This is a genomic window from Frankia casuarinae (assembly GCF_000013345.1).
GTDB classification, from domain to species: Bacteria; Actinomycetota; Actinomycetes; order Frankiales; family Frankiaceae; genus Frankia; species Frankia casuarinae.
Genome location: NC_007777.1, coordinates 3,898,777 through 4,014,119 on the forward strand (window position 1 = coordinate 3,898,777; position 115,343 = coordinate 4,014,119).

Consider the following 115,343-nt stretch of genomic DNA (forward strand, 5'->3'; position numbering starts at 1 on the left):
GCCGCATCCACCGACGCGGGGATGCGGACGCCGGAGTCGCGATCATCTCGCCCGGCCTTGTGGGGGGCGAGGTTCCAGACCCGGAGGAACATCGCGCCCTGGCTGGCGAGGCCTCCGGCGATGGGATCACAATGGTATCGTTTTCCCATGGAAGCCGTTGTCGATCAGGCGGGCCGGATCGTGTTGCCCAAGCTCCTCCGCGAGGCGCTGGGCCTGTTCCCGGGAACGAAGGTGGACATCTCGCCCTATGGCGCCGGTGTCCAGATCGTGCCTGCCGGCAGGACCGCGCGCCTCGTCGAGGAGGATGGTGTGCTCGTGTCAGCCGGCGATACGCCCGTCGACGACGACATCCTGTTCGGCCTCATTGACGCAGGCCGCAGGTGACCATTGCGGTCGACACGAGTGTCGCGGTTCCGCTCCTGGTACGTTCGCACACGCACCACGCGGATGTGGTGCAATGGTGGGGCGGGCGGGAGCTTGCGCTGAGTGGGTATGCGCTGGTGGAGACCTATTCGGTACTCACCAGAATGCCCGGCGACGCGAGACTGTCCGGGCCGGACGCCGCGCGTCTGCTCGACGTGCGCTTCACTGCACCGTTAACGTTGAGCGGACCGCATGCGCGGAAGGTTCACGCGACGTTGAGTCGCGTCGGTATTGTTGGGGGCGCCGTCTACGATGGGCTGGTGGCTTTGGCTGCCAAGGAGCACGGCCTGGCCCTCGCGACGAGGGATGCTCGCGCACGCGGGACCTATGACGCGCTTGGAGTCAAGGTCATTGTTGTCGCTTGAGGTGGCTCGCGACTCCGAGTACGTTTCACTTCCCGATCCTCGCGGACGCGCCGCGTAATCAATTGATGGATCCGACTTTCCGGTAGTTCCGCGACGTCGTCTACTATTCGATCTTGGAAGCTACGATCGGCCGTCCATACACCCTCTACGCCCATGGCGACAGCGACACGACCGGAGCGGTCCGCGGGGTCAGCAGGGACGCCGCCCAGATGGGTCCTGAAATCATCATTCGCCCGTCGGGACCCGGGCGCCGACCAGCGGCGGTGCCCGATGACCGCCCAGCCGGCACCATCCGTATCCGAGTCGAACGTGCGTTCCGCAAACCTGGTGGTTCCGGCGGCTCCGGTCCGCCTCGTCACCATGATCGTGGGGATCGTGGTGATCGAGGCGCGGCCGGTTACGCGGATTCGAGCGCGTCCTCGACGGCGAGGCGCTCGCAACGTCGTTTCCCCCATTCGCCTAGCGGGCGGAGGGCCTCGTTGAGTGAGATGCCATGCTCGGTGAGGGAGTACTCGACCCGGGGCGGGACCTGGCGATACACCTCGCGATGGACCAGGGCGTCCTCCTCCATCTCGCGCAGGTGCTGGATGAGCATCTTCTCGCTGACGCCGGGAAGGCCGCGCCGCAGCTCTCCGAACCGCCGGGTTCCGTGGTTGTTCAGCTCCCAGAGGATCAGCGACTTCCACTTCCCTGACACCACGTCCATACCGGCGTCTATGCCGCAGACGTAGGGACCGCGCCTCGCGCTCGTCGCCATCAGACCCTCAACCTCGCCTCAGCTGGCCACTTACTTCCTGGTAAGTATTGAACAAAATTGTAGGTACTTGCCGGTGGGGAAGGTTCGGGCGGAGAGTCGGGACGGCACGCCAGTCAGACCACCGAGCGGAGCGAGGGCAATCCATGACGACCTGTACGACCTTCCTGGGCTTGGGCGCGATGGGCAGCGCGCTCGCCGCCGCGACTCTCGACGCCGGCCGACCAACCGTGGTGTGGAACCACACTCCAGGCAGAGCACGGGCTCTCGGCGATCGTGGCGCCACCGTCGCCGAGACCGTCGAGGAGGCGATCATCGGCGGCGGGGTGGTCGTCGCCTGCCTGCTTGACCATCGGTCGGTGCACTCTGTGGTCGAGTTCACCGAAGCCGCGCTGGAATCGCTGGTGACGGCCAGCCTGGACCAGGGCGTCAATGTCGAGGTGCTGCGGCCCGTCCACGACATCGTGCGCCGGCAGATTACCGCCGGATACGGCCAGCAGGGCACCGCCCGCATCTTCGAAGAGCTCAGGAGCTCCCGATGAGCGGCGAGGGCGGTCTGTCTCCTGGGACGGTCGTCGGCCTTGGCCCGATGGGTCGGGCAATGGCCGCGTCCCTGTTGCGGTCCGGCCATCCGGTGACAGTGTGGAACCGCACCGAGGGGCGCGCCGACGACCTCATCGTCAGGGGCGCCACGCTGGCACCCACAGCGACAGCCGCGGTCGCCGCCAGCGAGCTGACCATCCTCAGCCTCACCGACTACCAGGCGATGTACGACATCCTCGACCCGGTCGCCGAAAGTTCGCGACCCTCCGCTGTCCTTGCCGGCAAGGTCCTGGTCAACCTCAGTTCGGACACCCCCGATGCCTCCCGGGATGCGGCGGGATGGGCGGCCAGACACGGAGCGAGCTTCGTGACAGGAGGCGTCATGGTGCCCGCTCCCGCCGTCGGCGGTCCAGGGGCACATGTGTTCTACAGCGGGCCCCGCGCGGTATTCGACATACACGAACCGACGCTCAGACTGATCGGCGAGCCCCGGTACCTCGGGGAGGACCCAGGCCTGGCCCAGCTCTTTTACCAGGCGCACCTCGACGTCTTCCTCACCGCCCTGTCAAGCCTGCTCCACGCCACCGCGCTCGTCACCGCCGCCGGTGTCCCGGCCGCCGACTTCCTACCCGGCGCGCTGAACACCCTCACCGACATCCCGACGATGATCGGAGACGGATGGGACCTGGCCCGGCGCCTGGAGGCCGGCGAACACCCCGGCGACCTCAGCACGGCACGGATGATGGGCGCCACAGCGAACCACATCGTGTGGACGAGTGAGAAGGCCGGCATCGACACACAGCTGCCCAAAGCCGTCAAGGCGCACTACGACCAGGCCGTCACCGCGGGCCGCGGCACCGAGAACTGGACCGTTCTCTACGAGATGCTCAAAGGCTGCGACTGAGGAACGACCAGAACCACGGTCCTACCACCGGGCCACGCAAGCTGCGTACCTGGCACAGGGTAGCTGTTCACGTCGGTTGCGCGGCGGCCTTGTAGATCTTGTTTGGTGATCGTGTGGCGTTCGCGGGCCGGTGGGTGATGATCGGATAGCGTCACGAGTCGTGGAGTCAACCGGCCGCCCGACGTACCCGGATCATCCGCAATCCGGCAAGGGGCGTGCGGCTCCCACCGGCCCGGATCCCGGACAAGCTCTTCCTCGTCTACGCCGGGCGGTTCCGCCCGTTTCCAGGCCGCCCGTTTCCAGACCGCCCGATGATCGTGACCGCTGGGCGTCGTGGTCGCGTCGACCTTCCTGCGATCGAGGGGAGGGCGGCCGGTCGGTACCCCTCGCAGCCAGTGTCGACCGTCCCGCCGTCGATCTTCCATGTTCTCCGATCTTGGGGCGCGAGCCACAACCGCCAAATGTAACCGCCACACGCCAAATGTAACTCCGTCGTGGTTACATTTGGGTGTGCCACGTGACGTGAGCCAGACGATCGCCTTCCTGCGCGCGGCGGGAGGCGACACCACCGAGGTGGAGGTCAAGTCTGCCGCCGGCGGGTTACCCGCCTCGTTGACCTCTACGCTGAGCGCGCTGGCGAATCAGCCCGGGGGCGGGACCATCATCCTGGGACTCGACGAGCGGGCCGGGTTCCGCCCCGTCGAGCTCAGCGACCCGCAGGTACTCAAGCAGGGCCTGGCTGCCAGGGCCCGGGCATTCACACCGCCGGTCCGTCTCACGATCGAAGACGGGGAGGTTGACGGGGCCGCGGTCGTGGTTGCGCAGGTCCAGGAGTGCGACCGGTCGACCAAGCCCTGTCGCGTCACCGCGACCGGCAGGGCGTACCTACGTGGCTACGACGGCGACTACGCCCTGTCTGACGTGGAGGAACAGGGGTTCCTGGCCGCTCGCCAGCCACCGCTGTTCGACCGTTCACCTGTCGAGGACGCCACCATCGACGAGCTGGACACCGAACTCGTCGATGCTTTTCTACTCGCTGTCCGCGAACGCGACCCGGCCGGGCTCGGCCGTTTTCCCGACGACACCGAGCTCCTACGCCGGGCTGGGGTCACGATGGATGGCGGGCAGCCAACTGTCGCGGGACTGCTCGCTCTCGGGGTCCATCCCCAACAGTGGTTCCCTCGCTACGTCATCCAAGCCGCCGCGCAGCCCTTGCCCACCGGCTCCGCCGCAACGCGGGCCCGCAACCAGGTCACCATCAGCGGACCGGTCCCGCGGATGCTCGACGCGGCGCTGCTCTGGGCCCGACATACCTTCGACACCGCCATCGTCGCCGAGATGGACGGCAGCGTTCGTGACCGTCCGATCTACCCACTCGTCGCCTTCCGTGAGCTGGTCGCCAACGCGCTGATCCACCGCGACCTCGATCACTGGTCCGCCGGGCTGGCCGTCGAAGTGCGGCTTCTGCGGGACCGCCTGGTAGTGACCAATCCCGGCGGCCTGTACGGCATCACCGTCGACCGGCTCGGACGCGACGCGGTGACCTCCGCCCGCAACGCCAGCCTGGTCGCGATCTGCCAGCACGTCCGCTCTGCGCAGACCGGAGCTCGGGTTATCGAAGCCCTCGCCAGCGGGATTCCCACCGTCACCGAGGCTCTCGCCGACTGTGGCCTGCCGTCAGCCCACTACGTGGACAGCGGCATCCGGTTCACCGTCATCCTCCACCAGTTCGCGACCGCCACGCCCGTGGCAACCGCCGAGCCCCCGCTGGGCGCCACGGAGCGTCGCGTCTACCAGGCCCTGACCCGTCAGGGACGAACAGTCAGCGACCTCGCCGAAGAGCTCGGGCTGTCCGCTCCGAACATCCGCAAGGCCCTGCGAAACCTGCGCGGCCGCGGGCTGATCCTTCAACTCGGCGGCAGAGGCAGGGCCACCACCTACCAGCGGACGGACTCATAGCCGATCGATCCTTACCCGCCAACCACTACACGCCCTGGACCATGCCTGGCCCATCCCCATGTTCCACCCGGCCAGATGACGCCGAGTCCACCGCGCGAGCCAGATGAATCACGTCACCGCCGCTGGTCACGGTGAGAAGCATCGGCGCCCCATGCGTGGTCCTTTGATGTGCCCCGAAAGCCACGCATGGGGCGAAACGGCCTGCACTCCGCGTGGTGTGGCCGCGCGATCAGTCGAGCCACAGCGACGGAACTCGTGGACGCCGATGTACACGCAGAGTCATCAGAGGATGAGTGGGTTCATGGCCTGCCGCAGGCATCTGACGACCCTGCACGGGCACGCTCCGTGATCCCCGCGCCGACCTTGGACGGCGGGTGACCTTGACGGAGGGATCCACTTCCCGGTCTCGAGTGCGGGCGCGGCGGCGCGGGATGACCTTGCTCGACAGAAGCCCCGGCGGCCCTAGATCTGGGCATCTACCTGCGGGTTTGGTCGTCCAGGCGGGGCTCGGACCACCTGTCGAGGTCCTGACCAGGATCGTTCCACAGCCCTGGATCTCAAAGGGATAGATCGTAAACCGCATCCACCCAGGTCGGAGGAATGATCAAAAAATTGGTGGGGCTCGAACCCACGACCGGAGGATTATGAGTCCCACGTAGTGGGAGCAGACTCGTGGCAGCGCAGCCTGTCCCATGCCGTTCCAGCAGCTCACCGGTCCGTACAGTGCTGCCTCCGCCAGTCGATACCGGCCAGTGCCGGTCAGTTTGGCATCGCCTCGGCATCACCAGCGCGACACCAGGCCAACGATTTTCGTAACAGAAAGTGCTCATACCGCGTTACCGCTGGAACAGGTACGGCAATGAGTACGGACGTCCAGCCCTGCCACTCATAGATGAAGATCACCTTGGCCTCCGTAGAATTGAGAACCTCGTCGCCAGGCGCGAACCCCTCACTGCCCGCTGGCTGGCGGTAGCCGACTGGACACCGCACCCTTGGGAACCTCGCCGGGCGCGGGCGCCCGGCGCTGCTTCTGGGTCGCGATATGGTGCCTTATCGTGACTCAGTTGTGATCCTCGGCGCTGCCCTCGCGGCAGATCCAGCCCAGTTCGCGCATCTTCGCGTTGCGATCCTCGCCGAGGGCGGTCCCTCGGCGCTGCTGGTGGGCGAGGTGGGCCTGCGCCAGCGTCAGGTTGTTGTGATCCTCGCCGAGGGCGGTCCCTCGGCGCTGCGACGACCTGGTGCTGATCTGCACCAACGGCACCGCCGTTGTGATCCTCGCCGAGGGCGATCCCTCGGCGCTGCCGTCCGCCGCGACAGCAAAGACCTACACGCCACCCACCGTTGTGATCCTCGCCGAGGGCGATCCCTCGGCGCTGCGTGTCCGCCTCCCGTGAGCTGCTCGTCCGCTGGTTGTTGTGATCCTCGCCGAGGGCGATCCCTCGGCGCTGCCTGGGACACGGCCCGGATCCTCGCCGAGCGCAACGCCGTTGTGATCCTCGCCGAGGGCGATCCCTCGGCGCTGCGATGGTGACGACCTGGTGCTGATCTGCACCAACGGTTGTGATCCTCGCCGAGGGCGATCCCTCGGCGCTGCTCGATGGTGCCGTCGGGCTGGTCAACGCCTTGGATGTTGTGATCCTCGCCGAGGGCGATCCCTCGGCGCTGCAAGTGCTCGAACATGTCGTCGACTGCATCCGGGTGTTGTGATCCTCGCCGAGGGCGATCCCTCGGCGCTGCCCCCGGCCGGCGCTCACCGTCGCCGCCTGGTCCTATGTTGTGATCCTCGCCGAGGGCGATCCCTCGGCGCTGCTCGCGAACACCAGCTGGTTGGAGCCACGCGGGTAGTTGTGATCCTCGCCGAGGGCGATCCCTCGGCGCTGCTGCGCCCCCGCTATCTGGTCCCGCTTTTCCTCGGGAGTTGTGATCCTCGCCGAGGGCGATCCCTCGGCGCTGCGACCGCTGCTTGAGCCGACCGGTCACAATGACCCGTTGTGATCCTCGCCGAGGGCGATCCCTCGGCGCTGCCCGCTCCGGCCTGGATCGCCAGATGTCCGCCCTTGCGGTTGTGATCCTCGCCGAGGGCGATCCCTCGGCGCTGCCTGTAGGGGCACGTTGTAATGCTTTCCGGCCCGGAGGTTGTGATCCTCGCCGAGGGCGATCCCTCGGCGCTGCCCTGCTTGTACAGGAAGAATAGCCACAGGGTTGATCGAATGGCAGCGTCTTGTCCCCGTCTCCGCCCGATTTGCGGTGATTTCGAGTTCGGAAGGTCCCGGTCGGCCAGCAGGTGCTTGGGGTTCCGAACCATGCAAAAGGCGGTTCCATCAGCCCGGGTGGCGTGCGTTCGTGGTCCAGCATCACGGTTTGACGGTCGAGGGTTTCGGTGTGGCGCTATCCGCTGTCCGGAGCGGTGGATCAATGATCCCGGGAAGGGGCCAGCGCGGATCCGTCCGGAGGCGAGCCCGACGTGTGGGAGGTCAGAAGTCAAGGTCGGATGCCTCGGTAGCCTGGAGGTGGGGCAGGTTTGCGGAGGCCACCGGTGGCTGGCTGGTGAGGGTGGGTAGGGCCGCCTGGCTGGGAGGATCGGCGGGTTCGCTGGCGGCGGGGGTTCTCAGCGCTCCGGGGGTATGGGCGGCGACGAGGGCTGCCAGGGTGACGAGGGTTTCGGTGCCGTCGAGGTCGATCCAGGGGTGGTCGGCAAGGATGCCGCGCAGCGTCTGGGGGGATCGGGTGACCGCGGTGGACAGGGTGGTGTTGTCGATCTGGAGGGTGCCGTGGCGGGAGTCGTGGAGCCGGAGGGTTCCGTCGGGTTCCTCGTCGAGGACGGGGACGTGCCAGCCGGGCCGGGGGGTTTCCTGGGTGGCGGGGTGGGCGTCGCGTAGGCCGAGAAGGTCGTGGTCGCCTTCGGGTGCGTAGCGCTGGACGAGGTAGAGGGCACGGGCGCGCTGCGGATGGATGCCGGGGAGGCGGAGCAGGTGGGTGATGGTGGATCCGCCGTGGCCGGTGGCGGTGCGGTAGGCGTCGACGATCCAGGTCTGTTCGTTCCTGCCGATCGTCTGGTGTCCGGTTGGTGTGGCGGGGCCGAGGAGGGCCTGGTGGGTGAGGAGGACCTCGACGGCGAGGCCGCTGCGTTCGGCGATCTCGGGGAGGACGAGGGTCGTGCGGCGCATCACGTCGAGGACGCGGGCGAGGTCCCGGCGGCCGGGGTTCTTTCCGGTTCGGGTGTTCGCGACGAGGTAACGGCCGGTGTCGATGACCAGGCCGGGGGCCTCGTGGCCGTCGATGCCACGCGAGGCGGTCTGTTGCAGGAAGGTGCGGATGGCATGCCAGGATCGGGCGGTGTTCTCGGCCTGCTCGCAAGCGATGTCCAGGCGGGCGCGTTCGGGTCCGCGGACCAGGGTGGCGGCCTGCCGGGTCAGGCGGTGTGTCCGCTCGCTGATCGCCAGTGCGAGGGTGGCGAAGGCGAGCAGGGCCTGCTGGCTGATGAGCGCATCGGGTTGGCTGAGCTGGTGCAGCGTCCGTCGGACGTGGTGGATGGCGCGGTCGAGGGGTGGCGCTGCGGGATCGCCGAGCAGCGGGCCGACCGGGTCGAGGGCGTGGTCTCCGGTCGGGTGGAGGCGTTCCCGGGACATGCGGATCGGGCCGGTCAGGGCGCCGAGTCGGGTGAGGACCTGGGCGGCGGGGATGACCGAGGGGGCGTTCGTCTGGAAGGGCGCGATCAGCGGCGGGAGGGCTCGTGCGGTGAGCGCGGCGGGGAGGGTGATGTCGGTGAGCCGGGTCATCGCGCCGCGGACGGCGAGAGGGTCACCGAGCACCACGGCGTCGAGGCTGCGCTGCTGTCCGGCGCGGTCGACGTGGGAGGCGAGGAGGTCGTGGGCGGCGCCGAGCTTGTCGGCGGCACGATGCCACAGGGTGCGTCCGGGGGTGGGCTGGTCGTAGAGCTGGTCGGCGACCAGCGCGGCGGTGACGAGGCGGTTGACGAAGGTGGTGGACCGGCCGGGGCCGCCGAACGGGGCGTCGAGGAGTTTGGCGTGGCGTCCGGCGGTGGCGAACAGCCGGCCGATGCCGGCGGCGTGGTCGAGGATCTCACCGAGGCGGGCGCCGGGCCGTGGCGGGTTGGTGGCGGCCGCGGCGGCGATGCGGGCGGCCTCGTCGGCGAGGCTGCCGTAGGTGAGGGGTTCACGCATCGCCCGGCACGGTGTGAATGGGCCGCGGTGTCGCCGCTGCCGCGGAGACAGGCCGCCCGGTAAGCGGTACCTGAGTATCGCTGCGCCGGCCTGGGCGGGGCCCGGTCCCTGGGGTGCCGGGCCTTGGGGGTGCGGTCCTGACCGGTGTGGCGGCTGGTGCCGGCAGGCCGCGAGGTTCACCGGTCACGGCGACCGTGGGGCGTACCCGGCCGTCCTGCTCGTCCCGGGCGGTCAGGCCGAGAGCCTGCAGGAGATCGACGGTGCGGACGCGGTAGAGGCGGCCGTAGCGCCGCACCGGGCAGGGAAACTCGTCGGCGCGGGCCAGTTCGTAGGCGAGGGTCCGGCCGATCCCGAACAGACGTGCGGCGCTGGGCAGGTCGATGACGGGTGGCAGCCGGCGGAGTCTTTCGATCTGCCGTTCCGGCCAGCCGTTCCCGTCCTGACCGAGGGCTTGTAGGAGATCCATGGTGCGGACGCGGTAGAGGCGGCCGTAGCGCCGCACCGGGCAGGGAAACTCGTCGGCGCGGGCCAGTTCGTAGGCGAGGGTCCGGCCGATCCCGAACAGACGTGCCGCGGTAGGCAGGTCGACGATGAGAGGTAGACGGCGGAGGTTGTCGTGCGATGCAGGTGGCGGCATGGCGGGGCTTCCCTGGGATCGGTCCGGTGAGAACGCAGGCGGGGTGGGGCGCGGACGCACGGTCACAGGCCGGGAATCGGCGGGCCCGGCCAGGCGGGTAACTCGGCGGGCGGAAGCTGTGGCTCCCCTGCGGGCCGGCCCGGCGCGGGATCGGTGTCCGGGCCGGCCCGGGTGGCCGGTGGCCCGCCGCCGGATTCCACCGGTCCGGGCGGTCCGGGTCGCGGATCTCCTCGGCCGTCTCCGAGGTGCGCTGGTGTGGCCGCCGATTCGGCGTGCGGCGCTGTCGATGTCGATGTCCTCGGCCCGGCCCCCGGTTTGAGCGACGCGGTCTTCTGACCGGCGACGACCGCGGGTGGTGTGGCGAGTATGTGCAGCCGCTGCGGGTCGAGGGTGAGGGCGCGACGGAGGCTGCGTTCGGGGAAGCGGGCGAGGAAGGCGACGGCGCGACTGGGGTGGGGGGTGATGTGCCAGTCGGCGAAGCGGGCGTGTGCCTCGCGGGACGCTTCGGCGAGCAGTTGGCGGACCTGGACGGCATCGTCGGCGGCGGGATCCCACCGCCAGGTCCGGGCGTCGAGGTCACTGTCGGTGGGTGCGGCCTGGTGCAGCGCGGCGGCGAGGGCGGTGGTGTCCCCACGGGCGAGCCGGGCGCGGATCTCGTCGGTGACCGTGGTGGGCAGGACGCGTTCGACGAGTTCGCGGTGGTGACGTTCGTCGGGGGTGCCCAGCAGCCAGCCGTTACGGTCGCAGACCGCTTTCAGCGCGGTGTCCGTGAGGTCGACCAGATGGACGGGGAGTGGGAGCCGCTGGGCGAGGGTGCGCAGGTCGGCGAGGCGGAGCACACCGGGTCCGCGCAGGGCGAGTTCCGCGGCGATGGTCGGATGCGAGGCGTGCAGCACCCCGAGGGCGAGCAGGACGGCGTCGCTGCCGCCGCGGGCGGGTCCGGCGCGGGCGAGCCAGCGGCGACCCTCGGTGGCGGTGCGGACCGCGGCGTCGAGGTCACCGAGGGCGTTGCGGATGCCGAGCCAGCCGACGAGGTCGGTCCGGCGGGGGTGCAGGGCGGCGTCGGGGCCGCGCCCGGTGGCGGGCACGGTCAGGATCACCTGGGCGGGAATGCCGTGGGTGAGCGCGTTCGCGGTCATCCACAGCCGGGGCAGATCGGGGTCGGAGAACGCCGCGTTCTCCCGCAGGTGGGCGCGGGCGAGGTAGGTGTCGAGCGCCAGCGGAAGGTTCGCGTCGTGCAACGCGTTCAGGCTGGGTTTGCCATCGCCGAGACGGCCAGTCGGGCCGTCTCGGCGGCCGTTTCGCGCACCGGGTGGGTTCCCGGGGGTGGCGCGGGCGATGAGGGTGCCCACGCCGAAGGCGACGCCGAGGAGCATGTCGGGGTCGAGCCGATGGTCCGCGGCGATACGCCGGACGGCGGCGAGCTGCCGGCGGGCCGGCCGACGGTGGGCGTTCCTGGCGATCGTGTGCAGCGCGGTGAGCAGCAGGGTGGGCGTCGCGGTCGGCAGGACGGGTGCCGGCCGGGGCAGGCGGCGCAGGTCGTTGACGATCCCGGCGGCGCGGCGGCGGCGGTCCTGCCGGGTGAGGGGGGTGGCCGGTGGGGTGTGCTCCGGCCACATGCTGGGTGTTCGGGTCAGGCCGAGGGTTCGGTCGTGGGCCGCGGCGGCGCCGACCCGCCGGGGCCGGGTGCCGGTCCACGGAGTACGAGCATGGGCAAGGTCCCGTTGCCCGCGGGGGCTGTGCTGGTCGTCGAAGAAACCGTGATCCCGCCGGCCGAGAGCGGCACTGTCGGCGTCCAGCGGAAGATCCCGGCCGGGCGGGCGGTCGTCGGCGCGGCTCACGGCAACCCGTCCGGCAGGGTGGCTGCGGCGTCGGCGCGTTCACGGGCCAGGCGGTGGGCGCGGATCCATGCGGCGGCGGCAAGCTCGGCGGGTTCGGGGTCACCCCAGCTGCGGACGAGTAGCCAGCCGTCGCGTTGTTCCCGGATCTCGAAGACGGTGCTGATCGTCCGCAGCGCCACGACACCGCTGTGCGCGAGCTGGCCGATGATCCTGGAGGCGGTGGGAGCGCCGGCGAGGTGACGTTCCAGGGCCACGGCTGCGAGCGCGAGCAGCGGGTCGGGGTCGTCACCGATCCGGGTGGGGACCTCGATGACGACGGGTCGGCCGAGAACCCGGATGTCCCAGGCGGGTTGGGGTGCGGTCATGACGGTCCGTCCAGGTCAGGGCCAGTCGACGCCGGCGGTTCCGGGGTGGATGGTTCCGGCGCCGGCGGTTCCGGGGTGGATGGTCCCGGGGGCGGTGTGGGCGCGTGGATGTTCGGCAGGTCGGGCAGGTGGAGGGCTGCCAGGGCGGCGAGGGTGACCGGTGGCTCGGTGCCGTCGATCCCGCGGATGAGGGGTTGCAGGGCACGGACGAGCTCGTCGGAGCGGCGGGTCAGCGCGGCCGCGAGGTCGTCGGCGGGGACGTGCAGCCAGCCGAAGCGGGGATCGCTGACGGTGGCGGTGTCGCCGTGCCAGGTCAGCGACACCGCGGCGGGGGGTTGCGCCGGTTCCCGCCACGCTCGCTCCCGGGAGGGGTGGACGCCCAGGCTGCCGGCCGGGCCGCCGCGGGGTGTGGTGCCGGCTGGTTCACCGGCCCAGACCTGAGCTGCGAGGGCGTGCTGCGCGGCGGCGTAGGCGGCGGGCAGGCTGGGATGCGGGCCGTGCAGGACCAGCGCGCCGCGTTCGACGGCGTGCAGATAGCCCCACCATTCGACGACGTTCGCCGCGGGCGGTGGTTGCGGCACACCCGAGCGGACAGCCGGCGGCGGGACGTTGCCGAGCTGGGGTCGGGTGACGGCCCGGAACCCGACGACGTCACCGAGGTCGGCGATCTGCGGGAGTTGCACGCCGCGGTGGTGCGGCCCGCGTTGCCACTGGGCGAACGACCATCCACTCGGCGCGGCCGGTTCAGGCCAGAAGGTGGCCACATAGACGGCGGATCCCGGTGGCGGGGCGAACGGGAAGTCCAGCAGCAGCCCGCTGGGATGCAGCCGGGCGACCTTGAGCCGCGGGCCGGCGAGATCGGTCATCCACGACCTGGCCATGCTCGGCTCACCACCCGCCGGTGGTGACGAACCACCGGGAGTGCCGGACGGTTCACGCCCGAACGGCGCGGAGGCCGAGGGTGGCGTTGACGCGGGCTCCGGGGGCGGCGCGGTCACAGGTCCATGCCCATCGGTCCGATTCCCGGGTCTGGTGGTTCCGAGGGTGGTTCCGGAAACCGTGGGGGCGGCGGGCCGTCCGGGTCCACGGCATCCGAGAGGGTGAAGACGTCCGGAAGGCTCGAGACACCTGGGAGGCCGGACGGGTCGGGGTAGGCGGCCGAGATCGGGTCGGGTGTGTCGGGGTCTAGGACCCGGTCCGGTGAGAGCAACCCGTGGCGGACGAGGGCGTTCGCCACGGGTGGGTCGACGGCGGGCATCACGGCGATTTCCCGGACGGTGACCAGGATCTCGCCGGCGATCAGTGGCACGTGCGCCGCGTCGCGGGCCTGGAGCAGACGGTCGACGGTCGGCCAGGCGGTGCCGGTCAGCGGGATCACGTCGTCGGCGTGCAGCCGGTGGCAGGCGCGCAGGTCGTCGTCCGGTTGGATGTCGTAGGCGAGCCGGCCCTCCTCGTCGAGGGCACGCAGGACCTTGCCGCGGGCGAAGCGGGGGTCGTCAACGGCCGCTACGGTCGCCCCGAAGGCGATGATCATCGGACCGTCCGGTCCGTCGACCGCGGTGTCCTTTCCCTCCAACGTGGCCCGCACCTGCGCGGCGTCGGCGCGCAGCAGGTAGCCGGGGTGTCCATGACCGGGATGCCCGGGCAGGTCGGCGACGTCCGGGCGCCACAGGTAGCCGGTCGTCCGACCGCCGCGCACGACCGGCCGGCGGATGGTTCCGGTCGCGGTCATCCCGCCCGGGCTGTCGACCCGAACCCGGGTGCCCGCCGGGTAGGGCGGAGGCAGGCCGACGGATTCGAGCGCGAGGCATTCCCGGTGCACGTCCAGGAAGCTCTGCTGCGCGAACGACAGCTCGCGGCGGTCCCACTGCTGGTAGATCACCTGGCCGATCACTTCGCGGACGGCGTCGTCCGACCGGGGATCCCACCCCGCCGGAATCATGACGTCGTCGCCGGCGAAGACGACGTCCCCGCCCAGCCAGACCCGGTAGGTCAGGTTGTGCCGGCTGCCGTCGTGCCGGCTGCCGTAGACGCCGTCGTCCGTGCCGGCGCCGACGACGTCGACCTGGTAGAGGTCGCGCTGCCAGGTCCGCAACGGCGGGTCGGTGTGCAGCAGCCGGCCGTAGGTGGCCGGTTCGCGGCCGGTGAGGTCGACGCGGCTGGCCCGCCACGGCCGTTCGTCCTGGTCGAGGCCGACGTCGAGGAGCAACTGTCCGTGCGCGACCTGCCAGCCTCCGGACGGGCCGGGGAAAACCAGCGCGTCCCGCCGCGGTGAGGCGGCGAATGTCGTGTGGACGGCCCGGGGAAACGGAAAGCGGAGGGTCTGCTCCAGCTCCCAGAGACTCAACCGGGCCACGGTGACGATCACGGCGGGTGTGCTGGTCTCGCCGGGCCAGCGCACCAGCTGGGCGGTGACGTCACGGGCACCGTCAGCCCCCGTGGTCGGCAGAAGCCGCCACCAGCCGGTGGGCACGGTGATACGAACCGGCGCCGGGTCGGTGAAGTACGAGTAGGAGGAACGCGGATCCTCGGGCATGGGACCTGTCATCAGCCGGCGGCCGGATCGGGCAGAAGGGTGGCCCGCACGGCCGGGGCGGGGCTGACGATCCCGCCGCGCAGCAGCCCGTGCGGGCCGAAAAAACCACCGGGCAGTGACGCCTGGTCCGGGTTCCACTGGTAGGATCGCACATCCTGATCGGCGCCCCGGGTTGCCGCGGTGACCGTGCCGGTTAGCATCCGCCCGTCGGGCAGAGCGACCTCGACACGCTCACCGGGGCGCAACGGCCCGGGCTTCTCCGCGACCAGGCTCATCAGCTCATCGCGGCGCCGGAGAACATCACGTTGCCCGGCGGTCAGCGCCAGCTCCGGGTCGGGACTGGTCAGCATCACCATCAGGCCGCGGACGGTGTCGCTGCTGCGCACCACGATGCCACCGGGAACCTCGATGTCGTTCCCGGCGACCATCACCCGGTCGTTCACCGACAGCCGGTAGGTGAGCTCCCGCCGCCCCTCGCGGATGTCCCGGCTGAGCGCGAGGACGTCCAGCCGGTAGACGTCGGACAGGTCCTCGAGACCCCTCGCCTCCCAGCGCAGCAGCACCCGGGAGCATGCCAGGGACTCGGCGTAGGTGACCGGTCCGCGACCGGGAACCCGCACCAGATCCGATGCCCGGGAAACCCGGGCTTCATCCGGGCCAGGCGAGTCCGCGCCGCGCGCCGCGACGGTGACACCCTCGGCCTCGGCATCCAGACGCACGGTGACCGCCGCCAGGCGCAGGGCCTCGTGTACCTCGTCGCCGAGAGCCATCCCGATCTGCGGTTCCAGCTCCCAGCTCGACGCGGCGGTCACCGTGCGCGCCGGGACGGTGAACAGCACCCCCGCGTCCGGCGCGGCCGGCCGGTAGGCGGCGACGCACAGCCGGGTCCGCGGGTCGACCCCGACCAGCCACGCTCCCGACGGCGTCTCGACCACGGCCGGCCGTTCGCGCCGCCGCGCGACGGACACGGCTCGCGGGGTTCCCTGACGCGGACCCGCGGTGGCGATCATCGGCCGGTTCCGTTCGACCGGTGTCGGCGGTTCCACAGCCCGCGCACGCGCACCACCCGAACCGCCCGCACCACCCGACCAAACCCCTCACGGGGCGCGGCCGGCCGCACGCCCTGCGCCGCGGGCCGGGCCGGGGGCGGCTCCCCGGCGGCGAGGGCGAGCAGCGCCGGGTCCCGAAACCAGTAGCGTCCATGCAGGTGCACGGGCGGGAGCGTGTTGTGCAGCAGCAACGCCTGCCCCGGCGCCACCTGGCGCAGCAGATGCGCCGGGAGGAGTTCCAGCCTGGTCGGCGCGTCGTTGATACCCTGCCGTCCGCCACCCGGCGCGATATCACTGGACAGGCTGCGCGCGGCGACATGCTCCTGCCCGAGCAGCGAGGCGGCGTAGTCCAGGGTCGACTTGTCCGACAGCCCGGAGAAGAAGACCTTCGTGACCGCGTTGGACACGATGACGTCGGCTTTGCTGCCGTAGGCCGCGTCGATCTGCGCCTTGCTCTGGTAGACGAGCATCAGCTGGATGCCCATGCCCGCGCAGGTGGAGATCCGGCCGGGCAGATTCTTCATCGGCCAGTTCCCCGCCTCGTCGATGACGACGAGCAGTGGCGGGTCCAACGGCTTACCTGTCACCCCGACCCGGGTATACACCGAGCGGATCAGATCATCGACCAGGCCCCCGAGCACCGGCGCCAACCGTTCGGCCCCGTCGAGATCCGCACACAGATAGACGCTGTTCGACCGCCGCCGCGGCCCGTCCCCCGGCTGCCCGGCGTCACCGAAATCCTCCGTGAACGGATCGCCGTCGGTGAACGGGTTGTTGTCGGTGAACGGGTCGAGGGCGGTGTCGGGCTCGTCGTCGGGCTCGTCACCGAGCAGCCAGTCCAGGCCGATCTCCGACCCGGCCGCGGAATACTGCACCGACGGTTCCTGCCACGGCCGGATCATCTGCCGGGCCACGAGGAACACCGACGAGACCTGCTTGGGATCCGTCTTCCACACCGCGCTCAGACCGGCCAGCACCTGCTCGCCGTCCACCCGGATCGCCGGGTCATCGTGACGGGCGAAGGCCTGGGCGAAACGCATCACCCCGTCGCGGTCCATGCTCGTCGTCCAACCGACCACCGCGTCCATCCCCAGCCCGGCGGTGGCGGCGACCCAGAACAGCAGGCCGAGAAGGTCCTCACCGGCGGTAGTCCAGAAACTCATGTCCGATCCGGAGGAGGTCCAGTCGGTGCTGTTCGCGATCGACCGGGCGGCCAGCCGCGCCCCGGCCAGCCCGGTGGACTCCGCCAGCGGCGACCAGGTCGCCGACAGTTCCCCGGTGACACCGGTAGGGTCGAAGACCCGCACCTGCCCGAGCGCCCGACGCCGGCGCACGGTCGCGCCCAGCAGGTCCGTCTTCACCGACAGGGCGATCAGCGGGCCGTCCCACTCCAGGATCGCCGGCACCGCCAACGCCGCGGTCTTCCCGCAGCGGGACGGACCGACGACCAGCACCGCCCCCCGGTCACCCCGGCGGCGGGCAACCCGCCGGTGCAGCAGCCGCGGCACCGCGTCATCCACCGGCAGGGACGCGTCCTCGGTCGCAAGCAACCGGGTAACGATCCCGCTCCGGGCCCGACCGAGGATCATCCGGCCCCGGACCGGCCGGCGGACCCACATCGGGGCGATCTCCCACAGCCGGGCGAACCGCGCCTCCGGATCCAGGCCCATCCGCCGCCGACGAGCCACCCCGACCCGGCCCTGCAGCAGGAAGAACAGCACCCCGCCGCACAGCACCGCGACCGCCATCGGCACGACGCTTCCGGCCCAGTAGCCCACCGGCCCCGGCAGCAGGACCGCGGCCTCCGCCGGCCAGGCCCGCGCCGGATCACCCGGACGCAGGACGAGACGCGGCACCGCCACCACCGCCGCGCCCAACCCGACCGGCAGCGGTTCATGCGCCCCGAACAGCAACGCGGCGGTCTGCGCGCCCGCCCACACCCCGCCCACGCCCGCCAGCACCGCGACACCGACGAGCAGCAGCGCAGGATCGGGCATCACCCCCGCGCCCGGTTCGCCCCGCGGGCTCACGCCGCCACCCCCGCCGACCCGCCCGGTACCGGAACGGCGACGCTCTCCCCCGGGGCGCTGCCAGCGGCGGGCAGGACGGCGGCCCGCACGGCGCGCACCGCCGCATCCCGACGCAGCCGCACCCCCCGATCGGTGATCCCGACCCGGGCGGCGACCTGCGCCTGGCTGCGCCCGGTGAGCGTCAACTCGGCCAGCAGCCGCAGATGCGCCGGCTCCACCCCACCGTCACGGCCCTCGACCAGCACATCCAGCAGCTCCGCGGACGCCCCACCCCGACCACGTCCCGCGACCGGCCGCCCGTCCAACCCGGCCGGTACCTCCGGCAGCAGATCAAGGTAGACCGTGCACCGATCCATCCGCGGCCGGTACCCGAACACCCGGTAGACGGCGTCCCGCACCACATTCGCGGCGATCTTCCGCGGCCGCCGGTCCAACGGAAACGTGCAGATCACCAGCCAGGCCGCGCCGACCAGCTCCACCAGCACCTCACCGAACGCCGAACCACCCCCCGCACCGGTCATCGCGGCCGGGTCGGCATGGCCGGCCCGCTCGGCGGCCCGCACCGTCAACGCCGGCATCACCCGCTCCAACACCACCCGCGCCGCCGCCCGGTCCCCCGCCCGGGCATGACCGATCAGCGCCGCCAGCCGCCGATCCGCCACCGCCACCGCCACCGCCCGGTCCCGCCCGCACGCCGCGAGCAGCCCGACCGCCGACCCGCAGTGCGCGGCGAGAACGGGATCGAGCGACCAGCGGCGCAACCCCTCGGTCACCTCGACACCGGCCGACCAGCGTTCCCAGTCCCGCTGCCAGCGACGCAGCCCTGCCGTACGGGGCACGAACCGCCTGCGCTCACCATCCGAATCCGAATACGTGTCGTTCGACATGGGACCCGACGATCCGAACCGGCAGCATCCACCACGTCATCGCCACCGTCATCACCCAGGTCATCGCGGCAACCACCCGCATCGAAAACGTCATCACCACCGTCATCACCCAGGTCATCGCCACCGTCATCGCCACCTCATCGCGGCGCCCGGCCACACCCGAACCGATCCCCCACCGGCCGCCGGCTCCCGCCGCGTCTCACCAGGTCACCCGACGGCGAAAGCCCCTCGCCCCACGCCGGATACCGGAGGCGGTGAGCCGCCGCCATCCACGCGGACCGCGGCCGGCACGGAAGCAGGACTTACTCCAGGAAATCCGAGAGGAACTTCGAGGAACGTTCCCTCTCCGCCTTCCGGAACCGTCACGCTTATTCACACAACACAAGCGAGCCCATCCGCACCGGAAAAGGGGCTGCCGCGGATGCCGACAATCGACCGCGACGCCGTCCTCGACGCCACCGACCTCACCGCGCTGGCCACCGAAATCTGCGGCGAACCACAAGGCCGGGGCCGCGCCGCCCGCTGGCACTGCCCGAACCCCGCCCACCCCGACGAACACCCCTCCATGGGCATCTACCAGGGACACCACGGCCGGTGGCGATGGAAATGCCACGCCTGCGGCGACGGCGGCACCGCCATCGACCTGCTCATGACCGGCACCGGCATGACCGTCCGCGAGGCCCTCCTCGACCTCGCCGACCGGGCCGGCATCACCCCCGCCCAGCACCACACCCCCCACCGCCCCCGTTCAACCGCCCACCCCACCCCCACACCACCCGCCGAACAGCTCACCCCGGTAGACCCGGCGATCGGCACCCTCGTCACCGCCGCCGCCGACCTGCTCTGGCGACCCATCGGCAGCGGAGCACGCCGCTACCTACACAACCGCGGCCTCACCGACCGGCTCCTCGCCGCCAACCGCGTCGGCTTCGACCCCGGACCCCGCCACCTCCCCCGCCCCGACGGACTCCCCCGCGCAGGCCCCGGCATCGTCTTCCCCGTCCTGCACCCCACCGACCGCCGGCCCGTCTACTACCAGCTGCGCTACCTCAATCCCGAACTCCGACGCCGCTACGACCAGCCCGCCCACGACCTCGCCCCCAACCCCAAACTCGCCCACCTGACCACCGACAGGCCCGCCCACCCCAACCTCACCGTCGTCTGCGAAGGCTTCCCGGACGCCCTGACCGCGGCCCACAGCGGGCTCGCCGCCGTCGCGCTCCTCGGCACCGCCCACGCCAGCCCCGCGAGCGCACCCACCCTCGCCCGCCGCCTCACCGAGGAACGCCCCGGCTCCGCGTTCATCATCTGCTTCGACGACGACACCGCCCACGACCCCGGCAAACTCCCCGCCGGCCAGAACGCCGCCGCCCGTCTCGCCGACGAACTCGCCCAGCACCAACGACTCGTCCTCAACATCCAGACCCCGGCCGGGATCAAGGACCTCAACGCCTGGTGGCAGCAAGACCCCGGCGCCGTCCACACCGTCTTCCGCGACCTCGCCACACTGCTCGAGCTCCCACACCCGGCCATCGGGCCACCAACCGACAGCCCTCGTCCTACCGGCCCTGCGCTGCCCGAGGGCCCCTGACCACCCCGATCTTGGCCACGTACACGGCACCGTCGCCCTGCCGGACCTCGGAGTCAACGCGCCAGCCCTCGTAGTTCTGGGTCTCCAGGTAGCACCGCCTGGTGATGACCTCCGATCAGGCGCAGGCGGACGCAGGATCTCCCGGTCCGGATTCGAGGGCTCGTCTGGAGGTTTGTACTATCTCGCCGAGGTCACGGACCGTGGGGAGCTCGGGCCATTTACCGTCCATCTGTCTCCACATCTGGCCTGCCTGCTGGATAACTGTCCGATTGGGTCGTCCGTCCACCGTGAGGAGTGCGTGACGCGCGGCGTCTGCGGCGGCTTCCGGATCCGGTTCGGGGCGGCGGAGGTAGGCGCGGCAGAGGGCGTTGTGTTTCCCGCCGATCTGCACATAATGGTCGGGGTTGGCCGCGATCTCCAGATCCAGGCCGACACGGGCATGCTGCTCGGCTTGAACACCGTCGCCGACGTGGGCGAGCGCGACGGCGAGGAAGCCGTGTATGAACGCGGCGTCCCCCGGGTTCGGGCCGGGCATGACTGCGCCGTCCCAAAGATGCTCTTGCATGTCGGCCAAGGCGGCGCGGGCGTCGTCGGGTCGGTGCGCGAGCGCCGCGGCCCGTGCCTCGCAGCCGGCGAGGATCGGCAGGGCGAACGGATGGGCGCCTTCCCGTGCCTGGGCGGCGATGTCGGCGGCTTCGCTGTACGCGCGGTTGAAGTAGGCGACGCTGGAACGGATCGCTGCGACGGATCCGTCGAGCAACAGGACGTCGGATCGGCGTGGAGAGCGGGCAGGCAGGAGTTGTTTCGTCTCGTCGGCGTGTTGGCTGGCGACCCGGAGAAGACTGCGTGCGGTGTCGTCGTCGCCGAGATCGAAGGCGAGCGTACCGAGGTAGAAGGCGTACTGTCCGGCGATCAACGTGAGGCGAGCGCGCACCGGCGGCGAGACACGGCGGTCGAGGATGCGTTCGATGTTCTGCCATTCCGGGCCGAGGGCGTCCATGAGTTCGCCATGGGGAGTGACGCGGTAGGCGGCGGCGATGCGGTGGATATGCGCTTCGGCTAGGTCGACACTGAGGGGGTCCGGGTCGGCCCCGGCGATGCTGCGGGAGAGGTCCGCCGCGACCGGGCCGAGTGCCGCGGTCCCCAGCGCCATGGCGCGTAGGGCGTCGCGTCTGTCCGTGGCTCTCGCCTCCCTTGGGTCACCTACGCCTATGGGCCCGTTGCTTGGTCCTCGTCCAGGCAGCGGGCTCGGTGTGATGGGTAGCGTGGCCTGTAGCCCTAACTCCTGCCCTTCCTTCGGGACGCTGCTTTGCGGGGACGGCTGCGCCTTGTCCCGTCGGGGCGGTTCGGCGCCGAGACGTCGCGCCCGCTTCTCTCTGTGTGCCTCATCCCGAAGGTGACGAATCCTCCCGTTGCAACCGAACACGACGTCGAATGCGTCGGCGAGGTCCGGCGATGGTACCTCACGGCCGTTGACTGCCCGGGAAACTTGCTGGCGAGGGAATCCTGTCCGCTCGGCCAGCCGCGTCCTGTTGGTACCAGATTTCTTGATCAATTGTTGGAGTAGGGCCACCAGCTCGTCCAAGGTGTCGTTTCGCTGCCGCTCAGCCTCCAACACCGTCTCTTCCTCCCGCCGCCGGTTCACGGGTGCAACAGACCGGTGCACCCCCTGAACCGGCCCGATGCGATCTGGCCCTGATCTGGTGCGCAGTGTGTCATGTCCTTACCGGCGGATGTGCCGACCGGCACCCGGAGGCCAGGGAGGATCCATGCCGACTACGGACTCTCCCTGCGGGTCGCCGGTGGCCGCCGCCGATGGTGGCCGTCTTGTCTGCGCCGGATCGCCGGGCGGGCAGAGGACGGCCGCATATACCGGGAGGGGGAACGGGCCCCACCGCTCGCAGGTGCCCTCCCCCTCCCGGACCCTGCCGACGCCCCGCCCCGGCCTGGACTGGATTCCCGTGCGGGACGGGGCACCGGCGAACTATTCGATCTCCGTGCTCGACGGCGAGGGAAATCCGGTCGAAACCTTGATCGGCTGGTCGACCCCCCAGCTCGCCGACGAGTACGCCCGCACCCTGACCGGTATCGCCGGCTACCGGGTGGTGCCCTGCCGTCGGGCCGGCGGCCCCTGAGACCGGGGGCGCCCCTTCCCCGAGGCGGCCCCCACCTGATCCCTCCCCGCCCGCGGCGACCGATGCCACCGGTGCGCTTCCGTGAGCGCATGCCGCGGGCGGGGAGGCTCCATCACACACGAGGAGACAAACGCATGGGCGGGCGAAACCCCGGCACCCCGGTGAGCGCACCGTTGAACTGGCGCCGGGCAACCTGCGCCCCCTCGGCCCAGTTCGCCCGGGACGGCGCAGAGGTCGTCATCCGCTACCGGTATGCCGGCGAGGTCCACGAGCTACGGTTTCCCGGCGTCGTCTGGTTCGCGCTCGTTCAAGAGGCCCATGCGGCCACGTTCACTACGCTCACCTCCGCGTGGACGGCATGGGCGGTCGCTGGCGGCTTGGTCCGCCATGTGGACGGTCATGTGGATCTGCGCTACGGATATCTGGGGCTTCGGGAGATTCGTTTGCCGGCCACGATCTGGGGTCAGATCCTCGCCGCGATCCGGGCGCGAGCCATAGATGATCTCTAAGGATGACGACCCGCGGACGTCCGCAGGCCACGTTCCGCGGCTGCCCATACTGCGTCAGCACCGGGCGCGCCGCATTCGGTCCGCCGGTGCTCCTGGGTCGGCGGTCTGGAGAACCTGCCCCACCCTTCCAGCAACATCATCGAGGAATGTGCAAACATGCTTGGCCTTCTTGCTCTCCGTGCGACCGTCGTCCCGACCGATGGTCTGATCACCCTGGAACGTGACCACCACCGGGAGATCGGGCTGACCAGGGCCCAGGTGGAGAAGCTGACAGACTCGAGTCTCGACTTCACCGAGGCCGGATCCATGATTTTTGCCGCGTTGGCGTCTACGACCGGCGAGCTCGAGAGGACATTGCGGCCGGGACGGCAGCTCACCGACGATGACCTGGCTGAACTGAACACCCTCGGCGACGCGTACAAGACCCAGACCATTCTTCTCGTACAGCTGTACGTCGACTCGGTCATCCGAGGAAACGCGCTGCTGCGTGAGGAGCAGCTCCCTCTCTGTCAGACTTGAGCATTCCTGGCGGCGTGGCCGCCACCTGATCGGATGCGACGATGTTCACCCACCTGCTTCCCGTCCGTCTAGTACGTCGAGGGCCTGAACCAGCACGGTCGTGGCGGTCTGGACTGATGCGAGCAGGTCGTCCCGGCTTGCTCCAGGAATCGACCCTGCGTCCAAGCCGGCTCGCGCGACGTACGCCGAGAGCTCGCCGGTCTGGGTCGATGTCATCCGCGCCCGGCAGACCGGGTTGCCCAGTAGTTCCCGGGCGACGAAGGCGTCCGCGGAATGCTCGGCCATGTCGATCAGCTCAGCGCACTGGAGATCGATCCCCTCGTTGACTGCCGCAGATGAGGCGAGGTCGACTGCGGTCAGGCCAAGTCGGAGATGGAACATCGTTGTTGGCCGGTCGCAGGAGAAACGAGCGGACCGGACCGCACCGAGCAGGGCTTCGAGGTCTATGTTGTCCCGCCGAGCGGCCCCGATGTTGATGTAAGCGCGAAGGCATGCCGCTACGGCGGTTTCCCAGGGCTGGCTCACCACGCTGCTGTCAATAAGGGCTAGTGCCGGATCGGTGTGCCCGCTGCGGACGTGGGCGATGATGCGTGCCTGGCGGGATTCTCGGAGCATTTCCTGGGCATCGTCGTATCGTGCTGCGTGCGCTGCTGCTTCTTCCCAGCGGCCGGCGGCCACCAGGTTTCGGGTGCCATCGTCGAGCATAACGACACGCATCCATTGAGCGGCTTTTGGGTACTCGCTATCCGCCGTGATGAATCCGCGGAAGGAGATGCGCTCGCCGTGGATCAGGGCGTCGCTGCCTGTGCGGGCTGCCCGTTCGATCTCGTTCAGCTCGTGGTGGGCACCGCCGGGATTTCCGGCCCGGCGGGTAAGACGGGTCAGGTTCACCAGCGGCTGTAGTGCGGCTATGATCGCGCTGCCAGATAGCGGCAGTGCGGCCTGGAATATGAGGAACTGGCGTCGGCACAGGTCAACTGCGAGGTCGGGAACACCGCAGTCGGCCGCAATCAACGCCGACAGGTTCCACACCGTGCAAGCGAGATTGATTCGGTCGTGGGGGTCGGTCGGCTCGTGGCAGGACTCCGCGCACTCGCGTACGCTGCGCACCCGAGCTTCGAGGTCTGTGCAACGAAATCGGTGCTGCTCGACAAGAGGAAAACGGGCCACGGCGCGTTCCGCGTCGCCATCGACCGTCAATGTCGGCCGCCCCCGCTGCATCGTTGTCCCGATACGTCGCATCGCTGGCAGGGGCTTGGTCGCTCCGGTGGGCGGGCCCAGGATGGCGGCACGCGCCGCCCAGGCCAGCGTGCTCTGTGTTCGGCTTGGCAATCCGAGGCGGTTCCAGTGAAAGATCGTCAGGTAGCTTGCCACGTCTCGGAGGCCCCGCTCCAGCGTGCCCGTGCGAGCTGCGCTGCCGAGGCTCTGCCCGGCTTGCCGGAAGGCGTCGGCCCAGCCCGCCGCATAGGCGAGAGGACCGTCTGCGTGCAGCAGCGGCCCGTCCGGAGTCGTGTCGACGAGCATCAACCGTTTGAGGTCGCTGATCATCGCCGTCAGCTTCGAGGTGGGGACGTCGGCGGGCAGGGGTCGTTCCAGAGTGACCCGGTGCCAGACGTCGCCTTGTTCGTACCATTCCAAGCCCGCTGCGCGCAGCAAACAGGTGCTCAGGAGCAGCGACAGTTCACGTCGGCCGAGCTCGGCGTCGGGATTACGGCTCAAATTCATGATGGAGTTGCTGTCAGCGCAGAACAGCCTGTGGGCGATGTCGATGCCGACCCCGCCGCCGAAAGCCGCTGTCTCTGCCTCGTATGTTCCTGTCCACCATCGGGCGATCCTGCCCTCGGTGACGAGCTCATCGAGGGCGGCCGCGGTGCTTGCCTTCATCACAGTTCCGGTTGGTCCTGGTCGGAGGCGAATCCTCCAGCAGGGATATTTCCGCATGAACCACCATGCAGCGACGATGCCGCAGTTTCCGGCACGATGGAGTAGTGGCGCGATGTAACGGGCAGCGGCCTGTTCGGCGGCGTGCCAGTCGGTGAACTCGATGTAGATCTGCCACCAGTCGGAGGCGACCTGTTGGTGAAGGGCCTGTCGTCCGGACCGCTGGTAGATGGCGGCGGCCTCAGCCAGTTCCGCTGGCTTCATGCGCTCGTCTCCGGCGGCCTCGTTCAGCGGTATCCCGGTCAACAGCTTCAGAACGGCGCGCTCGACATCCCTGTCGACGAGCGAGGCGCCTTCGGTTCCGCTTTCTTCTTCCGTTGCTCCGGGTGTCAGTCGATCAGTAGACACGCATCCCATCCAGAGCGCGGCGCGACAGTATGCGCGGCAGTGTGCAGGGTGAGGGCCGTGCCGGCTGTCCCGTTCAGGAGCCCGGGGCCGGCAACCAGGGTGACCCGCAAAGTCATTGATGCAGGTCAGCGGGGTTGTCGAGAGTGAGGATGGCCAGGAGCAGGGCGTTGTCGTGTCGGATTCTGCGGATGGTCGGGGCGATGCGGTTATGGCCAGCGAGGCGAATCAGCCCGATGATCAGGTTACGGAGTGTGGTCATGATGCGGGGCAGTGGGCCGGTCCGAACCCGCGAGGCATCCTCACGGAACGTCACATCGCGCACCCAGTGGACCTTGTTCTCGATCGTCCAATGCCCTCGGGCGTAGCCCGCGAGATCAGCGGGTGTGACCGCGTCGAGGGTGAGGCTCGTCAGGACGTGGACCGTGACAGTGCTCGGGATCGTCCGGGTGACCCGGGCCCGGCCCGTGCCGGTGGTCACGGTCCGCCGGACATGACGGCGGATCCGCGCCACGGTGCGGGCGTGGGGATAGCGGGCACGGATCGCCTCGCTGGCCTGGGCCAGCTGGATGGTGCGTCGTTCGAACCGTCCATGGGCCCTGCCCTCGGCGCTGTGCCCGATCGGGATCTTCGTCCAGTCGGTCGCCTGGTGGCAGTCGACCGACAACGCCGGGGTGTTCGCCTTCACCGTGAACACGAAGTGCGCTCCCAGCTCGGTGACGATCAGGTCGGCGTGGGCGCGGGTCGTGTGCAACGCATCAGCGGTCACCACCACCCCATCCAGCGGATCATGGGAATGCAGTTCGCGGAGCAGCGGTGCGAACGCGGTGACCTCGTTCGTCTTCGCGCCGACCTCATGCTCGGCGAGCACCACACCCGTGCCGTGTTCGGCGACCGCGAGCAGGTGCGGTGCCCGCCCCTCAGGCCCAGCCGCGCCACGCAGGGTCTTCCCGTCGACCGCGACCACCCGCCGCCCACCACCACGGGCCTGGCGGGCGCGGGCCGCGGCGAACATCCCGACCGCCCTCGCCAGCGCCGAGCTGTCCACCGCGGACAGGACCCGGATCATCGTGTCCACCGACGGTGCCTGCGGCTGCCCGGTCACCGGATGGACCCGCGCCCCGAGAGCGGTCAGGACCTGCGTCGGGGCGTGCGCAGCCCAGGCCGCGATCTCCTCCACCGACTTCTCCCCCGCGGCGACCGCTGCGGCGGACAGTCCCAGGATCACCGGGAGCCGGTGACGTATCCCTCGCGGGTCCCGCGGGTCAGGCACCCCGGCGAGTACGTCGGCGAGCCCCTGCACCTCACCGCCGTGCGCCCCCAGGACCCGCAGCGACCGCCGCATCCGGACCAGCTGCCCCGACCCGGCCTGTCCGAGATCGGTGGGAGTGACGGGCATGCGAGACTGGACCGGCAACGGGGCTCCCTACGGCTGGTGATCTAGGCAATCCCCGTCCTACCGGGACCCCGTTGCCTCACCGCAGCCACCCTCACCGTGGTGGCCCGCCGTTGTTCCCCCGGACCCCACGGCCCCACCGCCCCACCCACCCCACCGGCTGTCACAGAACGTCATCGGTGGCGTTTCCGCCGGCGCCGGAACCCACCCTCACACGCGCTACTCACAGCGACGAAACAGCAGCCGGGCCCGGATCCTCACACCACCACCGGCCCCAGCCCCCCGCACCCCGTCTCACACCGTCTACCTGCACAAACAGACTTTGCGGGTCACCCTGGGCCGGCAACGGGCTCGAAGTCAGCGAATCGAACCAGGTTGTCAGCCAAGCACTGCAATTGGTCGGCAAGTACCGGTGTTATGGCATCGTGAGCTGCGCGCCAGACTGTCTGATACACACCGGCCCAACCGTGGCACAGTCCACCATCTTTGATCCGCCCCAGCTGAACGGGATCGTTGAGACACTGGAAAAGCGCCTGTTCATACTTCTGCTGGCGGCGACCGTCACCGAGAGCGAGCGCCGCGAGCTGGCCCGCGCGGGCAAGCCCGGGAGTGCCGTAACACCAACTGGGACGCGCCGGGCCGGGCTGGCTTGTTCTGCCCTGACGCAGGTCGGGCAGAGTGATCCATTCCGGCCACCAGGGTCCGGCTTCGCCGTCCTGCTGCCAGGCGTCGAGCCAGGCGCAGACGTTTATGATCGTATCGTGCTGTCCGTCGACGACGACACCACGCCGCATCGCCCGACTGAGCAAGGACAGCGGCCCGGCTATCCCGTGAGCGAGGCCCAAGTTACTGTGCCCACCGGGGTAGGCAGGGGAGGCGCGGCGGTGCGGATCGTGGTTGACCCACCAGCCCGGCAGCGTCTGCCCGTCGATCCGATGCGGCTTAGACAAGGCGACGAGGTAGGCGAGAACCCGCTCCATTGCGCTGCCCTGGGGAGCGCGACGCAGTAGCAGCGCGCCGATCCCGGTCAGACCGAAAAACACGTCGTACTCGCGGAACCCTGGCAGTCTCCCGGCCGCGATGCGCTCCATGGCTGCGTCGGCTCGGTGGTGGGCGATCGCGGCGACGTGCCCGTCGATGGCGGCGAGGGCGCCGCGGTAGCGGCTCGGGTCGCTTCCTGCCGCGGCGTCCAGCATGAAGGTGATCGCTGGGGCGCCGAGGTACAGGCCGGTGTTGTCTGTGATGTTGGCCGGCGCGGCGACCGCGCTGCGGATCCAGCGGTCGGCCTGCTGCCACGTGCCGAGCCCGGCGTGGGCGCGTTCGATGTGGAGCAGGGCGATGCCCGCGCTGCCTTTCGTGAGGGACTGCGGTGCCCAGGGTTCGCTCTCGGGCGGGGGCTCGGGCAGAGCTAGCCGCTCGGCGTAAAGATCAACGGTCTGCGCGATTCCCGGAGGGGTGCTCGTTGAGGTCGCCACTCATGTCTCCGTGCGGTGGGCGGTGTGGCGCAGCGCGCAGGCCCGTGCGAGCCGGCCGGTGGCTCGTTCGACAGCCGGGTCGACACCGACAGCGCGATTGTGGTGCAGGTGCAGGAGCGATCGCAGGACCGGCATCGGGTCGCGTTGGTCAGCGAGGGCATCTCGGTACGCCGCCAGCGCACTGGCGCGGGTGCCCCAGGCAGCCAGGACATCGCGTCCGCCGGGCAGGGATTGCAGCCGCGTCCAACTGCCGTGCGGGTCGGCTAGTTCGAGTGTCTGTTGCCGTAGCGCGGGGTCCAGCCTTCCGTGTTCTTGGCGGAGTTCGCGGATCAGCCAGTCCAGCCCGTCTTGTGGGGACCCGGCGTAGCTCACTGCCAGGTCGACCAGGCTGGCAGCGGCCAGGGCCTGGGGATGCACGCCTGCGCGGATGGATGCGCTGATCTGGGCGATGGCGCAGGCCGAGTCGGCGGCGAAGACGTCCTGGACGTGGTCCAGGGCTGGGCTGTGTCCGTAACGTCCCGACTGGGGGTCATAGGTGGTGAGCGAGACGTGCGCGAGCAGGTGTTGTCGGCGCAGATCGTCGGCCCACCGGGCAAGGCATGCGGCGGCAGGGCCGTATGCGGAGGGCTCCGATAGCCAGAGGTATACGGCGAGGTACTGGTCGATCTCTGGTCTGCGCATTTCGCGGTTCCGCCGAAACCACCAGCGCGGCCTGTGGACGCCGAAGGCGTCGATCATGTGGGGAAGGTGTTGCGTCAGGAGTTCCTCGACGCGCGCCGGATGCCCGTACAGGTGCGCGGACACGACCGTGGACTCGCCGGGGAGATGCCCGGCGTCGACGGCCACGACTCGCCGTGTGCTGATGCCTGGCCCGGGATCTGTGGCGGGCTGCGGGTCCAAGACCATGGGGATCAGCACCTCGTGGGCACGCCCCAGCCAGGCCACGTCTTCCAGGGTCGACGTCTCGCGCAGTTCCAGGCGGTCAGCGCGTTCCAGCCGGGTGCGCAGCAGGAGACGGTGAAGCGGGTGGCCGAGGTCTACCGGCTGCCGCCGGTCGTGCTCCACCATCGCGACATGGCCGGGAACCCACCACCGGCTGCACCAGTCTTCCAGCGCGGCGTCCCACTCGGCCGTCGAGGCGCCGCGGCCGGGAAGTTCACCGGCCGCTAGCAGCCACCGTGCCGGAGACAGCACGGTGCGCCGGTATCGAACGCGTGGAAGGTAGGGAAGCTGTGCCGCCGCGCCGAAGTGGAATGCCTTGTACACGGCGGCTCGGGCGGTGGTGATCTCAGCGAGGAACCTCGCGAGCGGCGGGGTGTGCACGCCGGCCTCCAGGGCGTGGGCGACCCGCGGTTCGACGTACCGGCCGGTGGAGATCTGGGCGAGGTAGAAGCGGCGGTCGTCCACGCTGACCGCGAGGTCCGTCAGGGGGATCAGGCGTTCGTCGCCGTCGCGGTATTCGGCCACGGGGATCACATGTGTCAGGAGCTGCTGCGTGCGCGCGACGTTCTCGTTGCGCCGCTTACGCGGGGCGAAGGAGAGCTGCGCGGGGATCGCGTCGGTGCCGGCCGCAGCGAAGGTGCCCGCGATCAGGTCGCGGCCGTCCGCTGGCAGCAGGTGGGCGTAGCGGCCAGCCATGCTGCTGCCGGGCCGTGGCGTGCCGGTCACCGCCACCGTGAACCGGCCGCGGGCCAGCGCCTCAACGGACATGGAGCGGATCTCCACGGCCACCTCGACCCGAGCAGGCAGGTGCACGTCGGCCGGATCGCTGACCGCAAGCTCCTCGATCATCTGATCAGTCAGGACGATTTCGCCGCCGCCGGACAGCGTGGCCCGTTGGATCAGCGCCAGTAGTTTCTCGTCACGTTCACTCACCTGCCGAGCGGCACGCCTGCGCGCCGAGCCCAGATAGTCGGCCGGAACTCCCAGGCCACTGTCGGAGATCAGGTCCATGACCGGCACGAAGGCGCCCGTCCCGTAGCGGGTCCGGAACCGGGAGTGGTAGTCCCGCCAGGCGGGATAACCCAACGGATACGGTGAGAGTCGATAGAGGACCTGGACGGCGTTGCGGGCTTCCTGGGCGACCTGGTCCGGTATGTGAACGTCGCACTCCAGGATCGTGTCGACGATCATGGGTACCTCGGCGGCCTCGCTCAGCGCGTGCATCTGCTCGGTCACGGCCGACCTTGACCCGAGAACCTGGCTGGTGGCCGACACCTCCTTGTGGATCTCGAACATCGAACGGACAAGATCGCTAACCTCCGGAATGCTGTGGGCGTCAACGGCCTCCAGCTGAGCGCACGCATGACCGAGTGCATCCAGGCAGGTCATCGGCGCTGACAGATTGCTCAGCAGGATTCCTTGGTCGAGCAGACCCGTGAGCATCTCGTCGATCCGCTGCGCGGGGGCACTGGGGAAGCGCTCCATGAGCAGTGTTCGTAGCTCGCTGAACGTGACCGGTTTCCGCGTGGCCTCCAGCGCGGCGCAGACCGGTCGACTGTGGCGCACGGACACCTCGATCGGCGCCAACTCGTCCGCTATGCCATCCGGCGTCGGCGCGGGCGCTCCGAAGCGGTCACCGCGCACCAACCCGGCGCCATTGGCGACCAGCGACAGCCGCTCCCGCAGCGTCGGACACCGTTGCAGGCGCGCGAGGACATCACCGAGCCAGCCCGCGTCAACCCGGGCCTCGACCCGGTGATCGCGACCCCACCGCACCTTCGCCCCAGCATCGATCCGGGCCAGCGCGACTCCGGCGAACAGCCCAAAGGGAGTGGGACGGCGCTGCCACCGAAGCAGATAGGACGCTACGGAAAGCACGGTCCGGCGAACCACTCGCACGTCATGACCACTGGAGGTCAGAACGGTGTCAACCTGCTGAATCAGCGCGGGACTCGCCTGAGCGATCGCCGCGCGAATTTCCTCGCGCCGCCACATCGCCGACAGCCACGCCGACCCTTCTTCCGCGGCGTCGGCACCGAACAGGTCCAGGTCCGCTGGCAAGTCCAATCCGCCCGGATCGGTGCTCGCACGTAGTAGTGCTGCACCGGCCCACTGGTACATCGCTGGAGATCTCACCGCCATGCCGCCTCCCGGGGCACTGCTGCTGTGCGGGGGCCGTGGGTCGGGGAATGCACCGACGACCCCCGTACAGGTCAGGACGGGTCGTCGGCGAACGAGTTGCAGGAGCTGTCGTTGCCCGAGCAGGTGTTGCCGCATCCGTCATCGGTGGGGCAGTCCCCCATGATCGGGCCGTACGCCACGAGCACCCGTACATCCAGCGTGTACTCGTCGTCCTCGCCAGGCCGTTCAGCCAACGCCGTGGCGCTTCCAGACAGCGAAACCTCTGACATATGGATCATCCTCCTGCTCGGCGGGATGCTGCGCCCCGGCCGGCCGCGACGCTCGCCGCTCCCGGCCAGGAGATCGTGATCCGGCTGTGCTTCTTGTCGATGACGCGGCCAGCCGGCAGCTGGTCATCGGCGGTGCCTGCGGGGTCAACGCGGAACTGTGGCGAGCTGTGGCGGTGTTCCCGCCCCCAGACCTGGAGCTGCTCGGCGACCTGTTCGGCCAGCTCGGACGCGCCCGGACCGAAGGCATGCACACCTAACTCGACGTCCACCGAGTCCGCCGCACCGCGCGTCGTGACATAGGCGAGGGTGTCGTCGTCGACGACGGCCACCGCGGCGGAGTGACTGCCCGGTGGGGAGAGCAGACCCGTGTCCAGCTTTCTGTCCAGCACAACGCGACAGAAGCCCGGCAGCACGGTGGCGAGCCACATCTGCGTACCGGCCCACGGTTCGAAACGGCCGATCGTGACCCCGCTCCAGACCTCCACCCGCGGCGCGTCGAATACGCCTTCCAGCAGGCCCGGATCGGTCGGGGGCCCCTCCTCGAAGCGCAAGGTGATCTCACCCTCGCGTAGGACCAGCAACGTGGTCTGGTGCGCTCCGGCGCCCTGGATAGGCACGAAGCCGAACAACCGGGACGCCCGACTGAGCAAGTACTCGTTGGCTCGCTCGAAGGTGATCACACGCGACAGGCCCCGCAGCTGCAACGGCACCGCCAGACGACCGCCCTCGGCCAGCTGAGCCACCCAAGCCGGCGGAACGTCCCACGCACCGACCGTGACCAAAATACGGTCATAAGGGGCGTGCTCAGGCACACCGAACTCGGCGTCGGCGAGCACAACGTTCACCTGAGGGTAGCCGACCTGCGCGAGAAGATGGCGCGCCCGGTCGATGACGTCCTTGTCGATGTCGACCGTGGTGACCTGACCTGCCGGACCGACGAGCTCGGCGATCAAGGCAGCGTTGTACCCCCCAGAGCCGATCTCCAAGATCCTCATGCCGGGGGTGATCGCAGCCTGCTCCAGCATGTACGCCTGGACCTGCGGAGCGGAAACCGAGCTCACAGAACTTCCAGCGTCGTCGCGCTTCGTAACTACTCCGTTGTAAAGCTGGTAAGCCTCCTCCAGCTCCACCCCCGGTGCGAAGGCTTCCCGACGGACCTTGCGCATCGCGGCCTCGACCGGCCGCGAGGTGATCGTGCCCTCGGCAAGAAGATCGTCAACCATCTTCCTGCGCAGCTGCGCTGCGCGATCGAGGCCGGAGACGTCGCTGTTCGGCTCTACGGGTGAAGACACGTCGGTCACACGATCTTCCTTGTCGTCGGCGGGTGCGGTGGCGAGCCGTATGGCCGTCAGCGGCTCGTTGGCTCGTCCGGTTAAGAATGCCGGCCACGATCACGATCGACCAGGCCAGCAGCTACCCGTGTCGATGGTCATCGACCGACTATCTGGACATATCCTGGACGCTGTGGTGGTCATCCCTTCACTGTCCGTCGATGAGGTTAAAGAGAGTCTGAAGCGCCTCCGCCAAGGACATGGCCTGGCTCGCCCCACCGCGCTTCCTACCGTGCTGCCTGAGCTGCTCCGGGCCCGCCTGGCAGACGGCAGGGTGAGCGAGCCTGCATCGGCGCAGGAGGTCACGCTGCTCGTGACCGCGTTCCGGCAAGCCGTCGAGGGGCTGGCCGACGACGAGCGCCTGTGCGTCGAGGTCGACTTCAACCTGAGCGCCGAGCATCGGTACCCAACGCTCACCGAGCGACAAGAGTCGCTCGCGCGCCAGCAGAGGTGCGCGGCGAAGACCGTTCGTCGCCGCGCCGACCGAGCGCTGGACACCCTCGCCTACATGCTGTTGACGAACGGGCCATCGACCGTCACGTCGACGGTCAGAAGCCCGGCAACGATCTCGTCCCCTGAACAGGATCGGTCGCCGGTCGATCACGGCGAGCCCTGGGGCGAGGACCTGAGAGCGTTCTGGCGACTCTCCCACGGGGCACGCATCGATATCGTCTGCTCGGAGATCCCCGAGGATGAGCGCCCAGAGTACGCCTCGCCAGCCGACCGTAACTACCTCCGTTATGCGAAGTTCGCGGATCTTGACACGTTGATCTACCTGCGGACCCGATTCGCCCGGTTAGCCCCGACCGTGACGATTCGAGACTTCGCCCCCTCGGAGTACTTCGACACCCAGGCCGATGTCCTCGTGGTCGTCGGCGGACCGCCGTGGAACGCCAAGTACCGCGAGTTTCTCCCGCGGCTGCCGTTCTTCTTCGAGCCCCATCCGCTGGGCGCGGACGATCCCCTGGTGGTACCCGGCATGAACGGGCTGGTTCTCGGTCCACGCTGGACCGAGCGCAACGAACTGCTGGAAGATCTCGCCGTCTTCACCCGGCTCACGCTCGCCCAGGGCACCACCGTCTTCCTGCTCGGAGGCTGCCTCACCCTCGGGGTACTCGGTGCCGCCCGTTGCCTACTGGAGGCCGAGCGCGGTGCACGCAGTTCCCGCTACATCACCGAGCATGTCAACGACGCAGACTTCGTCCTGGTCACCGAAGCCCGGCGGATCGGCGGCCTCACCGATGTAGCCGACCTGACCCGGGTCCCTCCGCTGCTCCTGCTCGCCCGCAGCAACAACGAACCCTTCGCCGTGCACGTCGACAACTCCGACCGCTACCTTCAAGATCAGTCCGGAACGGAGGTCCACCACATTGATCACTCCTGCTGATCTTCGTACCTATGTGATCAACCTGCTTCGGCGACCTGACCGGCGGGCACGGATGACGCACGTGCTTCCGCCGGAGCTCAAGGCGACGTTCACCTCGGACTGGCGCGGCCTCTTCGACGGCCTGAACCTCACCCGAAGCCAGCTCGACGCTGCCGGCTACACCCTCTTTCCCTGGCAGATCGAGTCCGACAATCCCTGGTGGGCCAGACCCCTGAAGTACGGCGAGATCGGCTGCACACTGGCGCACCTGGCCTGCTGGCGCCATGCCGCTCAAACCGGTGACGAACCATTCATCGTCTTCCTCGAAGACGACCTCGTCATCCCGGACGCCTTCCTCGACCAGCTCCTCGCCGGCCTGCACCAGTTGACCCGCCACGGCCCCTTCGACCTGCTCTACCTCGGCCGCTTCCCCCTCGAACCCGACCACGACCAGCCGGTCCTGGATGGATTCGTCTCGCCTGGTTACAGCCACTGCACCTTCGGCTACCTGCTCACCAGGCCCGGTCTCGGCCTGGTGCTTGCCGCCCACATCGAAGAGGCCGTCGTGCCGGTCGACGAGTTCCTGCCCGCGCTCTACATCGACCATCCGCGCCCTGATCTACGCGCCCGGTTCCGCCGACGGCTGACCGCCCTCGCGTTCGAACCACCACTGGTCTCCCAGCGCCCCAAGGATGAGGCCGGAAGCGACACCGAACGTTCGGCTTTCGTCGAGCCCAGAGACCGGCAGCCAGAACAGGGGGCGGCGAACCCTCGCCGTTAGCGGGGCGGTCGCCCAGCGGCCACATCCGGCCGACCGTGGGCAGCAGAGGACAAGGGTCGCTCCGCCTCGCCCCCTTCGCCTGAGATGACCTACGTCACAGCCTGTCTGTCTTCGCCAGAGCCTGCCAGTGGCGGATCAAGCCTTGCAGCCGGCGTCCTCGCCACCGCTCGGCCGGAACGTGGACGTTGATGCCCGTAACCACATGATCCGGTGCAACGTCCCGGGTTACCACGGCGCCCGCGGCAACGTAGCTGCGTGGGCCGATACGGACGCCGCCCACCACCCTCGCGCCGTAGCCGACCACGGAGTCAGCTTCGATCATCGGAGGCTCCTCGTCGACCTCCCACCAGCCTTCGTGGGGACGGGCGTACTCGTGCACGAGATCGCCCATCATTGTGGAGCGATCGCCGATGGTCGTGCCGTCACAGACGAATCCCGCCACGCAGGCGTCCACGCCGATCGCGACACGATCACACACATACGCTCCATAGGCGACACGGGTTCGTTCGCCGACCACGCAGTTGTAGCCGATCCGCACGCGGTCCTCGATGACGCAGTTCGCGCCGATCCAGACCCCTTCGTGGACCACGACCTGATTACCGATCACGCAGTGCGCCCCCACCACCACCGGTTCCCCGGACGAGGTCGAGCCGGACCCCTTCTGCTGGGCCCGCAGGCGCGCCTCTTTCGGGTAGCCGAAAACGCAGTGCTCGCCCACCACGGTGCTCTCCTCAATGTGCACCGGTGCATACAGAGAGGCGATGTTCATGCTCGGCCCTTGTCGCCAACGAGCCACCTCACTGTGACTGCGACTGCCTCGTCCTCTCGTTCTCGGGTGTCGAAGCCGTGATCCGAACCTTCGACGGTGTGAAACTCGGTGTGGGGTCTGGCGCAGGCTGCCTGCCACGCGATCTCGTACGAGACCGCGGTGTCCCGATCGCCGTGTACCACGAGCGCCGGTGCAGCGGTCGCCATCAGGGAGTCCAGCGGCCGATAGTGATCAAACTCGTCGAACAGCACCCGGCCGACCTCGAACTCCCCGTCGAGCACCAGGAACCCCTGACCTGACAGCAGCTTCTGCTGATCGGGGCCGAAGTTCTCTCGTCCCCACGGCAGTTCCGGTGTCAGGAATGTCCGCCGGAGGTCGAGTACCGGATTCCACAGGACGAGCCTGTTCAGGCGGTCGGCCAACCAGGGCAGCGAGAGCGAGGCCGATACCGCTCCGAAGCTCGACGCCACGATCGACAGGCGACCTGGCAACTGCTCCTCCGCGTACTCGACCGCGGCCTGGAGGTCGAGCAGCTCGCCGGCGATCGTCACGCCACGCTGGGTCCCTCCGCTTCCCCCGTGGCCGCGGAAGGAGAACCGCAAAACATGAAAGCCGGCGTGTGCAAGTCGATCAGCGAGTCGGACGAACATGCCGCCCTCGGTCATGTTTGCGTTGATTCCATGTAGCTGGATGACCACCCCCCGGTGCTGTCCTCCGACGGCTGCATGCACCGCGCCCTCCAGCCGTACTCCATCGATCGACGTCAGCTCCACCCGCTGCATCTTCCGCTGCTCCCTGTCATATTTCCGGCCACCGGCAACCGAGCCAGCGCTCCTCCTACGACCAGGATGACCGCACCGTCGCGCCCGACGTTCCACCTTTCGATGTCTGCCGTTGGCGGGCGCCCACCCAGCCGGCCTGCGCTAGCAGGTGGGAGCAGCGCACGATCTTCGGCGACGCGCCGCTGCCGGCGGATTAGAGTGTGTCTCACGTGGCCGCTCCGGGTACATGTCTGATCATGGATGTGATGGGGAGCAGCCTTGCTCCGCGGCTGGTCCCGGACGATCTGTGGAAGCTGGTCGAACCGCTGCTACCCCGGTTCGAGACACGCCCGCAGGGCGGTGGGACCGCCCCGGTCGAGGACCGGGCGGTGTTCACCGCGGTGGTGTACATGCTGACCGCTTCGCCTAGGGAAGCAACCACGTGTGCGGAACACAATAGTCAGGCCGCCTGACAGGCCAGCCGTTGCGACGGCTCGGAAGCCTCGTGGGCAGAGCCTTCCCGCGCGTGGGGATCATCGGAATGGAGACGGAGGCGCGTCCCACCTTGACCTAGATCAATACGCCGCCCGCTCAGGGGACTGTCCCGCTCGTCGGCATGAGCGAACGCGGGTCTGTGGTATCGGCTGACAGCAGCCCTTCTATCGGTCGCGCCGTTCCGCCAAGCGGTTCGGGTCAAGGGCGCCTGTGTGCATGGCGGTGTTGGTGTCGGCGAGGGTCCATTCGTCGGTGGTGAGGAGGTGGTCGACGAGGGCGGTGTGGGTGCCGACGTGCCAGAGAGCGGTGAGGGGTGGGAGGTCGCCGAGCAGGGTGGCTTCGGTGGTAGTCAGCCCCATGTCGGTGAGCAGATGGCCGACCTGTTCGGGGTTCTGGTGGAGGAAGACGCGGACGGAGGTGGTGTTGAGGAGTCCTTCGGCGATGCGGGCGGTGGCGCTGCCGGTGTCGACCTGGGAGTGCAGGTCGGCGAGGGCGTGGGTGATGAGGATGTTCGCGGCGCCCCATTGGCGTCCGAGTCGCCACTGGTCCTGGAGGAACTTGACGATGGCGAGGTCGTCGAGGGCGATCCACGCCTCATCCAGAATGGTGATCTTGTGCTGGTGGGTCTGTCCGTACATGACGGTCTGCAGCCAGCCGGCGGCGGCGGTGAGGACGAGGCGCAGCGCGCGGCGGTGGGTGAGCAGCGCGGACAGGTCGAGGATCAGGCCGGGGGCATGATCCCAGAGGCCGGGGGTGGTGGGGCCGTCGCAGATGCCGCGCAGGTCCTGTTCGAGGATGGTGGCGCAAGCGTCGAGGAGGGGGCGGCGGCGGTCAAGGAGTTCGGTGGGGGTGGTGTCGAGGTCGGCGGCGAGGGTGTGGTCGGGGTGGGCGAGTAGCCGGCGGACGTCGACCAGGGTCGGGGTGGTCTGGTGGGTGGCCAGGTGGCGGGCGACGGCGGTGAGCAGCCGCTGCTGGCTGACCGGGAGTTCGGCTTGGCCGAGGGCGACGGCGAGCAGTGCCGTGAGCACCGCGGCGCGGCGGGCCACCTGGTCGTCGAGGCCCGTCCGGGCGGAGACGGCGCCGGTGCCGGTGCCGACGCCGGGGCCGGTGCCGATGTCGAGGGGGTTGACGCGCAGGTGGCCGCCGGGGCGGAGGCGCAGGGTGGCGTATCCGAGGCGGTCGCCGAGGGGGGTCCATTCGCCTTTGGGGTCGATGACGGCGGTGAAGCGGGGCCGGCCGTGCAGGGCGGCGAGCGCGGCGGCGCGGTGCACGTACGATTTGATGATCGCGGATTTGCCGTAGGCGCCGGCGCCGGAGACAACCATGTTCGGTCCCTGGATGAGGCCGGTCTGGTAGGCGTCGATGATGTCGAAGTGGAAGGCGCCGCCGGCGAGCCGGTTGGCGCCGAGGAACACGCCGTGATCCCCGAGGCCGGCTTCGATCGACCAGGGGGTCACCACGCACAGGTGTGCGGTGGTAGCGACGTTCCACGGCAGGGCGAGCCGGGCGCCTTTCGGCCCCCACCGGCCCCATCCGCGTTCTCGCCCGGGTCCGCGTTCGTGTCGGCGTTCGTGTTCTCGGCCGTTCCGGGTGAGAGGGTTGGGCATCAGGGTGCTCCGGTGACGGTCGGCCGGGGTGCGAGGCCGAGGGGGAGGGTGGCGGCCCAGGCGGTGTGATGCCGGCCGTGCAGGGGGCGCAGGTCGACGATGCCGCAGCGGGCGGCCAGGTCGACGATCGCGGCGGACGCGTCGTCGAGGTCGTGCCGGCTGGGGGCGGTGACGTCGAGGAGGCCGAGGTAGGCGTATTCGGGGTAGCCGGCGGTGAGTTCGGCGTCGCGGCGGTCGATGTCGTCGTGGGCCTGGGTGAGGTGGACGGGGACGCGGAAGGCATGCCGGTCGCGGAGGTGGACGGCGGTGTCGACGGAGACGGTGTCGCTGTTGATGCGCCGGCGGGAGACCCGCCACGGCACCGGGGTCATTGTGAGCGCGAGGGTGCGGACACAGGGAACGTCATGGAGCAGGGGGTCGAGCCAGCCCGGGCGCAGTCCGCCGGTGGGCCAGCCTGCGATCCAGAACACCCGGTGCCAGCTGTCGCCGATCCGGGCCGCGTCCCACCACGCCCGCAGCGTGAGGCTGTCCGGCTGGAGGCGCTGCGGCGGTCGCGGTGTGCCGGCTCCCGGGAGATGGGCGCGGGCCGCCAGGCCCGGAGTCGATGCGCTGTCCGGCTCCGCCGCACGACTGGGGGCTTCGAGGGCCTTCGAGGCTTCGGGAGGCGGCGGGTCGGCGTGGTCGAGCACGGTCTTGGTGAGCTCGGCGGTGGACAGCAGGCCGCGGACGTGCAGGCCGGCGCTGGCGCATCGGTCGGCCAGGGTTTCGGCGGCGGCCAGCGCGGTGGCCCGGCCGTCGGCGTGGCGGCCTCCGCGTGTCGGGCGGACGGTCAGCCATAGCCGCAGGTCGTGGCGGATCAGGGCGGGCTGTGCCTCGGCGAGGAGCCGCCGGTAGGCCAGCAGCTCCCCCGCCGGCGGGCGCGCCGGCTGCCGCGACCGGGCCGCCGCCGCGGATTCCGGCTGGCGGCGGGGTTCGACGGGGAGGTCCAGGGCGGTCGCCGGTCCGGAGCGGACCGTCCAGCCGAGCCGGGCCACCGGGGTTTCCCGGGCGAACTGGGTCAGCACCCGGGCCCATCCGGCGGTCTGGCGGTCCTTCCCGGCGCCGTCGAGCAGTCCGAACGGGCCACCGCGCACGTCGAGGACCACGGTGATCGTCCCGGTGCGCCGGTCACGAACCAGACCGGCCGGTTGCCCGTCTGCGGTTGGTACCCGGCAACCGGTCGCCGCCGCTACCACCTCGACCGACCGCGGCACCGCGGGAAGATCCACCCGTTCGGACCGGCGGCCGGCGGATCCCCACCCGGCCGCCCCCGCCCCGATGCCCGTCGGCCGAGCGGAGGAGGGGACGGCGCACGGCCGGCATCCGCCGCAGGTGTGCAGGAGGCGGGTGTGCAGCAGGCGGGTGTGCAGCAGGCGGGTGTGCAGCAGGCGGGTGTGCAGCAGGCGGGTGTGCAGCAGGTAGCCGGCGACGACCGGCAGGAGATGGACCAGGGGTTCCCCGCCGACCCGGACGAACGCGAACAGCAGGCAGGCCACCGCCACACCAACCCCGGCCGTCGTGCCGGAACCGCCGCCGAGCAGCCTCGGGCCCGCCGCGAGCCCGCCGACACCGAGGCCAATCAGGATGACCTGCGGGACGCTGGCGCCGAACAGCGCGGTCCCGGCTCGGCGCGGGGCGAGATGGTAGACCGGTCCGCTCATGATCCGGGCCGGTCCTCGGGTGGGGTCGCGGCCCCACCCGGACGGGCGGAGGAACCGGTGCGGGGTCGACGCCGCCAGCCCGGCGGTGCCCCTGCCGGTCCCGGCCGGAAAGACCCGCCACCGCCAGCCGGAGGGGTAGGCGGCGGGCCTCCGGGTCCCCCCAGGCCGGTCGGCCCCGTAGACCCTGACGATCCCGCGGGTCCTGGAGGACCCGACGGGCCTGGAGGTCCTGACGGACCCGGGGGTCCGGGTCTGCGTTCCCGTTCCACGCTCCCGCCGGGCGAGGCACTCGACGGGCGTCGCCGCAGGCTGACCTGCCCCGGCCGCCCACCAGACGCAGCGGTACCGGGCCCGCCACGCCGGTCGCCGACCGGTTCCCGGCCCCCGGGGTCACCCTCCCCGCCTACAGAGGTGTCCCCGGCCGGTCGGGGTCGCGGCTGCGATCGGGGCTGCCGGTGCGGCCCAGGCTGGGACTGTCCCCGCCGGCGACGCCCCGGATCGGGCAGGCTCCGTGGTTCCCCGAGCCCACCCGGCTCCCCCGATCCGGATCCACCGGAACCATCCCCCGACGGCCGCCCACCACCACCCGGCCCACCACGGCGGCCACCACCACCGGGGCCACCACCGCGGCCGCCGCGGAGCGCCTGCGCCCAGTAGGCGGTCTGCACCGCCTGCAACGCGGCCCGGAACGGCGCCCGGGACACCCCCTGCGCGAGCACATACGCCTCGGCGACCGGAATCAGCCGCCACACCAGGAACGGCATGAACGCGGCGATCCCGATCACCGCCATGCCCGTCAGATAGCGGCCCCACCCACCCGGTGTGGCCCGGTCCCCGTCCGCGGCGATCAGATCCGCGCCGACCCGCAACGCGATGAAAACCGCCGGTTTCGCGAACGCGACCGCCACCGTTATCTTCACCAGCTGGCCCGCCGCCTGCCGCGCCGACGGCATCGTCATCCCCGCGAACGACAACGGCGCCAACACGGCGACGATCATCGCCAGCGCGTTACGGACCACGAGTTCCAGAAAGACCATCACCGTCGCCAGGAACACCATCACGGAGACCAGCAGTCCGGGAATGTCCCGCGACGGCGGCAACGACACGATCGTCAGCAGCTCCTGCTGGCCCCCGTTACCGGAAAGCACCGCGACGGCGATGACATCGGTCAGGGACAGCAGCCGATCAACGAGCCAGGGAAACCCCAGGATCGCGAGCACCGCCAGCGGAATATCCCGCGCCAGCCGCGCGAACGCCCGCCCCGGCTCCCCCGACACCACGGCCGCCGCCACCCCCAGCACAGTCGACCCGACCAGCAGCAGACAGGAGACCGACGCCACCGTCTGATACGCCCCGCCCTTGCCCACGAAGAACGCCGCGGTCACCTCCGGCCGCGTCGACGTCGAGACAAAATCACCGAGCAACGCCCGGGTCTGCTCCCCCAGAGAATCGACGAACCAGCCGATCATCACCTTGGCGGCCTTCTCCACCACCGCGGTGGAACCCTCACGCAGATAATCCAGAACGATCATCTTGTTGTCCCCGCGCAGACCCCCGCCGAGACACCTGCGACACCCGAGACACCTGGGACCACCGGTGGCCCTGGCCGCGGCGCAGACCGGGGAACCCGGCTGGCGGGGCAGGGAGAGGGGCGACTCACTGGGCCAGCCAGGAAATCAGATCCGGGGCGTACACGATGACGATCGCGCCGCCACCCCCACCGAGCAGCATCCCCATCCCCCGGACCCCGCCCGGCCCGGACCCGGACACCCGCCCGATCCCGAGCGCCGCTCCCCCGATGATCGCCACGGCGATGCAGCACGCCAACGCGACCTGCGACGCCGTATCAAGAAGATCCATGATCCGATCCCGGCCCGGCAGGTCATGCCAGTCCGGCGTCACCTCGATCGGATCCGGCATCCGCCGAGTGCCCGACGGCGACGGCACCCCACCCGACGGCGAGGGTGAGCGGGTGCCCAGCGCGAGTACCGGCCCGGCCGACCGAACCGGCCCGACCGCCGCCGACGCCGGAGCCGCACTGGCGCCCAAGAGCGTACCGAGACCGCACAGCACCACCACCCACCACCGCCAGCCACACGACCACCGTCGTCGACAACGCCGTCCCCGCCGGGGACGACGCGACGAACCACGCCGAATGATCATCGACACCTCCGGGAGCGCTCGAACCCCTCACATCCCAGCTGTGTGAACCGCCACCCCCGAACCGGAAGCCGCCACGGGCAATCGGTCGGATCTCCACCGTCCAACCCCCTGCTGACTCCACGCTGGCGTCGCTACGACCATTTGACCCCGCCGGGATTCTTGTCAAGCACGCAGAGACCTACGGCAAAAGGATGAATGAGGCGTGGCCGATGCTCCACACGGACGGCACCTTTGCTATGAGTAAGAGCCGGACTGAGCGGAGGAGAAAGCGATAGCATCGCCTGTCAACGAGGACAGATCGTGACCACCGTCAATTCGGTGGTCACTTCGTGAAGCATCCGCTATTACCGCGGGTCGCGCATCCGATCGGGTCCGCGGCGCGGGGCGTTGGCGGGTCAGCGGGGGTGTGACTGGCAGGCATGATCCGGGTCTGCCGGTTGCCATGCACTCAGGTCGGGCAGGACATCGACGACGCGACGGGGCGGGCGGTCGGAAGAACGCCGCCGGCGCGGCCGGTGGGTGTGTGGTCGGCTGCTCCACCAGCGGTCGAAGGCCTCGGGATGAAAGTGACGGGCACCGCTGGCCCGGCCGGCGGCGTCCAGGGGATTCGGCGCCGGGTGGCCATCTCGAGCACCGCGGGTCATCGCCGTGCCGACCGTGCTGACGGCGACCCCGTACCGTCGCGCCAATTCCCGGATCGTCAACCCGCCGGCCCCACCCGTCGGTGACGCATACCTACCGTCAACCGTTTTCGGTGTCACGGTCGGCCCCCTCCACCCCACTGCACCTGCTGCGATTTCCAAGGTACGCCGGGGGATTGATCACGAACTGGCCGTACGGTTCTCACCCGTTAACGATCGTTTCCCGTGTCGGGTCGTCCGTCGTCTCACCATCGCTCACCATGAACCGTCACGGTGGGCCTTTTCCGGCGGCCAGCAGAAACGGCCTCTCATGCCACCGAGCGTATGTCCTGATGATCGGCGCCTACAGCCCCACACGATCAAGATCTTCGGATTCGGAGATCGACCGGTGGCCGGCGGTGGGTGCTGTGGGTGAGGGTGCGGTAGAGGGTTTCGAGGTCGGGGTCGGTGGCGCCGTCCCAGAGGGGGTCGGCTTGTTCGGCGCGCAGGTAGGAGTGGTATTCGGCGCGGACGGCGCTGCGGTCGCCGGCGTGGGCGTAGGCGCGCATGCGCTGGGCGAACAGGCCGGGGTGGGCGGGCAGGACGGCGAGGCCGCGGCGGGTGGCGTCGAGGACGGCGGCGGTATCGCCGTGGGTGAGGTGCAGGTCGGCGAGGAGGAGGGCGGCGCGGACAACGGTGGTGGTGAGCTGGGAGCCGAGTTCGGCGTCGATCCACGGGTGGCGGGCGGGGGTGCCGCGGACAAGGTCGAGTCCCTCGGTGAGGGCGGCGATGGCGACCTCGGGATGGCGACGATGGGCTTCGGCGTGGCGGATGTGGGCGTGGAGCAGGTCGAGGTCGGTGACGACGGCGGGGTGGAGGGTGATGGTGGTGCGGCGGGTCGGGAGCCATTGCCGGGCCTGTTCGCCGACGAGGGCGACGAGGATGCTGCGGGCGCGGCCGAGCTGGTTGTTGATGGAGCGGGTCTGGGCGCCGGTGGGCCAGAGGGCGGCTTCCAGGTCGGTGCGGGTGCGGCCGCGGTGGGTGGCGAGCCAGGCGAGGACTTCCAGGGTGCGTTCGCGGGCAAGGTCGCGTGAGGGTCGGCGGCCGTCGCGGGCGACGACGGCCAGGGGGCCGAGGAGGCCGATCATCACCTGCCAGTCGGGGCCGGTGTAGGGGGCGGGGTCGGGTTCGGCGGGTGGCAGGGGGACGGGGTGGGGTGGTTGGTCGGCGTCGTCGAGGAGAAGGAGCAGATCGCGGAGTTCGTCGGCGGCCATCTGGGCGGGGAGGACGCGTAGGCCGAGGGGGTCGAGTCGCCACAGAGGTTCCCCGCCGGGTTCTGCCGGTCCGTCGAAGATGAGCCGCCAGGTGGCGGCATTCTCGTCGGGGTCCGGACTGGCCGGGTGGTGGGTGACGACGGCGAGTCCCTGGCCGCCGCCGCCGGCGAGGTCGATCAGGTCGGCGTGGGCGTGGGGGTCGTGGTCTGTGGGGTGTGGGAGGACGACGAGGGCCGCGGTCGGTTCCCAGTTCTCCACGGGGACGGCCGCGCGGGCGGCGAAGGTGGAGGTGTGGCCGGTGGCGGCGAGTTCGTCGTGGAGGGCCTGCAGGTCAGGGATGATCCGGTCGAGGAGGGTGGGGAGGTCGTCGGCGATGTCGATCCGGTCGTCGTCGAGGAAGCCGAGGGGGTCGAAGCCGACGGCCTCGATGCGGGGTGTTGCGGCGAGGGGGGACAGGGCGAGGGTGGCGAGCAGGGCGCGGGCCAGCGCGCGGAGGCCTTCGGTGCCGGTGTCGCCCGGGTCGAGGGTGAGGATCCCGAGGGCTTCCAGGTCGGCGTAGAGCTCGGCGCCGTCGGGTTCGGTGCCGAGTTGGACGAGAAGCGGGCAGGGCGGCGGGAGGTCGGGAAGCGGAGGTAGCGGGGCGGTGGGAGGCAGGATCCAGATCCGGCCGTCGACCTGCGCGTGCCAGGGTACCGGCGGGTCGGGACGGGGCTGGCGGAGGTAGACGTCGATGGTGCCGTCCGGGCGGACGAGGACGACCAGGGGTTCGGGACCTTCGGTGGGACCCGCGGGCCCGTGCACGGTGGGGATGTGCTGGGCGGCGAGTGCGCGGAGGGCGGCGTCGAGGCGGGACAGCCCGTCGGGGTCGGCGGTGGCGAGGACCGCGGTGTGCAGGGCGATGGTGCGCGGGTGGGGCGGGGGCGATGCGCCGCGCCGGTCGAGGCTTTGGTCGCGCCGTCGGCGCCGCGAGGTGACGGTGGACGCGACGGCCGCGGTGAGAAGGCCGGCGGCGCCGACCCAGACGGGGAGGAGGTTCGGCGCGGTGGTGTGGTTCGGCGCGGTGGTGTGGTCGTCGTGCCGGGTCGCTGCGGGTGCGCTCGGGGACGGCCGGGTGGGGCCGGGTGCCAGCGACGTCGCTCTTACGATCCCCGGTGGGCTGGGCGCGTTCGGGTCCGACGTCGACGGCCCGTCGCCCGGGGGCGCCGCGGATCCGGCGCTGGGCGGCGCGGCACTGGACGTCGGCGCGCCGTTGCTGCCGGCGAGCACGGGTAGTCGGAGGATCATGCCGGGGTTAAGGAGGTTCGGGTCGTGGAGGCGTCGTCCGGCGGGATCCGTCGCGCCCTGGTTGGCGTGGAAGATCTGCCCGACCAGGTGCGGAAGGTCGTGCTTCGGGACGTCGGGGTAGGCGTTGTGGGCGATGTCCCAGAGCGTCTCGCCGGGACGAACCGTGTGGGTCGTCTCGGTCGGTGGGGTGCCTCGTGCCGGTTTCGCTGTGCCGGTGGTGGCGTTCGGGGTCGCGGATGCTGTGGTCGGTGCGGGGGCGAGGGGGATCCGTAGCAGGGTTCCGTCGCCGATCACCACGAAGTCGGGTGGGAGGGTGGTGCCGTCGGGTTGGCGCAGGCCGACGCTGGCGTCGCGGACCTCCTTCCACCGGTCCAGGTTGCCGAGGAACTGCGCGGCGACGGATCGCAGGGTGTCATAGGGGCCGCAGCGGTAGATGTCCCCGAAGAGCCGTCTCGGTTCCGGTAGCCCATGCCCGATCGGCCCCGGCCCGGGGCTGGCCTGGACGGGGCCGGCCAGGACGTCTGCAGCCGGGGCGGGGGCGGTGCCACCGAGGACGGTTGTGACGTCGGCGGATGCGCTCGCCGTGGCCGCCGGGTGCCCGGACGGGCCGGTCGTGGTCGGGGTGGCGGCGAGGGCGGCCCGGGAGGAGAGCAGGCTGACGGCGAGGGAGGCCAGCGCCACCCATCGCGCCGTGGCGCGCCGGACCACGTTCGGCGCGGGAAGGCGCCATCCGGCGCGTTCCGGCACGGTCGGCGCGTTGGACACGCCGCCGGGGCGGGCCGTGCCGTGTGGACCGCGTCGGCTCCGGGCGGTCTGGGTGAGGGCTTCCCCGATGATGCACAGGGTGAGGTAGGCCCAGGTCAGCCAGGCCAGCACGGCGAGGGTGTCGGGGACGACGTCGGGGTGGAGGTAGCCCCGGGTGGCCAGCGTCGCCCACCGGGCGGGTTCCCAGGTGGTGGGCAGCGGGTTTCCCCGCCAGGCGGCCAGGAACACCGGCACGGCGGTGAGGAAGACCAGCAGGCCGAGAAGCGCGGCCAGGCCGCGCAGCGCCTGCCCGGCCGACGGGCGGGCCACACCGGCGGTCGCCCCCGTCCGTGAGCGTCGGCGTGCCGGCGTCCGGCCGGGTGGGGGGCCGAGTCGGCATTGATGATCTCGATGGTCGGCATGGCGGCGGGTGGGGGTGAGCTGGGGCATGGCGGTTCTCCCGTGGGTTACGGGCCGCGGAGGGCGACGGCGGACCGGGTCTGGGTGACCGTGGCGCCGGTCCGGCCGGACAGGGCGAGCAGGACATAGGTGATGCGCGTCTGAACGATGACCGTCACCGCGTCACCAGCGACGGTGATCGTGCCGTCGATGTGGTGACGGTCGAGGTAGGCGCGGGCGGCCGCGTCGGCCGCGGCCGGATCGAGGGTGGGACTGCCCGCACGCAGGCTGGCCGGGGCGATCTGTTGGGCGCCGGCGCGGGCGGCCTTGCCGGCGAGGTCGGAGGCGTCGGCGTTGGCATACAGGACCCGGCCGGTGTCGGCGATCAGTCCGGCGAGCAGGACCGCGCCGGCGAACAGCACCGCCAGCAGGAGGCTGACCGACCCCTGGTCACCGTGTTGGGCGGAGCGGGTGATGGTCACGGGCGGTCCCGCAGGCCGCCGCGGAACCGGTCGATGACCTCGTCGCGGCTCGCCGTGACGGTGCGGGACGGGCCGAGGACGAGGTGGACGCGGCATCCGGCGGTGACCGTGACGACCCCGCCGGCGCCGAACCCGGTCACGTCGGTGGAGACGGTCTCGCTGCCCGCCGCGCAGGAGCTGGCGGTGAGCGCACGGCGCGCGACCATGTCGGCCTGCTGCTCGGCGTCGGCGGGGGTCGCGGCGAGCGAGGCGGCCCGGGCGCCTTCCCGGGCGGCGTGCCGGACACCGCTTCGGGCCTGCTGAGCCTGGAAGGCCACCGCGAGGATCGCCACGGCCATCAGGAAGATCAGCCATCCGGCGGCGAACTCGACCGAGTAGGCCCCCCGGTCGCGGTCCTGTTCCGACGCCCCCTCCCGACCCGCGCGAGCTCCGACCCGATCCGCGAGCGGCATGCCCGCACCGCCCGCGCCAAGCCACCGGCACCGCCACTGCCACCGCCACCGCCACCGCCACCGCCACCGCCACCGGCACCGCCACCGGCACCGGCACCGGCACCAGCCGCTCATGACGTCCGACCCGCGCCGGCGGGCACCGGTCCGCCGACGGCCAGCGGCGCGGTCCTCGTCGATGCGGCGCGCTCTGGTGCCACCGGTTGTGGGACGAACCGCAGCCGTGGCCCGGAGGCGGAGCGGGCAACCGTCGTGCCCAGGACCGAGGTGACGGTCACCGTCACGGTTACCAGATCCGGCGTGACCGCCACATCCGTCGTCACGCTGGTGACCGACCGGCTGGATCGGGCGAGCCGGTCCGCGACCGCTGTGGCGTCCTCGACGGTCCCATCGGGGCTCTGCATGATCTCCAAGGCGCGCTGCGCGGAGGCGCCGGCCGCCTGAACAGCCAGCCATCGCAGACCCAACCCGAGGACGATCACGAGGAGGGTCATGACCCCGCCCATTACCACGGCCAGTTCGACCGGGCTGCTTCCGGCATTGCGGACGGCTCGTCGACGGAGGGCTCGTCGGCGGGCGGGGTGGCCGCCCGCCGCGGGACGGGCCGCGGCTACTACTGGCAGGTGGTGGGATCGGCGCTGGTGCATACATGCTCCGCGACCTCGGTCGCCTTCGCCCGCAGAATCACGATCACCAGCGCCGCGATCAGGACCAGACCCACCGCGATGACCGCCGTCGGCAGCGCATCACCCCGGTCACGCCCATCTTCAGCGGCCCGCTGGTGAAGATTCGTCCACCACAGGTGGGCCAAGGCCAGCAGTACCCCGAGTCGGCGCATCGCCGCCACCGTCCTCTCTCTTCGTCGGTCTCTTCGTCGGCTGGATTCCGTGGGTTCATGTCGCTCGTCGATCCGGCGTGCCTGGCGGCGGTGGGCGGGACGCGACCGGAACCCGGTCCGATCAGGAGCGGACCGAGCCGGGGCTGCGTGATCCGGGGCTGCGTGACCCGGGCTGGGTGTCATGGGGTGGCTTCGACGCCGGTGAGGATCACCAGCAGGGGGATGGTGAGGAAGGCGACGAAGGCCAGGGCGACCATGACCGCCGGCAGCTCCATCGCGGCGTCCGCGACGGAGGCCGCGAGCCGGGCCTGCGCGGCCTCCGCGGCGCGCAGGTGGGTGCTCTTGCTCTGCAACGCGAGGACCGGGGACGCGCCGCGCAGCGCCGAGCTGACCGTCAGGCGCAGCTCGGCGAACTCCGCCACCGGCACTCGCACGGCAAGGCGGTTCAGCCCGGCGTCCGGCGGGACATGGCGGGCGCGGGCCCACTGCAGGGCGGCGCGGATCTCGGTGAAGGCCCATCCCCGGCCGGCATCGGCCGCGGTCTGCAGCGCGGTATGCAGCGACAGCCCACCGACCAGCAGGATCCGCACCAGATCGAGATAGGCGGCCACGGCCAGCCTCGTCTCCTGCCGGCGGGCACTCGCCCGGCGGTGCAGCGGCCGATCCGCCCACACGAACCCGAACGGCACCGCGGCGACACAGCCGAGCGGCAGGGTCGTCGCGGGCAGCACGATCCCGCTCGCCCACCCCACCGCGGCCAGCCCCACCGTGGCGCTCACCACGACCAGCAGGCGGATCATCCTGGTCGCGGTGTGCGCGGCCGGGTCGAGGCCGAGCACGGCAAGGTCCTCGGCGAGGAGCAGTCGCCGCGCCCACACGGGGCCGACGGTCTGCTCGAACCGGCGGTGGACCTGCCCGGCCCAGCGGCCACCGGTCGCACCCCGGGCCGGCTGCTGGTCGGGTGCGGGGGTCGGGCGCAGGCTCCGCCCGAGGAGGAACAACCCGGCGCCGACGATCGCACCGCAAAGAGCCGGTACTGCCGGGTCGGACAGCGGGCCGGTCATGTCGCGTCGCCGAAGAAGTCGGGGACCACGGCGGGCCGGGCCAGCCGGAGCAGGGTCCGCACCGCCAGACCCACAACGCCGGCGATCATGATGAGGACCGCCTGCCCCCAGGCGGTGCGGTAGGGAGCGAGCATCGCCGGCCATACCGCCAGGACACCGACGACGGACACGGCAAACAGGCCGAGCAGCAGCACCATCGACCGGCGGTAGCGGGCCCGGGCGGCATGCAGATCCCGCAGCACCGCGACCCGGTGGCGGGTCGACTCGACCTGCTCGGCCATCAGCCGCGCCAGGTCCCCGGCGCCCCGCCGGTAGGTCAGCGACAGCACGGCGGCGATCGACCCGACAAGCGGATGGTTCACCTCCGCCCGGAAGCCGGCCAGCGCCGCCGGCAACGGCTCCTGATCGAGGCGGACCCGTAACCGGCCCAACGGCCCGGCGAGCGCGGACGGGGGCAGCTGACACGACGCCACCACCGCCGCCTTCAGCGGCTGCCCGGCGTCGAGTTCCTGGCGCACCGTCTCGCACCAGGTCGCGACCGCCTCACCGAGCTCGTTCAGCTCGTCGACGCTTGGACCCCGCCGGACGTCGTGCGTCAGCCACGCGGCGCCACCACCCAGCACCCCGAGCACCGGCACACCGACCACGACGCCGAGGATCAGACCAGCGAGCACGCCGCCCGCCACCGGCAACACGAACTCCGCACCCCACCCGGCCATCCCGGCGTCGGACGGCCGGCCCTCCCGGGGCCCGCCCGGCAGCCGGCGGCCCCAGCCAACAGGGCGGCTCCGGCCGGCGGGGACGTCCCGGTCCTGCAGCAAGGCGACGAGCAGCAGCCAGCATCCCAGGCCGACCAACGCACCGGACAGCGCCCCGATGAAGAGGCGGGTCTGCGCGTTCACCAGGCCGCCCTCGTCCGGCGCCGGGTGAGGACCGCCGGGCCGACCCCGGCGGAACGCAGCTTGGCGGCGAGCTGGTCGGAGAAGTCCAGGTCCGTGCGTACCGCCCGCTCGATCCTCGCGTCCCAGCGCCACAGCTCCGCCGAGGTCACCCGGCCCTCCCGGTACTCCCCGACCTCATGCACGCTCGTGACCACCCGCCGGCCGTCCAGGTTCGCGACATGCACGATCAGATCGACGGTGGACGCGATGGTCTCCAACACCGCCGCCTCCGGCACCCGCCCCGGGTCGAACGCCGCATACGTGCGTAGCCGGGCGACGACGTCGGCGGCGCTCGGTGCGTGGATCGTCGTCGCCACCCCTTGGGCGATGCCCTGCCCGAGCGCCAGCAGCAGCGGCAGGACGCCGCCGTCGGGGCGCAGTTCCCCGAGCAGGACCCGGTGCGGGGTCTGACGGCGCAGGTTCTCCGCGAGATACCGCGCCATCGAATACTCGCCGCGGCCGTCGACGTTGCGCTCGCGGGCCTCGAACTCCACCAGGTTGCGGAACCGCTCCGGGGCCAGGAACAGCTCCTGCTCATCCTCCACCGTCACCATCCGGTCGAGGATCGGATCGTCGGGTGTGGCGTTGACCCACGCCCGCAGCAGCGTCGTCTTCCCCGCTCCCGTCCCACCCGAGATGATCAGCCCAAACGGTTGACGCAAAGCCGCCGTCCCCGCGAGCAGGGCGGTGATGTCAGATCCGAACATCCCCGCGTCGGCGAGCCCGTCCAGGGTGTCCAGGCCGGGCCGGAACAACCGGCAGTCGATATGGGTCAGGCGAGTCACCCGGGACACCGCGTGCACCCGAACCCCGTTCGGCAGCCGGAACCGCACCGACGGGTTGCTCTCGTCGAACCGGCGGCCGACCGACGCCGCATGCTCGGCCACCCACTCAAACGCCTGGGCGTCGCTACCGAACGGAGACCGTCCCTCGATCCGATGCCCGCTGCCGCGCTCGGTCAGCACCAGGTTGACCGCGCCGTTGACCTCCACATCGGAAAACCGGTCCGCCAGCAGGAACGGGCCGAGCGAACCCAGCTGCGACTGGGCCTGGCGGACCAGCAGCCGCACCTCGTTCTCCCCGGCCGCGTCCAGCGGCGGCGCGTCGGCCGCGCCGCGCCGGATGTCGGCCAGTTCCCGGGCGAGGAGCTCCTCGGCGAGCGCGGCGCGTTCCGTGGGGGTGAACCGCCGGCCGCTGCGGCGCGCCGCCGCCACCTGACGCTGCACCGCCGTGTTGATCGTGCTCGCTACATCCTCGGCGACATCGGACCCGCCGTCGGACCCGGAGGTGCTCGACTGCAGGCTCATCCGCCACCTCCCTGCCCAGGGCCGTCCCCGCTACCGCCGGCCGGGCCGCCGTCAGCCGGCCCGGGCGAAGACCCACCGCCGACACCGAAGAGGCGGACGCCATGCTCGGACATCGCAGCCGTCTCCACCGTCTCCGCCAGCCGCTCGGGCAGGGCGAGGTAGACGACGGTGTCCCCGGACCGGCCCGTCGCCGCCGGCGGGCGGACCTCGGCGATCCGTACATCACGGGCCAGCACCACGGCCCGGCCGGTCGTCGTGTCGAACCCCAGGACCCCCACGGCATCACCGGTCCGGACCGACGCCGAGGGCAGACCGTCCGGGCCGACCGTCACCCCGATCGAGACCTGCCCGGCGGGTGCCGTTACCGAGCCGACCATCTCCGGGCTGAGTAGGGTGCCCGCCGGTAGGTCCAGGAGCACCGGCCGCCCCACCAACGCGCGGCGCGCCGTGGCCGGCGTGGCCAGCCGCACCGACCCGCCCCGCGCATCCACACCGACGACCGCCAGATCCGCCGGTGCCACCACCGTGCCGCGGGCCAGCGGACGGGCGAGCGCCACCACCTCGACCCGGCGTGCATCGTCCGAGGACAACCACAGCGCGCCGGCCGCGCCGAGGACCATGAGCAGCAGCGCCACGGCCGCGCCGCCCCACCGGCGGCGCGCCACGCCGCTCTGCGGACCGGGGTCGAGGTCGTCCGCGATCCAGTCGTGATCGGTGGGTCTCGCCGGCCGGGTCATCGCCCCGCCCTCTCAACCGCCTCGATCTCCCGCACCTCGACCGGCACCTCCGCCCGGGTCGTGATACCGGGAAGCGTGCCGTGTTCGCCGTCGCTCGCACTCCAGGCCACGGTCCAGTCGATGGCCAGCACCCCGGGCCAGAACCGGCCGCCCGGCGCGGCCGTGGAGGCGTCCCGATAGGTGTATGAGCAGGCCGGGGGACGCGCCGGCTCCGGTGTGCCGGGGACGAACACCGGGCCCGGCCCGACACAGGACACCGGCGGCGAGCCATCGCCCGGGGCGAACCGCAACACCGTCGGGGCCGCGGTCACGGTCACCGACGCCCCCGGGATCTGCGCCGACGCGGACACCGCCGACCACTGCCCCGGCACCGCGAACCACACCGACACCCGCACCACCGCCGCCCCCGCCACATCGGGGGAGAACCGGCCGCGTGGAGCCGGCAGCCGGCGCCGCACCTCCCGCGCCGCCGACGCCACCGCGCCGGAGACGTTCGGAACCCGCAGCCACGCCCACCCGACGATCCGGCCGTCGCAGATCCGCGCGTACATCCGGGACCGGCCACCGTCCGCCTCGACCCGTTCGACGTCGACCAGGCCGATGGACTCCGGTCGCGGCTTCACCAGCTGCTCGGCGGCCGCATAGCCCACCAGCCAGCGGCACGCGGCCGCGGCTGTAGCCGCCGGCGATCCGGCCGCGGCGCGACCAGCGCCCGTCGACTCCACCGAACCGACAAGCGCCCTGTCGGCCCTATCGACATCGGCGAAACCGCTCACAGCGCCCTGCCCATTCGTCCAGCCTGGCGTTGCCGCGCGGGCCACGGCAGCAGAAAGAATCAGCGGACACAGAACGGCACCAGCCATCACGAACGTTTTGACGGGGGACATCCGTCCCTCCCATTCCAGGAGTCCGTGGTGGTCACCCGGTCGATCTGCCACGTTTCATGTTTCACCCAGGTGAAAAGGGTTCTCTCGCTGAGAGGAATGTCGTCGACGACGATCTCCGAACCATCCGGAGCCCTGCGACGCGCGTCGAAGATAACGCCGTCGTCGTAGCCGCAGACCGTCGCGACCACGGTATCCAGCGCCGCCGTAGGCACCTCGATCTTCTCGATCACGTAACGGTTCCCGGCGCCCGGTCGGGCGGCGTAACCGCGGCGCGCGAGAAGCGCCAGCCAGGCGGTGACGTTCTGGCGCGGCGCGCCCGTCGCCGTATAACTGGCCAGCAGACCATCGACCCCACGCCGGTCACCGGGGGCCTCGACCGCGGCAAGAAAGGAACGGTAGTACCTCTCCTGCGCGGCGGCGATCTCCCTGCGTACCGTGCCAGCCGGATCAACCGCCTCCGACCGGGACACGGACGACGGGGACCTGGACGACCCGGGCGGGGACGCGGACGACCGTGTCGACAGGGGTCCAGATGGGTCCGGGCCGCCGTCAACGGTGCCGTGCGGACCCCCGCACGCCGCGCCCACGACGGCGACAACCACAAAGACGAGAACAACAGATAGCGGACAGGCGAGACGGGGACAGGGACTCGCGAACATCACGACCTCCGGACGAGGATCTCCGGTAACGAGATACGGATCTCACCGGTTCGACGGCGGACGTGAATACCCGACCCTGCCACCGTTCCGGACGCCCCCCGACAATCCGTGAACGTACACAGCCTCACGTCGACCGCATCGTCACCGCGAGGCCCTTCCCGCCGCGCGCACCCACCCCTCTCCAGCAGACTCGGCGCGGCGCAACGATTCCTTTACGAACACCCTTGCTCGTCCATCCTTGGTATCACAGCACACGAACCATGAATAGCCACCCACAACCACAACCCCGAGCAAAAAAAGGAAGCCGATTGCAATCCGTGAAGACGACTCGAGGCGACTCCGACACCACGGGCGCGCCGACCGTCGCGACGCGTGCGAGACGGCTTATAGATAGGAGAGGCTTCGGCGCCCAGCTGCCAAGCCGCTCCCCCGACCGTCCCGACCCGAGGGAGCGACCATGACCCACATCCCCGAACCGCTGTTCACCACCGGCCACGACCGCACCACCCTTACCCTGCACCGACAGACCCTCCCCCCACACGACGAGCCGGTCCTGCTGCTGCGCGTCACCGCCCCGCGCACCGGCATCGCCACCGCCCACCTCACCGACACCAGCGCCCGACTCCTCGCCGCCGCCATCCACGACCACCTCGACGCAGCCGACACACACCGTGAAAGTGATACTCATCACATCGAGGTCGACGGTGCGGACGGGACAGCACCGGACCCCGACCACCTCGACCCCTGGGCCGCCGTTCCACCCACCCCCGCCTACGTCGCCGACCCCGGGCCCCTCGAACTCCACCGGGCCCAGACCGCCCTCGCCGAGGCCAACCGCGACCGCGACACCGCCGCCGCCTGGCTTGCCCGCGTCCACTGCCAGCACGCCGCCTACACCGTCGCCCTCGCCTACCCCGACGCCGCCTGGATCACCGTCGACCTGCGCACCCCCGATGACGACGGCGCCCTCCACGCCGCCCTCGTCGCGGTCCTCGACCCGCAGGGCAACCCCCTGATCGATCACGACAGCACCGACCCGGTGTTCCACACGCTCGCGTTCCAGGTCAACCGCGCCCTGCGCACCGCCCTCGCCATCGCCCCCGGCCTCCTCGACTGGACCGGCCGCCGCAGCCTGCACCTCAGCCACTACGCCACCTGGTAGACCGCCATGATCCTGACCGCCGAGAAGCCCCCGACCGCCCCGCCACCCTCGACCGGAACGATCACACCGCTGGCGGGCCCGCCAGCACCACGACCCGCCGCGCCGCCACCCACCAGCCCGACCCGCGGGAATTCCACCGGCGGAGATGCCGGGAGCGGGAATGCCATCGACAGAAGCACAGCAAGCGACGGCTCCCCTGCGGCAACCGACGACCCGACGACCACGCAGCCCGCGCCCCCACCGGCGACGCCTTCACCGACCCAGGCCGACGACATGAACCGCGCCGACGACACGAACCGCGCCGCCCTCGCGCCCCCAACCGCGCCGACGCGCCCACCTGCCGCGCCCTCCTCGCCGGCCGCGAACGCGCCGGCAGGAAATCCAGACCGGCACGACCCGACGTCAGCGCCGTCCCGGCGGCGGCGCTGGCGAACCGGCGATCTCTGGATCCATATCGCCACCGTCATCGCCGTCCTCGGCGTCGCCGGCATCGCCGCCGTCGTCAGCTACCGCCACATGCGCGCCGTCGCCATCCTCCACGGCGAGAACCCCGCCAACGCCGCGATCATCCCGCTGTCCGTTGACGGCCTCATCGTCGCCGCCTCCATGACCATGCTCGCCGACAGCCGCGCTCACCGACACCGGTCCTGGCTCGCCTACAGCCTGCTCACCCTTGCCTCCGCCGCCAGCCTCGCCGCCAACGTCATGCACGCCGAACCCACCCTCGCCGCCCGCGTCATCGCCGCCTGGCCCAGCGCCGCCCTCATCGGCGCCTACGAACTCCTCACCGCCCAGATCCGCGGCGCCGTCACCACCCAGACCCACCCCGCCGCCCCACCCGCTCCAGCCGCCGCGCCGACTTCCGCCCCCGCGCCCACTCCAGCCGCCGCGCCCCCGGCGCCCGGCGCCCCGCCGAGCCCCGAACCCACGACGATCATCACCCCCGAGAAGAACGGGAACGATCCCGGAACGAAAACAGCATCCCAGCCGGTCACGGTCAGACCCGGCACGAAGAAGGCCAGGCTCCAGAAGCTCCTCGAAGCCCTGCCCGCCAACGACCCCCGGTCCGTCTACGCCCTCGCCAAAGACCTCGCTCCCCTCATCGGCCTGAACGAAGGCACCGCCCGCCGCTACATCCCCCACCTCAGGTCATGACCGCCCGGCACGAGGCCGGCGCTGCCGGCCGCATGCACCGCCTCCCCGTCACGTTCACCTCACAAAACCGGCTTACCCCGGCTTCCGATTCCTACAGTTTGGCGCCACATCGCCACGCCTGCTGGCCATACTCACGCCTATTTGCCATTGCGATGAACCGGCTGCTCCCAAAACCCTGGAAGGCGCAATGTACAAGGTCGGAAACGCTGCCGCACACGACCAATCCGGACAACAACGCCCCTCGCTACGCCGGTCACACCGTCGAGCCCTGACGCCACCGTGCAGACCCGACTCGGCCCGACCGGGAGTGGATCATAAATCGAGGGTTGGGGTGTGCTCCCGGATCAGCGCACGTATTCCCCGGTAGCCCTCCGCGAGGGCCGGATCGGTGGGCCGGTCGCCGACGGCGCGGCGCAGCGGGTCGGTCTCGCCGTCGGTGGTGGCCGGGGTGCCGTAGGGCAGGCCGAGGTCGCGGTGGCGGAACCCCTCGACGGCCTCGACCCGGCTATCCCATCCGGTGGCGTCCAGGCCTGCGCTGGAACGGGCACCGAGGAGTCCGGTGAGGTAGTCGGCGGGGTCGATACCGGCCCGGAACACGGCGTGCGCGATCTGCCGGTCGAGGGCTTCCTCGATCAGCCGGAGCCTGTCCTGGCGGCCGGTGCGTGCCTCGACGGTGCTTGCCCGGCTGCCTTCTCCGTGTGGCCTCGCCCGCGGGACGGTCGCGCCTTGAGCGTCGCGGAGGTGGCGGCGTTCGGCGGCGAGCTGGGCGGTGGGGTGACGGGCCAGGTGGTGGATCTCGCAGGTGTCGAGCAGGCCGACGAGCTCGTTCCACTCGTCGCGGGCCGGACGCGGCGGGGGGAGGAGATAGTCGGTGGGGTGGAGTCCCTGCTGCTGGCAGAGGTCGGTGACGCGGTGGTCGAGCACGGCGGCGCCGGTGCGGACGCTGCTCTGGTCCTCGCGGGTCAACGCGACGAGAAGATCAGCGGGCTGATGGCCGTTGTCGAGCAGGGCGTGCAGGCCGGCGATGGCGCGGGCGCGGGGGATCTGTTCGGCGCGGCTGTGGAAGCGGGCGCGGGCCCGGCGGGGTAGGACGTCGGCCCAGGTTCGAGCGAGGCGCGTGGCCTGATCATGGTGCAGCATCCACCGGGCCCGTAGGGTGCCGGCCGGTTCGCCGGATGAGAGTGGGGGTCCAGGGTCGTGGGGTGGGACGGCCGGCCGGTAGCGGGCGTGGTGGACGGCGAGGGCGCCGACGGCCCGGTCCCACAGAGCGCGGTCGGCGCCGGCGGCGGCGGGTCGTGGCCCGATGCGAGCGACGAGATCGGCGGGCGGGTTGGCGACGGCGGCGGTGCGCAGGGCCGCTTCCGCTGCGAGTTCCGCGCGTCGCAGCACGGCGGGCGGCGCGGGCGGCGCGGGCGGCGCGCCGGCCGCGCGGTGCGCGCCGCCGGATGGCGGGGGTGCGGGGAGTCGGGCGAGGCCGGCGAGGGTGTGGGTGCGCCGCAGCCGGTGGGCAGCGTGGGCGAGCGGGTCGTACTCGCTGGCGAGGCGTTCGGTGCGGGACTGGGCGAGGTGGTCGGCGAAGCGTTCGAGGGGTCCGGTCGGGTCACGCAGGACGGGCAGCCAGTCTTCTTCGTCAAGGTCGGCTTCGAGATCGGCCCGGCGGATGACGTAGGCCGCGAGATCGGTCCGGGCTCGGGAGAGCATGACGTAGAGGCCGGCGCGGCTGGTGTCGTCGGGGGCGACGGCTCGTGCGGTGGGCAGGGAGGAGCCTTCGGCTTTCGCCGCAGTGATCGCGTAGGCGTAGCCGAGACCGCCGGTGCGACCATCGGTGAACCGGTGGGTGAGGTACTCCCACGGCACCCGCACGCTGCCCTTCCTGGGAAAGCGGACGGTGAGGGCCTGCCGGTCAGGATGGTCGGGATCCAGGTGGACGGCGGTGACCCGGCCGAGGGTGCCAGTACGGATGTAGGCCGAGGCGGGCTTACCGGCGGGGATCAGGGTGTGACCCGTCTGGGTCAGGGTGATGACCTCGTCGCCGGCCTGGAAGTCCCGGCCCGCCACGGTCAGGACCGGTCCGGTCAGGGTGCCGTCGGCGGCGAGACGGTCACGGGCGGCGCGGGCGAGGATCTCCACGTCGCGGGTCCGCTCGGCCATCATGTGCAACGCTGCCGCGGGTCGGGGCCGGACCGTACCCCCTGACCGGCGCCGTCCCGGACCGGCGGCCGTCCACCCGTCGCCCTCCGTGCTGCCCGCGCCGTCCACGCTGCCCGGGTCGGTGGCACTGTCCGGGTCGGTGGCGCCTCGAGGGTGCGGTGCGGTGCGTTCGGTGTACCAGTCGTTGACGACCTGGGCGAGCAGTGCTTCGCGGGAGTCGAACAGGCGGATCCGCCCGTCCGCGGCCAGCAGCTCGAGAGCCTTCCTCGCCGACGCGCCGCCCTCGGCGCGCAGCGCGCCGAGGGCGGCGCGGACCGGCGCAAGCGCCGCGCCGGTCTGCCGGTGCAGACTGCCCAACGCCGGCACGTCGGGGGTGGAGGCGACGAGATGGGCGTACCAGCCGCCGGCGCCGACCGCGCCGAGCTGCGCCGGGTCACCGAGCAGGATCAGCACGGTCCCGGTCCGAGACGCATACCGCGCCAGTCGGGCGGCGTCCCGGGTCGAGACCTGCGTGGCCTCATCCACGATGACCACGCTGCCCGCCGGCCACACCCGGCCCGGATCCTCAGTGTGATCGAGCAGGGTCAGCCAGCCGGACACCACCCGCCCGGCCACCCCGATCCGGCCGGTGAGTTCCTCGGTCTGCCGGCCCCCGTGCGCGGCGGCGAACACCTGCCCGCCGCCGGCGTGGACGATCCGGGTCAGCAGGCGCATCGCCTCGGTCTTCCCCGACCCCGCCGGCCCGACGACCGGCCGCACCAGATCCCCGGAGGTGAGCAGCCGGCGCACGAGGGTGATCTGCTCGGCCGACAGCGCCGGCCCCGACGGCCCACCGCTCCCCTGGCCGCCGTTCCCCTGGCCGCCGCCGTCCTCGCCGCCGACGCCACCCGGGCCGTCCGATGACGGCCGCTGCTGCGCGGCGGCGAGATGGGCTTCGAGCGTGGCCGGGTCGACGAGGATCCGCGGCTGCGCGCCGGCCTCAACCCGGCCCTGCCGGCAGAGGGCCAGCAGGGTGTCCTCGACCTCGAGCAGTTCCTGCGTCGTGTACACCGGCTCGGGTTGCTGGCGGGCCCGGGCGGCGCTGTGGCCGAGCAGGACGATCCGCCGGTCGGCCAACACCTGGTCGGTGAGCCGGTCGACCTCGTCCGCGGGCAGCCGATCGGCGGCCCAGGCGGCCACCCGTCGTACCACGGCACGGCGGTCGAACGTCGAGTCGTGCTCGGTCAATCCGGCCGGGCCGGTCAGCAGGTCGCACAACCCGGCCAGGTCCTCACCGTCGACCGGGGCCCGGTTCCGGGAGGCGGGTGCGGCAAGGGCGCGGACCCGCTGCGGCGTCCATCCGGCGGCCGTCAGCCGTTCGTGTTGGATGCGGCGGACCTGCGCGTCAGCGAGGACCTTCTTCGCCGCCCGGGAACCGCGCTGCGCCGCCGCCTCGGTCACCCCACCCGGCGTCAACCCGTCGGCGACGAGCTGGGCGTACTCGGCCTGGACCTCCCCATGCCGGGTGGAGAACGCCGCCAGCAGCTGCGCGGGGAAGGCGGCGAGTTCAGCCACCCCGTTACGCACCGGCCCCCAGGCCAGTCCGCGCCGCCGGGACAGCTCATGGCGCAGCGCCGCCGCCCCCACATAGCCAGCGGTCTTCACGTGGGAGAGGAACACCTCCCCGTCCAACGCCCGCCAGTCCACCCGCCCCCGGCCCTGCTCATCGGCCACCGGCCGGCCTTGCTCATCCAGATCGGGGACGGCGGTCGCGTTCACCACGATGGAATGCACATGCAGATGGGCCTCGTCGCTCCGCGACACCTCATGCGGGTACGACACCGCCGCCACCCCCACCCCCGGACGGTTCCGGCCGGCAACGGTGCCCACCGTCGCATGCCGTTCCAGATAGCCGAGCACCGCCTCCACACCGGCGTCCATCGCCGCGGCCACATCCCGGCGAATCTCCTCATCCCCGAACGCCCACAGCAACGACACCGACTTCGGCGCCGAACACGTCACGTCATAGCCCAACACCACCGCCGGCGGCACCCGCGCGGCACAGAACCGATCCACCTCCGTCGCACTCACCAGCCACCGGCCCGTCCCCGCCTCCCGCACCGCCGCCAACCACGGACCCCGCCCCTCCCCCACCCCGTTGTCCACCGCCCGGCCCTCATCCCCCGGCACGCTGCCCGCCGAGGGGCCACGTCGCATCCCGGCCGCGCCTGTCCGCTCGTGCACCGCCCGATCGGCACCCTGCGCCGACCCGCCGGCATCGGCATCGCCACCGCGGGAGGCTGAGCGCTCCGCGGTGGCCATGGCCGCGGTGCGTACCGCCAGCGCACGCAGATAGGCCGCGCTCACCCCCGCCCGCCGCGCCGCCTGGGCCAACGTCAACAACCCCCCGCCCGGCCCGGCCGAACGCTGCCCCTCCACGGGCGGCGATGCCCGACCCGCCGACCCCAATGCCGTCAGCAACGGCCTCCCCGTCACCGCGTGCTCCCCGCGCAGCAGCCGCTCCAACGCCTCCCCCGCCACCGGCCGGCCCGCGTCCAACCCGACCAGATACGCCGCCGACCCGCGCGCCCACCCGGGCACCAACCCCTCGCCGTAGTACCGGCGCAACGGCGCCACCGCCCCCGGCTGCCCACCCTCCACGTAGGCCACCACCGCCCGCGCCGCCCGAGCAACCGTCTCCCCATCCCGGGCCCGCAACGTCAATACCTTCACCGTAGCGATCATGCCTCGCCCCCCACACCCCGCAGCCGACATCCCGGCGAAGCCGCCACACCCGGACCGCGGCGACGCTTCGACCCCGCCCCCCAGGAACACACCCGGCCGGACGTCCCACCATCCCCGCCGAGAACATCGCCAAGGACCTCGTCGAACACCTCACCGAGGACCTCGCCCGATACCTCCCCCGCGCCCATTGCCCCGCCAAGGAACACCACCACCGCGACAGGCAGGTCGCATGGCGTCGCCCGACGACCCCGAGGAACACACCCGACCCGGCCCCTCACGCCTCACCGGCACGGATAAACAACAAAAAAGAAGCCCGGAGAGAGGAATAGTCCCACCGCCCGAAAACCACCGGCATATCTTGAGAGGATTCAACCAGCCAGAAAAACGATTATCCCGACCCGACCAAAACCGCAAAGAAACATATCAGCCAAGAGAGAAAAATATCGGTGCGCCGCAGCCACAATACCCTCAGAAACAGTAGAATATGAGGTGCTGCAAGGGGGCATCATCAATCCACCACCCAGCAGGGACGGACCATGCAACCAGACGTCGCACTCGACAAAATCCGCAAACTCCTCGCGATGGCGGAAGCGGACGGCATCAGCGAGCAGGCCCGCGAAAGCTACAACCTGAAAGCCACCGAGCTCATCGCCCGCTACGGCATCGACCAGGCCCGCCTCGACGCCCGACAGAACCGCCCCGCCACCCCCAGCGATATCCGCCTCGACATGGACCCGCCCTACGCCCGCGACAAGCTCAACCTGCTGTCCTCCATCGCTGTCCCCCTCGGCTGCCAGATCGTCTCCCACACCCGCCGCGACCCCGACCGGCTCCGCCAGCAGGCCCACCTGTTCGGGATGACCGCCGACCTCGACCGCGCCCAGATCCTCTACACCTCCCTGCTCGTCCAGTCCTCCTACGGCATCACCGCCGCCCGCATCCCCACCGGGGAAAACCCGCGCGCCTTCCGCCGCTCCTGGCTCGCCGGCTTCGCCGTCGCCGTCTACAAACGGCTCACTGCCGCCGAAGCCGCCGCGAAAGCCCGCGCCCTGCGCGAAGACACCACCAGCACCGGACCGTCGACCGCCCTCGTCCTCGCCGACCGCGCCACCCTCGTCCAACGCCACCTCACCCACACCTACCCCCGGCTGCGCAAGGGACGAGCCCGCCAGCTCTCCGGCTCCGGCGGCCGCGACGGCTACCACGCCGGCGAACGCGCCGACCTCGGCGGCACCCGCCTGACCCCCACCCAGCGGCCCGCTCTCGGCAGCTAACCCCACCGCACCCCGCGCCAGGCCGGCGCCGCCACCCAGCGGCGCCGGCCCTTCACCATGCCCGCAGCTATTCCGGTACGCCCCGTGCCGTCTGTTCTGCCGGCGTCCTTCCCTTCCAGGCTACGATCGACTCCGACAAAGATCAGACAATGATTCCGGGAGAATCCAGCCCCAGAGCAACCCGCCCGAGACCACGACCAGAAAATCGGCAGGACGCGGCACACAAATGCGCCCCCGAAGCCCCACTCCCCCCGGGGAAAACAACCCGCCGGACGATGGACAGAACGGCACCCGGCGTCACCCACCTCCGACGGCACATATGGAGCTTGCGCTACGCGCAAGCTCCCAGGACCCATGAGGCCGCCCATCGAACCAGGGGCGAGAGGCTCCGGGCACGCCGTGCCCTGGTAGAGAATTCTCCGGGGTGGCGTCGAGGGAAAGGAACCTGACCCTGGGTGAGTTCAGCGACTGGGATATCGGCATTGCCGAGCGTCGCAGGCGTCGGCTACGGCGGCGAGGCCCTTCCTGGCGGAGTTCTACTGGCCGTCGAGCGCACCGGGGCGGTGCTGCCGTAACCATGCCTCGACCTCAGGGCGCCGCCAGGCCCGGAAGTTCGGTCGCGCGATAACGGGCGTCGGGAAGTCGGACGCCTTCGAGATCATCTTGTTGACGGCGGTCTGGGAGATCCCAAGCAACGACGCGATGTCACTGCTCGTCATGGTCTCATCCGCCACGGATCAACACTAGCTAGTTGCAGCGCTACAACCTCAGGGCGCATACTTTGATTGCAGCGCTACAACCCGTTGCGCCGAGAGGCGACTCCGCCCCGTGCCGACGATCGAGGCGGGACACCCGCGACCGATCCGCAAGGAGGCCGCAGTATGACCACCGTTCGACCATCCGAGCCACCCCCCAGTCCACAGCACGCGTCGGAGTTCGTCACGGTGACCCGCATCGTGCACCCGCCGGCGGTCGACATCGGGCTGTCCGTCTCGCCCGAGGCGACAGTCGAACAGGTAGCCGCCGCCCTCGCGTCCATGCCGGCCAGTGCCGTCTTCGCCGAGCACTTCGGCGACGTCGACGTCACCTTGGTCTTCCGCGAGACAGCATCCTCGGGCGACTGATCCGCCTTGGAGAGGGCGTCCGCCCGGGGGCGGGCGCTCAACGCTGCGCGGCGACGTCCTGCGCCGCGCCTTCACTCCGTTGTGATCCTCGCCGGGGACGGGCCCGTGCGGAAATCGGCGTTAGGGAGAACCGTTCTGCCTCGCGGCCAGGCCGCGAAGGTCGTCCGTTTCGTGGACGAACGCGGCGGTGAAGATGCGGGTCTGCGATGTCGAGGAAGCCGTGGTCGGGATCGTCGGCCAAGATCCGCTCTCCCCAGCTGATGGGTCGGCTCCCGCTCCAGCGAGTCGGTGGGGTACTCGCAAGGTTGGCTCAAGGTTCCGAGCTCTGCATGGTCGTGCTGGAGTGCCCTTCGAGTAGCAGCTTCCGGCATGTTTACATGATCGCTTCGTTCGTCGGCGGGACCATGGTCCTGAGCCGGATGGGTCGGGAAGCCGATGGTTGGGAGATGGCATCGACCCCCGGCCGGAAACTGTCGGACCCATCCGCTTGAATGATCCTCGGACGAGGTTGCGTCGCTAATCGGCCACGGGGGGTGGCTCGACGCGGACTCGAGAGCGGGGTTCAGCGATGTGGGCACACAGTATGAACACGTCCGGCATGCGCCACCGACTTGTCGATCATCTTGAGGGCACCGCACTGCTCGCTGAGCGTTTCGCCGCGGTGTTCGGTGCCGGTGAGGTGGGCCGCTTCGCAGGATTGGCGCATGACGTGGGCAAGGCATCCTGTGCCTGGCAGGACGGTCTGTTGCGGGCGGAGGCGACGGGCGTCCGCGTAGGTGAAGATCATAAAACGTTGGGCGTTCTTCTCGCGGAGCGGCGTGGGGCCTTCCCGGTGCTCGGTTTGCCTTTGCATGGTCATCACGGCGGGCTGACCAATCCGTCCGAGGTACGCTCGATGATCAAAGATCGAAGCAAACCGCGAGATGTACAGGACCGGGCGGAGGCGGAGGCAGCGCTACGTCCGCTGCTTCCTGGGTTGTTCGACGGGCCGCCGGTGCGTCTCCCGGTCGGGTTCGATGAGCCGGGTACCAGCGAGATGCTGATGCGCTTCCTGTTCAGCGCGTTGGTCGACGCGGACGGGCTGGACACGGCGGCTCATCGGTCCGGTGGCCAGCCGCAGGTTGCGGCTCCCGCGGACATGGCGATGTTGTGGGATCGGTTCGTCGGTCGGCGTAAGGAGATGCTGGCTGGTCGGCCCCCCGCCCCGGCTGCGGACCGGTTGCGCGGTGAGGTGTATGAAGCGTGCCTGGCCGCGGCGGCCGGTCCGACGGGAATCTACCGGCTGCCGGCGCCGACGGGATCGGGGAAGACGATCGCGGCGGCCGGGTTCGGCCTCCGGCATGCCCTCGAGCAGGGAAAGTCCAGGGTGATCGTCGCGGTGCCCTTCATCACGATCACTGAGCAGAACCATGCAGTGTACCGGCGTCTGTTGGACCCGGTCGGGGCGGGCAAGGGCGCTCCGGTGGTGTTGGAGCATCACTCGAACGTCACTGTCGATGACGACGGTCCGGCGCAACGGTGGCGCAGGCTGGCGGCGGAGAACTGGGATGCGCCATTCGTCGTGACGACCACCGTGCAGCTGTTCGACTCGCTTTTCGGCCGCAAGCCGGCGGCAATGCGCAAGGTGCACCGTCTCGCCAACTCCGTGATCGTCCTGGATGAGGTGCAGGCGTTGCCGGCGCCGCTGCTTCTCCCGATCGTGGACGGGTTGCGGACGCTGACGGCGCGGTTCGGGACGACGGTGTTACTGGCATCGGCGACACAGCCGGAGCTGTGGGCGCTGGATCCGTTGGAGTCGATCACGCCGATCGAGGTGATCTCCAATCCGGAATCCTTGTATAAGACGTCATGTCGGGTTCGGTACGAGTGGTGGCCCGATCCGAAACCGACGTTGGAGCAGGTCGCTGATCGGGTTGCCGATCCGGCGGCTGCCGGTGCAGACCAGTCGCTGACGATCGTGAATACGGTCGCGAATGCCCGCCAGATGCGGGACCTGGTTGCTGCCCGTGTACCGGCGACCACCCCGGTGCTGCATCTGTCGACGGCAATGTGCCCGGCGCACCGTCGAGAGGTACTCGCGGAGGTGAAGGAACGGCTCACCGCGCGGCTACCCGTCCGGCTGGTGAGCACCCAGCTGATCGAGGCCGGCGTCGACCTGGATTTCCCAGTGGTGTTCCGGGCGATGGCCCCGGCGGACTCGTTGCAGCAGGCCGCGGGCAGGGCGAACCGGGAGGGGCATCTCGGCCCGAAAGGCGGCTTGGTGGTCGTATTCGACCCGGCCGATGGCGGCCGTCCACGCTCCTACGACCTTCCCGTCGGCATCACCGCCCGGTACATCGGACTGGGCCGCGCCGACCCAGATGATCTCAAGGCACTACGCCTCTACTACCACAGCTACCTGCAAAATCCGCGGGTGTCAGGTAGGGATAGCAGGGGAGCGGCGGTGCAGATCAGCCGAGCGGCCCTCGACTTCCGCGCGGTAGCGGAAGGTCCGAAGCGCACAGGGGAAGACCCGAGACCGGACAGATCGAAGGCATTCCGAATGATCGATGAGGACACCGTCCCGGTCGCCGTGCCTTACCAGGGTGAGGAGGAACGGGTCCGTCAGCTCGTCGAGCGGATTCGCATGGTCCCGCTTCCCGAGCCTCGCCTCTTCCGCGATCTTCAACCCTACTTGGTCATGATCCAACGCCGCACCCGGGACCGCGCCGACGTCGCCACGCTGTGCCAGCCCGTCTTCGGGGACCTCGTCGAATGGGCCGGCAGCTATGACAAAAACACCGGCATCGTTCTTGAACCGTCAGGAGAGGAGTTCATCGCATGACCCTGACCCTGCCCCGTTCCCCCTCAGGGGACCCGCCGGTCGCCGTCCAGGTCTGGGCGGAAGGGGCGCTGTTCACCCGCCCGGAGTTCCGGGTCGAGCGGGTGAGTTACCCGGTGATGACGCCGACCGCTGCGGTCGGAGTGCTGGAGTCCATCTTCTGGAAGCCGGAGTTCCGCTGGGCTCCGGTGGCAATCGAGGTTCTCCGTCCGCTCCACCAGTTCACCCTCCGCCGGAACGAAACCTACGATCTGCCGCTTCTGTCGGACGCGGCAAGCGGAGTACGGCGGATCGACACGGTCGCTAACCGGGACCAGCGCAGCGCCGTCTGCCTGAAAGATGTTGCCTACCGGATCCATGCGCATGTCGAACTCCAAGACCATGCGACGAAGGACGTTGCCGCCTACCGGGAGCAGTTCCGCCGTCGGGTGAGCCGTGGTGCTTGCTTCCAGCAGCCTTACCTCGGCGCACGGGAGTTCCCCGCCTCCTTCGCACCGCCCGACGGCACACCTGTGTGGAAGCAGGACGAGGACCTTGGCGTCATGCTGCACCGCATCCACCACGGCCCACCGGTGGCGTTCGACTGGTTCACCGCCCGCCTCGATGCCGGCGTCCTGTATGTCCCGCGGGCCGGTATCCGTGGTGACGTTCCGGCGGTGGCCTGATGCTGCTGCAACGCCTCACCGAGTTCCAACGCCCGATGATCAGCGGGGTGGACGATCTACCGCCGTTCTACCAGTCTCGGCCGATGCGCTGGGGGTTGATGATCGACGCTGACGGTCAGCTCGCGATGCCGGACCTGCTAGATCTGTCCGATCCGACCGACAAACTACGCCGCTTCGGCGAGCCGGGCCCCGTGCCCTACCTGACCCGCAGCTCTGGCGCGTCGCCGCTGCTCGGTGCCGACGACATTCAATACGTCCTCGGTTGGGCCGATGACGATGCGAAGCCGGACTGGGTCGGACGGTGCCACGCAAGCTTCGTTGACCTCGTCCACCGCTGGGCCACCGCCTTCCCTGCCGATCTGATAGCTCAGGCCGTCGACGGCTTCTTCACGCGCCGTGGCCACAACCAGGTCCGCCGCCCGGAAGTCTGGACGTCGAAACAGGGAATTGTTCTGCTGGTCGGCGACGACGGGCACTGGCTTCCCGAGGAACGCTCCGTCCAGATCTTCTGGGAACGCGAGGTGCAGCGCCGCAAGGCTGGCGGGGACAGCCCCGACGGCGGGCGACGCGGAGTATGCCTGGTCTGCGGCCAGGATGGTGTTCTCGTCGAACGCTTCCCCCAGGGGATTCCCCGGCGGCTCGTTCCCCTCGCCGGTCAGGCCATTGCCGCACTCGTGTCCGCGAACAAGAAGATCCACACTTACGACTTCTCCGACAGCCTGGCAACCGTGCCGATCTGCATCGGCTGCGCCCGCATCTCCGTCGCGAACCTGCACTATCTGCTCGACCATCCCGATCACTCTCTGTCAGGTAGCGACGGTCGGATGACCTGGTGGACCATCGGCCGGGAAGTCGCCGTCATGACTCTTATGGGACAGGCGCGGGCAGCCGATGTCCGTGTCCTCGGTGAACGTGTCCACAGCGGTCGCGGCACTGAAGACACCGACCTGGAACACGAACGGTTCTGCTCAGTCACGATCAGTGGAAGCGGCGCTCGGATCGCAGTCCGGGACTGGATCGATATGCCCCTGGCGCAGCTCGAGGAAAATATCATCCACTGGTTCGGAGACCACCAGACATACGGCGTGAACCTGGCCCGCGGTGGTTACGTACCGCTGACCCGCCTAGTACTCGCTACCGGCCGGTGGATCGAGCAAGGCGGTGGAGACCGCTCCTCCGGCGAGTACGCCCGATTCGACGACCGCAGCGCGCAACGTCCCGACGGTGTCCGCCGAGACCTCCTGCGCATCGCGCTCAAAAACCTACCGGTACCACCCGCGCTGTTCGGCCATCTTCTGACCCGCATTCGTACCGACGGGCACGTCGATGACGCCAGAGTCGCACTGCTACGCCTGGCCCTGGTCCGCCGAGCCCGCCTTGCCGACGAAAGGAACCGACCTGTGCCCGGACCCGGTCTTGACCCGGACAACCATGACCCCGCCTATCTCGCCGGACGGATCTTCGCCCAGTTGGAATCCATCCAGTACTATGCTTCCCAGATGGGCCGAGAAAAGGGTGATCGGCTCAACACCACCTTCGCCGACCGATATTTCGCCGGTGCCGTTGCCAACCCGAAGACCGCTCTTATACAGGGATGGCTTCTTGTTCATCCATGGCTCAAGAAGATTCGTCGAGACAGTATCGCCCGAGCAGTCGCTCTCGAAAATCAGCTGCATGGGCTCAACGAACTACTGGTAGCCAGCGGCGGATTCCCTGGTCGAGGAAATCCCGACGACCAGGCTATGTTCATTCTTGGCTATAGTCACCACCGGTCGGACTCAATGCGTCGAGGCGGCGCCGCCAACGCCGCGAAGACACCCGGCCCTGGATTTCCGCCGAACACTCCGGGGATGCCAGCGGATCCCGGCACACCCACCCCTTGATCAATATGCTGTCCTACCTGGCGTACTACAGCAGATTCCTGAAGCCCACTACCGCCGTCATTTCACCAACTGCCCCCAGGAGTGCAATTCATGGCCTTCAACCTTGATCCCGAGAAGAAGCACGACATGGTGCTGCTGTTCGACGTCACCGACGGCAACCCCAACGGTGACCCGGACAACGGAAACCGGCCCCGCACCGACGACGAAACCGGCCATGGCCTGGTCACCGACGTCGCGATCAAGAGGAAGGTCCGCGACACCATCGGCCTGGCCGCCGAAGCCGAAGGCCTCGACCTGACCCGCTACCAGATCTTCGTCGAAGCCGGCCACGCGCTGAACACCCGACTGGAAGAGTCCTACCTCGTCAAGGGACTCGAACTCGGCAAGAAGATCGACGATGCGAAAGCCGCGAAGGCCCGGGAATGGCTCGCCAACCGGTACGTCGACATCCGCCTGTTCGGCGCGGTCCTGTCCACCGGCAAGACCCAGTCGCTGGGGCAGATCCGCGGACCGATCCAGGTCGGCATGGCCCGGTCCCTCGACCCGGTCCTGCCCGTCGACCATGCGATCACCCGGGTCACCCAGACCACCCAGGCCGACATCGACAAGGGCGAACGCACCGAGATGGGCGGCAAGTGGACCGTCCCCTACGGCCTGTACCGGGCAGAGATCCACTACTCGGCGCCCCGAGGCCGCCAGACCGGTGTCAGCGCCGCCGACCTCGACCTGTTCCTGTGCACCCTGGTCAACATGTTCGACCACGACCGGTCCGCGACCCGCGGCGAGATGGCCACCCGTGGCCTGTACGTGTTCAGCCACCACAACGCCTTCGGCGTCGCACCGGCCCACACCCTCTCCGCCCGCATCACCGCCCGGAAGATCTCCGCGGGTGAACCGCGCAGCTTCGGCGATTACAAGATCGACGTCGATGACGCCGACCTGCCCGACGACGTGGCCCTCACCCGCGTGCTGGGATGAACCCCTCTGACTGGTGGCCCGGCGGGGACGCCCACGCCGGACGGCTTCCCATCTCCGCCCTGGAACACCACGCCTACTGCCCCCGCCAGGCCGCACTGATCCACCTCGACAACGTCTTCGCCGACAACATCGAGACGATGCGCGGCAACGTCGCCCACGCTCACGTCCACGAACCGTCCCCCGCCGTCCCCACCCCCCAGGGAAACCGGATCCGGCAGGTCACCGGCCTGCAGGTCTGGAGCGACCGGCTGGGCCTGTACGGGGTATGCGACGTCGTCGAGATCAGCTCGACCAGCGCAATCCCGATCGAGCACAAGGTTGGCCCCTACGTCCCCGGCGGGCCGGCCGATCTCCAGGCCGGCGCCCAGGCGTTGTGTCTGCGAGACATGCTCACGCTCGACGTCCCCTACGCCGAAGTGTTTTCCCACACCGACCGTCGGCGCCACCGCGTCGACCTCACCGACACACTCGCCACCCGAATCATCACCGCAGCCGAGCGGATGCGAGACATCCTCACCACCGCGGCCCTCCCCGAGGCCGTCGCCGACCGCCGCTGCCGACGATGCTCCCTACACCACGACTGCCTCCCCGAGCTGGCCAACGCCGCGGCGGGCACCCACGACCTGTTCACCCCACGACCCGCAGGACACTGGCATGGCTGAGCTCCTCAACACCCTCTACGCCACAACACCCGGAACCAGCCTGCACCTCGACGGCGACGCCGTACGCATCTGGCATCCCGACAACGACAAAGGCCGCCGCCTTCTCCCCCTCGTCCGCGTCGATCACATCGTCGTCTTCGGCGGCGTCACCATCACCGACGATCTCCTACAACGCTGCGCCACCGACCGCCGCTCCGTCACCTGGCTCACCGGCAACGGCCGCTTCCGCGCCCGCGTCGAAGGACCCACCGGCGGCAACCCCCACCTACGCATCGCCCAACACGATCACTTCCGCGACGACGAACGACGCCTCACTCTCGCCATGTCATACATAGCCGGGAAACTCCAGAACAGCCGCCAACTCCTCCTCCGCGCCGCCCGCGACGCCACCGGCACCCGCCAAACCGCACTCCGCGACACCGCCGCCCACCTCGCCGACGCCCTCCCCACCCTGCGTGACACCACCAACGTCGCCGAGGCCATGGGCGTCGAAGGACAGGCAGCCCGCCGCTACATCGCCACATGGCCGCACCTGCTCACCCCGCACGCGACCGTCACCGCCCCCGCCGGACGCACCAGCCGACCCGCCACCGACCCGGTCAACGCCGCCCTGTCCTTCGGCTACGGCATCCTGCGCATCGCCGTCCACGGCGCCCTCGACCACGTCGGCCTCGACCCCCACATCGGCTACCTCCACGGCATCCGCCCCGGCAAACCCGCCCTCGCCCTCGACCTCATGGAAGAATTCCGCGCCCTGCTCGTCGACCGCCTCGTCTTCACCGCCTTCAACCAGCGCCAGCTCACCGATGCCGACTTCGAACACCACCCCGGCGGCTCCTGCCAGCTCACCGAGTCCGGCCGGAAAAACTACCTCACCCTGTGGAGCCAGGCACGCGCCCGAACCTGGCCCCACACCCTCCTCACCCACGACACCCCCGCCGCCACCCTTCCCCTGCTCCAGGCCAGGATCCTCGCCCGACACCTCCGCGGCGACATCCCCCGGTACATCCCCTGGAGCCCTACCTGATGGACCTCCTCGTCACCTACGACGTAGACACCACCACCCCCGACGGCAACCGCCGCCTCCGTAAAGTCGCGAAAATCTGCGAAGGCCATGGCATCCGCGTGCAGAAATCCGTCTTCGAAATCGTCTGCACCGAACCCCAGCGCGTTCTCCTCGAACACAAAATCAGTCAGGTCATCGACGAGACCCTCGACAGCATCCGGATCTACCAGATGCCCCAGCACACCCTCGACAACGTCCACCACCTCGGCGCAGGCGTCCAACCCGTCCACCGCGCCGACCACATCATCTGACCGCCTCGGAACCCCAAGCACCTCCCCGACACCAGGCACCTCCCTAAGCCAGAAAGCACACAAAACGGTCAGAGACCCGGCCATAACAGTGACACTGGATCTTCTTCTACGAAGAACTCCCTGCTCAGACAGGGCAGCGCCGGGCGTCCGCGCCCGGCGAGGTTCCCAACCTCGAAGCCGTCCTCGGCGGCCTCGGCGCACTGGCCGCAGCGCCGGGCGTCCGCGCCCGGCGAGGTTCCCAACTGCAACACGGACAGGTTGGTGATCTGGTCGACGGAAGCAGCGCCGGGCGTCCGCGCCCGGCGAGGTTCCCAACAACACCGGCGGGACCATCCCAAAAAGTGATCACTTGCAGCGCCGGGCGTCCGCGCCCGGCGAGGTTCCCAACTACTGGCTGCGGAACGTCGCCCCAGCCGATCTGGGGCAGCGCCGGGCGTCCGCGCCCGGCGAGGTTCCCAACAACGAGAGGACGTTATGACCAGCCGTATAGATCAGCAGCGCCGGGCGTCCGCGCCCGGCGAGGTTCCCAACGCCCTGGAAGTCGACGAGATCGACGCTGCCGCGGCGCAGCGCCGGGCGTCCGCGCCCGGCGAGGTTCCCAACCTGGTCGCCTACGTGGTGCCCGCCGAGGGGGAGAGGCAGCGCCGGGCGTCCGCGCCCGGCGAGGTTCCCAACACCGGTTCGTTGACGAAATGCAGCCCGAATACGTCGCAGCGCCGGGCGTCCGCGCCCGGTGAGGTTCCCAACTGCACCGTTGACACATCCCCACTATTCGACACGGTCGAAGCAGCGCCGGGCGTCCGCGCCCGGCGAGGTTCCCAACGTCAACATCGCCGACGGATGGGCGCCGTCCTCGAACGCAGCGCCGGGCGTCCGCGCCCGGCGAGGTTCCCAACGAGGTGTACACCACCTCAGACACTCTCGATGTCGTCGCAGCGCCGGGCGTCCGCGCCCGGCGAGGTTCCCAACTCCGCGAGGAGGTCGGCGAGGGTGGTCAGGCCATCGGCGCAGCGCCGGGCGTCCGCGCCCGGCGAGGTTCCCAACGCCATCCTGCTGTACGGCGTCGCGACGAAGATCGAGCAGCGCCGGGCGTCCGCGCCCGGCGAGGTTCCCAACACCAGCTCCTCGGCGCCGGGGATGTCCGCTGGGAGCAGCGCCGGGCGTCCGCGCCCGGCGAGGTTCCCAACGACAGCTCCGAGATCGGCCCGCTCGGGGACCGGCCGGGCAGCGCCGGGCGTCCGCGCCCGGCGAGGTTCCCAACCCGATCTGCTGGTCGACATCGCCCCCGAGGGGGAGCAGCGCCGGGCGTCCGCGCCCGGCGAGGTTCCCAACACCTCGTGGCAGCAGGTCCAGGACTACGTCGAGCAGCAGCGCCGGGCGTCCGCGCCCGGCGAGGTTCCCAACCGCTCGACAGGTCGATCTCGTACAGGGCGCCGTCCAGCAGCGCCGGGCGTCCGCGCCCGGCGAGGTTCCCAACGATGGCGCACCGGCGCAGCTCGGCGTTGCGCTCGGCGAGCAGCGCCGGGCGTCCGCGCCCGGCGAGGTTCCCAACTACTCCGGCACCGAGACCGCCGCGAACATCACAGGCAGCGCCGGGCGTCCGCGCCCGGCGAGGTTCCCAACCCCGTGGTGGCGGCATCTGCCGCGATCGCGGCGGCGGGCCGTCGGGGGTCCATTTCCCACCGAGGACGATGCGCAGAAGGCGCTGATGGCCTCGTTAGCGGAGCTTCACGGCGGCGACTGGCTGGAAGAGGCCTGACTCGAACCCACGACCGACGGATTATGAGATCATCGGCAGCCTGTTCGCCGGTCTCCATGGACGTCCGCCGGTCCTGATCACAGGTACACCCGGTCGCCCCGCCGCTTCTTGATGATCGACGCCACAATATGGACAATACATCCTTTGAAGCCATAATCGCACCGATCTGGTCGCGCAACGGTGCAGGTCGACCGGCGTACACCAGATCGTCGATCATAGCCAAAGAGGCATAAGTTATTCGCCAGCTAGGAAACTCAGGCTAGTCCAGAACATCCGCCGCGGCTACGACGAACTCGACGTCGAGGCCGATTCTCACCCGATACTGTCGCCCGTTCTCACCGAGCTCGCCCGCGCCATCTGACCGCCCGGCCGGCCAGAGCCTCGCACGCCCTACCCCTCACAACGCAACAGCCTTGTGTCGAGGCCATGCCAGGGTGACGCGCTCGATGTCAATGTGGATGCCTGCGCCTGCGACGATGTCTCTGCCGAGGGCCGCGACGATGCCGTCTGCGATGGCACCAGCCCGGACCGTCGGTGCGCATGAATCGTATGCCCCGCCCCGTCCCACCAGCCGCGTCCGATGAACTTGGGCGCAGCTGCCCGTCATCCTCGGCCGCGGTAGCCCCCGGGACAGGCTGCCCGGATGGTGTCCAGTGAGGGGATCGGTGTTCAAACGGTGCGGCTGCCGCGATCCCCAGACAGGCAAGGATTACGGCGCCCGGTGTCCGAAACTGCCCCGGTCGGACCACGGTTCCTGGTTGTACATACACGACGTCCCACCCGGTCCCAATGGGCGGCGGCGGCGCACCACCGGCGGACCGTTCGAGACCGAGACGGAGGCCGAGGTCGCGTTGACCGGTTCCCTGGCCGAACTCCATGGCGGTGGGCGGCCCGACGACACCGGGCTCACCGTCGCCCGCTACCTCGACGACTGGCTCGATGGAAAGGCGAGTCTCGCCGCGTCCACCCGCCGCTCGTATGAGGAGCACGTCCGCCTCTATCTCAAACCCGGCCTGGGACACCTCAGACTCGCTGACCTGCGCGACCACCACATCGAACAGCTCTACGCCGCCATGCGGCTCATCGGCCGGGATCTGCACGGCAGGAAACGCTCACCCCTGCTCGTCCGCCTCCTCGAAGTCCGCAAAGACGACCCCAACCACCGCCGGCCCCTCAGCGCCTCCCGGCTACGCCGGGTGCACGCCACCACCATGAGCGCGCTCAACAGCGCCGTGAAACGTAAGAAACTTGGCGTCAATCCGGCCGAACACGTCGAACTACCCAAGGCCCGCAAGCCCCGACCGCTCGTCTGGACCGCACCGCGGATCGCCGCCTGGGAACGCACCGGTAAACGGCCCTCCCCCGTCATGGTCTGGACCCCGCAGCAGGCCGGTGCCTTCCTCGACTTCACCGTCGCCGACCGCCTTTACCCACTGTGGCATCTCATCGCCCACCGCGCCCTACGTCGCGGTGAAGCCGTCGCCCTCGGCTGGACCGAAATCGACATCGACGACGACAGTATCTACATCCTCGACAACCTCCCCGGATCCGTTTCCGGCGCCGACGACAACCTCGACCTGGACGGCGACGAATACACCGAACCCAAAAGCGACGCCGGCTACCGTACTGTCAGCCTGGACCCGGCTACAAAAAACGTCCTCACCACCTGGCAGGCGCGCCAAGACGAGGAACGCGCCGCTTACGGTAAGGCCTGGGTCGACAGCGGACGGATGTTCACTCATCCCGATGGCAGCAGGCTCACCCCCAACGGCGTCTCGCAACGCTTCGAACGGCTCATCACCCGATTCGCCACCATCCGCCATGAGCACGCCGAACACAGCTGGACCGTCGACCAGCTCGCCGCCCGGCATTTCATGCCCGAAGACGCCATTCAGACCGCGCTCGCCTTCGGCCCCCTGCCCCCGATCCGACTGCACGACCTGAGGCACACCGCCGCCAGCCTCACCTACCGGGCCACCAAGGACCTCAAGGTCGTCTCCGAACTCCTCGGACACTCCTCCGTCCACTTCACCGGCGACGTCTACACCTCGGTCTTCGCCGACGCGGATCGCGCCGCGGCCAAAGCCGCCGCCGACATCGTCCCCCGCCGACACCCACCCGGCCAGGTGGAACCCGACAGCTTGGACGACCCCACACCACCCCCCGCCAACGGACCTGGCCTCGACCTGTAGGACACCCCGGGTCAGGTTCGCAGCAAACTCCGGTCGCACCGACCGCATCGGCTCTTGATCCACCAGCAGCGCGGGAGGCCACACCAACCGCGCACGGTCAAGATCGGTCAAACAGCCGGTAGACCAGGCCATCCCCACGACCGCGGCGGGGCCGCCGAGGGCCACCAAGAGCTCGTCCGCATCGACCGGCACCGAGGCACCCTCACCAGCCACGGCCACTCTCCGCAACCAGCGGAGGAGGCTCGGAAAATGGTTGCGGTCGCAACGTCACCAGCACGTCACCACCAGGGCCCGTTGTTGATCTCCACGGCCACCTGGCCGCTGCAAAAGGCCAGGTCAGGAGGGGTGGGGCGGGTGGGGCTCGAACCCACGACCGACGGATTATGAGGACTATCCGGCTATGCGGTGTGCTGAGCTGCATCGACGCACGTCACGCGCGACCGTGAACGTCGAATACTCCTCTGTACAGAGATCCGTCTGGTTGCAATCCTGTCGAGGAGATCACACCACCCAGCGGTGGTCACAGACCGGCGCGGCCGTGGCCGGTCCGGGGCACGGCCCTGCCGCGGAGGGGCGCCCCGACGGCGGCTGCGGCTTCGACGCGGTCGCGTTGCCTTGCGATGCGCATCCACGCGAGCCCAGGATCTACGCTGGGATCGGATGGTCGCGTCCCACCGACGTCTTGGACGCGTGACGACTCATCCGCCCGGGAGGCGATGGTGACGACGGCCTTGCCAGAGGACAGCTGGCTGCGCGACCTGCGCCCGCAGCCCGCGCGCGTGACGGCAGCCGAGTACGAGGCGCTGTCGGAGGAGATCGCCCGGTCGATCGAGATCGTCGACGGTTACATCATCTTCTGTGAGGCTCCCGCCCCGGACCACCAGACCGCGGGACGGCGGCTCGCCAACCTGCTGGAGCGGCACGCCCGGAACGCCGTGAAGTCAGGCCGGTACGGCTGCCTGACGGTCAACAACGACGTCGACCTGCGGCTCCGCGACATCCCCCTGCTCAACCGCCGGCCCGACGTCATCCTTTACCGCTGCCTCGATCGTGACCGCGGCGAACGGCTCCGCGCCGAACACGCCCTGCTCGTCATCGAGATCGTCTCGCCCGGCTCAGAGACCCAGGACACCACCGACAAGCTCGGCGAATACGCCCGCGCCGGCATCCAGCACTACTGGATCATCCGACTCGACAACGACGGCGTCACCAGCATCGAACGCTACGCCCTCGACCGCGCCAGCATGCTCTACAAACACCTCGGCACCCTCATGAAAGACGAGGCCGGCGGACCACCGGAAATCACCAACCCCATCCCGATCACCATCACCTGGGATGACCTGGCTTTCTGAGCGTCCCGACAGGTCGACAGGACCAATTTTGGCCCTCCCAGTCATTTGTTACAAGCCGTGCGAGACGATCTTGGCACGGTTGGATGTCGCGGATCAGCGTGGCGCCATCGCTTCACTCGTCCCGGGGGTGCGGGAGTTCGGCCCGCCGGGGGTCCCGCGGGTCGAGGAAATCGAGGATCCCAAGCCGTCGGTCGGCGAGGTGCTGGTCGCTGTCGAGGTGGCCGGGGTCGGCTACGGCGACGTCATCGTGCGGTCCGGCCGGTATCCGTTTCCGAAGCCGTACATCCCGGGCCTGGAGGTTGGCGGCCGGGTCGCCGCCGTCGGACCGGACGTCGATTCGTCGCTGACCGGCAAGCGGGTGGTGGCGAGCACGGCTGGGATGACCGGCGGGTACGCGGAGCTGGCCCTGGCCGAGGCCGACAGCGTCTACGAGGTGCCCGAGGGGCTCACCCTCGGGTCCGCTGTGGCGGTGTTCCAGGCCGGCGCCATCGCCGTCGGCCTGGTGTCGGCCATCCAGGTCCGGCCCGACGAGTCCGCTCTGATCACTGCGGCGGCGGGCAGGATCGGCTCGCTTCTGGTGCAGCGGGCCAAGGCTGCCGGGGCCGCGACCGTGATTGCTGCCGTGGGCAGTCCCGCGAAGGCGGACGTCGCGGTCGAGTTCGGGGCCGATGCCGTCGTCGACTACACGACGCCCGGCTGGGTGGCGAAGGTGCGCTGGGCGGTCCGGGCTGACCCTGGAGTCGGCCAGGACATACCCGATGGCCGGAACTGCCCTGGTCGGCTTCGCCTACGAGGGTGTCGCGTCGAAACCGGCCTGACGGCCGGCGGCGGGAAACGCGCCCACGTCGAGGACCCGGCCTTTGCGACCCGGCCCCCGCGGACCCGGCCTCTGCGACCCGGCCTCTGCGACCCGGCCTCTGCGACCCGGCCCCCGCGGACCCGGCCCCCACGGGGACAGCCGGCACCGCCGAGCGCCACCACGCCCGACGGCGCCACCCGGCCGACGGCGCAGCGGGCCTCCCCGGGCCCCGGGACAGCACGGGACACCCGCCGCCTCATCGGCCACCACGCCACCGGCCACCACGCCACCACGCCATCGGCCATCGGCCATCGGCCATCGGCGACATTCCCGGCTGGAAGTTCGGCCGCGGTGGGGCGTAGGCAGGGGCGGTCGGTGGTGCGCAGTAGGCATGGCCGGCCATGCCGGCGCAACCACTGCGGGACCTTGTCGAGCCAGGCTGGGCGCATGCCCTCGAACCGGTGGCGGGGCAGATCAGCGCCATGGGCGACTTCCTGCGGGCGGAGATCGCCGCCGGGCGCGGCTACCTGCCGGCCGGCCCGCATGTCCTGCGGGCCTTCCAGCAGCCGTTCGACGACGTGCGGGTGCTGATCGTCGGACAGGATCCCTACCCGACCCCGGGAATGGCCATCGGCTACAGCTTTGCGGTGGCACCCGAGGTGCGCCGGCTGCCGGGCAGTCTGCTGAACATCTTCCAGGAGCTGTGCGCGGACGTCGGCGTGCCGAGGCCCTCGACCGGCGACCTGACCGGCTGGACGCGCCAGGGGGTGCTGCTGCTGAACCGGGCGCTGACGACGGCGCCGCGCCAGCCCGGGCTCGCACCGGGGCAAAGGCTGGGAGCCGGTCACCGAACAGGCCATCCGGGCGCTGGCCGGGCGGGGCAGGCCGCTGGTCGCGATCCTGTGGGGTGCCGAGGCCCGCAGCCTGCGGCCGTTCCTGGACGGTGCCGCGACCATCGAGTCCGCCCACCCGTCACCGCGGTCGGCCGACCGGGGCTTCTTCGGGTCCCGGCCGTTCAGCCGGGCCAACGACCTCCCGCGCCGCCAGGGTGCCGAGCCGGTCGACTGGAGCCTCCCGTGACCCGCCCGCCGCTCGGCCCGGAAGCTCCGGGACACGGCGCCTGACCGTGGCCGACACCGGCGCCCCGGCAGACGTGAGATGCCCTGCCCCGCGGGCTGCGGTCCGGGAGGGTGCCGGTCAGCGTTGCGCGGGGGCACCGGCGGGGGTGGGGCCGCGGCGCAGGGCGGCGCGGACGAGGAGGCCGGCGGCGAGGGCCCAGAAGGCGGCGCCGACGCGGGCGAGGGTGACGCCGCTGGCCGCGACGACGAAGGTGACGACCGCGGCCTGCCGCTCGGCCGGGTCGGCCAGGGCCGACGTCAGCGCCGAGGCGAGTGTGCCGACGAGGGCGAGGCCCGCGAGGGCCGTGGTGACGCCGGTGGGGGCGGCGGCCGCGACCGTCACCAGGAGCGTGGACAGCAGGGCGAGGGCGAGGAAGGTCCAGGCGGCGAGGTGGGCGACGACCCAGCGTCGTCGCGGGTCGGGGTGCGCGTCGGGGCTCGCGGCGAGCGCCGCGGTGATCGCGGCCAGGTTGATCGCGTGGCCGCCGGCGAACGCGCCGAGAACGGTGCCGACCCCGGTCACCGTCATCGCCTCCCGCCAGGGGACCGCATACCCGTAGGAGGACAGCACCGCGACACCCGGCACGTTCTGCGAGGCCATCGTGACGACGTAGAGCGGAACCGCGAGCGAGAGCATCGACGCCCAGTTTAGCGTCGGTGCCGTCAGCGCGACCCGGGGCAGCAGCGGCCTGTCGGGCCCGCCGTGCCGGCCGAACCAGATCCCGACCGCCACCACCGCGGCGGCGAACGCCGCCGGCACCGCCCAGCGCGGCGCGACCCGCAGCAGCACCAGCCACACCACGACCTCCGGCGCGACGAGCGCCGGATGGTCCACCAGCCCGTGGACGGGCACGAGGCACAGCGAGAGCAGGACACCGGCGAGCATCGCCTGCGCGATCGGCGCTGGGATCGCGGCGATGAGCGTCCCGAGGCGGGGCCACAGCGCGGTCAGCAGGATCAGGCCGCCGAGACCGCGAAGGCCCCGACCGCCGCCGCCCAGCCACCGTCGACCGCGCCGGTCGAGGCGAGTAGCGCCGCGCCCGGCGTCGACCAGGCGAGCAGGATCGGCATCCGGTGCCGGCGGCTGAGCCACAGCGTCCCGAGCGCCTGGGTGACGGTGACGGCAAGCAGGCCCGAGGCTGCCTGCGCGGGGTCCGCCCCGACCGCCCGCAGCCCGGCCAGCACCACGACGGCCGTGCTCGCGAACCCGACCAGCGCCGTGACGGCGCCTGCGCTGACCAGATGGGTGCCCCGAACCCCCGAAGCCGCCTCGCCGTCCGCGGGATCCGGCGGATCCGACCGGCCTGAACCGCCGTCGCTCACGGTGACAGCGGGATCGGCGCCGACGGTAGGTCCGGAAGGTCACGATCGCGCTGTTCCATCCCCGGAACACTACTGTCGGCCGTTCGGCGGCGGACCATGAAAACGGACCGCGGATACGGCACCCGTCACGAGGCCACGGCCGCCACCGGCACCCGGCCGCGGGTGACCAGCCCGGCCCCGGGCTCTCCCGGGGCGCGAGCGGTGGGGGTGTGGGGCGGCGGGATCGTCCGCTCACACGAAGTTCCCGTCTCCACAACCTGGCGCCCTGGAAGGTGCTGCCCGACGGACGTTCGCCGGACAGCGTCACGACCGGGCGTCCCCACCCCTCCGATGCCCAGGCCCGCCGGGAGGCGCTGCACGTCCTGTCACTGCACGTCCTGTCACTGCACGGCCTGTCACTGCACGGCCTGTAGTGGGAGGATGCCGCGGTCCGGACGCGGGAAGGTGGTGCGCCGGGCCGCCGGGCCGGGCCATCCGGTCATCCCCGCGCGGGATCCGAGGGTCAGCATTCGGCGAAGAAGGCGAGCATGTCGGCGGCGAGCCGGTCGGGAACCTCCACCGCGGGGAAGTGCCCGCCCTCGTCGTGCACCGTGGAGCGCACCACGCGGCACAGCCGTCCGACGAACTCGGGCGGGGGCGGGCGAAGGTCATCCAGGCCGTTCCCGAAACGCCCGAACGCGGTGGGGGCGAGGACCCGGTCACCGACCGTCATGCCCTCCTGGACCTGGCGGTTGTCGTGGAAGTCGCGCAGCGTGCTCCCGACGCAACCGGTGGCCCAGTAGAGCGTGAGCGTGGTCAGCAGGAACTCCCGGGACACTCGGGGCACCCGGCCTTCGGCGCAGTCCGACCAGGCACGCCACTTCTCCAGCAGCCATGCGGCCAGCCCGGCGGGCGAGTCGGTCAGCCCGTACGCGAGGGTCTGGGGCCGGGTGGACGCGATCGCGTGATAGCCGCCTTCGGTCAGCGACCACCGTTCGCCGGCGTCCAGATACGCACGCTCGGCCGGGGACAGCGGTGTCGGGTCGACGGCCGGGTCCAGGACGGGGTCGAGTTCGAGATCGGTCAGGTACAGCCCGGCCACCGTGTCGGGATGGTCGAGTGCCAGGAAGGTGCTGACCCCGGAACCGAAGTCGCTGCCCGCGGCCAGGTACCGGGGATAGCCGAGCCCGGTCATCAGGTCGTGCCAGACACGCGCGGTGTCCCGCAGCGTGTGTTCCCCGGCCGGACGCTCGGAGAAGGGATACCCGGGCAGGGACACGGCGACGACATCCCGCGCGGGAGCGTCGATGCCGTACGCCGCGGGGTCGCGCAGGCGGTCGACGAGCGGGAGCATCTCCACGAAGCTGCTCGGCCAGCCGTGGGTCAGGATGACCGGCGGACCGTCGGCCCCCGGCACCCGATGATGGACGTAGTGCACCCGCAGCCCGGACACCTCGGCGACGAACTGGTCGTACCCGCCGTTGATTCTCTCCTCGGCCGCACGCCAGTCGAAGGTGGCCCAGTCGGCGAGCATTCCCTGGAGGAACGCCAGGTCGGTGCCCTGGGACCAGGCCGGGCCGGGGGCCGGTTGCGGCCAGCGCACCCGCGCGATCCGCTGCCGCAGTCCGGTCAGGACGTCCTCGGGCACCCGGATCCGGGACGGTGTGATCAGCACGCGGTCCGTCCGGCCCGGGCGAGCACCCGTTCCAGGGCCGCCACCCGGGCCGGGTCGCTCAGGGCCCGCAGGCAGAAATCGCAGATGTTGGTGAACCGCGCGTCGGCGAGGTCCTGGAACTGCGGATCCTCGGCGACCATGGTCCGGAAGTAGGCTGGGGACTGCGGGTCGTGGAAGGCGTGCACGAGCCGTTCCCGCCGGGCCTGCTCCGCCGGGTCCGATCCCGGGCCGCGCACGGGCCCCAGGAACACCGGCGTCCGCTTCATGTCGTCGACGCCGATGTCGAGCTGGCAGCATGCATAGGCGTCACCGGTGGCGTGCACGGTGGTGGTCAGATCGTCGCAGTCGGGCAGCTCGGTGACCGGACGTCCCCGCCAGATCCGGTGCATCTCCCGGGCGCGGCCCCGATCGAGCAGCTCGAGCACCACGAACGGCTCGCCGGCCGCGATCAGGGCCGCCCTGATCTGCTCGTCGGCCTGTTCGTCGGCCGAGGTGCAGAACTGGATCTCGGTGGCCAGGCCGCTGGCCCGGGCCGCCCGGGCGGCGTTGATCGGTCGCTCCACGGGGAAGTACCGCATGTGGTGGACGTCCGCGCTGAGGGACAGGCCGTGGATGCCGGCCTCGACGAAGGGCCGCAGTCTGGCCTCGGCCTGGGCGGGGTTGCGGGCCCAGAAGGCGTTGGACTCCACGTCGACGACATAGCCGAGCCGGACGCCGTGGGCGATGGCCTGGCACATGACCTGTGGGTAGAGGAAGACCTCGCCCCCGCTGAAGGTGACGTGTCGCTTCCCGGTGCGCTGCCCCTGCTCGAGTACGGACCGGACCTCGTCGAGGGTCAGCCGCTCCCGGCGGGTCGGATTCGACTCCACAATGCAGTGATCGCACGCAAGATTGCAGGTCAGAGTGTAGTTGATGACCATTCTCTGGGTCGGGGGGAAACGGTCCCAGATCGCGATGCCGCCGGCCACATCGGCCCCCACGTCATTCTTGGCCCCCGTGTCATTGGCGCTCCGTGTCATTGCCCCCCCACGTCGGTCCACCCGAAGCACGTCCTTCTCCTTTGGCACGGTAGCCAGCGGGGAGCGAAACGTCCACCATTTTTTCTCCTGCAACCATCTCGGGTCGGGACTGATGCGCTCGGGCATCATGGTGGCACCGGCCCGAACGTCGGCTGAAAGAGCCTGGTGGGCGGGCGGGATCGGTAGGGTCCCGGTGTCGCGTAGAAGACGGCGCCCTTGACGTTCGATTCGAGGCGTAGGTACCGTCGGGACCAAGTTGGCTGGGGCGGACCGGTTGGCGGTAAACGCTCCACGGACCTTCTGGCTGTCGGCCGTCCGTGGAGGCGCGCTCCGCGCTCTTGAACCTCGATCTGGCAGATTGTCATGGAGGAATTATGGGCGTGGACGTTCGTCGTGTCCTGAACTCTTTTGTTCCCCGGCGGCAGGCCTGGGCCCGGCTGGACGAGACCGTCCAGGACACGGGCCTGGCCGATGACACCACCGGAGTCCTCAATCCCGACTTCCTGGCCCTCGGCCTGGGCGCCACCAACATGATGGGAATGCTCTGGTCGCTGGCCCTGGGCCGGCGGGTGGTGGGCGTCGAGCTGCGGGGTGACCCCTCGCTGGGCGTGCACTGGAACATTCGCGAGGACCTTTACCACCACCTCGGCCTGATCGACCAGATGATGCTCGAGCGCTACGGCGAGGCGGGTATCCCCCGCCGGGGCGACGGGAGCCTGTTCATCCTGGCCGAGTGCTTCTACCGGCCGGACACGCCCGCCGGCGCCGTCACGGCCGACGAGGTGGTCAGCGGATTCCTGGACGCGCTGGTCGGCGAGCCCGCGCGGATCGGCGGCCGGATCTTCCACACCGAGTTCATCGACGACCGTTGGAAGGACGGGAAGCCGCACCGCACGGTGACCGTGCTGACGCCGCCGGAGCCCCCGCGCCGGCCCGACCCCACCCGGGTGGGGCGCAGCACCCTCGAGGCGCTGGAGGGGCCCTCCACGTTCCAGAGCGCGGCCTCCGAGGTGATGGTGCTGATGCGCCGCTACCTCGAAGGGGTCGAGCGGATGGACCTGGCCCGGGGCGTCACGCCGCGGGTGCGGTTGTTCCTGTCCCACCGGGTGGTCACCACCGGGACCGGGAGCGACGCGGGCTATCTGAAGTGGCTGCGCCGCGAGGAGGGATTCGGGGACGCCTCCGGCGGTCGCAAGTCCATCCGCATCGAGCAGGTAAGGGAGCTGGACTACAACGGCAGGTTCCACCGCGTGCGGGTGCCGGGCAGCAAGGTGATCGACATCGGGATTCCCGAGCTGTTCATGATCGCGCAGGGTTTCAACAGCACCGACGCCGACCGCCTAGGCTTCAGGCAGGAGGACGTGCTGGTGGACCACCACGACGGCCGCGGGCCGGTCGTGGCGCAGGCCGACTACCTCGCCGGCCTGCTGGAGGTGCTGGTCGACGGCCGGCTGCGGCGCAGGATCGCCTCCGACTTCGACAAGGAGGGCAACGAGTACTGGGTGCGGCAGATCGCGGTGGGGCATGAGGACGACGCCGAGGTCGGCTGGATCCTGGTGCAGGTTCCCGACTACAAGACGTTCGACCCGATCCTGTCCGGCCTGGTGCCGCCCGGTACCTACCGCAAGTCCAAGCAGTACCGGGCCGGCGTGCAGCACCTGATGCGGGAGTTCTACCTGGACCAGGTCTCGCAGATCTGCGAGATGCCGGTGTCGGAACTGGAGAGGATCCAGATGCCGTACGGTCCGAAGCTGTTCAGCCTGGTCGAGCGGGCCGGGGTGGACGCCCAGGTCGCGGCCAACGGGGTCGTCGCCGGGGACACCTTCGGCAACGGCCATTTCCTCACCAGCGGCGGCGCCATCACGGGCATGATCGGTCACGGGCACCGCGTCAAGCTGTACTGGGAGGCCCGGGACGCCGGAGTGCCCCACGAGCAGGCCATACGCGGCCTGGCCGACGGCATCAAGCAGGACACCGACGACTGGTTCGCGGTGAGCGCGCAGGAGTTCAGCACCGCCCTGCCGATCAACTTCGGCTCCGAACGGATCGCCACGATCGAGGCGGCCGGCGGACACCGGTCGTCCGCCCGGGCGACCACGATCGACGCCACCCGCCGTCACCGGCACACCCTGGTGCCGCTCGACCCGTCGGACTGGCGCCGGTTGCTGGTGCGCAGCGGGCGGATGCACGCCCTGGCCCTGCCCCCGATCCCGATGACCCACCCGGTCGTGCGCGGCGGTGGTGGGCTGCCTGATCCTGCCGACGCCCAGCAGGACGGTGCTACGGCCGGGATGGGGGCCGGGATGGGCGGTTGCATGGTCCAGCCGGGCGGTGCCATGGGCGGGATGGACGGTGCGATGGCCGAGGTGGCAGCTCAGTGAGCATCTTCCAGCCGAAGGGCGACTCGTTCGGGAGCCTGAACGAGACCGTCCAGTCGCGGCGCCTGATCGTGAGCCGCTACCGCAGCCTGCGTGAACGGCAGTGGGCCCTGCTGGTGCTCTGCACCGGCGCCCTCGCCATCGTGATCGACACCTCCATCGTGAACGTGGCCCTGCCCTCCATCGGCCAGGACCTGGGGTTCTCCGCCGCCGGGCTCTCGTGGGTGGTGAACGCCTATCTGATCCCGTTCGGCGGACTGCTCCTGTTCGCCGGACGGCTGGGCGACCTGGTCGGCGCCAAGCGGATGTTCCTCGCCGGAATCGCGCTGTTCACGCCGGCCTCCCTCGTCTGCGGCCTGGCCCAGAACCCGGAGACGCTGGTCGCCGCCCGTTTCGTTCAGGGGGTGGGGGGTGCGCTGGCGGCGGCTGTCGTGCTCGGTCTGGTCGTCTCCACCTTCCCCAACGCGATCGAGCAGGCCAAGGCGATCGGCCTGTACGCGTTCGTCTCCTCCGCCGGTGCCGCCCTGGGGCTGCTGCTCGGGGCCTGGATCACCGAGGCGCTGAGCTGGCACTGGACCTTCTTCATCAACGTTCCGTTGGGCCTGCTGGTCCTGCCGCTCGGCGCGCGGCTGGTGGACGACGAACGAGTGGTGCTCGACGACCGCAGCATCGACGTCCCGGGCGTCCTGCTGATCACGAGCGGACTGATGCTCACGGTCTACACGATCGTGCGCTTCGCCGACGGCGCGACACCGCTGACCTGGGCGCTGGTGGGGATCAGCGCAGCCCTGCTGGCGGCCTTCGTCGTGCGGCAGCGGACGGCCCGCAATCCGCTCGTCCCGTTGTCGATCTTCCGGGCGCGGAACGTCGCCTGGGCCAACATGGTGCAGGCGCTGATGATCGCCGGCATGGGCGGCATGTTCTTCCTCGGGACCCTATACCTGCGCCAGGTGCTGGGGCTCAGCGCCATGGAGGTCGGGCTGGCCTTCCTGCCCACCGCCCTCATGGTGGCCGTGATCTCCCTCAAGGCGACGCCGCGACTGATGGAGAAGATCGACCCCAAGACCGTGCTGGTGCCCGGCCTCCTGCTCATCACCGCGGGCCTCGCCCTGCTGGCCGTTGCTCCGGCGGACGGTGACTACTGGCGCGACGTCCTGCCCGCCATGGTGCTTCTGGGCGCCGGCGCCGGCCTCGGGTACCCGTCCTCCCTGACCATGGTGATGGCCGATGCCACCGCCGCCGACCGGGGACTGCGCTCCGGGCTTGTCAACACCACCCAGCAGGTCGGACCGGCGATCGGCCTGGCCGTCCTGGCGACCGTGGCCGCCGACCGCACCACGACGCTCGTCTCGCGGGGGAGCACGCACGCCGAGGCCCTGACCGGCGGATATCACCTGGCCTTCTGGATCGGGAGCGGGGCCAGCCTGGTCGCGCTGGTGCTGACGGTGCTGTTCCTCAGGCCGGCGGTGCCGACGAGCGTACCGAAGACCCTCGACCGGGCCCGGGCCTCGCAGCGTCTGACCCAGGACCACACCGGCCTGTCCGACCCGGATTTCCTGGCTCTGGGCCTGGGCGGAACCAACATGATGGCCATGCTCTGGTCGGTGGCCATGGGCAGGCGTGCAGTGGGAGTGGAACTGCGCGGCTCGCCCTACGTGTCGGTGATGCGCTGGACGATGCGCGAGGAGATCTACCACCACCTCGCGATGATCGATTCGATGATGCTGGAGCGGTACGGCGAGGATCTGCTGCCGCGCCTCGGCGACGGCCGGCCGTTCAGACTGGCCGACTGCTTCTTCTCCCGGCACACCAGGGCAGGATCCGTGCGGGGCGACGAGGTGGTGACCGGCTTCGAGTCGGACGCGCACATCGGCGGTCTCGCCCGGCACTACGAGACCATCGACGACCGCTACCGGGAGGGCCGGGCGCATCGTGAGATCAACGTCCTCGACCCCCTGGAGGGCCCGGAGGGGCTCGACCCCGCGGCGTTGGAGCACGACCTCTCGGACGTGCTGGGCAGCCAGTCGATGTTCCAGGTCGGGGCCGAGGAACTGCTCGTCATGCTCCGCCGGTACCTGGAGGGGCTGGAACAGATCGACCGGGACCGGGGCGAAGCCCTGCCGCGGGTGCGCGTCCTGCCCTACCACCGGGTCGCCACGTCGGAGTCCTCCGACCGCGAGCGCCGGTGGCTGCCCTCGGCGCTGCGCCGGACCCCGGTCGCGGAACGGGGCTTCGAGCGCACGGCGGACGGCCGGGTGCGGGTCCGGGTCGAGGCCGTGCGCGAGCTGGACTACCGGGGTGCCTTCCGCCGTGTGCGGGTGCCGTACAGCGAGACGGTCGACCTCGGCACCCCCGGGCTGATCATGATTGCCGAGGGGCTGGACAGCCCGGACGCGGCCCGGCTGGGATTCCGTCAGGAGACGGTGTGCGTGGACCGGGGCGACGGGCGGGGCCCTGTGCCGGCCGAGGCCGACTTCCTGGTCGGCAACGTCGACATCTACCTCGCCGACCGGATCCGTGTCCGTCGCGCGTCGGAGTTCGACCAGGCGGGCAACGAGTACTGGGTCCACCAGCGGTGCGTGGGGCACGAGGAGGACGCGCAGATCGGCTGGACGATGCTGGAGGTCCCGCCGTACAAGACGTTCGACCCGATCCAGGCCGGCCTGGTCCCGGCCGGGACGCCGAAGGACTCCAAGCCCTACTTCGCCGGGCATCAGTTCCTGCTCCGGCGCTACTTCCTGGACCAGACGGCACAGCTGACGGAGATCCCACGCCGGGCCATCGAGTACAACCAGCTCTCCTACGGCCCCAAGCTCTTCACCGTGACGGAGCGGATCGGGCTCGACGCCCTGGTGGCCGCGAACGCGGTCGTGGCCGGTGACTCCTTCGGCAACTCCCACCACCTGACCAGCGGCGGCATCAACACCGGCATGCTCGGTCACGGCCTGCGGGTGCTGCGTTACTGGCAGGCCAGGGAGTCCGGTAGCAGCGCCAGCGACGCGGCGCGTGACCTGGCCGACGGGATCAGGGCGGACACCCGGGCGCTGATCGACCTGTGCGAGCAGGACTTCCGAGCGGCGCCGCCCGCGGCGCCCCCGAGGAAGCAGCAGCGACTGCTGGCGGGAGCCACCCGTCAGCGGCGTTCGATCTTCCCGCAGCGCTACCCGGACGAGTGGAGCCGCATCCAGCTCCGCACCGGCAAGATCTTCGCCTACAACCTGCCCATGCTCGATCCCGAGCACCCCGACACCCGCGAGGCCCAGCCGGTCGGCGCCATGTCGGGTGCCCCGCCGTCCGCCAGCGAGCGGAAGGACCCGCTCGGCGCGGCTCGGGCATGAGGCGAGGCATGGTCCCACCGGGCTACGGACCGGCTCCCACCCCGCAGGAGCTGGCGGACGAGTACGACATCTGCGTGGTGGGCAGCGGGGCGGCGGGTTCGGTCGTCGCCTGGCTGCTCGCCCGGGCCGGGCTGTCGGTGGCCGTGGTGGAGCAGGGTGGGTTCGTCACGGACGAGGACAGCTACGACGACGTGCTGGCCGCGGGGGAGTCCGCCTGGGTGCGGCAGGAGAACGGCACCTGGGCCAAGGTGGGCTCACCCTGGACGACCTGCAACGTGGGTGGCGGCACGCTGTTCTTCGGGGGGGTCCTGTTCCGCCACCGCCCGCTCGACTTCGACCCGGAGACCGTTCTGGGCCGGGCCGACCTGCCGCTGCGCTGGCCGCTTGAGCCGGCGGAGCTGACGGACTACTACGACGCCGTCGAGGATCTGATCGGCGTCGCGGGTGTCGCGGACGGCGACCCCAGCCTGCCGGTCCGGTCCAGGCCGTATCCGCTGCCCCCGGTGGCCACCACGGCGGAGGGGCGGCGGCTGACGGAGGCCGCGAGGTCCATGGGCTGGGCACCGTTTCCCACCCCCCTGGGCGTCAACAGCATCGAGTACCGCGGTCGCCCGGTGTGCGCCGCGGATGCCCCCTGCATCTCACGGCGCTGCCCGATCCACGCCAAGGGGGACGCGCTGGACCGCTTCCTGCGGCCGGCGATGGCCGCGGGCGCACGCCTGTTCACCGGGCTGAAGGCGGAGGCCCTGCTCGGGGACGCGCGTCGCGACGCCACCGCGTTGCGGTGCGTCCGGATGCCGGACGGCGAGCGCGTCGTCCTGCGGGCCCGGCACTTCGTGCTGTGCGCGAACGCCGTGCAGACTGCCGCGCTGCTGCTGCGTTCGACCACCGTGCGGCATCCGGCCGGGCTGGGCAACTCACACGACATGGTCGGCCGGGGGCTCTGCTTCAAGATCGGTGAATATCTGGTCGGGTACTGCCACGAGCCGACCTCGGCGCCCGCCCGCAGCCGGCTGATGGGCCTGGGACCCATCTCCACCTGCTGCGTGACCGACCTCTACCAGGACCCGGCGGCGCCGGGCGGGCTGGGTGGCCTGCTCTACGAGAACCGGCCCGAGCGGACCTACCGGTTACGGGACACCGAACACCTGCTGCGGATCGAGGCGCTGGTACCGGACGAACCCCAACCGGGCAACCGGGTCCGGCTGGGGCCGGGGACCGACGCCCACGGCGTGCCCGACGTCCTGATGGACTACCAGGCCCATCCGCGCGACCTCGCCCGCTCCGAGTACATGCTCGGGCAGGGCGAGGCGCTGCTGCGGGCCGCCGGCTGCGACGTCATCGTGCGGGAGGCGTCCGGGTGGGCGCTCGGCAGCGGGCACCTGCACGGCACCTGCCGCATGGGTGAGGACCCGGCCACCAGCGTGACCGGGCCCGACGGCCGCCTGCACGACGCGGACAACGTCTTCGTAGCCGACGGCGGCCTGTTGCCGTTCCCCGGCGGGGTCAATCCGACGCTGACCATCCAGGCGCTCGCGCTACGGGTGGCCCATCGGCTCCTCGCGGAGCGCTACGCCACCGGTCGCGTCCCGATCGGGGAACTGGTCGGGCCGAGCGTGACCGCGGCGAACCGGTCGCCGAGGTAGTCCGCCACCTGCTCCAGACGGGCGACCTGGTACGGATGCCGCCGGGCGCCGACCACCACCGTGCGGGGGGAACAGCCGAGTCGGTCCGGGAGATCCCGGTACACCCGGTGCACCAGATGTCCCGACCGTCCCTCCGCCTCGGTCAGCGGAAACCGCAGCACGCCGACGGCGTCCAGCCCGCCGTCCTGCACCGACCAGGCCAGTACCCCGGCGAGCAGGACGTCGATCCAGTAGCGCTGGAAGGTCCGCCGTAACAGCGGCACGTGCGATCCCCACCGGGCCGCCAGTACCGTGGTGTCGCCGTGCACCACCTCCTCGCCGACCCGCACGTGGGTCCGCCCGCCGTGGGCCTGGAAGAGATAGGCGTAACGGGCGGCCAGGTCACTTTGCAGGCCGGCCAGGTAGAGGGTATCCCCGTGCCGGACGCCGTAGCAGTAGCCGAGGAAGCCGTCCCGGCCGGCGTCCATGAAGTTCCAGTCGGCGGCCTCCAGCATCCCCCGGGGCAGCAGCCCCGGGGGGTCGAGGAAGCAGCGCAGCGTCACCGGGCTGCCGAAGCGGGGAAAGCGCCCGCCCACGATGTCGTCGCACACCCCCGCCATGCCGACGACGGCGTAGCCGGTGCGCCGGTAGCCGAAGCGGACCGGCTCCTGCAGCGGGGCGGTGTCGTTGAACGAGTACAGCAGTCGTCCGAGCGGGACAGCCAGGCGGGCAGCGATCTCCTCGCGGTCCGTCGGATCGTCCAGCCACCGCGCCAGCAGCGCCTGCCGTGCGCCCAGCCACGGGTTGCGCGCGACGAACCGGCCGAGGAAGTCCTCGTCCGGGGGATGGATGAACGCGCTCATCCGCGGCTGTGGGCGAGGACGAGCCGGTAGACGTCGAGCAGGCGGCGCGTGACCGACTCCTGGTCGAACTGGCGCGCCCGGTGCGCCCCGGCCGCACCGAGCCGGGCGCACCGCTGCGGCGAGTCGAGCAGCTCCGCGACCGCCTCGGCCAGGGCCGGGGGATCGCAGGGAGGCACGATGATGCCGGCCATGCCGTGGCCGACCACGGTCGGCAGTCCGCCGACGTCGGTCACCACGACCGGCCTGCCGGCCGCCATGGCCTCGATGACCGTGCCACCCATCTCCTCGTGCCGGGACGGGATGACGACCACGGCCGCCTCCCGGACGACGTCGGGGAGGCGGGAGCGATCCAGATGACCCGGCAGTTCGATGCGATCGGCGATGCCGAGCCGGCGTGCGCGGGCCCGGCAGCGTTCCAGCTCGTTGCCGTCGCCGCACATCACGAAGCGGGCCGGGACGCCCTTGGCGACGATCAGGGCCGCGGCGTCGACGAAGTCGGCCCATCCCTTCTCCGGAGCGAACCGGCCGCAGTACAGCACGACCGGCGGTTCCGAGGGCGGTTCGGACGGCGCTTCGGCCCCCGGGCGCTGGAAGTCGGCCAGGTGAACGCCGTCGGTGACCACGTGCACCCGGTCCGGCCCGGTCAGGCCGCGCTCCAGGTAGGCCCGCCGGACCCGGTCGGTGAGCACCACCACCGCGTCGGCCCGCCGGACGGCGTGCCGTTCGAAGAACCGGGCCGGGCCGATCAGCACCCAGCCGAGGGGCGTCTCCGGATGGAAGGTCGCGATGGCGCTGCAGTGCACGGTGAGCACCAGCGGCCGCCCCAGGAGCAGCCTGGCCAGCACGGCGAACAGGAAGGTCCAGGGCAGCTCGCTGCAGTGGACGTGGATCAGGGAGTACTGGCGACGAGTCCCGCGCAGTCGCTTGCCGACGCAGGCGACGACGACGGCGAGTCCCCAGGAGACGAGTAACCCGATGTAGCCCTTGGAACGGGTGGGAATCGGCGCCACCGGCAGGGTGAGCAGTTCCAGCCGGGTGCGCGGGTCGAGCATCAGCGAGCGGGGCATCCCCGGCCGGCGGGGCAGCAGCACGGACTGGCGCACGCCGAGCGCCGACATCTGCTCGGTGGTCTGCATGATCTGGACCTGCATGCCGCCGATCGGCTCGTACTGCAGCTCCCGATGGGTGAGCTCCCGGTCGGCGAGGAAGTAGTAGGGCGTCAGCCGCAGAACGTGCGGCGGACTCCCACCGTCGGGTCCGGCCGCTGCCTGCCGGGGCCCGGTCGTCCGGGTGGTCACTCAGAGGTCCGGGTGGCGGTCGCGCACCTTGGCCAGAGCGGCCACGATGTCGTCCGCGTCGGTCGAGTCCCCGAGCAGCGCCGAGTGATGGAACAGGAGGGTGGTCTCGCAGTAGCGGCGCGCGCCGCCGAAGTCACGGGAGAACGCCCGGTCGCGGGCGGCCTCGGTCCAGGCGGCCGCGAAGCGGCGCTTGGTGTGCGGGCGCAGCATCACGCTGCGGTGCAGGGGAGCGTCCGGTGGATACCAGGTCATGCCCAGCTCGGCCGTCAGGGCCTGGGCCACCCGGTCCAGCGGCACCGCGCCGAAGGTTCCCGCGGGGAAACGGACCCCGTACTCGTAGATCGAACGCAGTTGTACCTGCTCGGGCACGGGGATGGGGCCGAACCCCCCGAGCCGGGCCAGCCCCTGCTCGAGGTCGGCGGCGGTCTTCGCCCGGTGCCGGTGCTGGTCCTGCAACCGGGGAAGCTGGTCGAGCAGGAGGGCGGCCGTCAGCTCCGACATGCAGTAGTTCGCCCCCATCACCTCGCCGTCCTCGACCAGTTCGAGGGTGCCGGCCACCGGGGGGCCGGGGTGATAGCGGCGCGAGTCGGCCCGCAGCTGCTGGGCGCGCCGGTACAGCCGCTCGTCGGCGGTGATGACGGCGCCGCCCTCGCCGCCGGCCAGGACCTTTCCGTTCTGGAAGCTGAACGCTCCGATCGCCCCGAAGGAGCCGACGGCCCGGTCCCCCCAGCGCGCACCGTGCGCCTGCGCACAGTCCTCGATCAGGTGGATGCCGGCGTCCTCGGTCAGGGCGGTGATGGCGGGCAGGTCGGCGACCGTCGCGGCCAGGTGGACGACGATCACCGCCTTCGTCCGGGGGCCCATGGCGTCCCGAATGCTCTGCGCGGTCAGGCAGCCGGTCTCGGGGTCGCTGTCGGCGAGCACGGGCAGCGCCCCCACCCGCAGCACGGCCGTCACCGGGGCGACCCAGGTCAGCGTGGGCACCACGACCTCGTCGCCGGGACCGATGTCCAACGCCTCCAGCGCCACCACGAGGGCGCTGGACCCGTGGTCGACACTCACCCCGTAGGGAACGTCGCTGTAGGCGGCGAAGGCCTCGGCGAACCGCCGCTCACAGGCGTGGGTGCCGTCGCTGGCCCAGCTCACCGCCCACCGGCGGGATCGCAGCGCGTCGAGCAGAGCCTGTTCGCTGGCCGCGTCGTACTGGGGCCACTTCGGCCAGGGACGGTCCCGCCGGACCGGCGTACCACCGAGAAGGGCCAGTTCACTCATGCCGTTACCCCCTGCTCCTGGCTGGTGGCGCCGGCCGTCCGGTCGCCGCCGACGTGGAAGAAGAGGCGCAACGGTGCCGGTCCGTCGCGCTCGAGCACACTGCGGTACGAGGTCAGCGGGACCGGGTCGCCGGTCAGGGGACCCAGGCGGACCTCGCCGGCAACGACCTTGGCCAGGGCGGTGCGCAGCTGCCCCTGACCGGACAGCACACCCTGCACGGTCAGTTCGCGCAGCATCACCGTGCTCGGTTCGACGGTGACCGCCTCGGCTCCCGAGTAGCCCACGAGCACGTAGACGCCGCCGACCGCGGTCGCCGTCAGGCCACGGGGGAACACGCCGGCCGCTCCGGTGGCGTCGAAGACAACCTCCGGCAGGTCCGGGTGCCAGCCCTCGATACCCGGGTCGGCGTCGACGCCGAGGTCGGCGGCGATCCGCCGGCGGGACTGCAGGGGATCGGCCACCCGTACCCGGGACGCCCCGGCGCCGCGGGCCAGCTGGGCGACGAGCAGGCCGATCGTTCCGGCGCCGATCACGCCGACCGACCGGCCGGACACCGCCCCGGCCCGTTCCACGGCGTGCAGGGCCACGCCGAGCGGCTCCAGCAGGCAGGCCTGGGGGCCCGGGACCTGTGGCGGCAGCGCGACCAGGTTGGCGGCGGGGATGGTGAACAGCTGGGCGAAGGCACCCGGGCGGGTGAAGCCCACCTCGTCGATGTCGGTGCACAGGTTCGGCCGTCCCGCGAGGCAGGCGGGGCACCGGCCGCAGAGCCGGAAGTTGTCGCCCACCACCGCCCGGCCCACCAGCTCGGGGCGGTCGGGGGCCGCCAGCACCGTGCCGGACCACTCGTGCCCGGGAATCACCGGGTACTCGGCGTCGTGCAGGGTCCCGTCCAGCAACCGCAGGTCGGTACCGCACATGGCGGCGAAGTCGGTCGCGACCAGGGCCTCGCCCGGACCGGGCTCGGGCCGGGGACGCCGCTCCAGGCCGTGGTCACGGTGCCCCCGGACCACCAGGGCCAGCATGTCGTCATCGGTCATGATCATGCGTCCGGATTCGGGCTGTCGCCCAGCCGGTGGACGAAGAACGCGCGACCGTGCCATCCATAGCGCAGGAACTCGCTGTAGTCGTAGAACCCGTCGGTGCGGGCGAAACACTCGCGCATGGCCCGTCGCATTCCGAACCGGGGATTCGCGCGGTTGCAGTTGTAGTCGTCCATCAGCAGCACCGCACCGTCGGGCATCAACCGGTGGGTCAACAGGTGGTCGAGCACCTGGGACGTGGACGCGTAGAGGTCGCAGTCCAGGTTGGCGATGGCCACCGGGCGGGTGATGGGTGTGGACAGCAACGTCTCCTCGTACATCCCGCGCACGACGGTCCAGTCCCGGTCGCCGAAACGGGCGGTGAACTCCCGGCGCAGCATCTCCTCGGTGCCGGGTGGGGCCGCGTCCTCCGATTCGCGCCAGTAACCGGTGTCGGCGACCTCGTAGGAGGCGACGTCCACCGGATCGACGCTCTTGGGGAAGCCCGCGAAGGAGTCGTACAGGTACAGATTCCGGGGATGCAGGACGTCGTAGAATTCGTGCATGGCGTTGAACTCCACGAGGAGATCGGCCAGGAGCAGCGAGCTGAATCCCTGGAAGCAGCCGAACTCCGCCACCGCACCGGGGATGTGGCACCCGTAGACGTACTCGAAGGTGGCTCGGAAGGCCTCGCCGTAGATTCTCCGAGCACGATCCTGGTCGTGGTAGGTGGCGTTTTCTATACGGTCGGGCGTTGGCATGTGTTCCACCTCGTCAGATCGCTCACCGGGCCACCGCGTCGTACAGGGTCGGGTCCACGTCGATGTCCATGTTCAACTCGCAGCAGCGGTAGCAGATCGGCTGCAGCCCCTGCCGGAGGGTCTCCCGCATCCGGGTGTAGGTCTCGCCGTGGAACACCTCCCGCAGGGATCCGTCCCGCAGCGACCCCATGACCGTGTCGGCGAACGTGGTGCAGCTCACGACCTGGCCGTTGGGAAGCACCGTGGTCTGGGCCCAGAGCTTCACACAGGTCCGCTCCCGGACGGTCTGGTGCCACCGGGGGGTGAAGAACCTGCTCTTGTCCTCGTTGCTGTAGCGGACGGGGGGGACCAGGACCGACACCGAGTCGGAGGTGTTCATCGCCTCGTCGAGCAGGTCGCGCAGCCGCTGCGGATCGAGGTCGGCGTGCTGGTGTTCGTTGCAGTACCCGGCCCAGGACAGGAAGGGCCGGCCGGTCACGGCCTCGAAGGCGGCCCGGGAACCCTCGCCCTCCGTGCGGGTGAAGAAGCTCGACAGGCCCACCGTGATCTCGGACAGGCCCAGCCGTTCGGTGAGCCGGACCATCTCGGGCAGGTGGGTGTAGTTCATGCCGGTAACCACGAAGTTGATCGCGACCTTCGGCCCCCGGCCGGCGCGCCGCGTCTCCTCCTGCAGGGCGGCCAGGCCCCTCATGGCCCGCCCGAAGGCGTTGCGCCCGCGGATGGGGTCGTTGACCTCGGGAGAGGGGCCGTCGACGGACAGGTAGACGTCGTCGATGCCGCTGGCCACGATGCCGGCCGCATGCCGGTCGAGCAGCGTGCCGTTCGTGCTCATGTCCAGGTTGCAGGACGGCAGCCGTTCCTTGGCGATCCGCATCAGCTCGACCGCGTGATCGTGCATGAGCGGCTCGCCGCCCATCATGGTCAGGTAGGTCGTCTCCGGGGTGCCGGTGTCCGCGGCGAGCTCGTCGACCAGCGCGGTCCACATCTCGAGGCTCATCTGGTCGCGGCGGACGTCCGCCAGCCAGCCGCTCTCGGCGGCCGAGTCCCCGTACATCCAGCACTCACGACAGGTCAGGTTGCACGACCAGTTCACGAACACCGTCACGTACCGGGGCATGGTCCTGACCACCGGGGTCAGTGGAATCATCGCTGGGCTCCGAATCTCGTGTCCGACAGGTCCGCTCGACCGAGCAGGTTGGCCAGGGCCTCGGTCGCCCATGGTTCGTCGGTGCGCAGCCGCTCACCGCCTTCCGCCGCGAGGTACCGGTGCAGGACGGGCAGGTGCTCGCCGGGCAGCTGGGAGGGGTAGTACAGCACCCCGCGCTCGATGGCCCGCCGGTACGGACCGGCCGCCACGAGGGTCCCGGCCCGCGTCGGCGCCGGGCCGGTCGCCGCGGCGTAGGGCAGGTCGGCGTACCAGACCACCGAGGGTTCCGGGACGAGGCAGGGGGCCACCGCGTCCACCGCCCGGCGGACCACCTCGTGATCGACATGGCCGCCGACGGCCATCGGGGCCAGCAGGAACCGCGGCCGCACGGCGGCCGCCAGCGCGGCCAGCCCGTCGGCCACCCGGCGGACCAGCCCGGGGTCGGCGGCAGCACCCATCTCCGTGTCGTCCGTGTACCCGCGCAGGCTGGCGTCCGGTAGCCGCAACGACACCAGGGCGGCGCCGGCATGCCGGTCGGCCCACGCCGCGTCCTCGGCCGTACGCAGCGCGGTGACCGAGGCGGCGTCCCCGTGCGCCGCCGACCCCGGCGCATAGCGGCTGCGCCCGAAGACGGTCACCGCGTGCAGGTCGTGTCCCGCGCCGGCCAGCGTGGCGACGGTCGCACCGACGGACCAGGCGAGGTCGTCCGGGTGCGGGGACACCAGCAGCACCGTCGACCCCATCAGATGAACTCGTCCAGGAGCCGGTAGTAGTGCTCGCGCACGGGATCGGGCTGTCGGCCGCAGCGGGCCAGCAACCGGGCCGCGTGGCCCGGACCGTAGCCCCAGCGGGTGCATTCCTCGCCGATGTTGCGCACCGCCACGGCCAGGTCCAGCCACACGTCGGCGACACCGCAGCGGCCGACGTCGAGCAGCGCGGTCGGGGCCAGGGTGTCCGGGTCGAGCAGCACGTTGTCCAGGCAGAGATCGCCGTGACAGACCACGAGCTGCTCCTGCTCCGGTGCCGGGGTGGCGTCGAGTTCCCGCTGCAGGTCCTGCGCACTCCAGCCGCGGTGGCGTGGTTCCAGGTCGGCCAGGTCGACGGTGCCCGTCCGCACGGCGTGCCGGGCGGCCGGGAGGGTGATCCGCAGGGTGCGGTCGAAGGGACACCGGGCGGCGGGCAGGCCGTGCAAGGCGAGGACGAGTTCGGCCACCGCGTCGATCACCCGGTCGAGCCGGTCCGCCGGCCAGGGTCCCGCCGCGGGGACCCCGGGCACCTCCCGGGTGACCAGCCACATGTGCGTCTCGTCGGCGCCGACGTCGACCACCTCGGGAACCGGAATCCCCTGCCGGGCCAGCCACGAGAGCCGCTCGGCCTCGGCCTCGGCCTGAAAGCGATGGTCCTCGCGCCCGCGTCGCGGCGCCGACTTCAGGTAGTGCCCGTCGAGCCGGTACACCCGGGTGCCGTAGGAGCGGGTCACGACGTGTGCCCAGGCCCGGTCCGGGCCGGGTCCCGGTGCCGCGACGGGTCGGGACGGAGCCTCAACCACAGGACGGATCCAGCCGGCGGGCCAGGGCCGGGTCCCGCTCCACCACCGCCTGCACGGTCTGTTCGATGCGCTGCCGGACCACCTCGTCGTCGAGCTCACCGCCGAACGCCTCGGCGCGGAACTGGGCCAGGCGTTCCGGCGACAGCGCGTCCGCCTCGAAGGTGTGCCGTTCGGCGACCTCGCGGGCGCCCTTCTCGAAGGCGGCCAGGGCATGATCCACGTCGGCGTCGGTGAAGGCGGTGGTGACCATGTGGGTCCCGCTGTCCTCGAAGTAGGCGCCGTGGTCGAAGGCGGCCCGGTAGACGTCCCACGAGATCTGCTCGGAGGGCATCACGACGTCGAACATCATCGGCGGGCCGGCGACCACGGCCGGGATACCGACCGCGGCGAGGACGTCGCGCATCCCGTCGCGCAGGACCCCGCCCAGCCGTTCGGCGTTGGCATGGGCCTGCGTGCCGTCGATCTCGTCCAGCACCGCCAGGGCGGCGGCCATCGGCGGTACCTCACGGGTGTACGTGCCCGCGACCCCGGCGGTGTCGTAGGCGTCGATCACGTCCCGCCGGCCCACCACCGACGAGATCGAGTGCCCGTTGCCCAGGCCCTTGCTCATGGTGATGAGATCCGCCGGGACGTTCCCGGTCCCGTTCAGCCCCCGCACCCCCCACCGGAAGGCGGTGATCACCTCGTCGATGATGAACAGGACGCCCTTGCTGGCACACAGCCGCGACAGGCCGCGGTAGTACTCCTCGTCGAACCAGGCCGGCTCCGGTGTGACGATCACCGCGGCCACGTCGTCGCCGAACGCGTCCAGCATCCGGGCCAGGGCGTGCCTGCTGTAGCCGAAGCAGCCGATCCGGTTGCCCGCGTCATAGCCGATGCGCAGGTAGGACAGGTGCCAGTCGTGCCAGCCGTGATAGCCGGAGGTGAGGATGACGTCGCGTCCGGACGCGGCCCGCGCCAGGCGGATGGCCGCCGTGGTCGCCTCCGACCCGGTCTTGCTGAACACGGCCTTCTCCCCGGCCGGGTAGCGCTCGCACAGTCGCTCGGCCAGCTCGATGCGGGGCAGCGAGAGGGTGCTCGCGAAGACGGTGCCGTGCTCGGCGATGCAACGGGTGATCGACTCCACCACCCGCGGATGGCGGTTGCCCAGCAGGAGGGCACCGCTGGCGGCCGTGACGTCGAGGATCCGCCGACCTTCGACGTCCTCCATCCAGGAACCTTGGGCCGAGACGAAGACCGAGGGAAACCGGGTGCCGATGTCGTAGTCCTCCGCGGCGGTGCACCGCCGGGCCCGCTGGATCGTCTCCTGGTTGGTCAGCGCAGTCACCCGAGAACCTCCATGTTCGTTGTCAGCGCCGTTTCCAGTTCGGTGAGCACGGTGGCCGCCACCGCGGCGCCGACCGGATCGGCCAAGGTCGTGCTGATGGTGAAAGCACAGGGGGAACCGGTCCCGGCGTTCTGACGCCCACCGTGCGCGACACCCGTGTGGAGGGTGACGGCCGCGGCGATGACGTCCCCGGTGAAGGTGCAGGAGTCCGCCGGTAGCCGGGCCGGGTCCAGGCGCTGCATGCTGTGGAAGCACCCGTCGGGATGCACGCGCACGGTCTGCCGGTCGACCGCCACCGGCACCGCCGGGACCTCGAGCTCGCCGTGCGGGCCGAACAGGTCACCGCTGTGCTGGACCAGCCGTTCCAGGGCCTGCTCGGTGGTCGCCGCGGCTCCCCGGCGGCGCGCGTGCGCCCCCTCCAGGAGATAGCCGGTCCACTGGGCCATCGCCTGGGTGACCACACAGGCCCAGTACAGCTCGGCCGGGCTGAGCCGGTCCGAACCGATGGCGAAGTTGAACTGGTCGTACAGCGCCAGTTCGGTGGTGGGGGTGATCAGTCCGGTGCGCAGGCAGCGCTCGAAGTCGGGGGAGCCGGGGATCGGGTAGAAGGGGTTGGTCCAGAAACGCACCCCGGCGAGCATGAGGTTGACCGAGTCGCGGGCGAGCTCGCTGCACTCCTGGCCGAGCAGGCCGACGATCAGCGAGGCGCCGACGTCCACCCCCTGTTCCCGGAACAGGGCCGCACCGTCGTTGACCTTCTGCAGCGAGGTGAAACCCTTGCGGATGCGGCGCAGGCGGACGGGGTCGGTGGTCTCCAGGCCCAGGAACAGGCTGCGGAACCCGGCCGACACCATGTCGTCCACCAGGGAGCCGTCCAGGTCGACCACGGTCATCCCGTTGGGCAGGTGCAGTTCGACGTCCAGCCCACGGCGGGTGATCTCGCGGCAGATCTCGCGCACCCTGGGCACGTCGAAGGTGAAGTTGTCGTCCTCGACGAAGAACCGGCGGATGCCGTGGTCGGTCACGTAGTGCTCGATCTCGTCGGCGACGTTGTGCGGGCTGCGGGCCCGGAACTTCCTGCCCACGGTGGCGTGCACCGTGCAGAAGGAGCACGAGAAGGGGCAGCCGCGACTGGTGATCAGCGTCGCGGTGGAGTCGTAGCTGCTCATCTCGAGCAGGTTGACCGCCGGCAGGGGCAGGCCGTCCAGATCGGTGAGGAACTCGGTACGCGGCTGCACGTGGACGCCAGGGCCGCCCGGCGGACACCCGCACAGGCCGGTGCCGCAGCGATAGGCCACGCCGGCCAGCCCGGTCAGGGGCGCTCCGTCCAGCAGGGCCTGCACGATCTCGACCACGTTCGACTCGGCCTCGCCCAGCACCAGCGCGTCGAAGGCGGGCTCGGTCATGGCGTGCTGGAAGGCGACCGTGGGGTGCTGACCGCCGAGCACGACCCGGGCGTGCGGCAGGATCCGCCTGGCGAGCCGACCGAGTTCGTAGGCCGGCTCGTAGTACGGGGTGAACATGCAGGACACGCCGACCAGGTCGTAGCCGCGGCGTAGCTGCTGCTCCAGCCGGTCCCAGCGCGCGCCCCAGTGGACCAGGTGCCCCCAGCGCGGATGTGCGGCGACCTTGGCACGGTCGGCCGCCGTGTAGTCGGCCGGGTCGACCACGTGGTTGTCCTCGGTGTTGGCCAGCGCGTCGAAGATGTCGACCTGCATGCCCGCCGCACGCAGGCGGGACGCCAGGTAGGCCAGGCCGATCGGCATGTGTCGACCGATCTCGATCATGCAGGCCCGGATCGGCGGTTTGATCAGAAGTATCCGAGGGGCCCCCTCGGCGGGCGTCCAGGTCATGGTTACCGATCCTCGGCGGGCGTCGCGGCGTTCTCATGGGCCGCGTAGTACGACAGCAACAGTTCGTGGATGTCCTCGTCGGCGAAGAAGAGCATCTCCGGGGGCGGCACGAACGCCGAGTCGATGCGGTCCAGCATGGTGGTGAAGGCGGAGCGGAAATGCTCCTCGATCATCGGAGGCCAGTCCTCCATGATCTTCCAGTCGTGCTCGTAGGCGGTCCCCATGGTGTGCAGGACGGCGGTCGCCAGGCACTCGTCCCGGGTCATCGCCTGGATCGGTGGCCGGATCGGGGTGAAGACGGACAGGTCCATCCCCACGGCGCCCGGGCCGTCGAGGATCAGGTCCGCCATGTGGGTGGCCAGTAGCGGTGACTGGTGCAGCCCGTCCCGGTAGGTCCCCGTCATGAGCCACAGCCCGGCCAGACCGGTCGAACCGAGCAGCGGGAAACCGTCGAGCGGGATGGGCCGGTTGCCGATCAGGGTGCGCTCGACCCAGCCGGCGTTCAGGTCGGCGCGCAACTGCCGGGTGCCACCGAGGAGCAGGTTGAGCTCGCCGATGGCGGCGGAGGTGCCGGGGTGCCGTTCGACCTCGTTGGTGGCCCCCAGGTAGATCAGGCCGTCGCCGCGCGGGACCACGTGCAGACCGCAGGCGAAGGCCCGGTTGGGCGTGCGGATCACCCCGGTGGGGATCGCCCCGGTGACGGTGCGGACCATCAGGGCGACCCCCCGTCCGGCGACCACCGGCGGGATCAGGGCGCGGACGTCCGGCGGCAGGCAGTCCAGCAGCCCGGTGGTGTGTGCCCCGGCGGCGAGCACCACCTGTCCGGCCGCCACGCTCCGCCCGGAGGCGAGCCTGACTCCGGTGGCCCGGCCGGCGGAGACGACCACCTCGGTGACGAGGTCGTCGATCAGCGTGCCGCCGCGGCGCCGGATCGCCGTCTCCAGAGCGGTCAGCAGGGCCGGGCTGTCGACGGCGTGCTCGCCGGGGATGTGCATCGCCCGCAGGGGACGGGAGGTGGGGACCGGATCGAGCCAGTCGAGCGAGGCCGGATCCACCTCCTCGTAGGGCTCCTTGTACTCCTCCAGCGCGGTCCGGATCGCCTCGTACCCGCCGGTGTCGATGTCGTGGACACCGATCGTGTTCAGGATGACGGTGGTGCCGTGCGCGGTCCGGATCGCGGTCTCGTCGGACTCCTCCAGCAGGGCCTGTTCCCAGTCCGTCCACAGGGCTGTGGCGCGGAAGTCCATCTCCAGCTTGAGCCGGCCGACCTCACTGCGCAGGAGCTGCGGGGTGACCTCCCCGAAGCACCCGTTCATGGCGCCGGCAGCCGCCGACGCGGCCCACGGCCGTGCGGACTCGCCGACCACCGCGACCCTGAGGCTCCGACGGGCGAGCACCAGTCCCAGTGACATGCCGACCGAACCGTTACCGACGACGACGACATCACACGTAGCCGACGGATCGCCCATGACTTCTGCTCCTCTCGCGCAACACTTCTCACCAGTCCGTACCGGTCGGGTCCCGGCGGGGGATCATGTGGGCCGCGGCTATGCTGACCGGTGGCGACCGGGAGCCGGCGTAGGGAGAACAGTGGCGGTCCGTGACGGTGGCGGTTCGGCCCCTGTGGGCTCGCAGGAGCAGGCAGTGGACCGGGTGCGGGAGACCGTGGCCCGCAGCCGCAGGTACGGGGCGGTGGCCCCCGAGACGGTGCGTCGTCTCGCCGAGCGTGCCCTGGTCGCCTCCCGGGGGGACGAGCCGGAGGCGGTGAAGCGCACCAAGCGGTCGCTGCACGAGATCTACGGCGCCTACCTGCCGGAGCGGGCCCCCGGCTACCCGGGGCTGCTGCGCGACATCGGTGCGGCGGTCGGGGGCGGGGATCCGGACGCCGTCGCGGCGGCCGTGTCCCGGGCGATGCGGGTGCACGCCTCCACCCGTGAGCGGCTTCCGTACCTGCGGGAGTTCTACGCCGCGGTGTTCGGCGCCGTTCCCACGCCGGCCGTGGTGCAGGATCTGGCCTGCGGTCTGAACCCGCTGGCCTTCGGATCGATGGGCCTGCCCGCGCAGACCACCTACCTGGCCTCGGACATCGACTCCCAGCAGATGGAGTTCCTGGACCGGGCGCTGGACCTGCTGGAGGTCGAGCACCGGGTCGAGGTGGTCGACCTCGTGTCGGGTGCCGTGCCCGCGCAGCACGCCGACGTGACGCTGGTGCTGAAGACGTTGCCCCTGCTGGAGCGCCAGCGCGCCGGCGCCGGCTGGGAACTCGTCGACGCGCTGAGGTCGCCGTTCGTGGTGGTGAGCTTTCCGACCAGATCGCTGGGGCAGCGTTCGAAGGGCATGTTCCAGACGTACTCGGCCGCCTTCGAGGCGCAGGCGGCCGAGCGGGGCTGGACCTTCGACCAGGCCGAGATCGCCAACGAGCTCATCTACATCGTGCGCAGGTGACCGGCCGGGGATTTCCCGGCCCGCGGCCGGATCGACCCGGCAGGCATCGGCCCGGCAGACACGGCCCCCGGGCGGTCTCCCGGTACTCGGAACAGGTCCACCGACCATGGTCACCGGTCCTCCGGGCGACGCAGCACCATGAGGACGTCCCGCGGACCCGGGCGGGTGGGGGCGCCGCGGCGGGCGGACCACCGGGCGGCGAGCTGCCCGGGGTCGACCGTGCGCAGGAGGCTCGGGTCGAAGGCGGGAAGATCCAGGCGGTAGTCCAGCTCGTGCGTGGCACTCACCTGCACCCAGTCCAGACCGGACCCGAGCGCGGCCTGCACGTAGTCCTCGAAGAACATCCGGTTGACGGTGTCGCTGTCGAACACGTGCCAGACCAGGAGATCGATGAGGTCGGCAGGCAGTGCACTGGCCAGCAACGCCCGCAGCTCGTCCCGGGAGTAGGCGAGATGGGCCCAGGGCGGTAACAGGGTGTCGCGCCAGAAGAGCAGGTCCTGCTCCCGGTAGCGCACGTACTCGAGCTGGTGCCCGTCCACCGCACTCCAGATCGGGCCGAAGTGCGCGTACAGCAGGCCCCCGGGACGCAGGACCCGGTGGACCTCGGCGAGCACGGCGGGTACGTCCACGAACTGGAAGGCGTTGCTGGAGAACACGGCGTCCGCGCCGCCGTCGGGTACCGGCATCTGCTCGGCCGGCACGGGCAGGACACGGTACCGGTCCCGGGCGTCCCCCCGGGCCGGGCGACGGGGGTCGACGGCGACCCAGGAAGCCACGTCGCAGGCCCGTGCGTGGTGGGGGGGAAGAGACCCACCGATCTCGACCACGTCCGCTCCGGCCAGTGGTACCCGGGCGGCGAAGTCGGCGAACACCGCCTCCTCGTCCAGGGCGAGCCCCCCGATGACGCTCATCGGGCTCCCGGTGCGGTGAGCGTCGCGTGCTCCAGGGCCACCGGGCGGCGGCGGAGACGGGACTGGGTCACCGCCTCCGCGATGCGCAGCGCGGCGAGGGCGTCGTCGAGCGTGCAGGGACTGGGACCGCCGGTGCTCACCATGGTCACGAACGCCTCCATCTCGGCCCGGTACGCCGTGGCGAACCGGTCCATGAAGGACGACCAGGGCTGCGCGGCGGGTACCGGCCCGTCGGGTTCGACCGAACGCAGCGGCACCCGGGCGTCGAGGCCCACCGAGATGCTGGCGGAGGTTCCGGCCAGATCCATCCGCACGTCGTAGCCGTGCCCGTTGTAACGGGACGCCTGCAGGGTGGCCAGGGAACAGTCGTCGAGGGTCAGCAGCACCACGGTCTCGTCCACGTCGCCGACGTCACCGAAGTACTCGGCGCCGCGCCGGGCACCTGCGGCGAACGCCTCGACCACCTCGCGTCCGCTCACCCAGCGCAGGGCGTCGAAGTCGTGGATCTGGCAGTCACGATGGATGCCGCCGGACACCGCCACGTAGTCGAACGGCGGCGGCTGAGGATCCGCGGTGACCATGTGCACGCGCCGCAGCTGACCCAGGGCACCGGATCTCAGGGCCTCCCGCCCGTTGCCGAACCCGGTGTCGAACCGGCGCTGGAAGCCCACCTGCACCGGGATCCCCGAAAGCCTGACCTCGGTGGCCACGCGTTCACCGACGCTTAGCTCCCGGAAGACCGGCTTCTCGCAGAAGGTCGGAATGCCCAGGGCGCAACACCGCAGGACGATGTCGGCGTGGGTGTCGGTGGGAGAGGCGATCGCCACCGCGTCCGGGCGGAGGGCGATCAGCGCCTCGAGATCCGCCGCGACCCGGGCCCCGGCCGCGCTCGCCCCGCGGGCGGCCTGCTCCTGGTCGACGTCGGTGATGACCAGTTCGTCCACCCGGGGGTCGTCGGCCAGCGTGCGGGCGTGCACGGCGCCGATTCGGCCGGCCCCGACGAGTCCGATCCGCATGTCAGGCCACTGGCCAGGGACGCGCGGTACCGGCGACGCGGTTCCAGACGTTGATCGCCGCGATCACCCAGACCAGTTCGGCCAGCTCCACCTCGGTGAGGACCACCGAGACCTCGCCCCACATCTCGTCCGTGACCGGCCGGCGGTCCATCTGGGTGATGGCCTCGGTGAGGGTCAGCGCCGCACGTTCCTGTGCCGAGAAGTGCGGCGACTCGCGCCAGACGGGCAGGGCCAGCAGCTGCTTCTGGGTCGCGCCGGCCTCGAGGGCGGCCGGGCTGTGGGCGCCGACGCAGAAGGCGCACCCGTTGATCTGGGAGGCCCGGGTGCGGACCAGTTCCAGGAGCGAGGCCGGCAGGCTGACCTTGTCGGTGGCGGCGTCGAAAGCCTCCATGGCCGACATGATGTGGGGAGCCAGGAGGTCCACACGGAGACGAAAAGAGCTGGAGGTTAGCGTTTTCTCCGCCATCGATGAATTCCTCTCGACCAGGCGTTGAATCGGATCGCGGATTACCGGCGGGCCGGCGGTTCCCGGCGGGGTCTAGACGTGGGGACGCGCGGGAGATCACCGGGTGGAACCTGCCGGGAACCGCTGTGCTGGCATGGGACGCGCTGGCATGGGACGCGCGGGTATCGGACGCGCGGGCGATGGCGCGCTCCGCGGCCGGCACGTTCTCGTCGCGCAGCAGGTCGGCGAGGTAGTCCGTGACGCTGTGATAGGTGCGATCCGCATACCGGTGCCGGTATCCCCCGCCTTCCTGCGGATCGGCGAGCAGCAGATCGTGCAGCGCGGCCGGCGGGTTATGATAGAGGAACTGCAGCACGGCCGTGTCCCGTTCGGCTTCCAGGAGCTGCTCGAACGGCGTCCGGGTGAAATCTCCGATGAACAGTGCGGTGCCGCGGAACTTCTCGTTGAGATTGGTCATCTCGCAGGTGGCTATCACATGCCCGCGCGGGTTGACGCCCAGTTGCAGACTTCCACAGTCGGGGAGCCGGTCCGGCGTGAACCGGCTGTAGTGCCTGGTGAGAGCCGCCATGACTTCCGGGTCGTTGCCCTCGGTGGTCAGGCTGTTGGGGTAGACCGTCTCACCGCCCAGGTCCAGGTCGTCCAGCAGCTGGGCGTCCACGTCGGGCAGGTGGGAGGCCACCCAGCTCAGCTCGTGCACCATGCCGAGGTCGGCGCAGGCCCGGCGGAGGTGGCGCAGCCGCTCGACCGGCACGAACGGCAGGTGAAAGGCGCTCGCACTCGGGAAGATCGCCTGGACCCCGGCCTGCTGGAGACGGCTCACGAGCGTACGGGCGCGTTCGGGGGTGCGGGCCCAGAAGCCGTTCGTGTTGAGGGAGACGTAGTACCCGAGATCCGTGGCGGCGCGGGCGAGCGCACAGGTGTCCTCCGGATGAAGCATGATCTCGCCGCCGCCCAGGTCGAGGAACCTGCGACCGAACCTGGCTGCCGTCCGCAGGATTTCTATCGCGGTGGCCAGGTCGAACCTCTCCCGGCGATGTGGACTCGATTGGACCAGGCAATGTGCGCAGGTCGCGTTGCAGGCATAGGTGTAGATCAGGTACACGCGCTCGTGGTTCCCGTAGGTGTAGCACACCCCGGTATGCGGATAGACCTGTTCCAAAATTCCCCCAAACCCATTGCTTTTACCTGGGCGGATTCGGCCGCGAACGAGCGATCTCGACAAGTGCGGGAACGCCGTCGGGAACTGTCGGTGGAGAGCAGGGTTGTCTCCCGGCAAAGATTGCGTCACTGTAGGACAACATGGCGAGATTGGTCAACTGTGGCTCACCGGCTTCATCCGCGACGACGGCGGGTGACGTTGAGGTGGAACTGTGACTGGCGTAGCAACCAGTTCTGCGTTGCCGGGGTCCTGTGGAGGGCATGGTTGTCCGGGATCAGGCACGGGTCGTACGCGGAGGTACTGAGGCGCCGATCCGCTTCAGGAAACGACGGGGAACTCCCCGTGTCGGCGCCGCCGGTCGGGCCGCGGGTTGCCCGTGCCATTGTTTGCGCTGGTCAGGTCGGGTCTTCGCGGTCAGGGGTGGGACGGGGCGGGGTTGTGGGGCGGCGGGGTCGGCGCCGGGCGGCGGCGATCCCGGTGTGACCCGCGCGGCGGACGGGGCCGATCATGTCGTGACGGAGCGTGAGTGCGGTGTGGGGCCGGTCGCCGGCCCGGGCTCGGGAAGCCATCTCACGGAACGTCACGTCCCTTACCTGTGAGGCTGCCGTCCCCCGTCGTGCTGTCGTCTTTCTGTCATCCGGCCCCTCCGGGGCGGGCGGCGCTACGGGCGGGAGCGGCCTGTGGGGGCGGTCACACCGGCGGTCATGGGAGACGACCGCCGCGGTCCTGACGCCCGGCCCGGCCTGGTCGTGCGGGCGTCGCGGGTGACCCGCGTCGCGCGGCGGTGTGGTGCTCGAGGTGCACGCCCCGTCCCGGGCAACCCCGGCAGGGCAGGATCCGCAGGGCGCTCCTAGGATGGCCGACGCAGGAACGCGGCGCCGCCGCGTCGGCGGCGGAGTCGGGCCGGAAAGCGGAGTCGGGCCGGAGAAAAGCGGAGTCGGGCCGGAGAGGAGTGCCACCGTGCCGGGCACGCTCTATCTGGTCCCGGTGCCCATCGGGGACCCCGGCGACATCACCGCCCGAGCCGTCGACGTGCTGCGGCAGGTCCCGGTGGTCGCGGCGGAGGACACCCGCAACGCGCGGCGCCTGTTGCAGCCGCTCGGGACGTCGCCCCGGTTGCTCAGCTACCACGACCACAACGAGCAGGAGCGGGGTCCCCAACTGCTGTCGCTGCTGCAGGAGGGCGCGGACGTCGCCGTGATGTCGGACGCGGGCACCCCGCTGGTCAACGACCCCGGCTACCGCCTGGTCGCCGCGGCCATCGAGGCAGGGATCCCGGTCCGCCCGCTGCCGGGGGCCAGCGCGCCGGTCACCGCGCTCGTCGGATCCGGCCTGCCGGTACACCGGTTCCACTTCCTCGGGTTCCTGCCCCGCCGACCGGCCGCCCGCCGGGCGGCCCTGGAGCAGGTGCGCGGTCTCGACGCCTCCCTGGTGCTGTTCGAGGCGCCACACCGGATGACCGAGTGCCTGGCCGACCTGACCGCCGTGCTGGGTGAGCGGCGGGCGGCGCTGGCACGCAACCTGACCAAGCCGGACGAGCAGTTCATCCGGGGGACGCTCGACGAGGTCCGTGCCGTGCTGGCCGGGGAGCAGCCGGTCCGCGGGCAGTTCACGGTGGTCGTGGAGGGGGCGGGGACGCGGGCCGCCGCCGGGGAGACGGAGCTGGCCGACCGCGTCGCCGAGGCGATGCTGCGGCACGGAGCGGGTGCCCGGCTGGCCCGCGAGGTGGTCCGTGAGGTCACCGGCCTGCCGCGCAACCAGGTGTACGCACTGGTCGGGGAGGCCGAGGGCCGGGTCCGGTCCGGTACCTGCCCGCCCGCGGGTGGACCGGCCGACTAGACTGGTTCTGAGATGCCGAGGATGAGTCCGCCCGTCATGCCTGTTGTGCCGGCTCCCGTGCTGGCGACGCCGCACGGGACGGTCGAGCTACCGACGTTCCTGCCGGATGGCACCCGGGCGGCGGTGCGCAGCACGGATCCCCGTGACCTGCGCGAGGTCGGGATCGAGGCGGTGATGTGCAACGCCTTCCATCTTGCCCAGCGGCCCGGTGTCAGGCCGGTGAAGCGGGTCGGCGGGTTGCGTCGCTTCATGGCCTGGGACGGCGTGGTGGTCACCGACTCGGGCGGGTTCCAGGTGCTGTCCCTGCTGCGGCGGCAGGGGCAGCACAGCGCGATCCGCCCCGGCGGGGTGGTCTTCCGCAATCCTGCCGACGGCACGAAGGTCGAGCTCACCCCGCAGCGGGTGATCGAGTGGCAGTTCGGGCTGGGCTCGGGCGTCGTCATCGCGCTCGACGACTGCACGGGTCCGGAGGACTCGCCGGCCGAGGTGGTGGCCTCGGTCGACCGCACGATCCGCTGGTTCCGCGACACCCGTACCGCCTTCGATCTCCAGTGTCGGCAGCGCCGGCTGGAGAACCCGCCGCTGCTGGTCGGTGTGGTGCAGGGCGGTGCGGATCCCGACCAGCGCAAGCGCTGCGTGGAAGCCCTGGTGGAGGCGGGCGCGCAGGGGTTCGGCTTCGGCGGCTGGCCCCTGGACGGCAACGGCGTGCTCGAACGGGAGATGTTCGCCCTGCTCTCGGCGTCCACGCCGCCCGAGGCCCCGCTCTTCGCGCTCGGGGTGGGCAAACCCGAGCATCTCGTGGCGCTGTGCCAGATCGATCGCCGGTGGGTGTTCGACTGCACCATTCCCACCCGGGACGCACGGCATGGTCGCCTGTACGCCTTCAACAACGCCCCGCTGGCCGCCGACGGGTCGTTCTACCAGAACGTCCACATCCTGGACGAACGCAACCATCGCATCGACGAGCCGATCTGTCCCACCTGCGACTGCCCCACCTGCACCCGGTACGGCCGGTCGTACCTGCACCATCTCTTCCGGGTCAGGGACGGGCAGGCCGACCGGCTGGCCACGCTGCACAACCTGCGCTTCTACACTCGACTTATCGAGCAGCTGCGGGCGGGCGGGCGCGCGCTGGCAGCCGGCCCGGCCGAGATTGGGGACGACGACACGTGACGGTGAACCCGACCCGGGGCGCGGTCGGAGGGACGGACCCCCGACCCGCCGCGGTGGTGCTGTTGAGCGGGGGGCTGGACTCGGCAACCGTGCTCGCCATCGCCAACCAGCAGGGATTCGCCTGCCACGCGTTGAGCTTCCGCTACGGCCAGCGGCACGAGGTCGAACTCGCCGCGGCCCGGCGGGTGGCCTCCGCGCTCGGGGTGGTCCGGCATGTGGTGGTCGACATCGACCTGGGGGTCTTCGGCGGGTCGGCGCTGACCGACCCGACCATCGCCGTCCCGGCGGCCGGAACGGCGGAGGAGATCCCGGTCACCTATGTCCCGGCCCGGAACACGATCTTCCTGTCCTTCGGGCTGGCCCTGGCCGAGACCGCGGGTGCCTGGGACGTGTTCATCGGCGCGAGTTCGGTCGACTACAGCGGCTACCCGGACTGCCGTCCCGAGTACCTGGCCGCCTACCAGGCGATGGCCAACCTGGCGACGAAGGCCACCGTGTCGGGTGAGCGCACCCTGTCGGTCCATGCCCCGCTGATGCACCTGAGCAAGGCGGACACGATTCGCCTTGGTCTCTCGCTCGGGGTTGACTACGGGCTGACGCACAGCTGCTACGACCCGGGGCCGGACGGCCGGCCCTGTGGGCGGTGCGACTCCTGCTCGCTGCGGGAGCGTGGTTTCACCGAGGTGGGAGTCCCTGACCCGGCGGGGGGCTGACATGGTTTATCGGATCAAGGAGATCTTCTACACGCTGCAGGGGGAGGGCGTGCGGTCCGGCCGCCCGGCGGTGTTCTGCCGGTTCGCCCTGTGCAACCTGTGGACCGGGCGGGAACGCGACCGTCACCGGGCGGTGTGCCAGTTCTGCGACACCGACTTCGTGGGTACCGACGGCCCCGACGGCGGCGTGTTCGACACCCCGGACGACCTGGCCGACGCCGTGGCCGCGCGGTGGCCGTCCGATGCCCCCGGGGCACTGCCCTACGTGGTCTGCACCGGCGGTGAGCCGTTGTTGCAGCTCGACACCCCGGCCGTGTCCGCCCTGCACACACGAGGTTTCGAAGTGGCCGTCGAGACCAACGGCACCTGCCCGGCGCCGGCCGGGCTGGACTGGGTGTGCGTGTCCCCCAAGGCGGGGGCGCCGCTGCGGCTGACCACCGGTGACGAGCTGAAACTGGTCTTCCCGCAGCCCGGCGCCGGACCGGAGCTGTTCGCCGGCCTGGAGTTCGGCCATCACCTGCTGCAGCCGATGGACGGGCCGCACCGGGAGGCCAACACCCGGGCGGCGCTCGACTACTGCCTGGCCCACCCACGCTGGAGGCTCAGCATTCAGACCCACAAGATCCTGGGGATCCGCTGATGGAGATCTTCCGCGAGTTCACCTTCGAGGCCGCGCACCGCCTGCCGGAGGTGCCGGAGGGTCACAAGTGCGCCCGGCTGCACGGGCATTCCTTCCGGATCGCGATCCAGGTGGTCGGCCCGGTCGACCCCCGGGCTGGATGGGTGATGGACTTCGCCGACCTCCGGGCGGCGTTCGCTCCGCTGCACGACCAGCTGGACCACCGCTACCTCAACGAGGTGCCGGGCCTGGACAACCCGACCAGCGAGAACCTCGCCCGGTGGATCTGGGACCGGCTGGCCGGCGAGCTCCCGCTGAGCGCGGTCACCGTCCGCGAGACCTGCACGTCGGGGTGCATCTACCGAGGTGACGAGCCGGACCGGACACCGGCGTGACCCCGCCGGGCGCCGACCAGGAGGCCGTGGCGGCGGCCGCCGCCCGGATCGCCCGTTCGGCCAAGTACCGGGGCGTGCACCCCGAGACCATCGCCCATGTCGTGGAGCAGGAGGCGAGCGCCGGGGGAACCGGCCCGGTCGAGCACCGGGCCCGGGTGCGGCTGCACCGGGTCGCCGCCCTGCACCTGCTGAGCGGGCGGACAGCGGTGCTGCGCCGCGAGGTGGCACGGTTGCCGACCGGCGATCCGCAGGCCCTGAAGGCCGGCTGCCGGGCCGTGCTGGCCCGGCACGTCTCCACCGCCGAGCGCCTTGCCGACCTGGACGACTTCTACCCCGCGCTGCTGTCGATCCTGCCCGCCCCGGACACCGTTGTCGACATCGCCTGTGCGTTGAACGTCCTCACCGTCCCCTGGCTGCTGGAGACCTGTGACGCCACGTACACGGGCTACGACCTCAACGCCGACTTCGTCGAGATCGGCAACGCCTTCCTCGCCATGGTGCATCCGCAGGGCTGGGTGGTCCACCACGACGTGGTGGCCCAGGGTCCCCCACCGCGGGCCGATCTGGCACTGCTGCTGAAGACCTACCACTGCCTGGAGGACCGTCGGCGGGGCAGCGGCCTGCGGCTGGTCGAGACCGTCGACGCCCGGCACGTCGCCGTCTCCTTCCCCACCCGGGCGATGAACGGGCGGCCGGCCGTCTTCGCGCCGCCGATGCAGGAGGAGCTGGAGCGGCTGGCCGACCGGCGCGGCTGGTCGGTGGACCGGGTGCGGCTGAGCACCGAGGAGCTGGTCGTCCTCGGCCGGTCGCCGCAGGACATGTCGTCGCCCGAGGCGCTCCCGACCCGGGCGCACCAGGGCTGAGGATCGGCGGGTTATGCTCGTCAGCGGTGCCGGTGTGCGGGAACGGGAGAGGGAGCGTCGGTGATGCGGCAGTGGCCCTGACGAAGCTGGGCAACCCGGAGGCGAAGGCCGACCGGTCCCTGGAGACGTTCCCGATCGACGACACCTCGCAGGAGATCAGGATCGACTGCCGGGAGTTCACCTGCCGGTGCCCGATCACCGGCCAGCCGGACTGGGCGACGATCCGCATCGACTACCGGCCGGGCGGGCGTGGTCTGGAGACCAAGAGCCTCAAGCTCTACCTGGAGACCTTCCGGGAGGAAGGGATCTTCCACGAACACCTGGCCACCCTGATACGTGACGATCTGGTGGCCGCGCTCGCTCCGGTGCAGCTCACCGTCACCGTGAACTTCAACGCCCGGGGCGGCATCGCGCTGGCGGCCTCCAGCACCTACCGTCGCGAGGCCTGACCCCGCCCCTGCCGGACGGTCCTGGACCTCGGCCGAGCTCACCAGCGCCCCTACGACGGCACGCACCGTGTTCGTCGGACGGCGCTCCTGCCCGGAGTGCCTCCCGCGCGGAGCGCGGTCACCCTGGTCGACGGCTGCCGCGTTTTCGCCTCCGGACTCAGGGTCACTGCCCGGGGGTGCGGACCGCCGTCGGCATCGCGGCGTGGGAGACGCCACGATCGCCAGCGGCTTCTCCTTCTGAGCCACATGGCCGGAACGGCGCCCGGATGAACATCTTCCCCTCGTCGCTGACACCCCCACACGTCAGCTGATAAACCAGTCTTCCGTCAGAATCCGTGCCGACCCATACGGCCAGAGAAAAGTGGCATGTCAGCGGCTTCGCCACACCTGTCAGGGAAAAAGCCAGCCCGTCGGAGTTGGCTCAGAACTGCCTTTCGTCGGGCCGACGCCGGGCCGAAGGCAATCCCCGCCGCCTTCTTCCAAAGGAGCCGCTGTGCCATGAGCGTTTTCCATCCTCGGTTCTCCTAAATTCCTTCGTGCGTCAGGACGAGGATGGCTTGGGAAATTGTGCCGACGCGGCGGGGGCAGCCGCGGTACCGGTCGAGGACATGCCAGTTCTTGAGGACGGCGAATCCTCGTTCGCCGACAGCGCGGGTGGCCGAGAGGCTGCGGTTCTTCTCCTTGTCGGCGTCGGGTAGTTCGGCGTTCTGGGGTTTCTTGCGGGGGGTGAGGAGTTGTTCGCTCTCGCCGCCGACGTAGCCCTTGTCGGCGTAAAGGTAGATCGTCTCCGCCTGGTTGATCAGGTGGAGGATGTTGTGGGACCTCGCGGCGGTGATGTCGTGGGTGGATCCGGGCAGTCCGTCGGAGATCCAGATCATCCGGCCGTAGGGGTCCATCAGGCCCTGGAGGTTGACGCCGTGGTGTTTGTGTTTGCCGGAGTAGTAGAGCCTGTTGTGGGCGCGGATCCGGTTGATGCGGATGACGGTGCCGTCGAGGATGAGGAAGTTGCTCCGGCACCAGGCGAAGGCCCAGACGGCGGCGAGCAGGGTCCGGCCACGGCCGGCGAGCAGCGCGACGGCCTCGTGGACGTAGCGGCACACAGTGGCCACCCCGACCTGGAATCCCTCGACGAGGCGGGTGTAGGTGTCTCCGTTGCGCAGGTGGGCCAAGGCAAGAAGTGCCTGGTCACGGGCCGGGACCTTGCGCCAGTTCCCGTGGCGTTCGCGGTCGTCGGCGAGCAGCGCCGTCAGAAGGTGTTTGAGATCGTCGTTTAGATGATTCTCTGTAGCGGTCGGGGTCCGGGCCGCTGGGCGGGGGTGCGCCGGTCGATGCGG

92 protein-coding genes, 6 pseudogenes and 2 CRISPR repeat arrays (1 of these 100 running past the window's edge) are annotated in these 115,343 nt (G+C 70.6%); of the genes and pseudogenes, 39 read left to right on the plus strand and 59 right to left on the minus strand.

Annotation, left to right across the window (positions count from 1 at the left end; genetic code table 11):
- Window positions 1–147 precede the first annotated feature (147 nt).
- Both FRANCCI3_RS16545 and FRANCCI3_RS16550 read left to right on the plus strand, forming a co-directional pair.
- On the plus strand, window positions 148–384 hold the full coding sequence (locus FRANCCI3_RS16545; RefSeq protein WP_035733247.1) for an AbrB/MazE/SpoVT family DNA-binding domain-containing protein: 237 nt from the start codon (window positions 148–150) through the stop codon (window positions 382–384).
- Window positions 381–788, plus strand: coding sequence for a type II toxin-antitoxin system VapC family toxin (locus FRANCCI3_RS16550; RefSeq protein WP_011437676.1), 408 nt, complete (start codon window positions 381–383; stop codon window positions 786–788). The genes FRANCCI3_RS16545 and FRANCCI3_RS16550 overlap by 4 nt, the downstream gene beginning before the upstream one ends.
- A 397-nt stretch (window positions 789–1,185) precedes the next feature.
- On the opposite strand, the gene FRANCCI3_RS16555 is transcribed toward FRANCCI3_RS16550, so the two are convergent.
- A complete protein-coding gene (locus FRANCCI3_RS16555) occupies window positions 1,186–1,545 on the minus strand; it encodes a winged helix-turn-helix transcriptional regulator (protein WP_011437677.1) in 360 nt (119 codons plus the stop codon).
- A 143-nt stretch (window positions 1,546–1,688) separates the two neighbouring features.
- On the opposite strand from FRANCCI3_RS16555, the gene FRANCCI3_RS16560 reads away from it, so the two are divergent.
- The 3 genes from FRANCCI3_RS16560 (at window position 1,689) to FRANCCI3_RS16570 (ending at window position 4,948) form a co-directional block, all read left to right on the plus strand.
- A complete protein-coding gene (locus FRANCCI3_RS16560) occupies window positions 1,689–2,084 on the plus strand; it encodes an NAD(P)-binding domain-containing protein (RefSeq protein ID WP_011437678.1) in 396 nt (131 codons plus the stop codon).
- Window positions 2,081–2,989 (plus strand): NAD(P)-dependent oxidoreductase, encoded by a 909-nt coding sequence (locus FRANCCI3_RS16565; RefSeq protein WP_011437679.1) that lies wholly within the window; start codon window positions 2,081–2,083, stop codon window positions 2,987–2,989. Before FRANCCI3_RS16560 ends, FRANCCI3_RS16565 begins: the two co-directional genes overlap by 4 nt.
- Window positions 2,990–3,499: 510 nt before the next feature.
- A complete protein-coding gene (locus FRANCCI3_RS16570) occupies window positions 3,500–4,948 on the plus strand; it encodes an ATP-binding protein (RefSeq protein ID WP_236701496.1) in 1,449 nt (482 codons plus the stop codon).
- 1,046 nt (window positions 4,949–5,994) lie between these two features.
- Window positions 5,995–7,120: direct repeats of the CRISPR family, unit length 37 nt; unit sequence GTTGTGATCCTCGCCGAGGGCGATCCCTCGGCGCTGC.
- Between the two features lie 302 nt (window positions 7,121–7,422).
- Here FRANCCI3_RS16570 and FRANCCI3_RS16575 read toward each other — a convergent pair.
- The 10 genes from FRANCCI3_RS16575 to FRANCCI3_RS27125 form a co-directional block, all read right to left on the minus strand.
- Window positions 7,423–9,132, minus strand: a complete 1,710-nt coding sequence (locus tag FRANCCI3_RS16575; protein ID WP_011437683.1) for a hypothetical protein — start codon at window positions 9,130–9,132, stop codon at window positions 7,423–7,425.
- Window positions 9,125–9,769, minus strand: a complete 645-nt coding sequence (locus tag FRANCCI3_RS27535; protein ID WP_011437684.1) for a hypothetical protein — start codon at window positions 9,767–9,769, stop codon at window positions 9,125–9,127. The genes FRANCCI3_RS16575 and FRANCCI3_RS27535 overlap by 8 nt, the downstream gene beginning before the upstream one ends.
- A gap of 62 nt (window positions 9,770–9,831) precedes the next feature.
- Window positions 9,832–11,610 (minus strand): hypothetical protein, encoded by a 1,779-nt coding sequence (locus FRANCCI3_RS16590; RefSeq protein WP_035958674.1) that lies wholly within the window; start codon window positions 11,608–11,610, stop codon window positions 9,832–9,834.
- Window positions 11,607–11,975, minus strand: coding sequence for a hypothetical protein (locus FRANCCI3_RS16595; protein WP_035958673.1), 369 nt, complete (start codon window positions 11,973–11,975; stop codon window positions 11,607–11,609). The genes FRANCCI3_RS16590 and FRANCCI3_RS16595 overlap by 4 nt, the downstream gene beginning before the upstream one ends.
- Window positions 11,972–12,856: a hypothetical protein gene (locus tag FRANCCI3_RS16600; protein WP_011437686.1), complete on the minus strand. Its 885-nt coding sequence runs from the start codon at window positions 12,854–12,856 to the stop codon at window positions 11,972–11,974. Before FRANCCI3_RS16600 ends, FRANCCI3_RS16595 begins: the two co-directional genes overlap by 4 nt.
- Window positions 12,857–12,969: 113 nt before the next feature.
- Entirely contained in the window at window positions 12,970–14,511 is a 1,542-nt protein-coding gene (locus tag FRANCCI3_RS16605; RefSeq protein ID WP_167534317.1) for a hypothetical protein, read from the minus strand.
- 11 nt (window positions 14,512–14,522) lie between these two features.
- On the minus strand, window positions 14,523–15,521 hold the full coding sequence (locus tag FRANCCI3_RS16610; protein ID WP_049761108.1) for a hypothetical protein: 999 nt from the start codon (window positions 15,519–15,521) through the stop codon (window positions 14,523–14,525).
- Window positions 15,518–17,590 (minus strand): type IV secretory system conjugative DNA transfer family protein, encoded by a 2,073-nt coding sequence (locus FRANCCI3_RS16615; RefSeq protein ID WP_011437689.1) that lies wholly within the window; start codon window positions 17,588–17,590, stop codon window positions 15,518–15,520. The genes FRANCCI3_RS16610 and FRANCCI3_RS16615 overlap by 4 nt, the downstream gene beginning before the upstream one ends.
- Entirely contained in the window at window positions 17,587–18,429 is an 843-nt protein-coding gene (locus tag FRANCCI3_RS27120; RefSeq protein ID WP_157858568.1) for a hypothetical protein, read from the minus strand. The genes FRANCCI3_RS16615 and FRANCCI3_RS27120 overlap by 4 nt, the downstream gene beginning before the upstream one ends.
- A 13-nt stretch (window positions 18,430–18,442) precedes the next feature.
- Window positions 18,443–18,607 (minus strand): hypothetical protein, encoded by a 165-nt coding sequence (locus FRANCCI3_RS27125; RefSeq protein ID WP_157858567.1) that lies wholly within the window; start codon window positions 18,605–18,607, stop codon window positions 18,443–18,445.
- A 291-nt stretch (window positions 18,608–18,898) separates the two neighbouring features.
- On the opposite strand from FRANCCI3_RS27125, the gene FRANCCI3_RS16630 reads away from it, so the two are divergent.
- Window positions 18,899–20,068, plus strand: a complete 1,170-nt coding sequence (locus tag FRANCCI3_RS16630; protein ID WP_011437691.1) for a toprim domain-containing protein — start codon at window positions 18,899–18,901, stop codon at window positions 20,066–20,068.
- A 115-nt stretch (window positions 20,069–20,183) separates the two neighbouring features.
- Here the strand turns inward: FRANCCI3_RS16630 and FRANCCI3_RS16635 are convergent, their stop codons facing one another.
- Window positions 20,184–21,221, minus strand: a complete 1,038-nt coding sequence (locus FRANCCI3_RS16635) for an XRE family transcriptional regulator (protein WP_235463241.1) — start codon at window positions 21,219–21,221, stop codon at window positions 20,184–20,186.
- Window positions 21,222–21,485: 264 nt separating this feature from the next.
- A pseudogene (locus tag FRANCCI3_RS28785) lies at window positions 21,486–21,734 on the minus strand (helix-turn-helix domain-containing protein); the annotation flags it as partial.
- A gap of 238 nt (window positions 21,735–21,972) precedes the next feature.
- Here FRANCCI3_RS28785 and FRANCCI3_RS16640 point away from each other — a divergent pair.
- From FRANCCI3_RS16640 to FRANCCI3_RS16650, 3 genes are all read left to right on the plus strand, one after another.
- Window positions 21,973–22,203 (plus strand): hypothetical protein, encoded by a 231-nt coding sequence (locus tag FRANCCI3_RS16640; RefSeq protein WP_035958671.1) that lies wholly within the window; start codon window positions 21,973–21,975, stop codon window positions 22,201–22,203.
- A gap of 134 nt (window positions 22,204–22,337) precedes the next feature.
- The gene (locus FRANCCI3_RS16645) at window positions 22,338–22,712 is read left to right on the plus strand and encodes a hypothetical protein (RefSeq protein WP_011437694.1); all 375 of its coding nucleotides are present in this window, start codon (window positions 22,338–22,340) and stop codon (window positions 22,710–22,712) included.
- A 156-nt stretch (window positions 22,713–22,868) separates the two neighbouring features.
- Complete coding sequence (locus tag FRANCCI3_RS16650; RefSeq protein WP_011437695.1) at window positions 22,869–23,231, plus strand: hypothetical protein; 363 nt, start codon at window positions 22,869–22,871, stop codon at window positions 23,229–23,231.
- Window positions 23,232–23,276: 45 nt separating this feature from the next.
- Here FRANCCI3_RS16650 and FRANCCI3_RS24840 read toward each other — a convergent pair whose 3' ends face one another.
- From FRANCCI3_RS24840 to fxlM, 6 genes are all read right to left on the minus strand, one after another.
- Window positions 23,277–25,520, minus strand: a complete 2,244-nt coding sequence (locus FRANCCI3_RS24840; protein ID WP_235463232.1) for a thiopeptide-type bacteriocin biosynthesis protein — start codon at window positions 25,518–25,520, stop codon at window positions 23,277–23,279.
- A gap of 112 nt (window positions 25,521–25,632) precedes the next feature.
- Window positions 25,633–26,916 carry an ISAs1 family transposase gene (locus FRANCCI3_RS16660; protein ID WP_049760812.1) on the minus strand — a complete coding sequence of 428 codons (1,284 nt, stop codon included), beginning with the start codon at window positions 26,914–26,916 and terminating at the stop codon, window positions 25,633–25,635.
- Between the two features lie 326 nt (window positions 26,917–27,242).
- Window positions 27,243–28,388, minus strand: coding sequence for a lanthionine synthetase C family protein (locus FRANCCI3_RS16665; protein ID WP_011437697.1), 1,146 nt, complete (start codon window positions 28,386–28,388; stop codon window positions 27,243–27,245).
- A complete protein-coding gene (locus FRANCCI3_RS16670) occupies window positions 28,389–31,391 on the minus strand; it encodes a lantibiotic dehydratase (RefSeq protein ID WP_201783645.1) in 3,003 nt (1,000 codons plus the stop codon).
- 152 nt (window positions 31,392–31,543) lie between these two features.
- A complete protein-coding gene (gene fxlA / locus FRANCCI3_RS16675) occupies window positions 31,544–31,741 on the minus strand; it encodes an FxLD family lanthipeptide (RefSeq protein ID WP_035958751.1) in 198 nt (65 codons plus the stop codon).
- Window positions 31,742–31,746: 5 nt separating this feature from the next.
- Window positions 31,747–33,042 carry a methyltransferase, FxLD system gene (gene fxlM / locus FRANCCI3_RS16680; RefSeq protein WP_011437699.1) on the minus strand — a complete coding sequence of 432 codons (1,296 nt, stop codon included), beginning with the start codon at window positions 33,040–33,042 and terminating at the stop codon, window positions 31,747–31,749.
- Window positions 33,043–33,346: 304 nt separating this feature from the next.
- On the opposite strand from fxlM, the gene FRANCCI3_RS16685 reads away from it, so the two are divergent.
- Both FRANCCI3_RS16685 and FRANCCI3_RS16690 read left to right on the plus strand, forming a co-directional pair.
- Window positions 33,347–34,459 (plus strand): hypothetical protein, encoded by a 1,113-nt coding sequence (locus FRANCCI3_RS16685; protein WP_201783646.1) that lies wholly within the window; start codon window positions 33,347–33,349, stop codon window positions 34,457–34,459.
- On the plus strand, window positions 34,443–35,219 hold the full coding sequence (locus FRANCCI3_RS16690) for a glycosyltransferase family 25 protein (protein WP_011437701.1): 777 nt from the start codon (window positions 34,443–34,445) through the stop codon (window positions 35,217–35,219). Before FRANCCI3_RS16685 ends, FRANCCI3_RS16690 begins: the two co-directional genes overlap by 17 nt.
- Before the next feature lie 94 nt (window positions 35,220–35,313).
- On the opposite strand, the gene FRANCCI3_RS16695 is transcribed toward FRANCCI3_RS16690, so the two are convergent.
- Both FRANCCI3_RS16695 and FRANCCI3_RS16700 read right to left on the minus strand, forming a co-directional pair.
- Window positions 35,314–35,988 carry a DapH/DapD/GlmU-related protein gene (locus FRANCCI3_RS16695; RefSeq protein ID WP_011437702.1) on the minus strand — a complete coding sequence of 225 codons (675 nt, stop codon included), beginning with the start codon at window positions 35,986–35,988 and terminating at the stop codon, window positions 35,314–35,316.
- Window positions 35,985–36,770, minus strand: a complete 786-nt coding sequence (locus FRANCCI3_RS16700; protein WP_011437703.1) for an alpha/beta hydrolase family protein — start codon at window positions 36,768–36,770, stop codon at window positions 35,985–35,987. Before FRANCCI3_RS16700 ends, FRANCCI3_RS16695 begins: the two co-directional genes overlap by 4 nt.
- 245 nt (window positions 36,771–37,015) lie before the next feature.
- Between FRANCCI3_RS16700 and FRANCCI3_RS24845 the strand changes: the two are divergent.
- Window positions 37,016–37,171, plus strand: a pseudogene (locus FRANCCI3_RS24845) (IS5/IS1182 family transposase); the annotation flags it as partial.
- A gap of 237 nt (window positions 37,172–37,408) precedes the next feature.
- Here FRANCCI3_RS24845 and FRANCCI3_RS16710 read toward each other — a convergent pair.
- The 15 genes from FRANCCI3_RS16710 to FRANCCI3_RS16795 all read right to left on the minus strand — a co-directional run bounded on the left by FRANCCI3_RS16710 (window position 37,409) and on the right by FRANCCI3_RS16795 (window position 54,210).
- Window positions 37,409–38,851 carry an ATP-binding protein gene (locus FRANCCI3_RS16710; protein ID WP_011437705.1) on the minus strand — a complete coding sequence of 481 codons (1,443 nt, stop codon included), beginning with the start codon at window positions 38,849–38,851 and terminating at the stop codon, window positions 37,409–37,411.
- On the minus strand, window positions 38,851–40,551 hold the full coding sequence (locus tag FRANCCI3_RS16715; RefSeq protein ID WP_011437706.1) for an SCO6880 family protein: 1,701 nt from the start codon (window positions 40,549–40,551) through the stop codon (window positions 38,851–38,853). Before FRANCCI3_RS16715 ends, FRANCCI3_RS16710 begins: the two co-directional genes overlap by 1 nt.
- Complete coding sequence (locus FRANCCI3_RS26370; protein ID WP_011437707.1) at window positions 40,548–42,083, minus strand: hypothetical protein; 1,536 nt, start codon at window positions 42,081–42,083, stop codon at window positions 40,548–40,550. Before FRANCCI3_RS26370 ends, FRANCCI3_RS16715 begins: the two co-directional genes overlap by 4 nt.
- 124 nt (window positions 42,084–42,207) lie before the next feature.
- Window positions 42,208–42,600 (minus strand): hypothetical protein, encoded by a 393-nt coding sequence (locus FRANCCI3_RS16730; RefSeq protein WP_131728937.1) that lies wholly within the window; start codon window positions 42,598–42,600, stop codon window positions 42,208–42,210.
- A 1,114-nt stretch (window positions 42,601–43,714) separates the two neighbouring features.
- A complete protein-coding gene (locus tag FRANCCI3_RS16735; RefSeq protein ID WP_049760967.1) occupies window positions 43,715–46,966 on the minus strand; it encodes a BTAD domain-containing putative transcriptional regulator in 3,252 nt (1,083 codons plus the stop codon).
- A gap of 137 nt (window positions 46,967–47,103) precedes the next feature.
- Window positions 47,104–47,517: a pilus assembly protein TadG-related protein gene (locus tag FRANCCI3_RS16750; RefSeq protein WP_011437711.1), complete on the minus strand. Its 414-nt coding sequence runs from the start codon at window positions 47,515–47,517 to the stop codon at window positions 47,104–47,106.
- Window positions 47,514–47,969, minus strand: coding sequence for a TadE/TadG family type IV pilus assembly protein (locus FRANCCI3_RS25400; RefSeq protein ID WP_035958757.1), 456 nt, complete (start codon window positions 47,967–47,969; stop codon window positions 47,514–47,516). Before FRANCCI3_RS25400 ends, FRANCCI3_RS16750 begins: the two co-directional genes overlap by 4 nt.
- A gap of 110 nt (window positions 47,970–48,079) precedes the next feature.
- Window positions 48,080–48,460 carry a hypothetical protein gene (locus FRANCCI3_RS25405; protein ID WP_131728938.1) on the minus strand — a complete coding sequence of 127 codons (381 nt, stop codon included), beginning with the start codon at window positions 48,458–48,460 and terminating at the stop codon, window positions 48,080–48,082.
- Window positions 48,461–48,579: 119 nt separating this feature from the next.
- The gene (locus FRANCCI3_RS16765; RefSeq protein ID WP_035958772.1) at window positions 48,580–48,804 is read right to left on the minus strand and encodes a hypothetical protein; all 225 of its coding nucleotides are present in this window, start codon (window positions 48,802–48,804) and stop codon (window positions 48,580–48,582) included.
- A gap of 179 nt (window positions 48,805–48,983) precedes the next feature.
- The gene (locus FRANCCI3_RS16770; RefSeq protein WP_011437713.1) at window positions 48,984–49,868 is read right to left on the minus strand and encodes a type II secretion system F family protein; all 885 of its coding nucleotides are present in this window, start codon (window positions 49,866–49,868) and stop codon (window positions 48,984–48,986) included.
- Entirely contained in the window at window positions 49,865–50,770 is a 906-nt protein-coding gene (locus FRANCCI3_RS16775; protein ID WP_011437714.1) for a type II secretion system F family protein, read from the minus strand. The genes FRANCCI3_RS16770 and FRANCCI3_RS16775 overlap by 4 nt, the downstream gene beginning before the upstream one ends.
- Window positions 50,767–52,116, minus strand: a complete 1,350-nt coding sequence (locus FRANCCI3_RS16780) for an ATPase, T2SS/T4P/T4SS family (protein WP_011437715.1) — start codon at window positions 52,114–52,116, stop codon at window positions 50,767–50,769. The genes FRANCCI3_RS16775 and FRANCCI3_RS16780 overlap by 4 nt, the downstream gene beginning before the upstream one ends.
- A complete protein-coding gene (locus FRANCCI3_RS16785; protein WP_011437716.1) occupies window positions 52,113–52,853 on the minus strand; it encodes an SAF domain-containing protein in 741 nt (246 codons plus the stop codon). The genes FRANCCI3_RS16780 and FRANCCI3_RS16785 overlap by 4 nt, the downstream gene beginning before the upstream one ends.
- On the minus strand, window positions 52,850–53,629 hold the full coding sequence (locus FRANCCI3_RS16790) for a hypothetical protein (RefSeq protein ID WP_235463200.1): 780 nt from the start codon (window positions 53,627–53,629) through the stop codon (window positions 52,850–52,852). Before FRANCCI3_RS16790 ends, FRANCCI3_RS16785 begins: the two co-directional genes overlap by 4 nt.
- Before the next feature lie 86 nt (window positions 53,630–53,715).
- Window positions 53,716–54,210: a hypothetical protein gene (locus FRANCCI3_RS16795; RefSeq protein WP_049760969.1), complete on the minus strand. Its 495-nt coding sequence runs from the start codon at window positions 54,208–54,210 to the stop codon at window positions 53,716–53,718.
- 646 nt (window positions 54,211–54,856) lie between these two features.
- Here FRANCCI3_RS16795 and FRANCCI3_RS28595 point away from each other — a divergent pair.
- Window positions 54,857–55,561 (plus strand): hypothetical protein, encoded by a 705-nt coding sequence (locus tag FRANCCI3_RS28595; RefSeq protein ID WP_035958758.1) that lies wholly within the window; start codon window positions 54,857–54,859, stop codon window positions 55,559–55,561.
- On the opposite strand, the gene FRANCCI3_RS28260 is transcribed toward FRANCCI3_RS28595, so the two are convergent.
- The gene (locus FRANCCI3_RS28260) at window positions 55,546–55,836 is read right to left on the minus strand and encodes a hypothetical protein (protein WP_041257967.1); all 291 of its coding nucleotides are present in this window, start codon (window positions 55,834–55,836) and stop codon (window positions 55,546–55,548) included. The genes FRANCCI3_RS28595 and FRANCCI3_RS28260 overlap by 16 nt on opposite strands.
- On the opposite strand from FRANCCI3_RS28260, the gene FRANCCI3_RS23605 reads away from it, so the two are divergent.
- Window positions 55,835–56,716 carry a DUF2637 domain-containing protein gene (locus FRANCCI3_RS23605; protein WP_049760970.1) on the plus strand — a complete coding sequence of 294 codons (882 nt, stop codon included), beginning with the start codon at window positions 55,835–55,837 and terminating at the stop codon, window positions 56,714–56,716. The genes FRANCCI3_RS28260 and FRANCCI3_RS23605 overlap by 2 nt on opposite strands.
- A gap of 312 nt (window positions 56,717–57,028) precedes the next feature.
- Here FRANCCI3_RS23605 and mobF read toward each other — a convergent pair whose 3' ends face one another.
- A complete protein-coding gene (mobF, locus tag FRANCCI3_RS16815) occupies window positions 57,029–61,579 on the minus strand; it encodes a MobF family relaxase (protein ID WP_236701505.1) in 4,551 nt (1,516 codons plus the stop codon).
- Window positions 61,580–62,127: 548 nt separating this feature from the next.
- Here mobF and FRANCCI3_RS16820 point away from each other — a divergent pair.
- Window positions 62,128–62,865, plus strand: a complete 738-nt coding sequence (locus FRANCCI3_RS16820; protein ID WP_011437722.1) for a DUF2786 domain-containing protein — start codon at window positions 62,128–62,130, stop codon at window positions 62,863–62,865.
- A gap of 536 nt (window positions 62,866–63,401) precedes the next feature.
- Here FRANCCI3_RS16820 and FRANCCI3_RS16825 read toward each other — a convergent pair.
- On the minus strand, window positions 63,402–63,584 hold the full coding sequence (locus FRANCCI3_RS16825; protein ID WP_035958778.1) for a helix-turn-helix transcriptional regulator: 183 nt from the start codon (window positions 63,582–63,584) through the stop codon (window positions 63,402–63,404).
- Window positions 63,585–63,746: 162 nt separating this feature from the next.
- Between FRANCCI3_RS16825 and FRANCCI3_RS16830 the strand changes: the two genes are divergently transcribed.
- The 12 genes and pseudogenes from FRANCCI3_RS16830 (at window position 63,747) to FRANCCI3_RS28790 (ending at window position 79,497) form a co-directional block, all read left to right on the plus strand.
- Window positions 63,747–63,989: a hypothetical protein gene (locus FRANCCI3_RS16830; RefSeq protein ID WP_011437723.1), complete on the plus strand. Its 243-nt coding sequence runs from the start codon at window positions 63,747–63,749 to the stop codon at window positions 63,987–63,989.
- 583 nt (window positions 63,990–64,572) lie between these two features.
- On the plus strand, window positions 64,573–66,813 hold the full coding sequence (gene cas3 / locus FRANCCI3_RS16840; RefSeq protein WP_201783647.1) for a CRISPR-associated helicase Cas3': 2,241 nt from the start codon (window positions 64,573–64,575) through the stop codon (window positions 66,811–66,813).
- Entirely contained in the window at window positions 66,810–67,475 is a 666-nt protein-coding gene (cas5c, locus tag FRANCCI3_RS16845; RefSeq protein WP_011437725.1) for a type I-C CRISPR-associated protein Cas5c, read from the plus strand. The genes cas3 and cas5c overlap by 4 nt, the downstream gene beginning before the upstream one ends.
- Entirely contained in the window at window positions 67,475–69,358 is a 1,884-nt protein-coding gene (locus FRANCCI3_RS16850; RefSeq protein ID WP_011437726.1) for a type I-C CRISPR-associated protein Cas8c/Csd1, read from the plus strand. The genes cas5c and FRANCCI3_RS16850 overlap by 1 nt, the downstream gene beginning before the upstream one ends.
- Window positions 69,359–69,448: 90 nt before the next feature.
- Window positions 69,449–70,336: a type I-C CRISPR-associated protein Cas7/Csd2 gene (gene cas7c / locus FRANCCI3_RS16855; protein WP_011437727.1), complete on the plus strand. Its 888-nt coding sequence runs from the start codon at window positions 69,449–69,451 to the stop codon at window positions 70,334–70,336.
- The gene (gene cas4, locus FRANCCI3_RS16860; RefSeq protein WP_011437728.1) at window positions 70,333–70,998 is read left to right on the plus strand and encodes a CRISPR-associated protein Cas4; all 666 of its coding nucleotides are present in this window, start codon (window positions 70,333–70,335) and stop codon (window positions 70,996–70,998) included. The genes cas7c and cas4 overlap by 4 nt, the downstream gene beginning before the upstream one ends.
- Window positions 70,991–72,025, plus strand: a complete 1,035-nt coding sequence (gene cas1c / locus FRANCCI3_RS16865; protein ID WP_011437729.1) for a type I-C CRISPR-associated endonuclease Cas1c — start codon at window positions 70,991–70,993, stop codon at window positions 72,023–72,025. Before cas4 ends, cas1c begins: the two co-directional genes overlap by 8 nt.
- Window positions 72,025–72,315 (plus strand): CRISPR-associated endonuclease Cas2, encoded by a 291-nt coding sequence (gene cas2, locus FRANCCI3_RS16870; RefSeq protein ID WP_011437730.1) that lies wholly within the window; start codon window positions 72,025–72,027, stop codon window positions 72,313–72,315. Before cas1c ends, cas2 begins: the two co-directional genes overlap by 1 nt.
- 133 nt (window positions 72,316–72,448) lie before the next feature.
- Window positions 72,449–73,938: a CRISPR direct-repeat array (repeat unit 37 nt; unit sequence GCAGCGCCGGGCGTCCGCGCCCGGCGAGGTTCCCAAC).
- A gap of 894 nt (window positions 73,939–74,832) precedes the next feature.
- On the plus strand, window positions 74,833–76,266 hold the full coding sequence (gene xerC / locus FRANCCI3_RS16875; protein ID WP_235186949.1) for a site-specific integrase: 1,434 nt from the start codon (window positions 74,833–74,835) through the stop codon (window positions 76,264–76,266).
- Window positions 76,267–76,997: 731 nt separating this feature from the next.
- Window positions 76,998–77,618 (plus strand): Uma2 family endonuclease, encoded by a 621-nt coding sequence (locus tag FRANCCI3_RS16880; protein WP_235186947.1) that lies wholly within the window; start codon window positions 76,998–77,000, stop codon window positions 77,616–77,618.
- Window positions 77,602–78,273 (plus strand): annotated as a pseudogene (locus FRANCCI3_RS28265) (alcohol dehydrogenase catalytic domain-containing protein); the annotation flags it as partial. The gene FRANCCI3_RS16880 and the pseudogene FRANCCI3_RS28265, both read left to right, overlap by 17 nt.
- Before the next feature lie 545 nt (window positions 78,274–78,818).
- Window positions 78,819–79,497 (plus strand): annotated as a pseudogene (locus FRANCCI3_RS28790) (uracil-DNA glycosylase).
- Between the two features lie 117 nt (window positions 79,498–79,614).
- Here the strand turns inward: FRANCCI3_RS28790 and FRANCCI3_RS16895 are convergent.
- A pseudogene (locus tag FRANCCI3_RS16895) lies at window positions 79,615–80,777 on the minus strand (benzoate/H(+) symporter BenE family transporter).
- Window positions 80,778–81,067: 290 nt separating this feature from the next.
- Between FRANCCI3_RS16895 and FRANCCI3_RS16900 the strand changes: the two are divergent.
- On the plus strand, window positions 81,068–81,271 hold the full coding sequence (locus tag FRANCCI3_RS16900) for a hypothetical protein (protein WP_023840411.1): 204 nt from the start codon (window positions 81,068–81,070) through the stop codon (window positions 81,269–81,271).
- Window positions 81,272–81,360: 89 nt separating this feature from the next.
- Here FRANCCI3_RS16900 and FRANCCI3_RS16905 read toward each other — a convergent pair whose 3' ends face one another.
- Both FRANCCI3_RS16905 and FRANCCI3_RS27545 read right to left on the minus strand, forming a co-directional pair.
- Complete coding sequence (locus FRANCCI3_RS16905) at window positions 81,361–82,512, minus strand: epoxide hydrolase family protein (RefSeq protein WP_011437737.1); 1,152 nt, start codon at window positions 82,510–82,512, stop codon at window positions 81,361–81,363.
- Window positions 82,506–83,492 carry a radical SAM protein gene (locus tag FRANCCI3_RS27545; RefSeq protein ID WP_160172370.1) on the minus strand — a complete coding sequence of 329 codons (987 nt, stop codon included), beginning with the start codon at window positions 83,490–83,492 and terminating at the stop codon, window positions 82,506–82,508. Before FRANCCI3_RS27545 ends, FRANCCI3_RS16905 begins: the two co-directional genes overlap by 7 nt.
- Before the next feature lie 413 nt (window positions 83,493–83,905).
- On the opposite strand from FRANCCI3_RS27545, the gene FRANCCI3_RS16915 reads away from it, so the two are divergent.
- The 3 genes from FRANCCI3_RS16915 to FRANCCI3_RS16930 are packed head-to-tail and all read left to right on the plus strand — an operon-like array spanning window position 83,906 to window position 90,893.
- Complete coding sequence (locus tag FRANCCI3_RS16915; protein ID WP_011437739.1) at window positions 83,906–85,912, plus strand: hypothetical protein; 2,007 nt, start codon at window positions 83,906–83,908, stop codon at window positions 85,910–85,912.
- On the plus strand, window positions 85,909–89,247 hold the full coding sequence (locus FRANCCI3_RS28270; protein WP_011437740.1) for an MFS transporter: 3,339 nt from the start codon (window positions 85,909–85,911) through the stop codon (window positions 89,245–89,247). Before FRANCCI3_RS16915 ends, FRANCCI3_RS28270 begins: the two co-directional genes overlap by 4 nt.
- 8 nt (window positions 89,248–89,255) lie before the next feature.
- Entirely contained in the window at window positions 89,256–90,893 is a 1,638-nt protein-coding gene (locus FRANCCI3_RS16930) for a GMC oxidoreductase (protein ID WP_011437741.1), read from the plus strand.
- On the opposite strand, the gene FRANCCI3_RS16935 is transcribed toward FRANCCI3_RS16930, so the two are convergent.
- From FRANCCI3_RS16935 to FRANCCI3_RS16985, 11 genes are read right to left on the minus strand one after another with little or no spacing between them, the layout of a single operon-like run.
- Window positions 90,818–91,735: a hypothetical protein gene (locus FRANCCI3_RS16935; protein ID WP_011437742.1), complete on the minus strand. Its 918-nt coding sequence runs from the start codon at window positions 91,733–91,735 to the stop codon at window positions 90,818–90,820. The two genes, FRANCCI3_RS16930 and FRANCCI3_RS16935, sit on opposite strands and share 76 nt — an antisense overlap.
- Complete coding sequence (locus FRANCCI3_RS23610) at window positions 91,732–93,033, minus strand: glycosyltransferase family 4 protein (RefSeq protein WP_011437743.1); 1,302 nt, start codon at window positions 93,031–93,033, stop codon at window positions 91,732–91,734. Before FRANCCI3_RS23610 ends, FRANCCI3_RS16935 begins: the two co-directional genes overlap by 4 nt.
- On the minus strand, window positions 93,034–94,305 hold the full coding sequence (locus FRANCCI3_RS16945; RefSeq protein ID WP_011437744.1) for a DegT/DnrJ/EryC1/StrS family aminotransferase: 1,272 nt from the start codon (window positions 94,303–94,305) through the stop codon (window positions 93,034–93,036).
- On the minus strand, window positions 94,302–95,342 hold the full coding sequence (locus tag FRANCCI3_RS23615; protein ID WP_023841786.1) for a zinc-dependent alcohol dehydrogenase: 1,041 nt from the start codon (window positions 95,340–95,342) through the stop codon (window positions 94,302–94,304). The genes FRANCCI3_RS16945 and FRANCCI3_RS23615 overlap by 4 nt, the downstream gene beginning before the upstream one ends.
- A 2-nt stretch (window positions 95,343–95,344) precedes the next feature.
- Entirely contained in the window at window positions 95,345–96,085 is a 741-nt protein-coding gene (locus FRANCCI3_RS16955) for a TylF/MycF/NovP-related O-methyltransferase (RefSeq protein WP_011437746.1), read from the minus strand.
- 22 nt (window positions 96,086–96,107) lie between these two features.
- The gene (locus FRANCCI3_RS16960) at window positions 96,108–97,232 is read right to left on the minus strand and encodes a radical SAM protein (RefSeq protein WP_011437747.1); all 1,125 of its coding nucleotides are present in this window, start codon (window positions 97,230–97,232) and stop codon (window positions 96,108–96,110) included.
- Entirely contained in the window at window positions 97,229–97,975 is a 747-nt protein-coding gene (locus tag FRANCCI3_RS16965) for a PIG-L deacetylase family protein (RefSeq protein ID WP_011437748.1), read from the minus strand. The genes FRANCCI3_RS16960 and FRANCCI3_RS16965 overlap by 4 nt, the downstream gene beginning before the upstream one ends.
- Window positions 97,975–98,781, minus strand: a complete 807-nt coding sequence (locus FRANCCI3_RS16970) for an APH(3') family aminoglycoside O-phosphotransferase (RefSeq protein WP_011437749.1) — start codon at window positions 98,779–98,781, stop codon at window positions 97,975–97,977. Before FRANCCI3_RS16970 ends, FRANCCI3_RS16965 begins: the two co-directional genes overlap by 1 nt.
- Entirely contained in the window at window positions 98,774–100,108 is a 1,335-nt protein-coding gene (locus FRANCCI3_RS16975) for an aminotransferase class III-fold pyridoxal phosphate-dependent enzyme (RefSeq protein ID WP_011437750.1), read from the minus strand. Before FRANCCI3_RS16975 ends, FRANCCI3_RS16970 begins: the two co-directional genes overlap by 8 nt.
- Window positions 100,105–101,961 (minus strand): B12-binding domain-containing radical SAM protein, encoded by a 1,857-nt coding sequence (locus FRANCCI3_RS16980; RefSeq protein ID WP_011437751.1) that lies wholly within the window; start codon window positions 101,959–101,961, stop codon window positions 100,105–100,107. Before FRANCCI3_RS16980 ends, FRANCCI3_RS16975 begins: the two co-directional genes overlap by 4 nt.
- Before the next feature lie 2 nt (window positions 101,962–101,963).
- Window positions 101,964–103,430 (minus strand): NAD(P)/FAD-dependent oxidoreductase, encoded by a 1,467-nt coding sequence (locus tag FRANCCI3_RS16985; RefSeq protein ID WP_011437752.1) that lies wholly within the window; start codon window positions 103,428–103,430, stop codon window positions 101,964–101,966.
- A gap of 154 nt (window positions 103,431–103,584) precedes the next feature.
- Here FRANCCI3_RS16985 and FRANCCI3_RS16990 point away from each other — a divergent pair, with 154 nt between their 5' ends.
- Window positions 103,585–104,406 carry an Rmt family 16S rRNA (guanine(1405)-N(7))-methyltransferase gene (locus FRANCCI3_RS16990; RefSeq protein ID WP_235609335.1) on the plus strand — a complete coding sequence of 274 codons (822 nt, stop codon included), beginning with the start codon at window positions 103,585–103,587 and terminating at the stop codon, window positions 104,404–104,406.
- Between the two features lie 110 nt (window positions 104,407–104,516).
- Here FRANCCI3_RS16990 and FRANCCI3_RS27550 read toward each other — a convergent pair whose 3' ends face one another.
- The 4 genes and pseudogenes from FRANCCI3_RS27550 to FRANCCI3_RS29145 form a co-directional block, all read right to left on the minus strand.
- Window positions 104,517–105,317, minus strand: a complete 801-nt coding sequence (locus FRANCCI3_RS27550; RefSeq protein WP_011437754.1) for a class I SAM-dependent methyltransferase — start codon at window positions 105,315–105,317, stop codon at window positions 104,517–104,519.
- On the minus strand, window positions 105,314–106,333 hold the full coding sequence (locus tag FRANCCI3_RS17000) for a Gfo/Idh/MocA family protein (RefSeq protein ID WP_011437755.1): 1,020 nt from the start codon (window positions 106,331–106,333) through the stop codon (window positions 105,314–105,316). Before FRANCCI3_RS17000 ends, FRANCCI3_RS27550 begins: the two co-directional genes overlap by 4 nt.
- Before the next feature lies 1 nt (window position 106,334).
- Window positions 106,335–106,799 carry a carboxymuconolactone decarboxylase family protein gene (locus FRANCCI3_RS17005; RefSeq protein ID WP_011437757.1) on the minus strand — a complete coding sequence of 155 codons (465 nt, stop codon included), beginning with the start codon at window positions 106,797–106,799 and terminating at the stop codon, window positions 106,335–106,337.
- An 805-nt stretch (window positions 106,800–107,604) separates the two neighbouring features.
- Window positions 107,605–108,087, minus strand: a pseudogene (locus FRANCCI3_RS29145) (radical SAM protein); the annotation flags it as partial.
- Window positions 108,088–108,918: 831 nt separating this feature from the next.
- Between FRANCCI3_RS29145 and rsmI the strand changes: the two are divergent.
- The 7 genes from rsmI (at window position 108,919) to queF (ending at window position 114,009) form a co-directional block, all read left to right on the plus strand.
- Complete coding sequence (gene rsmI, locus FRANCCI3_RS17010) at window positions 108,919–109,797, plus strand: 16S rRNA (cytidine(1402)-2'-O)-methyltransferase (protein ID WP_023842148.1); 879 nt, start codon at window positions 108,919–108,921, stop codon at window positions 109,795–109,797.
- 36 nt (window positions 109,798–109,833) lie between these two features.
- On the plus strand, window positions 109,834–110,970 hold the full coding sequence (locus FRANCCI3_RS17015) for a tRNA-ribosyltransferase family protein (RefSeq protein ID WP_070133240.1): 1,137 nt from the start codon (window positions 109,834–109,836) through the stop codon (window positions 110,968–110,970).
- Window positions 110,971–110,972: 2 nt separating this feature from the next.
- Complete coding sequence (gene queC / locus FRANCCI3_RS17020) at window positions 110,973–111,683, plus strand: 7-cyano-7-deazaguanine synthase QueC (RefSeq protein WP_011437760.1); 711 nt, start codon at window positions 110,973–110,975, stop codon at window positions 111,681–111,683.
- A gap of 1 nt (window position 111,684) precedes the next feature.
- Complete coding sequence (queE, locus tag FRANCCI3_RS17025; protein ID WP_011437761.1) at window positions 111,685–112,323, plus strand: 7-carboxy-7-deazaguanine synthase; 639 nt, start codon at window positions 111,685–111,687, stop codon at window positions 112,321–112,323.
- Entirely contained in the window at window positions 112,323–112,697 is a 375-nt protein-coding gene (queD, locus tag FRANCCI3_RS17030) for a 6-carboxytetrahydropterin synthase QueD (protein ID WP_011437762.1), read from the plus strand. The genes queE and queD overlap by 1 nt, the downstream gene beginning before the upstream one ends.
- Window positions 112,694–113,560 carry a 16S rRNA methyltransferase gene (locus tag FRANCCI3_RS23620; RefSeq protein ID WP_011437763.1) on the plus strand — a complete coding sequence of 289 codons (867 nt, stop codon included), beginning with the start codon at window positions 112,694–112,696 and terminating at the stop codon, window positions 113,558–113,560. Before queD ends, FRANCCI3_RS23620 begins: the two co-directional genes overlap by 4 nt.
- 77 nt (window positions 113,561–113,637) lie before the next feature.
- The gene (gene queF / locus FRANCCI3_RS17040) at window positions 113,638–114,009 is read left to right on the plus strand and encodes a preQ(1) synthase (RefSeq protein WP_049761113.1); all 372 of its coding nucleotides are present in this window, start codon (window positions 113,638–113,640) and stop codon (window positions 114,007–114,009) included.
- Window positions 114,010–114,533: 524 nt separating this feature from the next.
- On the opposite strand, the gene FRANCCI3_RS17045 is transcribed toward queF, so the two are convergent.
- Entirely contained in the window at window positions 114,534–115,259 is a 726-nt protein-coding gene (locus FRANCCI3_RS17045) for an IS5/IS1182 family transposase (protein ID WP_035942159.1), read from the minus strand.
- Window positions 115,260–115,279: 20 nt separating this feature from the next.
- Window positions 115,280–115,343, minus strand: partial view of an IS5 family transposase gene (locus tag FRANCCI3_RS17050; protein WP_023842153.1) — the 3' end only. The gene runs 782 nt beyond the window's last position; the window shows 64 of its 846 coding nt (coding positions 783–846); its start codon lies off the right edge, out of view; the stop codon is at window positions 115,280–115,282.

Bases quoted from the DNA above. Each gene is read 5' to 3' on its own strand.
- FRANCCI3_RS16545 (WP_035733247.1), top strand. From the start codon at position 148: ATGGAAGCCGTTGTCGATCAGGCGGGCCGGATCGTGTTGCCCAAGCTC.
- FRANCCI3_RS16555 (WP_011437677.1), bottom strand. From the start codon at position 1,545: ATGGCGACGAGCGCGAGGCGCGGTCCCTACGTCTGCGGCATAGACGCC.
- FRANCCI3_RS16560 (WP_011437678.1), top strand. From the start codon at position 1,689: ATGACGACCTGTACGACCTTCCTGGGCTTGGGCGCGATGGGCAGCGCG.
- FRANCCI3_RS16565 (WP_011437679.1), top strand. From the start codon at position 2,081: ATGAGCGGCGAGGGCGGTCTGTCTCCTGGGACGGTCGTCGGCCTTGGC.
- FRANCCI3_RS16575 (WP_011437683.1), bottom strand. From the start codon at position 9,132: ATGCGTGAACCCCTCACCTACGGCAGCCTCGCCGACGAGGCCGCCCGC.
- FRANCCI3_RS27535 (WP_011437684.1), bottom strand. From the start codon at position 9,769: ATGCCGCCACCTGCATCGCACGACAACCTCCGCCGTCTACCTCTCATC.
- FRANCCI3_RS16595 (WP_035958673.1), bottom strand. From the start codon at position 11,975: ATGACCGCACCCCAACCCGCCTGGGACATCCGGGTTCTCGGCCGACCC.
- FRANCCI3_RS16600 (WP_011437686.1), bottom strand. From the start codon at position 12,856: ATGGCCAGGTCGTGGATGACCGATCTCGCCGGCCCGCGGCTCAAGGTC.
- FRANCCI3_RS16605 (WP_167534317.1), bottom strand. From the start codon at position 14,511: ATGCCCGAGGATCCGCGTTCCTCCTACTCGTACTTCACCGACCCGGCG.
- FRANCCI3_RS16610 (WP_049761108.1), bottom strand. From the start codon at position 15,521: ATGATCGCCACCGCGGGTCCGCGTCAGGGAACCCCGCGAGCCGTGTCC.
- FRANCCI3_RS27125 (WP_157858567.1), bottom strand. From the start codon at position 18,607: ATGACGGTGGCGATGACCTGGGTGATGACGGTGGTGATGACGTTTTCG.
- FRANCCI3_RS16630 (WP_011437691.1), top strand. From the start codon at position 18,899: ATGCCGACAATCGACCGCGACGCCGTCCTCGACGCCACCGACCTCACC.
- FRANCCI3_RS16635 (WP_235463241.1), bottom strand. From the start codon at position 21,221: ATGGCGCTGGGGACCGCGGCACTCGGCCCGGTCGCGGCGGACCTCTCC.
- FRANCCI3_RS16645 (WP_011437694.1), top strand. From the start codon at position 22,338: ATGGGCGGGCGAAACCCCGGCACCCCGGTGAGCGCACCGTTGAACTGG.
- FRANCCI3_RS16650 (WP_011437695.1), top strand. From the start codon at position 22,869: ATGCTTGGCCTTCTTGCTCTCCGTGCGACCGTCGTCCCGACCGATGGT.
- FRANCCI3_RS16660 (WP_049760812.1), bottom strand. From the start codon at position 26,916: ATGCCCGTCACTCCCACCGATCTCGGACAGGCCGGGTCGGGGCAGCTG.
- fxlA (WP_035958751.1), bottom strand. From the start codon at position 31,741: ATGTCAGAGGTTTCGCTGTCTGGAAGCGCCACGGCGTTGGCTGAACGG.
- FRANCCI3_RS16695 (WP_011437702.1), bottom strand. From the start codon at position 35,988: ATGAACATCGCCTCTCTGTATGCACCGGTGCACATTGAGGAGAGCACC.
- FRANCCI3_RS16700 (WP_011437703.1), bottom strand. From the start codon at position 36,770: ATGCAGCGGGTGGAGCTGACGTCGATCGATGGAGTACGGCTGGAGGGC.
- FRANCCI3_RS16710 (WP_011437705.1), bottom strand. From the start codon at position 38,851: ATGCCCAACCCTCTCACCCGGAACGGCCGAGAACACGAACGCCGACAC.
- FRANCCI3_RS16715 (WP_011437706.1), bottom strand. From the start codon at position 40,551: ATGAGCGGACCGGTCTACCATCTCGCCCCGCGCCGAGCCGGGACCGCG.
- FRANCCI3_RS26370 (WP_011437707.1), bottom strand. From the start codon at position 42,083: ATGATCGTTCTGGATTATCTGCGTGAGGGTTCCACCGCGGTGGTGGAG.
- FRANCCI3_RS25400 (WP_035958757.1), bottom strand. From the start codon at position 47,969: ATGCCGCTCGCGGATCGGGTCGGAGCTCGCGCGGGTCGGGAGGGGGCG.
- FRANCCI3_RS25405 (WP_131728938.1), bottom strand. From the start codon at position 48,460: ATGACCCTCCTCGTGATCGTCCTCGGGTTGGGTCTGCGATGGCTGGCT.
- FRANCCI3_RS16765 (WP_035958772.1), bottom strand. From the start codon at position 48,804: ATGCGCCGACTCGGGGTACTGCTGGCCTTGGCCCACCTGTGGTGGACG.
- FRANCCI3_RS16770 (WP_011437713.1), bottom strand. From the start codon at position 49,868: ATGACCGGCCCGCTGTCCGACCCGGCAGTACCGGCTCTTTGCGGTGCG.
- FRANCCI3_RS16780 (WP_011437715.1), bottom strand. From the start codon at position 52,116: ATGAGCCTGCAGTCGAGCACCTCCGGGTCCGACGGCGGGTCCGATGTC.
- FRANCCI3_RS16785 (WP_011437716.1), bottom strand. From the start codon at position 52,853: ATGACCCGGCCGGCGAGACCCACCGATCACGACTGGATCGCGGACGAC.
- FRANCCI3_RS28595 (WP_035958758.1), top strand. From the start codon at position 54,857: ATGACCCACATCCCCGAACCGCTGTTCACCACCGGCCACGACCGCACC.
- FRANCCI3_RS23605 (WP_049760970.1), top strand. From the start codon at position 55,835: ATGAACCGCGCCGACGACACGAACCGCGCCGCCCTCGCGCCCCCAACC.
- FRANCCI3_RS28260 (WP_041257967.1), bottom strand. From the start codon at position 55,836: ATGTCGTCGGCCTGGGTCGGTGAAGGCGTCGCCGGTGGGGGCGCGGGC.
- FRANCCI3_RS16820 (WP_011437722.1), top strand. From the start codon at position 62,128: ATGCAACCAGACGTCGCACTCGACAAAATCCGCAAACTCCTCGCGATG.
- FRANCCI3_RS16825 (WP_035958778.1), bottom strand. From the start codon at position 63,584: ATGACGAGCAGTGACATCGCGTCGTTGCTTGGGATCTCCCAGACCGCC.
- FRANCCI3_RS16830 (WP_011437723.1), top strand. From the start codon at position 63,747: ATGACCACCGTTCGACCATCCGAGCCACCCCCCAGTCCACAGCACGCG.
- cas3 (WP_201783647.1), top strand. From the start codon at position 64,573: ATGAACACGTCCGGCATGCGCCACCGACTTGTCGATCATCTTGAGGGC.
- cas5c (WP_011437725.1), top strand. From the start codon at position 66,810: ATGACCCTGACCCTGCCCCGTTCCCCCTCAGGGGACCCGCCGGTCGCC.
- FRANCCI3_RS16850 (WP_011437726.1), top strand. From the start codon at position 67,475: ATGCTGCTGCAACGCCTCACCGAGTTCCAACGCCCGATGATCAGCGGG.
- cas7c (WP_011437727.1), top strand. From the start codon at position 69,449: ATGGCCTTCAACCTTGATCCCGAGAAGAAGCACGACATGGTGCTGCTG.
- cas4 (WP_011437728.1), top strand. From the start codon at position 70,333: ATGAACCCCTCTGACTGGTGGCCCGGCGGGGACGCCCACGCCGGACGG.
- cas1c (WP_011437729.1), top strand. From the start codon at position 70,991: ATGGCTGAGCTCCTCAACACCCTCTACGCCACAACACCCGGAACCAGC.
- cas2 (WP_011437730.1), top strand. From the start codon at position 72,025: ATGGACCTCCTCGTCACCTACGACGTAGACACCACCACCCCCGACGGC.
- FRANCCI3_RS16915 (WP_011437739.1), top strand. From the start codon at position 83,906: ATGGGCGTGGACGTTCGTCGTGTCCTGAACTCTTTTGTTCCCCGGCGG.
- FRANCCI3_RS16930 (WP_011437741.1), top strand. From the start codon at position 89,256: ATGGTCCCACCGGGCTACGGACCGGCTCCCACCCCGCAGGAGCTGGCG.
- FRANCCI3_RS16935 (WP_011437742.1), bottom strand. From the start codon at position 91,735: ATGAGCGCGTTCATCCATCCCCCGGACGAGGACTTCCTCGGCCGGTTC.
- FRANCCI3_RS16945 (WP_011437744.1), bottom strand. From the start codon at position 94,305: ATGAGTGAACTGGCCCTTCTCGGTGGTACGCCGGTCCGGCGGGACCGT.
- FRANCCI3_RS23615 (WP_023841786.1), bottom strand. From the start codon at position 95,342: ATGACCGATGACGACATGCTGGCCCTGGTGGTCCGGGGGCACCGTGAC.
- FRANCCI3_RS16955 (WP_011437746.1), bottom strand. From the start codon at position 96,085: ATGCCAACGCCCGACCGTATAGAAAACGCCACCTACCACGACCAGGAT.
- FRANCCI3_RS16960 (WP_011437747.1), bottom strand. From the start codon at position 97,232: ATGATTCCACTGACCCCGGTGGTCAGGACCATGCCCCGGTACGTGACG.
- FRANCCI3_RS16965 (WP_011437748.1), bottom strand. From the start codon at position 97,975: ATGGGGTCGACGGTGCTGCTGGTGTCCCCGCACCCGGACGACCTCGCC.
- FRANCCI3_RS16980 (WP_011437751.1), bottom strand. From the start codon at position 101,961: ATGACCTGGACGCCCGCCGAGGGGGCCCCTCGGATACTTCTGATCAAA.
- FRANCCI3_RS16985 (WP_011437752.1), bottom strand. From the start codon at position 103,430: ATGGGCGATCCGTCGGCTACGTGTGATGTCGTCGTCGTCGGTAACGGT.
- FRANCCI3_RS27550 (WP_011437754.1), bottom strand. From the start codon at position 105,317: ATGAGCGTCATCGGGGGGCTCGCCCTGGACGAGGAGGCGGTGTTCGCC.
- FRANCCI3_RS17000 (WP_011437755.1), bottom strand. From the start codon at position 106,333: ATGCGGATCGGACTCGTCGGGGCCGGCCGAATCGGCGCCGTGCACGCC.
- FRANCCI3_RS17005 (WP_011437757.1), bottom strand. From the start codon at position 106,799: ATGGCGGAGAAAACGCTAACCTCCAGCTCTTTTCGTCTCCGTGTGGAC.
- FRANCCI3_RS17015 (WP_070133240.1), top strand. From the start codon at position 109,834: ATGCCTGTTGTGCCGGCTCCCGTGCTGGCGACGCCGCACGGGACGGTC.
- queE (WP_011437761.1), top strand. From the start codon at position 111,685: ATGGTTTATCGGATCAAGGAGATCTTCTACACGCTGCAGGGGGAGGGC.
- queD (WP_011437762.1), top strand. From the start codon at position 112,323: ATGGAGATCTTCCGCGAGTTCACCTTCGAGGCCGCGCACCGCCTGCCG.